90 protein-coding genes, 1 tRNA gene and 3 pseudogenes are annotated in these 112,573 nt (G+C 71.2%); 47 read left to right on the top strand and 47 right to left on the bottom strand.

Going from position 1 to position 112,573, the window contains the following annotated elements; all coding sequences use genetic code 11:
- Window positions 1–89 precede the first annotated feature (89 nt).
- Complete coding sequence (locus tag ABZV78_RS04920) at window positions 90–1,463, bottom strand: GH1 family beta-glucosidase (protein WP_355635448.1); 1,374 nt, start codon at window positions 1,461–1,463, stop codon at window positions 90–92.
- A gap of 848 nt (window positions 1,464–2,311) precedes the next feature.
- Here ABZV78_RS04920 and ABZV78_RS04915 point away from each other — a divergent pair.
- Complete coding sequence (locus tag ABZV78_RS04915; protein WP_355635447.1) at window positions 2,312–5,209, top strand: glycoside hydrolase family 48 protein; 2,898 nt, start codon at window positions 2,312–2,314, stop codon at window positions 5,207–5,209.
- Between the two features lie 287 nt (window positions 5,210–5,496).
- Here ABZV78_RS04915 and ABZV78_RS04910 read toward each other — a convergent pair whose 3' ends face one another.
- Window positions 5,497–6,180 (bottom strand): DUF3159 domain-containing protein, encoded by a 684-nt coding sequence (locus ABZV78_RS04910; RefSeq protein WP_355635446.1) that lies wholly within the window; start codon window positions 6,178–6,180, stop codon window positions 5,497–5,499.
- 90 nt (window positions 6,181–6,270) lie between these two features.
- On the opposite strand from ABZV78_RS04910, the gene ABZV78_RS04905 reads away from it, so the two are divergent.
- Complete coding sequence (locus ABZV78_RS04905) at window positions 6,271–7,152, top strand: phosphatase PAP2 family protein (RefSeq protein WP_355635445.1); 882 nt, start codon at window positions 6,271–6,273, stop codon at window positions 7,150–7,152.
- A gap of 34 nt (window positions 7,153–7,186) precedes the next feature.
- On the opposite strand, the gene ABZV78_RS04900 is transcribed toward ABZV78_RS04905, so the two are convergent.
- Window positions 7,187–7,639: a YbhB/YbcL family Raf kinase inhibitor-like protein gene (locus ABZV78_RS04900; RefSeq protein WP_355635444.1), complete on the bottom strand. Its 453-nt coding sequence runs from the start codon at window positions 7,637–7,639 to the stop codon at window positions 7,187–7,189.
- Between the two features lie 109 nt (window positions 7,640–7,748).
- Between ABZV78_RS04900 and ABZV78_RS04895 the strand changes: the two genes are divergently transcribed.
- Complete coding sequence (locus ABZV78_RS04895; protein ID WP_355635443.1) at window positions 7,749–8,420, top strand: maleylpyruvate isomerase N-terminal domain-containing protein; 672 nt, start codon at window positions 7,749–7,751, stop codon at window positions 8,418–8,420.
- 10 nt (window positions 8,421–8,430) lie between these two features.
- Here ABZV78_RS04895 and ABZV78_RS04890 read toward each other — a convergent pair whose 3' ends face one another.
- Together ABZV78_RS04890 and ABZV78_RS04885 are read right to left on the bottom strand one after the other, a co-directional pair.
- Window positions 8,431–9,282 (bottom strand): DUF1028 domain-containing protein, encoded by an 852-nt coding sequence (locus ABZV78_RS04890; RefSeq protein ID WP_355635442.1) that lies wholly within the window; start codon window positions 9,280–9,282, stop codon window positions 8,431–8,433.
- A 53-nt stretch (window positions 9,283–9,335) separates the two neighbouring features.
- A complete protein-coding gene (locus ABZV78_RS04885) occupies window positions 9,336–10,568 on the bottom strand; it encodes a low temperature requirement protein A (RefSeq protein WP_355635441.1) in 1,233 nt (410 codons plus the stop codon).
- A gap of 200 nt (window positions 10,569–10,768) precedes the next feature.
- Between ABZV78_RS04885 and ABZV78_RS04880 the strand changes: the two genes are divergently transcribed.
- Together ABZV78_RS04880 and ABZV78_RS04875 are read left to right on the top strand one after the other, a co-directional pair.
- Window positions 10,769–11,749: an LLM class F420-dependent oxidoreductase gene (locus tag ABZV78_RS04880; RefSeq protein WP_355635453.1), complete on the top strand. Its 981-nt coding sequence runs from the start codon at window positions 10,769–10,771 to the stop codon at window positions 11,747–11,749.
- A gap of 1 nt (window position 11,750) precedes the next feature.
- The gene (locus ABZV78_RS04875) at window positions 11,751–12,557 is read left to right on the top strand and encodes an SDR family oxidoreductase (RefSeq protein WP_355635440.1); all 807 of its coding nucleotides are present in this window, start codon (window positions 11,751–11,753) and stop codon (window positions 12,555–12,557) included.
- Between the two features lie 976 nt (window positions 12,558–13,533).
- Here ABZV78_RS04875 and ABZV78_RS04870 read toward each other — a convergent pair.
- A complete protein-coding gene (locus ABZV78_RS04870; protein WP_355635439.1) occupies window positions 13,534–13,719 on the bottom strand; it encodes a hypothetical protein in 186 nt (61 codons plus the stop codon).
- A 398-nt stretch (window positions 13,720–14,117) separates the two neighbouring features.
- Here ABZV78_RS04870 and ABZV78_RS04865 point away from each other — a divergent pair, with 398 nt between their 5' ends.
- Complete coding sequence (locus tag ABZV78_RS04865; RefSeq protein ID WP_355635438.1) at window positions 14,118–17,627, top strand: NACHT domain-containing protein; 3,510 nt, start codon at window positions 14,118–14,120, stop codon at window positions 17,625–17,627.
- A gap of 395 nt (window positions 17,628–18,022) precedes the next feature.
- Here ABZV78_RS04865 and ABZV78_RS04860 read toward each other — a convergent pair whose 3' ends face one another.
- From ABZV78_RS04860 to ABZV78_RS04830, 7 genes are all read right to left on the bottom strand, one after another.
- Complete coding sequence (locus tag ABZV78_RS04860) at window positions 18,023–21,235, bottom strand: hypothetical protein (protein ID WP_355635437.1); 3,213 nt, start codon at window positions 21,233–21,235, stop codon at window positions 18,023–18,025.
- Between the two features lie 959 nt (window positions 21,236–22,194).
- Entirely contained in the window at window positions 22,195–23,940 is a 1,746-nt protein-coding gene (locus tag ABZV78_RS04855; RefSeq protein WP_355635436.1) for a hypothetical protein, read from the bottom strand.
- A gap of 634 nt (window positions 23,941–24,574) precedes the next feature.
- Window positions 24,575–26,797 (bottom strand): transglutaminaseTgpA domain-containing protein, encoded by a 2,223-nt coding sequence (locus ABZV78_RS04850; protein WP_355635452.1) that lies wholly within the window; start codon window positions 26,795–26,797, stop codon window positions 24,575–24,577.
- Between the two features lie 98 nt (window positions 26,798–26,895).
- Window positions 26,896–28,050, bottom strand: a complete 1,155-nt coding sequence (locus ABZV78_RS04845) for a DUF58 domain-containing protein (protein WP_355635435.1) — start codon at window positions 28,048–28,050, stop codon at window positions 26,896–26,898.
- A gap of 3 nt (window positions 28,051–28,053) precedes the next feature.
- Window positions 28,054–29,049, bottom strand: a complete 996-nt coding sequence (locus ABZV78_RS04840; protein ID WP_355635434.1) for a MoxR family ATPase — start codon at window positions 29,047–29,049, stop codon at window positions 28,054–28,056.
- A gap of 29 nt (window positions 29,050–29,078) precedes the next feature.
- Window positions 29,079–31,643: a fibronectin type III domain-containing protein gene (locus ABZV78_RS04835; RefSeq protein ID WP_355635451.1), complete on the bottom strand. Its 2,565-nt coding sequence runs from the start codon at window positions 31,641–31,643 to the stop codon at window positions 29,079–29,081.
- Window positions 31,644–31,848: 205 nt separating this feature from the next.
- Window positions 31,849–35,364, bottom strand: a complete 3,516-nt coding sequence (locus ABZV78_RS04830) for a tetratricopeptide repeat protein (RefSeq protein ID WP_355635433.1) — start codon at window positions 35,362–35,364, stop codon at window positions 31,849–31,851.
- Window positions 35,365–35,596: 232 nt separating this feature from the next.
- Between ABZV78_RS04830 and ABZV78_RS04825 the strand changes: the two genes are divergently transcribed.
- Window positions 35,597–35,680: transfer RNA gene (locus ABZV78_RS04825), tRNA-Leu, on the top strand.
- A 379-nt stretch (window positions 35,681–36,059) separates the two neighbouring features.
- Here ABZV78_RS04825 and ABZV78_RS04820 read toward each other — a convergent pair.
- Complete coding sequence (locus ABZV78_RS04820; RefSeq protein ID WP_355635432.1) at window positions 36,060–36,947, bottom strand: AfsR/SARP family transcriptional regulator; 888 nt, start codon at window positions 36,945–36,947, stop codon at window positions 36,060–36,062.
- A gap of 727 nt (window positions 36,948–37,674) precedes the next feature.
- On the bottom strand, window positions 37,675–38,196 hold the full coding sequence (locus ABZV78_RS04815) for a flavin reductase family protein (protein WP_355635431.1): 522 nt from the start codon (window positions 38,194–38,196) through the stop codon (window positions 37,675–37,677).
- 186 nt (window positions 38,197–38,382) lie between these two features.
- On the opposite strand from ABZV78_RS04815, the gene ABZV78_RS04810 reads away from it, so the two are divergent.
- The 20 genes from ABZV78_RS04810 to ABZV78_RS04715 all read left to right on the top strand — a co-directional run bounded on the left by ABZV78_RS04810 (window position 38,383) and on the right by ABZV78_RS04715 (window position 57,102).
- Window positions 38,383–40,092: an acetyl-CoA carboxylase carboxyltransferase subunit alpha gene (locus ABZV78_RS04810; RefSeq protein WP_355635430.1), complete on the top strand. Its 1,710-nt coding sequence runs from the start codon at window positions 38,383–38,385 to the stop codon at window positions 40,090–40,092.
- Window positions 40,093–40,100: 8 nt separating this feature from the next.
- Entirely contained in the window at window positions 40,101–41,441 is a 1,341-nt protein-coding gene (locus ABZV78_RS04805; protein WP_355635450.1) for an acetyl-CoA carboxylase biotin carboxylase subunit, read from the top strand.
- Window positions 41,442–41,554: 113 nt separating this feature from the next.
- Window positions 41,555–42,337: a 3-oxoacyl-ACP reductase FabG gene (fabG, locus tag ABZV78_RS04800; RefSeq protein WP_355635429.1), complete on the top strand. Its 783-nt coding sequence runs from the start codon at window positions 41,555–41,557 to the stop codon at window positions 42,335–42,337.
- A gap of 10 nt (window positions 42,338–42,347) precedes the next feature.
- Window positions 42,348–42,845, top strand: a complete 498-nt coding sequence (locus ABZV78_RS04795) for a biotin/lipoyl-containing protein (protein WP_355635428.1) — start codon at window positions 42,348–42,350, stop codon at window positions 42,843–42,845.
- A 50-nt stretch (window positions 42,846–42,895) separates the two neighbouring features.
- Window positions 42,896–43,330, top strand: a complete 435-nt coding sequence (locus ABZV78_RS04790; RefSeq protein WP_355635427.1) for a nuclear transport factor 2 family protein — start codon at window positions 42,896–42,898, stop codon at window positions 43,328–43,330.
- 1 nt (window position 43,331) lies between these two features.
- On the top strand, window positions 43,332–44,258 hold the full coding sequence (locus tag ABZV78_RS04785) for a 3-hydroxyacyl-CoA dehydrogenase NAD-binding domain-containing protein (protein WP_355635426.1): 927 nt from the start codon (window positions 43,332–43,334) through the stop codon (window positions 44,256–44,258).
- 24 nt (window positions 44,259–44,282) lie between these two features.
- Window positions 44,283–45,269, top strand: coding sequence for a zinc-binding dehydrogenase (locus tag ABZV78_RS04780; RefSeq protein WP_355635425.1), 987 nt, complete (start codon window positions 44,283–44,285; stop codon window positions 45,267–45,269).
- A gap of 73 nt (window positions 45,270–45,342) precedes the next feature.
- Window positions 45,343–46,011: a hypothetical protein gene (locus ABZV78_RS04775; RefSeq protein WP_355635424.1), complete on the top strand. Its 669-nt coding sequence runs from the start codon at window positions 45,343–45,345 to the stop codon at window positions 46,009–46,011.
- A 91-nt stretch (window positions 46,012–46,102) separates the two neighbouring features.
- Window positions 46,103–47,017, top strand: a complete 915-nt coding sequence (locus ABZV78_RS04770; RefSeq protein WP_355635423.1) for an NADP-dependent oxidoreductase — start codon at window positions 46,103–46,105, stop codon at window positions 47,015–47,017.
- Between the two features lie 21 nt (window positions 47,018–47,038).
- Entirely contained in the window at window positions 47,039–48,634 is a 1,596-nt protein-coding gene (locus ABZV78_RS04765) for an MFS transporter (protein WP_355635422.1), read from the top strand.
- Window positions 48,635–48,643: 9 nt separating this feature from the next.
- Window positions 48,644–49,042: a PPOX class F420-dependent oxidoreductase gene (locus ABZV78_RS04760; protein WP_355635421.1), complete on the top strand. Its 399-nt coding sequence runs from the start codon at window positions 48,644–48,646 to the stop codon at window positions 49,040–49,042.
- A 92-nt stretch (window positions 49,043–49,134) separates the two neighbouring features.
- Complete coding sequence (locus tag ABZV78_RS04755; protein WP_355635420.1) at window positions 49,135–49,953, top strand: DUF6081 family protein; 819 nt, start codon at window positions 49,135–49,137, stop codon at window positions 49,951–49,953.
- Between the two features lie 53 nt (window positions 49,954–50,006).
- Window positions 50,007–50,900 carry an NmrA/HSCARG family protein gene (locus tag ABZV78_RS04750; RefSeq protein WP_355635419.1) on the top strand — a complete coding sequence of 298 codons (894 nt, stop codon included), beginning with the start codon at window positions 50,007–50,009 and terminating at the stop codon, window positions 50,898–50,900.
- Window positions 50,901–50,973: 73 nt separating this feature from the next.
- Complete coding sequence (locus ABZV78_RS04745) at window positions 50,974–52,089, top strand: acyl-CoA dehydrogenase family protein (protein WP_355635418.1); 1,116 nt, start codon at window positions 50,974–50,976, stop codon at window positions 52,087–52,089.
- Between the two features lie 32 nt (window positions 52,090–52,121).
- The gene (locus ABZV78_RS04740) at window positions 52,122–52,481 is read left to right on the top strand and encodes an antibiotic biosynthesis monooxygenase (protein WP_355635417.1); all 360 of its coding nucleotides are present in this window, start codon (window positions 52,122–52,124) and stop codon (window positions 52,479–52,481) included.
- Entirely contained in the window at window positions 52,478–53,743 is a 1,266-nt protein-coding gene (locus ABZV78_RS04735) for a beta-ketoacyl-[acyl-carrier-protein] synthase family protein (protein ID WP_355635416.1), read from the top strand. Before ABZV78_RS04740 ends, ABZV78_RS04735 begins: the two co-directional genes overlap by 4 nt.
- Window positions 53,740–54,963 (top strand): ketosynthase chain-length factor, encoded by a 1,224-nt coding sequence (locus ABZV78_RS04730; RefSeq protein WP_355635415.1) that lies wholly within the window; start codon window positions 53,740–53,742, stop codon window positions 54,961–54,963. The genes ABZV78_RS04735 and ABZV78_RS04730 overlap by 4 nt, the downstream gene beginning before the upstream one ends.
- Window positions 54,964–54,979: 16 nt before the next feature.
- Window positions 54,980–55,237 (top strand): acyl carrier protein, encoded by a 258-nt coding sequence (locus ABZV78_RS04725; protein ID WP_355635414.1) that lies wholly within the window; start codon window positions 54,980–54,982, stop codon window positions 55,235–55,237.
- A 3-nt stretch (window positions 55,238–55,240) separates the two neighbouring features.
- The gene (locus ABZV78_RS04720) at window positions 55,241–56,173 is read left to right on the top strand and encodes an aromatase/cyclase (protein WP_355635413.1); all 933 of its coding nucleotides are present in this window, start codon (window positions 55,241–55,243) and stop codon (window positions 56,171–56,173) included.
- Entirely contained in the window at window positions 56,170–57,102 is a 933-nt protein-coding gene (locus ABZV78_RS04715) for an MBL fold metallo-hydrolase (protein WP_355635412.1), read from the top strand. Before ABZV78_RS04720 ends, ABZV78_RS04715 begins: the two co-directional genes overlap by 4 nt.
- Window positions 57,103–57,156: 54 nt before the next feature.
- Here ABZV78_RS04715 and ABZV78_RS04710 read toward each other — a convergent pair whose 3' ends face one another.
- Window positions 57,157–57,873 (bottom strand): TetR/AcrR family transcriptional regulator, encoded by a 717-nt coding sequence (locus ABZV78_RS04710; RefSeq protein ID WP_355635411.1) that lies wholly within the window; start codon window positions 57,871–57,873, stop codon window positions 57,157–57,159.
- A 127-nt stretch (window positions 57,874–58,000) separates the two neighbouring features.
- Here ABZV78_RS04710 and ABZV78_RS04705 point away from each other — a divergent pair, with 127 nt between their 5' ends.
- From ABZV78_RS04705 to ABZV78_RS04695, 3 genes are all read left to right on the top strand, one after another.
- On the top strand, window positions 58,001–59,692 hold the full coding sequence (locus ABZV78_RS04705; RefSeq protein WP_355635410.1) for an MFS transporter: 1,692 nt from the start codon (window positions 58,001–58,003) through the stop codon (window positions 59,690–59,692).
- A gap of 39 nt (window positions 59,693–59,731) precedes the next feature.
- Entirely contained in the window at window positions 59,732–60,187 is a 456-nt protein-coding gene (locus tag ABZV78_RS04700; protein WP_355635409.1) for a DUF6069 family protein, read from the top strand.
- Between the two features lie 104 nt (window positions 60,188–60,291).
- A complete protein-coding gene (locus tag ABZV78_RS04695; protein WP_355635408.1) occupies window positions 60,292–61,164 on the top strand; it encodes an NmrA/HSCARG family protein in 873 nt (290 codons plus the stop codon).
- Between the two features lie 217 nt (window positions 61,165–61,381).
- Here the strand turns inward: ABZV78_RS04695 and ABZV78_RS04690 are convergent.
- The 8 genes and pseudogenes from ABZV78_RS04690 to ABZV78_RS04655 form a co-directional block, all read right to left on the bottom strand.
- Window positions 61,382–61,570 (bottom strand): annotated as a pseudogene (locus ABZV78_RS04690) (YciI family protein); the annotation flags it as partial.
- Window positions 61,571–61,585: 15 nt separating this feature from the next.
- Complete coding sequence (locus tag ABZV78_RS04685) at window positions 61,586–61,867, bottom strand: hypothetical protein (RefSeq protein ID WP_355635407.1); 282 nt, start codon at window positions 61,865–61,867, stop codon at window positions 61,586–61,588.
- A gap of 473 nt (window positions 61,868–62,340) precedes the next feature.
- Window positions 62,341–63,246: a patatin-like phospholipase family protein gene (locus ABZV78_RS04680; RefSeq protein ID WP_355635406.1), complete on the bottom strand. Its 906-nt coding sequence runs from the start codon at window positions 63,244–63,246 to the stop codon at window positions 62,341–62,343.
- Between the two features lie 194 nt (window positions 63,247–63,440).
- Window positions 63,441–64,949 (bottom strand): bifunctional 3-(3-hydroxy-phenyl)propionate/3-hydroxycinnamic acid hydroxylase, encoded by a 1,509-nt coding sequence (locus ABZV78_RS04675; protein ID WP_355635405.1) that lies wholly within the window; start codon window positions 64,947–64,949, stop codon window positions 63,441–63,443.
- A complete protein-coding gene (locus ABZV78_RS04670; RefSeq protein ID WP_355635404.1) occupies window positions 64,946–65,299 on the bottom strand; it encodes a DoxX family protein in 354 nt (117 codons plus the stop codon). Before ABZV78_RS04670 ends, ABZV78_RS04675 begins: the two co-directional genes overlap by 4 nt.
- The gene (locus ABZV78_RS04665) at window positions 65,296–67,176 is read right to left on the bottom strand and encodes an acyl-CoA synthetase (protein WP_355635403.1); all 1,881 of its coding nucleotides are present in this window, start codon (window positions 67,174–67,176) and stop codon (window positions 65,296–65,298) included. Before ABZV78_RS04665 ends, ABZV78_RS04670 begins: the two co-directional genes overlap by 4 nt.
- Complete coding sequence (locus ABZV78_RS04660; protein WP_355635402.1) at window positions 67,173–68,072, bottom strand: fumarylacetoacetate hydrolase family protein; 900 nt, start codon at window positions 68,070–68,072, stop codon at window positions 67,173–67,175. The genes ABZV78_RS04665 and ABZV78_RS04660 overlap by 4 nt, the downstream gene beginning before the upstream one ends.
- Before the next feature lie 35 nt (window positions 68,073–68,107).
- Window positions 68,108–69,241 carry a VOC family protein gene (locus tag ABZV78_RS04655; protein ID WP_355635401.1) on the bottom strand — a complete coding sequence of 378 codons (1,134 nt, stop codon included), beginning with the start codon at window positions 69,239–69,241 and terminating at the stop codon, window positions 68,108–68,110.
- Between the two features lie 145 nt (window positions 69,242–69,386).
- On the opposite strand from ABZV78_RS04655, the gene ABZV78_RS04650 reads away from it, so the two are divergent.
- A complete protein-coding gene (locus tag ABZV78_RS04650) occupies window positions 69,387–70,034 on the top strand; it encodes a TetR/AcrR family transcriptional regulator (protein ID WP_355635400.1) in 648 nt (215 codons plus the stop codon).
- Between the two features lie 3 nt (window positions 70,035–70,037).
- Here ABZV78_RS04650 and ABZV78_RS04645 read toward each other — a convergent pair whose 3' ends face one another.
- The 3 genes from ABZV78_RS04645 to ABZV78_RS04635 form a co-directional block, all read right to left on the bottom strand.
- Window positions 70,038–70,907 carry an FUSC family protein gene (locus tag ABZV78_RS04645; RefSeq protein WP_355635399.1) on the bottom strand — a complete coding sequence of 290 codons (870 nt, stop codon included), beginning with the start codon at window positions 70,905–70,907 and terminating at the stop codon, window positions 70,038–70,040.
- A 360-nt stretch (window positions 70,908–71,267) separates the two neighbouring features.
- The gene (locus ABZV78_RS04640; RefSeq protein ID WP_355635449.1) at window positions 71,268–71,684 is read right to left on the bottom strand and encodes an AI-2E family transporter; all 417 of its coding nucleotides are present in this window, start codon (window positions 71,682–71,684) and stop codon (window positions 71,268–71,270) included.
- A gap of 23 nt (window positions 71,685–71,707) precedes the next feature.
- Window positions 71,708–72,280: an AI-2E family transporter gene (locus tag ABZV78_RS04635; protein ID WP_355635398.1), complete on the bottom strand. Its 573-nt coding sequence runs from the start codon at window positions 72,278–72,280 to the stop codon at window positions 71,708–71,710.
- 200 nt (window positions 72,281–72,480) lie between these two features.
- On the opposite strand from ABZV78_RS04635, the gene ABZV78_RS04630 reads away from it, so the two are divergent.
- The gene (locus ABZV78_RS04630; RefSeq protein ID WP_355635397.1) at window positions 72,481–72,759 is read left to right on the top strand and encodes a hypothetical protein; all 279 of its coding nucleotides are present in this window, start codon (window positions 72,481–72,483) and stop codon (window positions 72,757–72,759) included.
- 127 nt (window positions 72,760–72,886) lie between these two features.
- Here ABZV78_RS04630 and ABZV78_RS04625 read toward each other — a convergent pair whose 3' ends face one another.
- From ABZV78_RS04625 to ABZV78_RS04615, 3 genes are all read right to left on the bottom strand, one after another.
- Window positions 72,887–74,062, bottom strand: a complete 1,176-nt coding sequence (locus ABZV78_RS04625) for a low temperature requirement protein A (RefSeq protein ID WP_355635396.1) — start codon at window positions 74,060–74,062, stop codon at window positions 72,887–72,889.
- Between the two features lie 591 nt (window positions 74,063–74,653).
- Window positions 74,654–75,568, bottom strand: a complete 915-nt coding sequence (locus ABZV78_RS04620) for a hypothetical protein (RefSeq protein WP_355635395.1) — start codon at window positions 75,566–75,568, stop codon at window positions 74,654–74,656.
- The gene (locus ABZV78_RS04615; protein WP_355635394.1) at window positions 75,565–75,921 is read right to left on the bottom strand and encodes a PadR family transcriptional regulator; all 357 of its coding nucleotides are present in this window, start codon (window positions 75,919–75,921) and stop codon (window positions 75,565–75,567) included. Before ABZV78_RS04615 ends, ABZV78_RS04620 begins: the two co-directional genes overlap by 4 nt.
- Window positions 75,922–76,158: 237 nt before the next feature.
- Here ABZV78_RS04615 and ABZV78_RS04610 point away from each other — a divergent pair.
- Window positions 76,159–76,398 (top strand): annotated as a pseudogene (locus ABZV78_RS04610) (DDE-type integrase/transposase/recombinase); the annotation flags it as partial.
- Between the two features lie 71 nt (window positions 76,399–76,469).
- Window positions 76,470–76,874 carry an MmcQ/YjbR family DNA-binding protein gene (locus ABZV78_RS04605; protein WP_355635393.1) on the top strand — a complete coding sequence of 135 codons (405 nt, stop codon included), beginning with the start codon at window positions 76,470–76,472 and terminating at the stop codon, window positions 76,872–76,874.
- A gap of 237 nt (window positions 76,875–77,111) precedes the next feature.
- Here the strand turns inward: ABZV78_RS04605 and ABZV78_RS04600 are convergent, their stop codons facing one another.
- From ABZV78_RS04600 to ABZV78_RS04585, 4 genes are all read right to left on the bottom strand, one after another.
- Window positions 77,112–77,525, bottom strand: a complete 414-nt coding sequence (locus ABZV78_RS04600; RefSeq protein WP_355635392.1) for an SUKH-4 family immunity protein — start codon at window positions 77,523–77,525, stop codon at window positions 77,112–77,114.
- A 365-nt stretch (window positions 77,526–77,890) separates the two neighbouring features.
- Window positions 77,891–78,433 carry a hypothetical protein gene (locus tag ABZV78_RS04595; protein ID WP_355635391.1) on the bottom strand — a complete coding sequence of 181 codons (543 nt, stop codon included), beginning with the start codon at window positions 78,431–78,433 and terminating at the stop codon, window positions 77,891–77,893.
- A gap of 264 nt (window positions 78,434–78,697) precedes the next feature.
- Window positions 78,698–79,675 (bottom strand): hypothetical protein, encoded by a 978-nt coding sequence (locus ABZV78_RS04590; protein ID WP_355635390.1) that lies wholly within the window; start codon window positions 79,673–79,675, stop codon window positions 78,698–78,700.
- A 544-nt stretch (window positions 79,676–80,219) separates the two neighbouring features.
- Window positions 80,220–81,380 carry an FUSC family protein gene (locus ABZV78_RS04585; protein WP_355635389.1) on the bottom strand — a complete coding sequence of 387 codons (1,161 nt, stop codon included), beginning with the start codon at window positions 81,378–81,380 and terminating at the stop codon, window positions 80,220–80,222.
- A 167-nt stretch (window positions 81,381–81,547) separates the two neighbouring features.
- Between ABZV78_RS04585 and ABZV78_RS04580 the strand changes: the two genes are divergently transcribed.
- The 4 genes from ABZV78_RS04580 to ABZV78_RS04565 all read left to right on the top strand — a co-directional run bounded on the left by ABZV78_RS04580 (window position 81,548) and on the right by ABZV78_RS04565 (window position 86,765).
- Complete coding sequence (locus tag ABZV78_RS04580) at window positions 81,548–81,928, top strand: KUP/HAK/KT family potassium transporter (RefSeq protein ID WP_355635388.1); 381 nt, start codon at window positions 81,548–81,550, stop codon at window positions 81,926–81,928.
- A gap of 128 nt (window positions 81,929–82,056) precedes the next feature.
- Window positions 82,057–82,680, top strand: a complete 624-nt coding sequence (locus tag ABZV78_RS04575; RefSeq protein ID WP_355635387.1) for an RNA polymerase sigma factor — start codon at window positions 82,057–82,059, stop codon at window positions 82,678–82,680.
- Between the two features lie 965 nt (window positions 82,681–83,645).
- Complete coding sequence (locus tag ABZV78_RS04570; protein ID WP_355635386.1) at window positions 83,646–84,095, top strand: hypothetical protein; 450 nt, start codon at window positions 83,646–83,648, stop codon at window positions 84,093–84,095.
- A gap of 378 nt (window positions 84,096–84,473) precedes the next feature.
- Window positions 84,474–86,765 (top strand): phage holin family protein, encoded by a 2,292-nt coding sequence (locus ABZV78_RS04565; protein WP_355635385.1) that lies wholly within the window; start codon window positions 84,474–84,476, stop codon window positions 86,763–86,765.
- Window positions 86,766–86,789: 24 nt separating this feature from the next.
- Here ABZV78_RS04565 and ABZV78_RS04560 read toward each other — a convergent pair whose 3' ends face one another.
- Both ABZV78_RS04560 and ABZV78_RS04555 read right to left on the bottom strand, forming a co-directional pair.
- Window positions 86,790–87,371: a VTT domain-containing protein gene (locus tag ABZV78_RS04560; protein ID WP_355635384.1), complete on the bottom strand. Its 582-nt coding sequence runs from the start codon at window positions 87,369–87,371 to the stop codon at window positions 86,790–86,792.
- Window positions 87,368–88,144 carry an MBL fold metallo-hydrolase gene (locus ABZV78_RS04555; RefSeq protein ID WP_355635383.1) on the bottom strand — a complete coding sequence of 259 codons (777 nt, stop codon included), beginning with the start codon at window positions 88,142–88,144 and terminating at the stop codon, window positions 87,368–87,370. Before ABZV78_RS04555 ends, ABZV78_RS04560 begins: the two co-directional genes overlap by 4 nt.
- 259 nt (window positions 88,145–88,403) lie before the next feature.
- Between ABZV78_RS04555 and ABZV78_RS04550 the strand changes: the two genes are divergently transcribed.
- On the top strand, window positions 88,404–89,030 hold the full coding sequence (locus ABZV78_RS04550; RefSeq protein WP_355635382.1) for a hypothetical protein: 627 nt from the start codon (window positions 88,404–88,406) through the stop codon (window positions 89,028–89,030).
- A gap of 223 nt (window positions 89,031–89,253) precedes the next feature.
- Here the strand turns inward: ABZV78_RS04550 and ABZV78_RS04545 are convergent, their stop codons facing one another.
- Window positions 89,254–91,410 (bottom strand): glycogen debranching N-terminal domain-containing protein, encoded by a 2,157-nt coding sequence (locus tag ABZV78_RS04545; protein ID WP_355635381.1) that lies wholly within the window; start codon window positions 91,408–91,410, stop codon window positions 89,254–89,256.
- A gap of 177 nt (window positions 91,411–91,587) precedes the next feature.
- Between ABZV78_RS04545 and ABZV78_RS04540 the strand changes: the two are divergent.
- From ABZV78_RS04540 to ABZV78_RS04530, 3 genes and pseudogenes are all read left to right on the top strand, one after another.
- Window positions 91,588–91,779: pseudogene (locus tag ABZV78_RS04540) on the top strand (aromatic acid exporter family protein); the annotation flags it as partial.
- A 415-nt stretch (window positions 91,780–92,194) separates the two neighbouring features.
- Window positions 92,195–94,021, top strand: a complete 1,827-nt coding sequence (locus ABZV78_RS04535) for an amino acid transporter (protein ID WP_355635380.1) — start codon at window positions 92,195–92,197, stop codon at window positions 94,019–94,021.
- A 367-nt stretch (window positions 94,022–94,388) separates the two neighbouring features.
- Complete coding sequence (locus ABZV78_RS04530) at window positions 94,389–95,660, top strand: low temperature requirement protein A (protein WP_355635379.1); 1,272 nt, start codon at window positions 94,389–94,391, stop codon at window positions 95,658–95,660.
- A 421-nt stretch (window positions 95,661–96,081) separates the two neighbouring features.
- On the opposite strand, the gene ABZV78_RS04525 is transcribed toward ABZV78_RS04530, so the two are convergent.
- From ABZV78_RS04525 to ABZV78_RS04495, 7 genes are all read right to left on the bottom strand, one after another.
- A complete protein-coding gene (locus ABZV78_RS04525; protein WP_355635378.1) occupies window positions 96,082–96,453 on the bottom strand; it encodes an SAV_915 family protein in 372 nt (123 codons plus the stop codon).
- 4 nt (window positions 96,454–96,457) lie between these two features.
- A complete protein-coding gene (locus ABZV78_RS04520; RefSeq protein WP_355635377.1) occupies window positions 96,458–96,964 on the bottom strand; it encodes a universal stress protein in 507 nt (168 codons plus the stop codon).
- The gene (locus ABZV78_RS04515) at window positions 96,961–97,284 is read right to left on the bottom strand and encodes a hypothetical protein (RefSeq protein WP_355635376.1); all 324 of its coding nucleotides are present in this window, start codon (window positions 97,282–97,284) and stop codon (window positions 96,961–96,963) included. Before ABZV78_RS04515 ends, ABZV78_RS04520 begins: the two co-directional genes overlap by 4 nt.
- A gap of 362 nt (window positions 97,285–97,646) precedes the next feature.
- On the bottom strand, window positions 97,647–98,408 hold the full coding sequence (locus ABZV78_RS04510) for an ABC transporter permease (protein WP_355635375.1): 762 nt from the start codon (window positions 98,406–98,408) through the stop codon (window positions 97,647–97,649).
- Window positions 98,408–99,175, bottom strand: coding sequence for an ATP-binding cassette domain-containing protein (locus ABZV78_RS04505; protein WP_355635374.1), 768 nt, complete (start codon window positions 99,173–99,175; stop codon window positions 98,408–98,410). Before ABZV78_RS04505 ends, ABZV78_RS04510 begins: the two co-directional genes overlap by 1 nt.
- 14 nt (window positions 99,176–99,189) lie before the next feature.
- On the bottom strand, window positions 99,190–100,047 hold the full coding sequence (locus tag ABZV78_RS04500) for a pentapeptide repeat-containing protein (protein ID WP_355635373.1): 858 nt from the start codon (window positions 100,045–100,047) through the stop codon (window positions 99,190–99,192).
- A gap of 15 nt (window positions 100,048–100,062) precedes the next feature.
- Window positions 100,063–100,392, bottom strand: a complete 330-nt coding sequence (locus ABZV78_RS04495) for a PadR family transcriptional regulator (protein WP_355635372.1) — start codon at window positions 100,390–100,392, stop codon at window positions 100,063–100,065.
- Window positions 100,393–100,527: 135 nt separating this feature from the next.
- Between ABZV78_RS04495 and ABZV78_RS04490 the strand changes: the two genes are divergently transcribed.
- Window positions 100,528–100,764: a hypothetical protein gene (locus ABZV78_RS04490; RefSeq protein WP_355635371.1), complete on the top strand. Its 237-nt coding sequence runs from the start codon at window positions 100,528–100,530 to the stop codon at window positions 100,762–100,764.
- A gap of 364 nt (window positions 100,765–101,128) precedes the next feature.
- Here ABZV78_RS04490 and ABZV78_RS04485 read toward each other — a convergent pair whose 3' ends face one another.
- Window positions 101,129–101,308: a hypothetical protein gene (locus tag ABZV78_RS04485; protein ID WP_355635370.1), complete on the bottom strand. Its 180-nt coding sequence runs from the start codon at window positions 101,306–101,308 to the stop codon at window positions 101,129–101,131.
- 623 nt (window positions 101,309–101,931) lie between these two features.
- On the opposite strand from ABZV78_RS04485, the gene ABZV78_RS04480 reads away from it, so the two are divergent.
- The 3 genes from ABZV78_RS04480 to ABZV78_RS04470 are packed head-to-tail and all read left to right on the top strand — an operon-like array spanning window position 101,932 to window position 107,818.
- Window positions 101,932–103,062, top strand: a complete 1,131-nt coding sequence (locus tag ABZV78_RS04480) for a HupE/UreJ family protein (RefSeq protein WP_355635369.1) — start codon at window positions 101,932–101,934, stop codon at window positions 103,060–103,062.
- Window positions 103,063–103,097: 35 nt separating this feature from the next.
- Window positions 103,098–107,051, top strand: a complete 3,954-nt coding sequence (locus ABZV78_RS04475) for a PQQ-binding-like beta-propeller repeat protein (protein ID WP_355635368.1) — start codon at window positions 103,098–103,100, stop codon at window positions 107,049–107,051.
- The gene (locus tag ABZV78_RS04470) at window positions 107,021–107,818 is read left to right on the top strand and encodes a hypothetical protein (RefSeq protein WP_355635367.1); all 798 of its coding nucleotides are present in this window, start codon (window positions 107,021–107,023) and stop codon (window positions 107,816–107,818) included. Before ABZV78_RS04475 ends, ABZV78_RS04470 begins: the two co-directional genes overlap by 31 nt.
- Window positions 107,819–107,911: 93 nt before the next feature.
- On the opposite strand, the gene ABZV78_RS04465 is transcribed toward ABZV78_RS04470, so the two are convergent.
- The gene (locus ABZV78_RS04465; RefSeq protein ID WP_355635366.1) at window positions 107,912–109,465 is read right to left on the bottom strand and encodes an MFS transporter; all 1,554 of its coding nucleotides are present in this window, start codon (window positions 109,463–109,465) and stop codon (window positions 107,912–107,914) included.
- Between the two features lie 59 nt (window positions 109,466–109,524).
- On the opposite strand from ABZV78_RS04465, the gene ABZV78_RS04460 reads away from it, so the two are divergent.
- Window positions 109,525–110,055: a helix-turn-helix domain-containing protein gene (locus tag ABZV78_RS04460; RefSeq protein WP_355635365.1), complete on the top strand. Its 531-nt coding sequence runs from the start codon at window positions 109,525–109,527 to the stop codon at window positions 110,053–110,055.
- Between the two features lie 26 nt (window positions 110,056–110,081).
- Here the strand turns inward: ABZV78_RS04460 and ABZV78_RS04455 are convergent, their stop codons facing one another.
- The gene (locus ABZV78_RS04455; protein WP_355635364.1) at window positions 110,082–112,505 is read right to left on the bottom strand and encodes a low temperature requirement protein A; all 2,424 of its coding nucleotides are present in this window, start codon (window positions 112,503–112,505) and stop codon (window positions 110,082–110,084) included.
- Window positions 112,506–112,573: the final 68 nt, after the last annotated feature.

The raw sequence follows: 112,573 nt of genomic DNA, 5'->3' as shown, positions 1-112,573 counted from the left end.
GATCCACTGCGCCAAGTTCGGCTCGATCGAGCGGTTCATCGGCGTGCTCACCGAGCACTACGCGGGCGACGCCGGCCGGGCCGGCCCGCTCACAGCCCGTTGCGGCGGATCACGTCGCGGTACCAGTGGGCGCTGCGCTTGAGCACCCGGCGCTGGGTCGGGTAGTCCACGTAGACCAGGCCCCAGCGCTGCTCGTACCCCTCGGCCCACTCGAAGTTGTCCAGCAGCGACCAGACGTGGTAGCTCTCCAGCGGCACCCCGTCCCGGATGGCCCGGTGGGCGGCCGCGAAGTGGTCGCGGAGGAAGTCGATCCGGGCGGTGTCCTCGACGGTGCCGTCCGCGGCGAGCGTGTCCGGGCAGGGCAGGCCGTTCTCGGTGATGGTGAGCGGCACCCGGCCGTAGTCCCGGGTGACCCGGGTCAGGATGTCGTACATCCCCTCGGGGTAGATCTGCTGCCACTCCGCCTCGGAGGTCGGCCACCTGCGGACCGTGTCGCCCTGGCCGGTGACGTAGATCGGCGTGTAGTACTGCACCGCCAGCAGGTCGACCGGGCTGGAGATGATCTCCAGGTCGCCGTCCCGCACGCCGCGGGCCATCCGGCTCTCCGGGCCCAGGTCGGCCAGCACGTCCTCCGGGTACGCGCCCTTGAAGATCGAGTCCAGGTAGAGCCGGTTCTCGTAGCCGTCGTACAGCCGGGTCGCGGCGGCCGCCTCGGCGGTCTCGTCGGCGGGGTAGCAGGGGTGCAGGTTGAGCGCCGGGCCGATCCGCCCCTCGACGCCGGCGGCACGCAGCGCGCGGACGGCGAGGCCGTGGGCCAGCTGGAGGTGGTGGGCGACCAGGTACGCCGCCGCCGGGTCCTGCCGGCCGGGCGCGTGGTGTCCCCAGAGGTAGCCGTTCTGCACCACGGTCTTCGGCTCGTTCACGGTCAGCCAGACCGGCACCTGGTCGCCGAGGGCGCGGAACACCACGTCGGCGTAGTCGGTGAAGCGCTCGGCGGTGTCCCGGTTCTCCCAGCCGCCGGCGTCCTGGAGGGCCTGGGGCAGGTCCCAGTGGAAGAGCGTGGCCATCGGCGCGATGCCCCGCTCGTGCAGCCCGTCCACCAGCCGGCGGTAGAAGTCCAGCCCGCGTTGGTTGGGCCGGCCGGACCCGTCGGCCTGGACGCGCGGCCAGGAGATGGAGAACCGGTAGCTGCGCAGCCCGAGGCCGCGCATCAGGTCGAGATCCTGCGCGTACCGGTGGTAGTGGTCGGCCGCCACGTCGCCGGTGTCGCCGTTGCGGGTGCGGCCCGGGGTGTGGCTGAAGGTGTCCCAGACGGACTCGCCCCGCCCGTCCTCCTTGGCCGCTCCCTCGATCTGGTAGGCCGAGGTGGCCGCGCCCCAGCCGAAGCCGGCCGGGAACCGCAACGTCCCGTCGGGGTCGGCGCCGTCGGGACCGGGTGTGCGCCGTGTGGTGAGTAGCGACATGCGTTCTCCTCGGAGTGACTGGCCACCCGGGGCCGGGAGCGCTCCCAGCATAGGCGAGGTGCGGCCGGCCGCGTCCCGAGGGCGGCTGCGGCAGGGGCGGGGCTGGCCGCCGGGCGGCCGGAGGTGCGGGTGGGCGGGGTGTTCGCTCGGGGGCAGGGCGAGCGGCGGAGGGTGGGGCGGATAGCGAAGAAGGCCGTCCGGGCGGCGCGTCGCGCCTGTCCCGTCGGCCTCTTTTGCCGTCGACAGCGGGGGTTTAGTGTGGGGACGGGGGAGGGCAACCCCCGTCCCCACCTGTGATGCACACACGCACGGGATGGAATTGGCGTCCGATCGTGCGTGTCGCGCGGGAGCCGGGCCACGCGAGTGGCTCTGGTTCCACCTCCCTCCATGTCGGTGGGTGATGGCTGACGGCGGCGTCCGGGCTGGCCCGCCGTCAGCCGCTGGGGCTGGCGCGCCGGGCACATGGGCTTCCCGGCGATCTTGTACTTGCATCTCCGTCGATGGAAGCGCTCCCATCGGCGATGCTTGCGACTGTAACGCCCGTCACCGGTTTGTGAAAGCCCCTGAACGAGATCGAAACATGTACCTTGCTGTCTGCCCTGGCCGTTGTGGTGGGAGCGCTTCCATGGCACACTCTCAACCGCGACGCGGAGCCAGCTCGCGCGAGTGAGGGCCGTCGAGGGCACCCGGTAGCACCGGTGCGGCGTCCCGATCCCCGGCACGGCCGGGTCGACCACCTTCCCGGGCGCCTCCGTCCCCCCGCGTACGCCGCGTCGACGCGTGGAGGCGTCCTGCCGGGGCCCCAGCGTCCCGGCCCGGTCCGAGGAGACACCGCGCACATGAGACTCATGGCCAGACGTCGCCGGACGGCGATGCTCGCTGCCACCGCCCTCGCCATCGGCGGGGTGGCCCTGCCGGCGGGCGCCGCGCAGGCCGCCCCGGCCTGCGACGTGACCTATGTGACCAGTGACTGGAACAACGGCTTCACCGCCAACGTCACCATCAAGAACCTGGGCGACGCCCTGAACAGCTGGTCGCTCAAGTTCGCCTTCCCGAACAGCGGCCAGAAGCTGGTTCAGGGCTGGTCGGCCAGATGGAGCCAGTCCGGCAGCGAGGTGACCGCCACCAACGAGTCGTGGAACGGCAGCCTGCCCACCGGCGCCTCCACCACCATCGGCTTCAACGGCGCCCACACCGGCAGCAACCCGAAGCCGACCGCATTCACCCTCAACGGGGTCGCCTGCAACGGCGCCCCCACCAACCAGCAGCCCACCGTCTCCCTCGGCCTGCCGAGCGGCCCGTTCGAGGCGCCGGCCGACGTGCCGCTGACGGCCACCGCCGCCGACCCGGACGGCACCATCACCAAGGTCGAGTTCTACCGCAACGGCCTGCTGGTCAACACCGACACCACCGCCCCGTACGGCTACACCCTGGAGGACCTGCCCGCCGGCAGCTACACCGTCCAGGCCAAGGCGTACGACAACGCGAACGCCAGCGCCGTCGCCGAGAAGTCCTTCACGGTCAACCCCGCCTCCGGCCCCGTGCTGGTGGCCACCCCGTCGGCGGTGAGCGTCAACGAGGGCGCCACCTCGCCGGTGAAGTTCACCCTCAGCGCCGCACCGACCGCCAACGTCCCGGTGACCCTCGCCGTCGCCGGCGACAGTGACGTGACCGTGTCGCCCTCGACGCTGACCCTGACCCCGAGCAACTGGAACACCGGGGTCACCGCCACCGTCGCGGCCGGGGAGGACGCCGACACCGTCGGTGGCACCGCCACGATCACGGCTTCGGCCACCGGCTTCGCCCCGATCGCGGTCACCGCCACGGAGATCGACAACGACACACCGGGCGGGGACAACGCGTACATCACGAAGTTCCTCGACCAGTACGGCAAGATCAAGAACTCGGGCTACTTCAGCCCCGAGGGCGTGCCGTACCACTCGGTCGAGACGCTCATCGTCGAGGCGCCCGACCACGGCCACGAGACCACCTCGGAGGCGTTCAGCTTCTGGCTCTGGCTGGAGGCCCAGTACGGCCGGGTCACCCAGAACTGGGCCCCGTTCAACAACGCCTGGACGGTGATGGAGAAGTACATCATTCCGTCCCACGCCGACCAGCCCACCGCCGGTGCCCCCGGCACCCCCCAGTACGCCGCCGAGCACAACCTGCCCAGTCAGTACCCCTCGGCCCTGGAGCCGAACGTCCCGGTCGGCCAGGACCCGCTCCGCTCGGAACTCCAGTCCACGTACGGCACCGGCGACATCTACGGCATGCACTGGCTGCTGGACGTCGACAACACCTACGGCTACGGCCGCTGCGGCGACGGCACCACCCGCCCGGCCTACATCAACACCTTCCAGCGGGGCACCCAGGAGTCGGTCTGGGAGACCGTGCCGCAGCCGTCCTGCGACACCTTCAAGCACGGCGGCCAGTACGGCTACCTCGACCTGTTCGTCAAGGAGTCGGCCGCCCCGGCCAAGCAGTGGAAGTACACCAACGCCCCGGACGCCGACGCGCGTGCCGTGCAGGCCGCGTACTGGGCGTTGACCTGGGCCAGGGCGCAGGGCCGGGAGGCTGACGTCGCCGCCACCGTGGCGAAGGCCGCCAGGATGGGTGACTACCTGCGCTACGCGATGTTCGACAAGTACTTCAAGAAGATCGGCAACTGCGTCGGGGCGTCCACCTGCCCGGCCGGCAGCGGCCGCGACTCGGCGCACTACCTGCTCTCCTGGTACTACGCCTGGGGCGGCGCCTACGACACCGCCCAGAACTGGTCGTGGCGGATCGGCTCCAGCCACAACCACTTCGGCTACCAGAACCCGTTCGCGGCCTGGGCGCTGACCAACGTCAACGAACTCAAGCCCAAGTCGCCGACCGCGGTCGCCGACTGGCAGAAGAGCCTCGACCGGCAGCTCGAGTTCTACACCTGGCTGCAGTCCGCCGAGGGCGGCATCGCCGGCGGCGCCACCAACAGCTGGGACGGCAGCTACGCCCAGCCGCCGGCCGGCACCGCCACCTTCTACGGCATGTACTACGACGTCGACCCGGTCTACAACGACCCGCCGTCCAACCAGTGGTTCGGCATGCAGGCCTGGTCGATGCAGCGGATCGCCGAGCTGTACCTGCAGACCGGCAACGCCAAGGCCAAGGCGCTGCTGGACAAGTGGGTGCCGTGGGCCGTCGCCAACACCACGCTGGGCGCCAACTGGTCGATCCCCTCGGACATGAAGTGGACCGGCCAGCCCGCCAACTGGAACCCGACCAGCCCGCAGCCGAACACCAACCTGCACGTCGAGGTGACCGTGAAGGGCCAGGACGTCGGCGTCGCCGCCGCCTACGCCCGGACCCTCATCGCCTACGCGGCCAGGTCCGGCGACGCGGCGGCCAAGAACACCGCCAAGGGCCTGCTGGACGCCCTGTCCGCCGCCGCCGACACCAAGGGCGTCTCGATGCCGGAGAAGCGCGGCGACTACAAGCGCTTCGACGACGTCTACAACGCCGCCGACGGCCAGGGCCTCTACGTCCCCTCCGGCTGGACCGGAAAGATGCCCAACGGCGACGCCATCGCCGCGGGCAAGAGCTTCCTGGACATCCGCTCGTTCTACAAGAACGACCCGGACTGGCCGAAGGTGCAGGCGTACCTCAACGGCGGCGCCGAGCCGGTCTTCAACTACCACCGGTTCTGGGCCCAGGCGGACGTCGCCATGGCGTACGCCGACTACGGCACCTACTTCCCGGCCGGGTGAGGTGACCACTCCTCCGCGGGCGGGCCCGCCCGTCCGCGGAGGAGGCCGATCCGGGCCGAAGGGGGAATGGAGCGGTCCGGTCGGCGGGCGGCCTGACTCCCACGGACAGGCCGGGTGGGCCGGCCGTCCGGCCGACGCAGCGGACGGACCGGCCCACCGAACCGCCCGGAGATGAACTTGCCGCGAAAAAGCCCGGGAAAATCGGCGCTCCACGGGATCACACGCGAGCCGCGGACGGAGTAACGTATTTCACCGGAGAGGCCGCTCCCCCCGTGGCGGCCTCTCTTTTATTTTGCCGGCGCGCCGTCCCGATCGGACAGCACGAGCGGGTGCCGCAACCCCGGATGCCCCGCCGGCAGCGACCGCCGGATCACCAGCCAGCTCACCGCCAGCGCCGCCGCGACCAGTGGCCAGGTCAGCGCCACCCGGGCCACCACGAGCGCGACCACCTGCCCGCCGAGCCACAGCGGCACGAACACCGCCAGCCGCAGCAGGTAGGTCGCCACCCACACCCAGCTGGCCCGCGCGTACGCCCGCAGCAGTGTCGGGTCGCGTCGCCACCGGGCACGCTGGCCGAGCGCCGCGCCGACCACGACGCCGAGCAGCGGCCAGCGCACCACGATGCTCACCGTCCAGGCCAGCCCGCTGGCCGCGTTCGAGGCCAGCTGCACCAGGAAGAAGTCGGTCGCCCGCCCGGTCCGCAGCGCGATCAGCGCGGCCACGCAGACGGCGAGCAGCCCAATCAGCACCGAGCGCGGCCGGTCCCCACGCCGCAACCGCCAGCCCGCCACCGCCGCCCCGGCCAGCACAGCGGCGACCACCCCGCCCCACAGCCCGGCGATCAGCCAGCCGACGGCGAACGCCACCGGCGGCACCGTCGCGTCGACCGCGCCCTGCCGGCCACCGAGCAGGTCGGCCAGCGATTCCGGCCGCTCCCCGGACCGCCGTTCCCGCCCCGGTGTGCTGGTCACGCGCCACCTCCTCCGTCGCGTCCTCAACGTACGCCGACGGCCGCGGTGCTCCGACGAGCGCCGGGGCCGGCCGACCGTTAAGTTGTCCGGGTGCGTGAGACGGCAAGGGGTTGGACGGCGGTCTGGTTGGCCGTGCTGGCACTGGCTCAGGCGGCGGCGTTGCTGGTGGTGTGGCGCTTCGCCGTGCACACCCAGCTCGGCCAGTGGCTGGACACCGTCGCGCTGACCGGCAACCGGATCGGCCAGGACCGCATCGACGGCCCGGTGAATCGCATCCTCAACGCCATGTCGGTGGTGTCGCTGCTGGTGGCCACCGCCTTCATCGGTTTCATCGCGCTGATCCGCGGCCGCAAGGCGCTCGCCGTCACCGCCACCCTGCTCATCGCCGGCGCCAACGTCAGCACCCAACTGCTCAAGCGCTATCTGGAGCGCCCCGACTTCGGCATCGACCCGGAACGGGCCGCGGCCGGCAACAGCCTGCCCAGCGGGCACACCGCCGTGGCCGCCTCCGTGGCGGTCGCGCTGATCCTGGTGCTGCCCCCGAAGTTGCGAGTGGCCGGCGCGTTCCTCGGCGCCGGCTACGCGGCCGCCGCCGGGGTGGCCACCCTCTCCGCCGGCTGGCACCGGCCCAGCGACGCCGTCGCCGCGTTCCTCGTGGTCGGCGCCTGGGCCGCGGTCGCCGGGCTGGTGCTCCTGTTCTTCCAACGGGAACGGGCCGTGGTCTCCCCGGCCGACGCGCACCGGGTGGCCGCCGCCGTGCTCGCCGGCGCCGGCGCCGTCGCCCTGATCGGCTCCGCGCTCGCCCTCTCCTGGCTGGTCGACCGTTCCACCATCCCCGTCGAGGAACTCACCCGCCGTCCGCTCTTCATCGGGTACGCGGGCAGCGCGGCCGGCATCGTCGGCACAATGGCCGTGGTGGCCGCGCTGGTCCTCGCGGTGGTGCACCGCCTCGTGCCCCGCTGGAAGGGCTGACCGGCCGGGATCCCCGGCCGGTCCCCGGAGCGGGTCAGCGGTAGTAGGTGCCGACCGTGGTGCCGCTGGCGATCTCCCGGCCCTTGAGCGCGCGGTGCACGTCGGCGGCTTGCGGCGCGCCGGACAGGTCCAGCGGGCGGTTGAGCGCGTAGAGGCGGAAGAAGTAGCGGTGCGCCTCCTCGCCCCGCGGCGGCAGCGGCCCGCTCCAGCCGGTCTCGCCGAAGCTGTTCGGCCACTCCTGGCCGCCCGGCGGCACCCCGCCCTCGGGCACCTCGCCGGTCTCCGGGTTGATCCCGGTGACCAGCCAGTGCAGGAACGGTTCCTTGCCCGCATCCGGGTCCTCGACGAGCAGCACCAGCTCCTCGGTGGAGTCCGGCACGTCCGACCACTGCAACGGCGGTGACAGGTTGTCGCCGTCCTTGGCGAACCGCCCGGGCAGCAGGTCGTGGTCGGTGAACGCGGTGCTGCGCAGCATGATGCCGGCCATTCGGCGCCCCCTCTCCTCGTCCACCGGCGCGTACCCGGCAGGTGGGCGACGAAACGGCGGTGGCAGGCTGGCCCGGACGGGGACGGACCGGACGGGGGAGGACGGAATCATGGACACGGTACGCGCGGCGTTCCGCGACGAGTGCGCACGGCTGGACGAGGTCCTGCGCGGCCTCGACCCGGCGGACCTGGACCGGCCCACGCCCTGCCCGCCCTGGGCCGTGCGGGACCTGCTGGCGCACGTGCGCACCGGCGCTGGGCGGCTCGCCGGCATGCTCGCCGCGCCCGCCCCCGAGCGCGCCGAGGTGGACGCGGCCGGCTACTTCGGGGCGGCCAAGTTCGCGCCGGAGGTCGACCGGGACCGGATCGACGGCGCCCGGCGCGAGGCGCGGGAGCTGCCCGGCGTACCCGAGGTGGCGGAGGGCTTCGCGCGGGCCTGGCGGGCGGCCGACGCGGCGGTGGCCGCCCAGCCGCCGGGGCGCCTGGTCCGCACCCGGCACGGCGACGCGATGGCGCTGACGGAGTTCCTGCGTACCCGGGTGGTGGAGGTTGCGGTGCACGGCCTGGACCTGGCCGACGCGCTGGACCGGCGCCCCTGGCTGACCCCCACCGCGGGGGCGGTGGTCGCCGACCTGCTCGCCGGAGGCCGGCCGGTGCCCGACGAGCTCGGCTGGGACGCGCTGACCCTGGTGCGGAAGGCCACCGGCCGGGTGGCGGTGACCGACGCGGAGCGGGCGGTGCTGGACCGGACCGGCTTCCGCTGGCTCTCCTTCGCCGGCTGAGCGGCGGCGGTCAGCCGGCGGTCGCCGGCGCGGTGACGCGGCGAAGGTGGTCCAGGACGACCGGGTCGATCCGGCCGGGGACGATGCGCTCCTCGAGGTTCTCCACGCCGGCCCAGGCGTCGAGCGCCTCCTCGAGCCCGGCGGCGCCGACCGGGTGGCCGGCGGCGGCCAGCAGCGCCGCCACCTCGTCGGCGACCGGGCCGGTGAGGTCGAGGAGAGTGGCCGGGTCGGGCTTGCCGAAGAGCAGCGTGTGGATGTCGAGCAGGCGGCTCAGCTCGCCGACCGGGTCGCGGTGGTCGTCGACCCGCAGGTCGACCAGCTCGTCGCCGGTGCCGGCGTAGCCGCCGTGGCGCTGGACGACGAACAGGGCGGCGCTCTGCCGGCCCCGCCGGTCGCCGCCGGCCCGGTCGCCGGCGGCGAGGGCGGCCAGCAGCCGCTGTGGGAAGGGCAGGTCGGCCCCGCCGAGCCAGGCGTCCCGGAGCGCGTCGACGACCTCGGGGCCGGCCAGGATGTTGCCCTGTGCCGCCCAGCCGTCGCCCGACCGGCCGCCGGCCCACGGGTGGCAGCGCGGGCCGGTCCAGGCGGCGCCGTCGCCGGTCGCGCCGACCACGCCGAGCTGGCGGTCGTCGCGGCCCGGGTCGGCGGCGATGAGGCCGGCCACCACGTCCGCCGCGGGGACGCCGGTGCGCAGCATCGCCAGCCCCTGCGACCGGTACGCCAGGTTGGCGTGGGCCTGGCTGGCGAGCGCGCCGACCTCCGCCTCGGCGGCCGGGACCAGCGCCCCGGCGGCGAGGAACTTGCTGGCCACGGCGACGCCGTGCAGGAGGCCGTCGGCGGAGCGGGCGACGATCGAGAAGGTCACCCGCGGATGGTAGCGCCGGGGTTGGGGCGCCGGCGGCCCCCGACCGGGCGCGGTCAGAACGGCGGGGCGGCGTCCTCCGGCGGGCGGCCCCAGGCGCGGCGGGCGTCGGCCACCGCCACCCCGAGCAGCACCAGCGGGGCGGCGATCGCCGCCACCAGCGGCGTGGCGACCGCCGCGGTCAACGGCACCACGGGCTTGAGCAGCGGCATGAGCAGCACCAGGACGAGGACGGCCACCCAGCGCGACGGGGACACCCGGCCGAACACCTCGTGCTCGAAGCGGGCCCGGCCGAGCAGGAAGACCGCCGGACCGCCGAGGATCATGGCGACCCAGCCAGCCTGGTTGTGGCCGGTCGGGTGCTCGTTGACCAGCTCGTAGCCGATCGCGGTGGCCACCACGCCGACCACCATGACGAGGTGGGTGTCGGCGGCGGAGCGGCCGATGGTGGCCGGGTGCGCGGCCCGGGTCACCGCCTCGCCCAGGATCCGCCCGGCCCGCTGCACGTAGATCCGCCAGAACAGCACCGAGGTGAGCAGCGCGGCGGCGAAGGCGACGGTGCGGGCGGCGCCGCTCGGGGTCCGGCTGTACGCCAGCCCGGCGATGAGGATCGTCTCGCCGAGCGCGACGAGGAAGATCTGCTGGTAGCGCTCGGCCAGGTGTTCCCCGTGAATGTCCCACCGGGAGACGGTCGACCGGCCCAGGCCGGGCACCGGCCAGCCGAACCGGGACGCCAGGTACTCCAGCAGGAGCGCGAGCGCCCAGAGCGTCACCCGTGAGTCGGTGGGCAGCACCGCGCCGGCCAGCCAGAGCACCCCGGTCGCGCTGAAGGTGATGAGCATGCGCAGCTTCAGCCGGCGGTACTGGCTCCGGCGCAGCACCATCAGCAGGATCGCGGGCCGGCTCACCTGCACCACCACGTACGCGGTCGCGAAGGCCACCCCGGTGCTGCTGAAGGCACGGGATACCGCGACAGCCATCACCATGCTGCCCACCAGCGCGATGAGCACTATCGTCTGGAGCCAGATGTGGTACGGGTCGTAGCGGCTGGTGGTCCAGGCGGTGCCCTGCCAGACGGCCCAGAGCGCGAGGAGCAGCAGCAGCGTCTTGCCGCCCCCGGTGACCGCCGACCAGGCGGTCGTCCCCTCTTCGAGCGCCAGGTCCTCGAAGGCGCGGGCGGAGATCCGGGTCAGCGCGAAGACGAACACCAGGTCGAAGAAAAGCTCCACGAACGTCGCCCGGTTCGGGCCCTCTGTGGGGCGGAGCGCGGCCGGTTCGGAAGTCTTCACCGCGGCCTCCCGCCCTCGGACCACCCCACCTGGCAGTCGTAGCACTCTTCTCCGGCGTAGCGCTGCCGATCGGGCAGATCGCCCCTGCGGCAACCCCAGCTCGGCGTCTCGCACCGCGCCGCGACCTGGAGCCGCCGGCCGGGATCTTGCTCCGGGCGGCGGCGACCGGGCACGATCGACAGGTGACGAATCGATGGGGCATGACGGTGCCGCTTTCCGGCATCACGCTCGCCGACCACGCCGCGGTCTACGCGGCGCTCGACCGGGCCGGCTTCACCGACGTCTGGTCGTCCGAGGTCGCCGGGACCGACGCGTTCACCCCGCTGGCGCTCGCCGCCGCCTGGCAACCGCGGCTGCGGCTGGGCACCGCGATCGCCCCGGTCTTCACCCGGGGGCCTGGGCTGCTCGCGATGAGCGCCGCGGCCCTCGCCGAGGCCGCGCCGGGCCGCTTCGCGCTGGGCATCGGAGCCTCCTCGCCGGTGCTCGTCCGGGACTGGAACGCGGTGCGCTTCGAGGAGCCGTTCCGGCGGACCCGGGACGTGCTGCGCTTCCTGCGGGCCGCGCTGCGCGGCGAGACCGTCGACGAGGTGTACGACACCTTCACGGTCCGGCGGTTCACCCTGGAACGCCCGCCGGCCGTGCCGCCGCCGGTGCTGCTGGCCGCGCTGCGCCCCGGCATGCTGCGGCTCGCCGCCGCCGAGGCCGACGGGGTGATCCTCAACTGGCTGGCCGCCGACGACGTGCCGACCGCCGTGGCCGAGCTGGGCGAGCGCCGCCCCGGCTTCGAGGTCGCCGCCCGGATCTTCGTCTGCCCGACCGAGGACGCCGCGTACGCCCGGGCGCTGGGCCGCCGGCTGATCACCGGCTACCTCACCGTGCCGGCGTACGCGGCCTTCCACCGGTGGCTGGGGCGGCAGGAGAGCCTCGGTCCGATGTGGGAGGCGTGGGCGGCCGGGGACCGGCGGGGCGCCTCGGCGGCGGTGCCGGACGAGGTGGTCGACGCGCTGATCCTGCACGGCTCGCCCGAGGAGTGCGCCGCCCGGGCCCGCCGGTACGCGGACAACGGCGTGGACGTGCCGGCGCTGGCGCTGCTGCCCACCCCGGAGCTGACCGCCGGCGGCGCGGCGGCCTGGGCGGGGCTGATCCCGCGGCTCGGCGGGACCGGTGGGGAGGCGGGCTGAGATGAATCTGACCGACCGGGTGGCCGTGATCACCGGCGGGGCGGGCGGGATCGGGGCCGCGCTCGGCCGCCGGTTCGCCGCCGAGGGCGCCGCCGCCGTCGTCCTGGCCGACCTGGACGTCGAGGCGGCGCGCGCGGTGGCCGAGGGCATCGGCCCGGTGGCGCACGGCGTCGGGCTCGACGTCACCGACGAGGCGCAGGTACGGGCGCTGGTCGACGAGACCGAGCGCCGGTACGGCCGGATCGACCTGTTCTGCGCCAACGCCGGGGTGGCCACCGGCGGGGGAGTGGAGGCGCCCGACGCCGACTGGGACCGCGCCTGGCGGGTCAACGTGCTGGGGCACGTGCACAGCGCCCGGGCCGCGCTGCCGGCGATGCTCCGCCGCGGCCAGGGCTACCTGCTCTTCACCTGCTCGGCGGCGGGCGTGCTCACCGCGGTGGGCGACGCCCCGTACACCGCGACGAAGCACGCGGCGGTCGGCCTCGCCGAGTGGCTCGCCATCACCTACCGGGACGCCGGCGTCCGGGTCAGCGCGCTCTGCCCGCAGGGCGTCGACACCCCGATGCTCGCCGGCGGCCTCGCCGCCGGGCACCTGGGCGCCCGGGTGATCGCCGCCTCCGGGGCTGTGCTCACGCCCGACCAGGTCGCCGACGCCACCATCGCCGGGCTGGCCGAGGAGCGGTTCCTCATCCTGCCGCACCCTGAGGTCGCCGGCTACGCCCGCCGCCGCGCCGAGGACCCCGACGGCTGGCAGGCCGGCCTGCGCAAACTCGTCCGCAAGCTGCGCGCCGCCGGGTCGGCCACCTGAGCGGCCACGGCGCCTGATCACTGCACGTGGAACCGATCGTCCACGGCGAGGGCCCCAGCTGCGGCACGGTGAACGGCAGTTCCTCCAGCCCGTGCCGGGGGCTGCCGAAGGTCGGGGTCTGCGCGACGAAGGTGACCACCCCGTCGGGGTGCCGGCTGCCGGTCAACTATGAGCCGTCAGCGCCGACGGGGCTGCAGATGCTCCCCCGTTAAGAGATGCTTGGTGGCAGGGCGAGGAGTAGGCGTTGGCCTCGGTAGATGACGTCGGATAGGCACCGCTTCCTGCCGCTGAGGGCTTCCAGACCGCCGTCGCCCCCAGCCCACGGCGTGCGGACGAGGTCTCCCGCAGAGCTGGCGACAAGGGATTCGTCCATGGTGATGCGGTGCAGAGTAGCGCTGAGGTTCCGCTTGCCCGTTCAGCCGATCCGGTGCCGCGGGTGCGGTTGATGGCCAGACGGGTGACGGCGCACGAGGACCGTGAGCGCCCCGCTGCGGACTCCTTGGGGATATCGGGTGCCGCACCGGTGGAGCCAGGACTCGGACCCTAAGCCGCGTTGAGCAGAGGGATCCAATGAACCCCTGCCAGTCGGCGCTCCGACCCTGATCCAGGCGCTCACCCCCTCTCGACGTTCGACGCTGCTTGCGGCCGTCCTTTCGGGCTGAAGATGCGCTAATTGATCTTGGTCGCCGCGCGACCCTGTTGGCCCTTAGCCTCCGTTCCCTGGGGGCATGTAGCGGGCGCGGTGACCGAGAGTCCGTAGCATTCGCCTCCATTAGTGACCATAGGGAAGTGACCTTGGCAAAGTGGCTCTCGCTCATCGGGGGCGTGCTGGAACTCGCGGCCGCCGCTATCGCAACGCTCTCTGGGTGGCTCGGCTACAGGAAAGCCGAGCCCGCGTGGTCGTTCTCCGCGAATCCTTCGAGCGCTACAAGGCGCAGCAGGCGGAGGTGTGGATGAGAGGACGGCCGCTATGGAGCTAGCGGACTATCGACGCCAGCGTGGCGTCGAGCCGGACATGGTCATGGACGACCTCCAGTTCGTTCGTACTTTGATCACGTACGCCGTGAGCCGCGCCGCCGCTCTGAGCGCCGGCTTGACCGCCTTCTTTTTGGTCGCCGGCATCATCCTTAGCACCCTGGGCAACCTGGTTGGCGCTGGTCACCGGCCTCCAAGTGAGAGCGGACGGTAGTCGGGCAACTGGCAGCCCCGCGGCTACGGCGCTCCGGCCTGTCTCGACGTACTGCGACCGTGGCGTTGCCCAAGGCGTTGAGACTCGTCATGCCACCACGCCCGCAAAATCAGGATGGCATCGCACGTTGCCGATGCACCTCCTCGTCCGGGGTGGCCTCCCGCTTGGTGGATCACCGATGACCCCCGCAGTCATCGCACTCGATCGGACTGGCTGATCGCCCGTCGACCGACACCGCCCTCGTGCTGCATCATTGCGCCATGCCGACCAGAGTTGCAGGCCGGGGCCCGCGCGGGGGTGCCGAGAACGAGCTAGGTGGCGACTTCCGCGCGGACTATGCCGCCTACGTCGCCGCTCACGGTCTCCGCGGGATGAGCATCAAGGTGAGCGGGGATGAGCGAACGCATGGGTTGCCGTGTGTGATCCGGGCGGAGGTCGACGAGGCGGTGGACGACCTCGAGGTCACCTTCACCGATGGACGGCGGGTCCTACTTCAGCTGAAGAAGTCGTTGAAGCTGACCACGGCGAACGGTAGTCCGTTGCGCAAGGTGATCGATCAGTGGGTGGAGCAGGTCACGGCGGATCCTGGTGGTCGCACCCCGTTTGTGGCGCTTGCGGCGACCGCTGATGACGAAATCGAGCATCTGGCCGGTGCCCTGGACCGCAGGCGGGATTGTCACGCGGGCCTACCTTCCCCGAGCGAATACAAGGCACTAGCCAAGCTGACCGACGCCTTGTCGCAGGTGACGCCCGAAGTTCGGGATGCAGTGCTCGCCCGCGCGTCAGTCGCGACCTTTCCATGGCATGCTCGGCGGGGCGGTCCGCCGGTCGCTGCCGCTCTCTTGGACGGCAACGTGGTGGCAGCCGGGCAGGGCGAGGCCGCCGCCTCGGAGTTGGCAAAGGCTCATCGCCGATCCGCATCGCTTCGCACGGGGCTGGACCTCGACCAGTGGATTGACCGTCTCGGCCGCCCGCCGTTCGACCTAGTCAGTGATTCAACCGCGAGCGCGTCGGCGCGCAGGGTCGCGGAGCGAGCCGCGATCGACCGGTACTACCAGCGCATCGGAGGTTCCAGCGGGGTCGATCTACTCGCCTTCGGCGCGGACCTGCCGCTGATCGACGCCTCCGTCTGTTGCGATGTCCGGCCCTCCGACGGAGATAGCGACCGGGTGGATCTCGACATCTTCTTCCGGCGCTACGGGCGGGTCCTGCTGCTCGGTGCCCCGGGATCGGGGAAATCCACGGCCTTGCGAGAGATCGTGCGGCAGGAGGCGGAACGCCGGTGGACCCTGCCCGTCCTGGTGGACCTCCGGTCCCTGCTTCGCTCCGGCGATCCGGGCAGTTCCTATTTGCCAGATCTCGTCGCCGAGCGACACCCAGTCAAGCAACTCGCGGGGATCGCCGCCGAGATGGTTGAACCGGCGGATCGTGGACTGTTGATAGAGGCAATCCACCGGGCAGCCGACGAGGGCTGGTTGCTGCTGTGTCTGGATTCGCTTGACGAGACGCGCGAACACCGGCGTGAGGTTGTCCGCTGGGTCCGTCGCCTCCTGACTGAACTGCACCCTGACTGCGATGTACTGCTGGCGACTCGGACCAGTGCCTATGCCTCCGCGGCTGTGCTCGGCTGGCGGGAAGCGACCATGCTGCCCCCGGTCTGGCCACGGGCGATCAGCGAACCGATCGTTCGGGCGATCGCGCGCCGCACCGGCCGCGACGGCGCGTGGATTGGCGACCGCCTGCGGGAGGTCGACGGCCGCATACGGGAGACGCCCTACCTGGGGGATACGCCGCTGCTTGTCACGGCTCTAGCGCTCGAGACGGCTGGGCACGGGAAGTCGGCGAAACATGCTGGAGCGGCTGCGCTGATGGACGCGGTGATCCGCCGGGTGGCGCACGACTGGGAGCGTCGGACCGGCCGCCGGGGGGTCGGGATGCCGGCGCTGCCCTCCAGCCAAATCGAGGAGGCGCTCATCGACGCCTTGGCCATAGTCGGCTGGGAGAGCGTCACGAGGGCGTCTCCACCATCGGAGAGAAGCGTCGCCCACCTGCTCGCGGGTCGGTTCCAAACCGAACACGGCCTAGTGCCGGGGGTGGCGCGCGCCCTCTCCGGCGGCTGCCTTGACTTCTGGGACGAAGCTGGTGTGCTCGTCCGGGACGACAACGGTGGAATCGATCCGCGGGCCCGCAACGTCATTGAGGTATCTGCCGCCCGTCATCTCGCCGAGTCGCCCGAGCCCGTGCGCCGTGATCTGCTGCTCCAGGCCGCAGTTGATCCGTCGATGACGCAGATTCTGTCTTTAGCAGTCTCGCTCGAACCGGACCTGCTTATCCCACTTGCTGACGTGGCCGACCGAAACGACGACGTTGACCTGCTGCTAGCCTTGGCCCGCGGCATTCCCACTCGAGAGGACGCACCGGAGCGAGCCACCACGGCCCTCATAGCGAAGTTGGGGGGGAAGACGACCGCACACGAGGAACGCGCGATGGACATCGTCGAAGCAGTCGCGCGTGTTCCCTCCCCTCCAGGGTCTCGCGAGCAGATACGGATACTTGTGCGGCGAGTGGTGCCGCCCGAACACTTGTCCACCTGGGAGGCGCTGCTGGCGCACCGGTGGAACGAGCCACACGCGTTCACCGCGTGCCTCTCGGTGGCAATGTCTGTACCCCCCGTCGATGACTCTGATCAGCCGTACGTCAACGAGGAAGGGGTTCTCGACCTCGGCACAACCAGTCCGCACAAGGTCGCCTTCTCTGAGGTCGTCCTCGGAGCAGCAGTCCGCCTTGCGACCGGGAATCCCGATATCGCTGAGCGCATCGAAGAAGTCGCCTACCACCGCTGCTCTCATACCACTTTCGAGAAAATCCAAGCCGTGTTGGTTGAACAGGGATACGTTCCCAGTAAACGCGGCTCGCGGTACGCCATGAAAGGCATGGAAGACCGGGCCGGACGCAGTCGTACCGCCCGCCAATGGCTACTTCAGCGGGCACAGGAGTTGGGAACCCAGCGTAGCCTGAGGCCAGTGGAGCGGCGCCGGTTGGGCAACCTTGGGATGCTCGTCAGCGGCCTTGCCTTTATGACACTGGAGGCTGGAGCGCTAGAGAGAGCGATCGCCGCGGATCCGGCCAATCTCTCACGGATGATGGCGTTCGTCGTCCAGTGCGGTGGTATCGACAAAGACGCGCTCTCCTCCGAAGCCACTGCGCGATTGGCGGAGCCTGCGATAACACAGGACCTTCGCATCGGGCTCGATCACGACCTGCCTTCCTGCCGGTTGACACGTTGGGAAAGGACCGACGTCCCGGCAACAATCGACTGGCTAGGCACTTTGTTCGAGACAAGCTATCTGCTCGCGCGACAATCACAGCTTGCCCTTGCGCAGGCCCCCGCCGAACATAGGCACCAAGCGAGCCGCCATGCCGAAATGGCAGCAGCGGACACGACAGTACCCACCCGAAATCGTTTCCTCGCAGCTCACCTCGCGCTCTTTCTTGACCGAGACACGCTCGTGCGGCGGTGGCGGCACGCCGATAACCCCGTGCTACTCAGTGCCGTCATGGCTTGGGTCCGCAACGACCCCGAGCGACAGGCCATCCTTACGGAAGGACTAAAACACAACGACGCACTGGTCAAAAGCTGCGCAGTGGAGAACATCGTGGATGCCGATATCACCCACATGGGCATCGTACAGGCCCTACAGGAAGCATTGCGGACCGAACTTCAGGCGACCTGCCAATACTGTGGACTCGGCTACCAAGACGTCCGGCAGGGGAATTGCTCCCAATGCAAGCTAGCACTCCCCAACCCGCTACCAGCGATAAAAAAGGCGCTCGCCTCCCGTCGGGACCTAGCCGGCCGCGCCCAGCGTCAGCGGCACTGACCGCCGCCAAAGCCACCCGTGATCGAGGATCGAGTAGAGGAGCGAATCCTGCCAGACGCCGTTGGTGTGAACGTGGTGCGGTCGGCACCTTGAGCGGGCACCGGTCGGGCTGGTTGTTTTGGGGCACCGTGAGCCGAATGGGTTGCTTGGCATCCGCTTGACGGAGACATGATCGCAGCTTCTTGCGGACCGCCGCTCCGGGATAGCGGAGGGCCGGCGGGAACGCCCTGACAGGTCGGGTCAGGTTCTGTCGGTGCGCGGGCTTGTTGACAGACGCGCGCATCGGTCTGACAGATGTCGCAGGTCGTGGTTCTGTCACGCGGCCTCCCTCTGTGACAGATCCGGTGCCGGCGGGGTGGTCTCGGCGATCGGCGGTTGCGTGCTACTCGAGGCTTTCACTCATCGTTGGGTTCAGGGCCGGTGGCCGGCGTGACTTCCGCTGCCTGGTGATATCCGAGTTCGATCAGCCTGGTACGCAGGCGCCAGAACCCCTCAGCTACCTGCCGTCGGGCGAGGGTCCGGAGTTTGTCCACACCAGCACGCGCGACGTAGTCCTGTTCCCACGGCTCGCCTTGGCCGAGCAGAAGCAGGAGGATCTTGGTGCTATCGCCTGACGAGGTTGCGGCCTTGCAGCGATCGGCCACCTCGATCGGCAGGTCGATGTGCCCGCCGGTGAGTTCCAGAGTCCGAACCATTTGCTCCGCCCAGACCTCATCGGAGAGACCGGTCACGAGCGCCCACCGGCCGGATGCTTGCAGCGCCTCGGCTGGAACGACGCGACGGTCAGCTTCGAGCAACGCGCGCCAGAACATGACGGCGGTCTCTAGCTCGGGGGTGCCCGGCTGACTGGACTGCACCAAGTACGCGATCTCGCTAGTGGCACTGGTCAACGCGGTGGTGTCGCCGCGGAGGCCCTCGATGATCGTGTCGCTGGAGTAGCCGTCCTCCCCATTGAGCGCGCCGACAAGCAGGCAGCCAACGGCGTTGACAGCGCCTCTTCGGGCGGCGGCGAATATCTGGCTCCGGAAGTGCCTATAGAACCACAAGGTCGGTCGGGCATACTTGAGCGTCAGGTCGAATGTCTCACGTCCGCGGTCGTCGTCGCTGAACAACGTTGGGGTGTTCTGCTCAAGCCACGCGGGCGCGACTGCCTCGAGGAACACTCGATGTTCTGCCAGAATCGCCCTGTACTGCATCCCGACACGTCCGGGCATCCGGACGAGCTCGTCGAGAAGCTTTGTGAATTCGGCCCTGATGGTCCCAGTCTGACGACGTTCCCATCCGGCGAGGGCGAGCACTGCTTGAAGTCCACGGCCTCTCGGATGGTTGATCGCATGGAACAGGGCGTCCGGGTCGCTACCCGAAATCCTAACCTCGCCTGCGTCGTCGTCTGCGTCCGGTATGCGGTCGATCAGTTCGAGGGCCCATGCCCATGCCGTCTCCAAATGCGCGGTCAGGTCTGCGCTCTTGTTGGCGAGGGCCACGAGTAGGTCCACGGCGGCGGTGTCGACGTTGTGCCAGCCGGGCTCGAAGTCGAAGTCGTCCCGCCCCAGTAGAGCGGGTTCCCATCGGGTGGTCCGCGCCAGTTCTGCTGCATTGAGGATCTGCGGCGCGCGGGGCGTGATCTCGCCAGCCACGTCGGTGAGGGCGCGAAAGTAGTGGAGCACGTAGACCGGCTCGTGAAGGGCCGTGACGACTGCGACTGGGTCTGTCGACCACCTATCGGGGTTGGCCTTCACGACAGCTTCCAGCGTTCGGGCAAGTTCCCGCGCTCCGAGCATCCTCGCCTCGCTGGCCGCGTCAGGGCGCCAGGTTGCGACCAGTTCAGCCGCTTCGATGACTGGGAGCGCAGTCAACTCGTCCTCGCTGCGGGCGGACTGGCCGGTGTGCAGCTCGAATCGTTCGCTTCTGCGGTCGAGGGCTTGCGGATCCGGCTCACCGTGCCGGGCGGCGACTTGGGCTATGGGCTCCCGCCACCCTGCAAGCAGGGATGCGGGTAGCACCATGGACCATCGCCACGCCCGAGCCCAGTCGTCTGGCAATGCAGACGCGGGATTTTCCGGCGCGGCGGAGGGCGTTCCTAGCGCGCTGCGCCAGGCGTCGAGCGCATCAGGCTCCGGATCGTCGTTGAGCACGTTGGTGACAAGGTCGCGATCGTCCCCGGTACAAGTCGAGGACGCCAAGCGCTGAGTGATGTGGTCGATCTTGTCCTGCAGGGAGACGTCGTTTGCCTCCGCCAGGATCCTGCAGGTGATCCGCTCGCCGATCGCACCGGGGATGCTCTTCGTCCAGTCGAGCAGATCCGCGGTTGGAACGCCGAGCTCACGGGCACGTGACAGCATGCGAGCGAGGTAGTGCGTGACCTTGGCGAGGTAACCGCGCTCCTCGCCCAGGTCGGCTGTCAGCCGGGCGATGTCGAGCGCGACGAACCGCATGTCGGGGTGACGCGCCAGCCGACGCACTTTGGCCGACAGCATCCGCGTGCGCTCAGCGACGTTGCCGGCGTCGAGTCCGGCTGCCAGCCGGTCGAGCACCGCACCGGCGTAGTAGTCGTCGCGGTCGACCGGCTCGCCGCTCAACATCGCATCCGCCGCCCGGAGGACCACCGGATCTGTCGGATCGGCGCGCTTGAGCACCCCGAACGTGAGCGCCCGAACGGCCCGAACGTTGGCGTGCAGCTCGACGATCCGTCCTACGACCGAATGTCCAGCCGTCCCGATCTGCGACGCCACGCGAAGCAATTCGAACCTTGCGCCCAGCCGCCGATCCTGCCGCAATACGTTGGAGTCGGCGAGCATGCGTTCAAGCAGGCCCGCCACCTCAGCTGGGGAACTCCGCCCGAGCCCTTCCAGCAGGCTAGCTGCCGGCCAGGCCGTATTGGGCTGCGGCAGTTTCAGAAGGCCCGCGTCGTACACGGCGTTGAGCCAGGCGGGGTCGGTGAGGCGTCCGAGGAACAATCTCAGGTGGTGCGGGTTCGTGGCCAGTTCCCGCAGCTTGCCAATCTGCTCTACGCCTTGCCACGGCTCAGCGGCCAGCTCGCTGATCGCAGTTACCACCGTATCCGGCGGTGTGAACATCCGGATGAACCAAGCCACTGTCCGGTCGTACAGCGCCGTCACCGCGTCCAGCGCCGACTCCGCGTGCAAGGCCGTGTTCGCGTCGTTTCGCAGTCGGTTGTACTCGCCAATCGGGTCCGCTTCCCCTTGAAGAGGATCAACGCCGGTCTTGTCGCGTAGGTAACCCAGCAGACGCGCAGCGTGGTACGAGCTTCGGTCTCGGTTCTCCGCGACGCGGCGCAGCGCATCCTCCAACGCGCTCAACGACGCGGTCATGTCCGCGTCGGGCTGGGCCACCTCCGACTGGTAACGCGCCCATGCCTCCAGGATCGCGGGTAGGCCGCCGCTGACTGGGGGACGTCCAGTGACCACGGCGTCAAGTGCTTCGCGAAGGTTGTATCCGGCGCTCTCAGCCAAACGAAGCCCACGATCGTCGTCCACCGCTTGCTTGATCAACGCGGCTGCGGTTCGCAGGCACGTGACCGCCTTCTCACCTCGCGAGGACAACTCATCAACGATTCGGTCGACTACCTCAGGCGGCAGCTCAGGCATACCCTGCTCGTCAGTCCGGCCCGTCGTCACATCTCTAGTCTCCACAGAACCCGGGGCGCTTCAAGGCGGGGGCCAACGCCCAAGCCGCTACTTGACAGAGAACATCCACAACGGCGGGCACAGTAGACATCGGCTGGACGGCCGCGTACCGATATCCCGACCATGACTTAGAAAAGGCGGCACTTCCGCAGCTGCGGCCGAGTGGGCAGCGGGGAGGTCGAGGCGTCTGTGCCCATCGAGCCGCGGACGGGGCGACCAGCAGGCCGGCCGAACAAGCAGCCCCCCAACGTCACGACGTGCAGATCAGCGCGTGCGCCAGGAAGAGCCCGAAGACCTCGAGTAGTCCCCGTCCACGCCGCACCGGTTAAAGATCAAGTTAGCGACTTCCGACGCCGCCATTGAAGCGGTGATCTCGCTGGTGTCCTACGACCTGCGCGTTCATCGCACAACCTCGTCCTGACGGAGCTGTACGCGGCAGCACGCAAGCCGGCGCTCAAGGCCGTCACGGAAGCCTGGATGCGGGGCAGTCGTCAGGCGCTGGAACGCCACTTCGATACCACCACCGCCCGCGAACTCGACGCTCTCATTGAAGGTTTCTGCACAGCGCGGTGCCACCGAACCCATGACGGCTGAGCAGATCCGCCACGCCATCGATCGCCACCTGCGATGATCCCAACGGCGCCCGCCGTCGTTCACACGTCCGCCTACGCGCTTGGAGATGGTCTTGTCCGCCTCGCCTCGCCTCACCTCGCCGACTCGGCAGGCGCGCCGAGCCCGTGCAGCGTCGCCGCGCTGTTCCTCACCAACGCCGCCCCTGTTCGCCAAGTCATCCCGCGCTACCCGCAGATCAAGGCCGACCTCGACGTCAGCAAGGTCCTGCTCGGCACCGCTCTTGCCGCGTTCCCGGCCGGCGCGCCTTCGCGGCTAGGGCGGGCCAGTGCGGTGCCCGGCGGGATAGTTCACCAGGTGACAAGATCCGCGGCGTCGAACCCGGCGTCCTCGGCCGCGCGCACCAGCGCCCGCCGCACGACGTCGCGTGCGGCGTGTCCGCTCAGCGACCCTCGGCCAACGACGGCGATGTCCAGCCGGGACTGGTAAGTCTTGTGGGTGCTACCGAACGGAGCTAGATCGACCAGGTCACCGAGCCGGAAGGTCCGCTCACCACCGATGTTCTGCCCGCGCTCGTTGATGATGTACAGGCTCGCCCGGGGCCGGTCACCGGGGTCCCCGCCTGCGACGGGCTCGCCCAAGGCCAGAGGAAGAACGTCGAACGCGAGGCGCCACGCCGTGATAAAGAACTCGGCAATCTCCACGTGGGACAACCGCCGGGTCACTGGCGTGTTCGGCTGGCAGGGTTCGGTCTGGCAGCCGTCGAAGTCGATCTCAACGTCGACTAGGCTTGCGAGCCGCTGAGAGCGCATGAGGTCGGGCATGAGGAATTGCAGCGTGCCGCGAATGGTAGGCCGGCCCTCGGCTGAGTGGATCACGCATTCATAGGAGGCGCCCCAGCTGTCGTTGCGGGCGAACTGGTCGGCACACGGTCGCCACCGCAGTTCGGACGGCACCCCGGTCCTGTCGGCAGCCAAGGCGGCCACGATCGCAGTCATCTCCGGCTCGCCCAACTCGGCGGTCAGGCGACGCCGGCCCGATGCGGTCAACCTCGGCTCGTCCTGAGCGAACGGGATCTGCGCGGCGAGCCGCAGCCGCAGATCCAACGCCGACTGCGAGTTGAAGGCCGTTTCAGCATCGCCGGCGTTGTTCGAGTCGAACGCAAGATCCGGAATCCAGATCCACTGGCCGTCGCCGGCCCGGCGCATGGTCCCCGTGCGCCACCAACCGCCCGCAGTCGGTACCTGCTCAACGGTCGGGCCGATGTAACGCTGGTCGCCGCCTGTCGTGTGCACCGGGAAGCCGACGCCGTGCACCCCGCCGCTCGGACGGCCGCCGCCGATGTTCGCGATCCCGTTCCACAGGTCTGCGGTGATAACCACCGCCGCCCTGCCCGTGATCGCGCAGATCACTGCGGGGTGGCCGCAGCGGGCGCCGCGCAGATGCTGCACGACACCGGGGCCGGTTTCGTATGCTGCCGCGCTGGGCAGGCCGAGAAACGACGCGCCGCCGGCGGCGTCGTACGCTTCCTCGAACGCCTCCTTAACCCCCGGCACACCGTCGCCCACGCCCGGACCAGTGTTCGCGGTGCGCGCGAGCGCCGCGTGCAGCAGCCGCGCGGCATCGTGGGTGAGTTGGCCGGTGGCTTCCAACCGGTCGACGGTCGCCGTAAGTTCGGTGGTCGCGTCGCGGAATGCCTCGACGAGCAGGTCAGGCAGCCGAACTGGCAGGTCGTCGAGTCGGTGCAGCTCCTCGCGGGTCGCGGTGTCGAACTCGGCCTCGCGTTTGGCCTTCCACTCACGCAGCACGTCGACCGGATACCGGCCTCGGGTTCGCACATCATCAATGATCTTGTGATGGCGGCCGCACAGGATCAGGAGGTTCTCGAACGCGTTACGATCCGGGACGTTCACGCCGCCGCGCGGGCCGGACGCAACCGCCGCGACGATGTGCGCGATCTCACCGACAAAAACAGGCTGGCCGCCGTCGAGAACGATCACCGGCTCGTCGCACTCAAGCGCGTAGCAATGACCGCGGCTCAACCCATACAGCGCCCGTCGGACTCGTTCGGGGATCGTCCCCCGCGCCTCAACCACGGCAGCAGCCTAGCCTCAGCCGCTCGTGGCTCCCGGCACCCCCATCGCGGGCATCCTGGGCTCCATCCGGAGTTGGAACTGCCGGTGCTTGTTGCGCGATCGCCCTCGGCAGCTCATGACCGAGGCGGTGGGTAGGAATCGGGCCGCCGATTGGAGACCCGGGATCGCCAGCAGACCGCTCTGCCGGTCGGTGACAGGCGGTGTCACCGATGCCCAGTTATGACCGGCCCGGGATCTGCCGGCAGCACCGACCAACGTGTTCGGTGTGGACCGTTGCCGACTACCGGACTATCTCGGCCAACCGCAGCAGGCCCTCGCGTGCGGTCACGGTCCAGGTCGCCTCAGCGGCGCTGCGCGCCCGGTAGAGCCGGTCTAGCGTCGCAGTCCCCACTGTCAGTGGCAACGGGGCGGAGACCCACCACGATGCACCTCGGTCTCACGCTCGACGGTCACGCACAACACCAGGACCGCGGTGCCCGGGACACCTCGCGGCGCCCGGCGGTACCCGGCCAAGACGTCGGTGGACGGCGTGAGTCTGCCGGGCTGGGCAGCCGGCTCGTCGTGGTCGACGTGCAGCACGAACCGCACGGCCCACCCGTCGTCGATCCCGGTGGTCGGCGTCAGCCCCGGCGGGTCAGCGACGCCAGCGCAGCGGACCGGGGTGCACCTGCCACAGCAGCCGCCGCCACCGGGCGCGCGCGTCGCGTAGGGCCGACACGTACCCCCCGGCCAGGTCCGCGGCCCGCTCGGCCTGCTCGGTGGTCACGCTGCCCGGGGCGAACCCCACCTGGTTGAGCAGCCCGGCAAGCTCGTCGACCGCCTCGCCTGGCCGGTCCGCGGTCGCGTCCGCCGGGCCGCCGTCGGCCGCCTGAGCCTGGGCCAGAGTGCACCGGGCGAACGCGGCGACCTCCGCCGCCGCGAGATCCGCGCCGACCGGGTGGCCGGCCAGTCGTAGCGCGTCGGTCAGCTCCCGCCAGGCGCCCGCGATCCGGCGGCCCGGGTCACCCTGCGCCAACCGGCCCCGGGTCAGCCTGCGGCGCAGCGTCGCCAGGGTCAGCAGCGCCGCCCCGACCAGCAGCACCAGGGCACCGACGCCGCCGCCGATCAGCACGGGCGTACCCGGTCCGCCCTGGCCGTCGCGTCGGTCCGGGCCGGCCGCGGCCGGCGGGGTGGCGGTGGGTTCCACGGTCGGTGCGGGCACCTCGGACGGGGGCGGGTCCTCCGGCTTCGGCCGGAAGTCCTCCTCCACCGGGCGTGGCTCCTCGTCCGGGCGCGGCATCGGGTCGAACGGCACCCAGCCGACGCCCTCGAAGAGCACCTCCGGCCAGGCGTACGCGTCCGCCGCCCGGACCGGGCCGTCCGCCTTCGGCTCGAAGCCGACCACCACCCGGGTGGGCAGGCCGGCCAGCCGGCCCAGCACCGCGAACGACGCCGCGAACTGCTCGGAGGTGCCCCGCTGCCCGCCGCCGTTGCGCGGTCCGAAGAGGAAGAACGCCAGGTTCGGGTACGCGTGCCCGCTCGGCGCGTCCGCGGTCACCCGGTAGTGCTCGGCCAGGAAGTCCGCGATCGCGGTGGCCCGGGCGTACGGGGCGCCGTTCTCCTCGGCGAGCTGGGTGGCCAGCCGGCGCACCTGCTCCGGCGCCCCGTCGGCGACCCGCAGCACCCGTGCCACCGCGTCGCCCGCCGGCACGTTCGCCGTGCTGAGCAGGTTGACGTCCGGCCGCTCCCGGACCGAGGCGACCTCGTACCGCAGCCCCGGCGCCAGCCCCTCCGGCCGGATCAGCGTCCCGGTGGCCGGGTCGTACGCCACCCGCGCGCCGGTCACCTCGCGCGGCGCCGGCACCGCGGGCAGCAGCCGCCCGGTCAGGTCCGCCACGGTGATCTCCTGGCGCACCGGGTCGGTGGCGGCGCCCGGCGTCGGCTCGGCGGCCGGCAGGATCCGCCCCGCGTTCCGGTACGTCGCGCCCACCCGCCAGGTCACCCCGTCGTAGTCGCTGAGCACCGCCAGGCGGATCCGCGGCGGGCCGGCGTCCGCCGCGCCCGCCTCGGTCCGCACGTCGAGCAGCTTCTGGTCCGGGTTCAGCGCCCACCCGGAGATCCGGATCAGCGGGTTCTCGTCGAGCGACTCCACCTGCGGCGGCTCGACGTAGCGGCGCGGGTCGACCGGGCGGGCGTCGACCTGGCCGGCCACCACCGGGGCGAGCAGGGCCGTCAGCGCCACCACGACCGCCACCCCGGCCGCGCTCGCCGCGAGCAGCCGCAGCCGCACCGCCGCGCGGACCGCCGGGGCCAGGCCGGCGACCGGGTCCGCCGCGGCCGGGCCCACCCGCCCCGCGGGCGCCGCCAGCCCGACGGCGGCGACCGCCGCGAACAGCAACGTCGGGCCCACCGCCGGGCCCGCGTTCGGCCCGACCACGTAGAGCGCGCCGGCGTAGAGCAGCACCGGGGGCAGGTAGCCGAGCAGCACCCGGCCGGCCCGCAGCGCCACCTCGGCGGCGGCCAGCCCGGTCAGCCAGGCGGCCACCACCGGGACCAGCACGGTGTCCGGGGCCGGCTCCACCGGGATCATCGCGGTGAGCAGCCGGGGGATGGCGTTGCGGGCCGCGTCCGCCGCCACCTCGGCGAGGCCGCCCGGCAGCGCCGCGTGGCTGGCCGCCAGCCGCAGCGAGAGCAGCGTCCAGCCGGCCAGGACGGCCACCGACAGCGGCGCCACCAGCCAGGACGGCAGCCGCCGGGCCGCCACGCTCACCAGCACCGAGCCGACCGCCGCGCCGGCCGTCAGGCGGACCAGCAGCGGGTCCGCGTACACCCGGCCGAGCACCACGCCGGCCAGGGTGATCATGACGATCAGCGCCATCGGCACGGGCACGGCCCGCAGCACCCGCGCCGCGACGCCGCCAGGCCCGCCGTCCGGCCCGGCCGGCGCGTCGACCGCCGGGCGCGGCGGGGCTACGGTCACCACCGGCGGATCCCGTCCCACTCGGCGGCGAACTCGGCGCCGTCCGCCGCGTCCACCACCACCAGGCCCGCCGCGCCGGCCGCCGTCGGCTCCGCCGCGCCGAACATCCCCACCACCACCGACGGGTACGCGCGGCGCAGCGCGCCGACGTGCCCCAGGTCGCCGCGGGCACCCGGACCGGTGAGATAGATCAGCGTGTCGCCGAGCCGGTCCTGCCGCAGCCGGGTCAGCGCGGCGCGCAGCACGTCCGCCCCGCCCTCGGCCAGCTCCGCCGCGGCCAGCCGGTCCAGCGGTCCACCACTGCCCGCCGGCTCCTCGTCCGGTGGCGCGACCAGCAGCAGGCTCACCGGCAGGTCCTCCCGGGTCGCGGCGGCGACCACCGACGCCGCCGCCTCACACCCCGACTCGAACGACTCGGCCACCCCGGCGGCCCGGTCCGGGTGGGCGGCCGCCCGGTTGTCCAGCAGCACCACGAGCCGGGGCAGGCTGGTGTCCACGTTCTCCCGCACCATCAGCTCACCCACCCGCGCGCTGGTCCGCCAGTGCACCCGGCGCAACTCGTCGCCCACCACGTACTCGCGCAGCGAGTCGAAGGTGATCGAGCCGTGCGGCACGCTGTCGGTGCGCCCGTCCAGGCTGCGGCCGGCGCCGGTCGGCACCGCCGACAGCGGGTGGATGCGCGGATGCACCCACACCGGCACCGTGTCCCCGTACGCGCGGGCCAGCGCCACCAGACCCAGCGGGTCGCGCCGGGTCACCCGCAGCGGCCCGACCGGCACCACGCCCCGGCGCCGGGTCGGCACCGGATAGCGCACCTCGGTGTCCCTCCCGGGGCGCAACCGCAGCAGCGGCACCGGCACCAACCGGCCGGCGCAGCGGTCCTCGGCCACCAGGTTCGCCGCCCGCAGCCGGCCGGTGTTGCGCACGGTCAGCACCATGGCCGCCGGCTCACCCCGGGCCACCCGGTCGGGGTCGGCCACCCGCTCGACCGTCAACCGGGGGCGCCAGGCGGCCGTGACCAGGGCGTACCCGACCGCGACGCCGGCCGCCGCGCCCAGCACGGTCAGCTCCGGGTACGCGTACCGGAAGCCGACGCCGAGCAGCACGACGGCGGCGACGAGCAGCCCGACGCCGCGGGCGGTGATCCCCACCGGTCAGCCGTGGATCGGGGCGGGCTGGCCCGACGGCAGCGGCACCGGCACCGAGGCGACCGCCTGGCGCAGCACGTCGGCGGGGGTCACCCCGCGCACCTGCGCGTCCGGGGTGAGCAGCAGCCGGTGCGCGAAGACCGGCTCGACCAGCGTCTTCAGGTCCTCCGGCATGATCCAGCCCCGCCCGTCGATCAGCGCGTACGCGCACGCCGCCCGGGTCAGCGCGATCACGCCCCGGGGGCTGACCCCGACCCGCACCTGCGGATGGGTGCGGGTCGCCGCGGCCAGCCGCACCGCGTACGCGTAGAGGGGCTCGGCGATGTGCACCCGCCGGGCCATCTTCACCATCTCGCCGACGGTGGCGGTGTCGGTGACCGCGGTGAGCGAGTCGGGGGAGCGCAGGGTGGCGCCCCGCAGCACCTCCACCTCCACGGCCTCGTCGGGGTAGCCGACGGAGAGCTTCACCAGGAACCGGTCGAGCTGGGCCTCGGGCAGGCGGTAGGTGCCGTCCATCTCGACCGGGTTCTGGGTGGCCACCACCAGGAACGGCTGCGGCACCGGGTGGCGTACGCCGTCCACGGTGACCGTGCGCTCCTCCATCACCTCCAGCAGCGCCGACTGGGTCTTCGGCGAGGCCCGGTTGATCTCGTCGGCGATCACGATGTTCGCGAAGACCGGCCCCGGGTGGAACTCGAAGCCCCGGGTGGCCTGGTTGAAGATGGTCACCCCGGACACGTCCGAGGGAAGCAGGTCCGGGGTGAACTGGATGCGCCGCCACTGGCCCTTGACGGTCGCCGCGACCGCCCGGGCCAGGGTCGTCTTGCCCACCCCGGGCACGTCCTCGAGCAGGACGTGCCCCTGGGCGAAGAGCGCGGTCAGCGCCAGCCGGACCACCTGCGGCTTGCCCAGCACGACCGCGTTGACGTTCTCGGCCAGCCGGGCGGCCAGGGCGGCGAAGCCCTGCACCTCCGGCTGGGTGAGCGGTTCGTGGGTGTTCACGGGCGCAGGTGCTCCTCGGTGCGGCGCGGTCAGCAGGTGGGCAGGAGGTTGATGTCGTCGCCACCCTCCAGGTTCAGCCAGGCCCACGGGATGTAGTTGCGCCCCGAGTACTCGACCTGCACCCACCAGGTGCTCTGCTTCTGGTTGTTGTAGATCCAGGAGTCGACGTTGTCGCCCTGCTTCCGGCAGTACGCCTTGAGCCGGGTGCCGGGCTTCGCCCAGCCGACCTGCTTGGCGTTGAGCTGCTGCGGCACCGAGAAGATCTCGTTGCCGTTGCGGCCGTCCACCTCCGCGTTGCAGTAGGTGCGCTGATCCCCACTGGGACCGTTGTTGCAGGTCGCGATCCCGTACAGCGCGTCGGTGCCCTGCGCCCGGGTGGCGGTGCCCTTGCCGGCCGCGTTGGTCGCCGTCACCGTCACCGTGTAGGCCGTGCCCGGCGTCAGGCTGGTCACCCGCAGGCTGGAACAGCTCCCACTGGCGGTCTTGCCGCCGGTCGCCGCCGAGCAGGTCGCCCGGCCACCGCCCGCGTCCACGGTGAACGTCACCGTCACCGAGGTGGCGTCGGCCGACGAGCCGGTCACCGTGACCCGCGGCGCGGCCACCGTGCGGGCCGTGGTGCTGGCCTCCGCGCCGGGACCGGCCTCGTTGACCGCCTTCACCTTGACCGTGACGTTCTGCCCGTCGCCGAGCCCCCCTATCGTGGTGCGCACGTCGGTCACCTCGGTGGTCTTTCCGGCCGCCTCCACCACGTACTTCGTCACCGGGCGGCCGTTGTCCACCGCCGGCGCCCACTGCACCGCGATGGTGCCCGGCTGGTCGGCCACCGTGGACGCCTGCAGTTCGGTCGGGGCGGCCGGGGCGGTGAACGGCACCACCGTGTTGCTCACCGGCGAGGCCTTCGACCCGGCGCCCTTGTCGCTCACCGCGATCACGGTGAAGGCGTACTGCGTGCCGTACTCCAACTGGCCGGCGGGGATGACCAGCTCGGTCTTGGGCGACTCGCCGGCCGGGGCGGTCGCGCCGGCCGAGCTGGCGGTCACCGCGTAGCTGGTGACGGTGTTGCCCTGGCCGTTGGCGGCCGGCCATTTCACCAGCACCGTGCCGTCCGGCCGGGCCTCGGCCGTGACACTGGCCGGCGGATCCGGCACGGCGGCGGTCGCCGTGACCGGGTTGCTCCGGCGGGCCGGCCCGTCGCCCTTGGCGTTCACCGCGTGCACCGCGAACGTGTACGTCTCGCCGTTGGTCAGCCCGGTGATCTCCAGGGCGCGCTGGTTCGCGCCCACCTCGCGGCGCTGGCCGGCGCCCTCCACCACGTACCGGGTGATCTCGGCGCCGTTGGACGCGGCCGCCTGCCAGCTCACCCGCGCCGACGCGTTGCCGGCGGCGGCGGTCACCGCGCGCGGCGCGCCCGGCTTGCCCACCTTCGGCTTCTTCGGCGGGGGCGGCGGCGGGGGAGCCGGCGGCGGGTCGCCGCCGAGCACGTCGTTGGCGTACTTGTTGACCTCGCGGATCTGGTTCCGGTCGTCCACGACCTGGGCAGTGGACGAGTTCGGCGGGTTGATGAAGAGGTGGTTCTCGCGGACCTCCAGCTCCATGGGGCCGGGCCGGCCGGAGCCCTTGATGGTGTCGACGAGCTGCCCGTTGGCGTCGAACGAGTAGACCGTGCCGGTGTTCTCGTCGGCGCAGTAGAACCGGCCCGCCCAGGCGACCGCGGGGCTGAGCCGCTCACCAGCGCCGGGCACCGTGAACCGGTGCACCTCGGCGCCGTCGCGGACCACGTGCACCTTCCGCTCGCCGGCCACCGTGACCGGCACCTGCGGGCCGCTGGTGCGCGTCGGCAGGTTGCCCGGGGCGGTCATCGTGAGGTCGGCCCGCAGCGTCTGGCCGGCCCGCACCGTGACCAGCGAGGCGGAGGTGCGGTCGAGCACCGCCACCCCCTCGTCCAGGGTGGACACCACCAGCTCGTGTGCGGGTTCGGCGACCTCGTACGTCTCCACCCGCTTCGGGCTGAGCCCGGCGGGCGGCGCGGCGCCCGGGGTGGCGGGCAGCTCGGCGGCGGTGACCGCCGAGACGGTGCCCTCGCTCGGCACCGCGATCCACAGCTTGCCGGCGCCGTCGAACGCCCCGCCGGCGATGCCCGGCGGGTAGCGCACCGGCTCGCCCACCGGGGTCAGCGACCGCGGGTCGAGCTGCCGGACGATGCCCTGCACCGCGTCGACGACGAACGCCGCCTCCTCCTGCAGCGCGACACTGACCCCGAGGCCCGGTGCGGTCGGGGTGGTCGCGGTGATCTGCAGGGTGGCCAGGTCCAGCGAGCTGACCTGACCGGTGTTCAGATCGCGCAGGATCAGCAGCCGGTCGGTCTGGGCGACCTGCATCTGGTGTCGGCGCCCGCCGGGCACCTCCATCCGGGTGTCCACCCGGGCGGTCACGCCGTTGACCCGGGCCAGCTCGCTGCGGCTGGTGCTCCACAACCAGGACGAGGCGTCGTAGTTGGCCACCGCGTTGTCGGCGGCGCCCAGCCCGAGCACGGTCAGCCCCATGGCGGCCAGCAGCGCGGCCACGGTGCCGATGGTCACCAGCCCGCCCCGCATCCGCGACCGGGGGCGGGCCGTCTCCGGCCCGGTGCTCGTGACGTCCTCAATGGTGGTCACTGCCGGCTGCCTCCCCGCGTCGGTGAGGGAGGGCGGCGCGCGTGGTCGACCCTCCCCAGAGCCGGGAGCCATCATAGGGGCCGGCCGGGGCCGGTGGAACCCGCACCGTCCCCCTGTGGACACCGAGCGTGTCGTAGGAGGCCGGTCAGTTCGGCGTCGTGCCGCCCTCCCGGTCGGTGCAGACCTGGCCCGAGGTGGCGTAGGTGTCCGTCGAGTAAACGGCCAGCACCGTGAAGCAGTAGTCCAGCTTCGGACTCAACCCGTTCACCGTGTAGCGGGTCTGCCCGGCGTCCACCGTGGCCATCACCCCCAACTTCTGCCCGGCCCGCCCGCCGGCCACCACGAACGGCACCCCGCCGTCCGTCGGGTCGGTCCAGGTGACCGTGATCGTGGTGGTGTCGTCCTGCAACCGCAGGTCACCCGGGGGCGGACCGCTCACCTTCGGCTTCGCCGCGGTCGGCGCCGGCGCAGGCGGCGGCGCCGGGTCGCGGTTGAGCAGCACCGCGCCGACGCCGACGGCCGCCGCCACCGCGGCCACCACGGCGCCGGCCACCACGGCCACCACCGTCCGGTTGCGGCCGCGCGGCTCCGGCTCCTCCGCCACCGGGTACGCGGCCGGCTGGTGGAACGCCGGCGGCACCGCCGGCCAGGCCCCCTGGCTCGGGTACGGCTCCGGCGCCGGCTGCTTCGACTCGGGGAAGGCCAGCAGCCCGTCGTAGACCGGCAGCGGCCGGGCCGCCTCGTCCCCGCTCTCCGGCGCCGGATCCGGGTCCACGGTGGCGGGTTCGTCCACCACCGGTTCCGGGCGTGGGTCGCCGGGCCGCTCGACCGGCTGCGGCGGGGCGGCGCTGCTCCACGGCGGTGCGGTCATCCCCCAGGGCGGCACGGGCGAGGCGCTGACCGGCGTGGCGCTGACCGGCGCGGCCGCGGGCGGCCCGCTCACCGGCGGTGGATACCCGGGCGTCGGGGGCCCGCTCACCGGGTACCCGGGCGGGCCGCTGACCGGCTGGCCGGGCGGTGGGAGAGTGCTCGGCGGCGGTCCGCTCGCGGGTGGCGCGCCGAACGGGAGACCGCCGCCGGGCGTGCCCGTGCTCGGTCCGGCGATGACCGGCGGCCCGCTGACCGGCGGAGGTAGGAGAGGCGCGCCGTTGCCCTGTTGCAGAGGCAGCGCCGGGCCATTGGCCGGCGGGTTGCCGACCGGCGGCGGAAGGGGCGCGCCGCTGGTCGGTGGCCCGCTGACGGGCTGGGATGCGAAGGGCACGCCACTGTTCGGTGGGCCGCTGACGGGTTGCGGCGGGAAAGGCGCGCCACCGCCCGGCGGCCCGCTGACGGGCTGCGGTGGGACGGGCGTGCCGCTGGTCGGCGGGCCGCTCACCGGCGGTGCAGGCAGGCGACCGCCGCCATCGGGCGCACCGCTGCTCGGCATTCCCGAGGTCGGCATGCTGCTGACCGGTGAGGGCGGCAGGGGTGGGCCGCTGACCGGGGCGCCGGAGACCGACGTGTCGTGCACCGATCGCGTCCCGGCGGCGGACTCGTCCACCGACGGCTGACCCTGCCGGGCTCCGCCGCCAGAGGGCGGCCCGCTCACCGGCGGGTTCGCCAGCCACGCGCCGACGGGTGGCGGGGCGACCGCGGCTCCGGCGGCGGGCGGCTCGGCCGGCGGACCGCTCACCGGGGGCGCGCTCACGGGCGAGTTGCCCGCCGGGGGCGCGCTCGCGGGCGAGTTGCCGGCCGGGGGTGCGCTCACGGGCGAGTTGCCGGCCGGGGGTGCGCTCACGGGCTGGCTGCTCACCTGGGCGGTCGCCCCGGCGCCCGGGGAGGTCGAGGCGGCGATCCGCTCCGCCTCCTCCCGGAGCAGCGGACCGATCTGCTGCACCTGGATGGTCGGCTTGTCCCACCCCGGCGCAGGGGCTGCGGGGGCGTCGCCGCCCTCGCCCGGGCCGGCGTCGCCCGCGTTCGGGGCGGGCTGGACGGGCGTCCGATGTGGTGCGACGGCCGTTTCGGGTTCCGATGCCGGCGGGGCCGAGTTGGGTGCCGGGATCGGCGCCGCGGACGTCGGCGGGGCGGAGACCGGGATGGCCGGCGGGGGAGGAAGCATCCCGGGCGAGGGCGAGGGCGAGGGCGAGGGCGAGGGCGCGGGCGCGGGCGCGGCGGAGGTCGGGGCCGGGATCCGCGGCGCCGGTGGCACGGTCGCCGGGGCGGGCGGAACCGGCGTTCCCGGCGCGCCGGAGGTCGGCGCGGCCGATGCCGGGTCGGGTGCCGGCGGCGTCGAGACCGGTCGGGCCGGAGGCGGGATGACGGGCGCCGGCGGCAGCGGGACCGACGGCGGGGCAGCCGGCGGTGCGGTCGACACCGGCGGCATCGGCGTCCGCGCGGGCGGCACCGGCGTCGGCGCGGCGGCCGGCACCGAGCTGGGCGCGTGCGGCATCGACCCGACCGGCGGTGCCGGGCGTGCTGCGGGCGGCGCGACGGGCGGCGGCGCGCTGTGTGCGGGCGGCACGACCGGGGGCGGCGTGGTGTGTGCGGGCGGTGCGACGGGCGGCGGCGCGCCGTGTGCGGCCGGCACGACCGGGGGCGCGGTGTGTGCTGGCGGTGCCGAGGCCGGTCGGGCGGGCGGTGCCGCGCCGGGCGCGTGCGGCATCGGGGGAACGGCGGGTGGGACCAGTCCCGGCGGCGCGCTGGTCGGAGGCGGTGCCGGGACGACCGGAGGCCGGGGCGCGACCGGCGTGACTCCGGGCGCCGGTGGCACGGCGGCGACCGGCGGCGGCGCAGGGGTGGCCGGGGCCGGGCCGGTGGCGGCCGGTGCGGGAAAGCGGGTCGTCGCCTCCGCGGGCGGCGCCCAGTCGGTCGACGGGCCGCCACCGGGCCCCCCCGGCCCGGAGATCGGCGTCGGGGGAGCGGAGACGACCGGGGGCGGCGGCAGTGGGGCCGAGGCGGGAGCGGCGCTGATCGGCGCGGGCGGGACCGGTGGCGGTGGCGGCAGGTGGGTCGCCGGGCCGGGAGCGGGCGGCGTCCACGGGGCCGGTCGGGCCGGCCCTTGCGGGGGTGCCCATTCGGCGCCGGGTACCGGCGCCGCGGGAGCGCCGGGCCGGGGCGGGGCGGGCTGTGCCGGGTACGGCGGCTGCACCGCCGGCAGCGACATGGTCGGCCCGGACAGTGCCCCCGGATCGGGCTGCGGGCCGGCAGCGGCGGCGGAGCCGCCGGCGAGCGGACCGGGCGGGGCGGGAGCGGCGGCGGAGCCGCCGAGGTACTGGTGGGCTGCGCGTACCGCGGGGTGGTCCGGACCGAGCACGGCGGGCCCGGCGGTGGCCACGCGGGCGTAGTTGCGGCGGGCCTCGTGCCGGTTGCCAAGTTCCTCCGCCACCCCGGCGAGGTCGAAGCTGAGCGCGAGCATCAGCGGGTCGCTGTCGCCGCGGCGGCGCTCGCCGGCCGCGTACGCCTCCTCGAGGACCCGCCGGGCGGCGGCCGGGTCGTCGGCCTCGCGGTGCAGCCGGGCCAGCAGATGGCCGGTGGCCAGTACGTCGGGGTGGTCCTCCCCGTACGCCAGGCGGGCCGCCGCGATGGCGTCGGCGAGCAGGCGGCGGGCGGTCGCCAGATCGCCCGCGGAGCGCAGCGCGAGCGCCTGGTGTTGAGCGGCGGTCAGGGGGGAGGGGTGGGACACGTGAGCAATGCTGCCCGGAATCGCCGGTTCCTCGCTACCCGGCCCCCAGCATCCGATACCGGCCGCCGGTGCCGGCTGCCGCCCTGCCACGCTGACCTGCGCAAACGCTGCGGCATGACGGCGATGTGCATGATCCATCCGGGCCGTGTACAGTAATGCCCCGTGCGGCCCACCGGGGCGGCCGAACCGGTGAGAAGATCACTTCGGCCGACAGGGTAGGCTGGACGAGCAGGTCCGGGTGGCGGAATGGCAGACGCGCTAGCTTGAGGTGCTAGTGCCCGTATAGGGCGTGGGGGTTCAAGTCCCCCCTCGGACACAAATCCATTACCCCACGGTGCGCGCTTAGATCCACTGAAGCGCGCACCGTTTGCGTTTCTGGCTGGTAGGTGAGCCGAAGACCGAGTTGGCGGTAGACCTCGGCCCTGTCGGCGGGGTCGGCGTGGCGGAGGGCGGCGGCGATGTCGCCGAGGGCCGTTACCAGGTCTCTGATTTCCGCTCGGCTCATCCGGCGTGGGCTGTGGCTCGCGTTCGCGGCCGTGAGTGACCACCTGCCCTGCACGCAGGAGGCCCTCGCGGCGTGCGCCGGGCAGTGGACCGCATGACACGCAAGTAGCCGTGTGCCCCACGACGAGCGACGGCCGCTCCGCCGCGGGTGACGGCGGAGCGGCCGACCGGTCGAAACCGGATCGTTCCGGTCAGGTGGTCACCCGGGTCGGCATGGCCGTCCGCAGGGCCGTGTGTCGGGCCCCCGACTCCAGGATCCCGTCCTCCAACCTGAACGCGAGCCCCAGCTCGCGGAAGCTGTCGACGGCCTCCGGGGCGCGCGGGGGGACCGGCCCCAGCATCACCCGGTGCAGCCGCTGGACCTCGGCAGTCGGTTCGACCCCCAGTTCGTCCCGGAGCACCCGACGCAGCCGTTGGTAGACCTCGAGCGCCTCCGCGCGGCGGCCGGAACGGTGCAGCGCGACCATGAGCTGCCCGTAGAACCATTCGTTGAGCGGGCGGGCGATGACCAGCGACTGCAGCTCGGGCACCAGCTCGCGGTGCCGCCCCAGCTGCGCCTGCGCCTCGATGCGCAATTCGATCGCCCGGGTCCGTAGCTCCTCCAGGTTGGCCGCGTGTGCCGCCAGGACGGCCCCCATGCTCACGCTGGCGAACGCCGAGCCGCGGAAGAGTGCCAGGGCGTCCCGCAGGTGGCCACTCGACTCCTCCGGCTGCCCGGCCTGGAGCCGCTCGGAGCCCTTCCGGAGCAGCCGCTCGAAGATCGTGGCGTCGGTCTCGTCCACGCTGGCGTCGAGGAGGTAGCCGGGCGAGCGGGTGAGCAGGACGTTGCGTTCCGGTCGGGTGAGCTGCTTCTGCGCGAACATCCGCCGCGCGTGGTAGACGTACGTCTGCAGAGTCGTCAGGGCGCTTCGGGGCGGTTGGTCACCCCACAGTTCCTCGACGAGTGTGTCCACACTGACTACCTCACCCGCCCGGGCCACCAGCAGTGCGAGGACCTGGCTGATCTTCGACGCTCCGAGCGGTATGGACTCGCCGCTGTCGGTGATTATCTCCAGTGATCCGAGCACATTGAACTTCATGGTCATCCCCCCGCTTAACCCGGTAGCTCGAAATGCCGACGGCGCGTATCGGAAAAATGTCGTCCGATGGCTGCCGATTCGCCTGAAGCGGTCATTCCGGGTCGCCCCCCGGAGTCCACTGTGGTTGCTGCTTCCCTTCGCCCTGCCCGCGCTGTGGCGCGGGCGTGGGCCCGTGCCTCGGTGGTCCGCTCACGTCATGGTCCCCCCCTTGGTCCTTGCGGTGTGTAGGCAATCACTGCTACCTGGTGCTGTCAATGGACATAGTGGTGACTCAAATTCGACAGCCGGTAGTTTATTGAAGTCACCTCAATGAACGTCCACACGACCATCGTGATCTGCCTCACGGCGCCGGTGTGCCGAATGCTATTCGGTACGTCGCCGCAGTTTGTCGGCGCTCGATTGTTATTGCGTACGACATTTTCATGCGCAACATTCACCCGCTTGTCGCAGTCGGCCGGGACGGCGATTGGCGGGACCCGGCGCCCTGCCTGCGGCCGGGCGCGCGGCGCCTTACCAGAGCTGCTGCCCAGCCCTCCGACCCGGCGGTCGTCGTCGACGGAGGGCCACGGGCGGCGCCGGCACGCCACGCCCCCGGTGACCGTTCCCCGGGGACGATGGACCGGCGTCGTGGCCGGCGGCGGTCGGCCGGCGGCCGGGTCGCGGCGGTGGCGAGGGCGGTGTCGTGGATGCCGGGGCCGGCACGGGCGAAGAAGGCGGAGGCCTTGCCCTACCGGTCCACCAAGGTGCGGAAGGTCCGGTTGAAGTAGATGGCGGGGCTGCCCTCGTCGACCCGGGCGTGATGCACCCGGCCCAGCAGGATGACGTGGTCGCCCGCGTCGAACGTACGGTCGCTGGTGCACTCCAACAGGGCGAGGGCGCCGTCGACCGCGGCCACCCCACCAGTCCCGGTGACGAACCGGCCGTTGCTGAACTTGTCGGTGCCCCTGCGGGCGAACCGCAGCGCGAGGTCGGCCTGGTCGGCCCGCAGCACGCTGACCGAGAACCGGTCGCAGCCGGCAAAGGCGGCGTACGAGTTCGCCGAACGTGCCAGGCAGACCAGCACCAGCGGCGGGTCCAGCGAGACCGAGCAGAACGAGCTGGCGGTGAAGCCGTGGGCGACACCGTCGGGGTCGACGGTGGTGACGATGGTGACTCCCGAGGCGAAGCGCGACATGGCTTCCGTGAAGGCGGACCGGTCGAGGCCGGGCCGCGTGGTGTCGTCCACGTTGGAGGAATGCACCGGAGTCACGGCATGGCCCCTTCGTCGGCGGGCGGACATCCTCCACCGTGCTACCGCCCTCTCGAGGACCACTCGATGCCGCCTCGACGAGGCGCTGACGGCCACGATCTGAATCCTGCCGATGTTCGAGCGGCGCACCGCACCGTTGGCGATCAGCCGCGTCCGCACAGACGACGTGTCTGCCGAGGAGGACGGATGACCCTAACGACGATCGAGGGCGCCGACGAGGCGCAGTGGGTGCTCTGCCAGGGCTGTACGACACCGTTGTACCGCAAGCGGTGGACGCGCGGCCTCAAGGTGTGCCCGGAGTGCGGGAACCACGCCCGGCTCACCGCACCCGAACGGTTGGCACAGCTCTTCGACCCGGGCGCGCTGGAGCTGCTGACGATCCCCGCCGTCACCGAGGACGTCCTCGGTTTCGTCGACACCGTTCCGTACCCGACGCGGCTGGCCGACGCGCGCGCCCGTACCGGGCTCGACGAGGCCGTGGTCTGCGCCCGCGGCGCCATCGGCGGCCACCCCGTCGTCGTCGCGGCGATGGACTTCCGCTTCATGGCTGGCAGCCTCGGCGTCGGAGTGGGCCAGCTGGTCACGCTCGCCGCGGAGACCGCGCTGGTCGAGCAGGTCCCGCTGCTAATCGTCACCTCCTCCGGCGGCGCCCGGATGCAGGAGGGACCGCTCTCCCTGATGCAGATGGCCCGGACCAGCGCCGCGCTCGGGCAGCTGGACGAGGCGGGCCTGCTCACCATCTCGCTGATCACCGATCCGACGTACGGCGGGGTGGCCGCCTCCTTCGCGACCCTGGCCGACGTCATCGTCGCCGAACCGGGCGCCCGCCTCGGCTTCGCCGGTCGCCGTGTGATCGAGCAGACCATCCACCAGGTGCTGCCGGAGCGGTTCCAGACCGCCGAGTTCCTGCTCGAACGCGGCTTCGTGGACCTGGTCGTCCCGCGCGACCGGCTCCGGGCCGAACTGTCCCGGCTGCTGGCGGCGGCCGCCCCCGGCCCGCACGGCGAGCTGCCTGACCGCCCGACGGACCCCCGGGTCAGCGACCCCGGTCTGCTGCCCGAGGCGGACCCGTGGGAGCAGGTACGGCTCGCCCGGCGCCTGGACCGCCCCACCACCCTGGACTACCTGGCGATGGCGTTCACCGACTTCCAGGAGCTGCACGGCGACCGGCTGGGCGGTGACTGCCCCGCCGTGGTCGGTGGCACGGCCCGACTCGTCGGCCGGCCGGTGATGGTGATCGGCCACCAGAAGGGACACACGGCCGCCGAGCTGAACCAGCGCAGTTTCGGCATGCCCGGACCGGACGGCTACCGCAAGGCCGCCCGCCTGATGCGCCTCGCCGAGAAGTTGCGGCTGCCCGTGGTGACCCTCGTCGACACCCCCGGCGCGTATCCGGGAGCCGACGCCGAGGAACGCGGCCAGGCGGTGGCCATCGCCGAGAACCTGCGGCTGATGGCCGGCCTGGAGGTGCCGGTCGTCAGCGTCATCATCGGCGAGGGCGGCAGCGGCGGGGCGCTCGCGCTGGCCGTGGCCAACCGCGTGCTGATCTTCGGCAACGGCGTCTACTCGGTGATCAGCCCGGAGGGATGCGCGGCCATCCTCTGGAAGGACCCGGCGGCCGCGCCACGGGCGGCGGCCGCGCTGAGCGGCTCCGCCCGTGACCTGCTCCGGCTGGGCATCGTCGACGGCGTCATCCCCGAGCCGGAGGGCGGCACCGGGGCGGACCCGCTGCGCGCCGCCGACCGACTGCGGGCGGCGCTGGTGACGGCGGTCGACGAGCTGTCCAGGATGTCGCCGCGTGCCCTCGTCACCGACCGGCGGGAACGGTTCCGCGGTTTCGGGACGGCGCTGACCGTCGAGACGGGGCTCCGGTCCGAACGACAGGGGGTCTCGTGACGGGCCGGCTGTTCCGCAAGGTCCTGATCGCCAACCGCGGCGAGATCGCCGTCCGGGTCGCCCGGGCGTGCCGTGAGCTGGGCATCCCCACCGTCGCGGTGCACTCCACCGTCGACCGCGACTCCCTCGTCGTCCGGATGGCCGATGAGGCCGTCCAGCTCGGGCCGCCACCGCCGAAGCTCAGCTACCTGAACGCGGCGGCCGTGCTGGAGGCGGCCCGGATGACCGGCGCCGACGCGATCCACCCCGGCTACGGCTTCCTCTCCGAGGACCCCGACTTCGCCGACGCCTGCGCCATGGAGGGCATCACGCTGATCGGGCCGTCGGCTGCGGTGATGGCGCAGCTGGGGGACAAGGCCTCGGCCCGGACGATTATGTCGGGGGCCGGCCTGCCACTGCTGCCGGGCAGCCTGGAACCGCTCTCGCCGGAGGACGCCCAGCGGCTGGCCGACCGGATCGGCTACCCGGTCATCGTGAAGGCGTCCGCCGGCGGCGGTGGACGGGGCATGCAGGTGGTGCACACGACCGAGGAGTTCGCCGACGCCTACCGCCGTACCCAGGCCACCGCCCGGATGCTCTTCGGCAACGGCCAGGTGTACGTGGAGAAGTACCTGGCACAGGCCCGGCACGTGGAGATCCAGGTGCTCTGCGACGGGCACGGGCACGCCGTCCACCTGGGCGAGCGGGACTGCAGCGTGCAGCGGCGGCACCAGAAGCTCATCGAGGAGACCCCGGCGCCCAACCTGCCCGACGGCTTGGCGGAACAAATGGGCAAGGCGGCGGTGGCCGGCGCGCTCGCCGCCGGCTACGTCGGCGCGGGCACCTTCGAGTTCCTCGTCGACCCCGACGGCGGCTTCTACTTCATGGAGGTCAACTGCCGGATCCAGGTCGAGCATCCGGTCACCGAGATGGTGACCGGGGTGGACCTGGTCGCCGAGCAGATCCGGATCGCGGCGGGTCGGCCGCTGCGGTTGGCGCAGGAGGACGTCCGGTTCTCCGGGGCGGCGATCGAGTGCCGGATCAACGCCGAGGACCCGCGGCGCGGATTCGCGCCGACGCCCGGGAAGCTGACCGAGTTCATCCCACCCGGCGGACCGTTCGTGCGGGTCGACACCCACGCCCATCAGGGGTACGTGGTACCGCCGAACTACGACTCGCTGCTGGCGAAGCTGATCGTCTGGGCGCCGGACCGGGAGCAGGCGATCGCCCGGATGCTCCGCTCGCTGGCCGAGTTCCACGTTCGAGGTGAGCGGGTCAGCATCACCGCCGACTTCCTCGCCGACGTGGTCGATTCGGCCGCGTTCCGCACGGCGACCCACACCACCGCGCTCGTCGACGAGCGGCGCTGAGACGTACGACCGGCTCCAGACGGACTCGACCGGGCTTCAAGCGCCGATCGCCAGCCTGAACACCGGTACGCGGCGCACGGCCACCCCGCCCAAAACACGGCTACGGAGGAACAATGACGCAGGATCAACGGGTCGCGCTCGTCACCGGCGCGACGAGCGGGATAGGTCTGGCGGTGGCCCGCCACCTCGCCCGCGACGGCGTACGGGTCTACCTGTGCGGCCGCCGCGAGGACGCCCTGGCCGAGACCGTCAAGGCCCTCACCGACGAGGGGTTCGAGGTGGACGGCGGCACCTGCGACGTGACCTCGTGGGCGGACGTCCGGGCGTTCGTCCGGGCCGGCGTCGAGCGGTTCGGACCGGTCGACATCCTGGTCAACAACGCCGGCCGCTCCGGCGGCGGGGTCACCGCGCAGATCCCGGACGACCTCTGGCTCGACGTGATCAACACGAACCTCAACAGCGTCTTCCTGGTCACCAAGGAGGTGCTCAACAACGGCGGCATCCTCGACCGGGGTCGGGGTCGCATCGTCAACATCGCCTCCACCGGCGGCAAGCAGGGCGTGCTGCACGGCGCGCCGTACTCGGCGTCGAAGCACGGTGTCGTCGGCTTCACCAAGGCGCTCGGCCTGGAGCTGGCGAAGACCGGGGTCACCGTCAACGCGGTCTGCCCGGGCTTCGTGGAGACGCCGATGGCGCAGCGGGTCCGCGAGGTCTACTCCGGCCTCTGGCAGGTGCCCACGGAGGAGGTGCTCCAGCGGGTGAACGCCCGGGTGCCGATCGGCCGCTACGTCCAGCCGGAGGAGGTGGCCGCCATGGTCGGCTACCTCGTCAGCCCCGCCGCCGATGCCGTCACCGCCCAGGCGTTGAACGTCTGCGGCGGGCTCGGGAACTACTAGGGGTGCGACCGTGAGGCAGGCAGAGACCGCCAGGGACGAGCAGCACCTCCTGGAGACCGTCGAACACAGCGTGCTGCGGCTGCTCTCCGGCTTCCGCGACCCGCCGGCCCGGTTGGAGATCACCGCCGGGGCGGTCACCGTGACCGCCGAGTGGGGCGTCGCGGAGGGCGTCCGGACCGTCGTCCCGGCCCAGGGGCAGGCCCATCCGGCCGCGGGCCCGGCGATCCCCGCGCAGGAGAGCGCCCCGGCCGTCGACGACCGGCTCCTCGTCCGAGCCCCGACGGTGGGGGTCTTCTACGTGGCCGCGCAGCCCGGCAGTCCGCCGTTCGTGACCGTCGGCGACCGGGTCGGCGCGGGTGAGCAGCTCGGCATCGTCGAGGCGATGAAGCTCATGATCCCGGTCACCGCGGATGCGCCGGGCACCGTCGTGGAGGTCCTCGCCGGCAACGGGGAGGCGGTCGAGTACGACACCCCGCTCTTCGCCCTGTCCCCGGCGGAGCCGGGCTGACCCGTCGCCCGCCACCTGCCGCGGGGCGACCGACCAAGCAGAGGAGAACCATGATCGCGACCGGTGTGTCGACCGACCTGTACGCCGAGGTGCTGCAGTTCTACGCCCGCCAGATGCAGGCGCTCGACAACGGCGACTTCCAGGCGTACGCCGACAGCTTCACCGACGACGGCGAGTTCACCCATTCGCCCGGCCTGCCGCCGGCCCGGACCCGGGCGGGCATCGCCGCCGAGCTGACCGACTTCCACCGCCGGCGGTTCTCCGGGCTCGCGGTGCAGCGCCGGCACTGGTTCAACCATGTGGTGCTCGACCACCGCGACGACGGCGGCATCGACGCGACGAGCTACGCCCTGGTGCTCACCGTGCATCCGAGCGTGAAGCAGCCGGAGATCGGGCCGAGCTGCGTGGTCCGGGACGTGCTGGTCCGGGTCGACGGCGACCTGCGGCTGCGGTCGCGCCGCGTCGACCACGACCAGGACCGCTGACGTGGGCGCGGTCACCGTCGTCGGGACCGGCACCATCGGGCTCGGCTGGATCGCGCTGTTCGCCGCCCACGGACTCCCGGTCCGGGTAAACAGCCGTCGACCCGACGCCGACCGGGTGGTGTGGGCTGCGCTGGAGATGTTCGCCCCGGCCCTGCCGGGTGCGCCTGACCCGGTGGCGCTCCACGATTCGATCACCTTCGAACCGGACCTGGCGCGTGCCGTCGCCGACGCCGACGTCGTCTCCGAGAACGCCCCCGACGACCTGGAGCTCAAACAGGAACTCTTCGCCGCGGTCGAGGAGAGCGGCAGCCGGGCCCTGCTGCTCTCGTCGACGTCCAAGCTGGTCCCGGACGACCTCGGGGCGCGGATGAAGGATCCGGGGCGGTTGGTCGTCGCCCACCCGTTCAATCCGCCGCACCTGGTGCCCCTGGTCGAGGTCGTCGCCGGCGTCGCCACCGACGCGGCGGCCGTGGACGAGGCGATGGCCTTCCTGCGGTCGGTCGGGCGCCATCCGGTGTTGCTGCGCCGCGCCCTGCCGGCGTTCGCCGCCAACCGCCTCCAGTCGGCGCTGCTGCGGGAGTGCATCCACCTCGTCGTGGAGGGCGTGGTGACGGTGCCGGAGCTCGACGAGGTGGTCACCCACTCGATCGGCCTGCGCTGGGCAACCATGGGCCCCTTCCAGGCCTTCCACCTCGGCGGCGGTGAGGGCGGCCTGCGCAGGTGGCTGTCCCACCTGGGCTCGGGGCTGGAACAGGGCTGGCGGCAGCTGGGCACGCCGGCCATGACCGACGAGACCCGCGAGCTGCTCGTGACGCAGACCGAGCAGGCGTACGGCGACCGCACGTACGCCGGGCTGGTGGCCGAGCGGGACCGGCTGCACCTGACGGTCCTCGACGCCCTCGCCCGGGCCCGGGCCGAACCTTCCTGATTGGAGCGCGGACAGATGCGAGTGATGCAGTTCGATCGCTACGGAGGGCCGGAGGTGCTCGTCGCGGCCGACGTCCCCGTGCCCGATCCGGGCGCCGGTGAGGTGCGGATCCGGGCCGAGGCGATCAGTGTGGGCTACGCCCAGACCCAGATGCGCCGGGACGTCTTCCCCGCGCCGATGTGGCGGCCGGTGTTCCCGGTCGTGCTCGGCGGGGACGTCGTCGGGCGGGTCACCGCGCTCGGCGACGGCGTGACCGGCGTCCGGGTCGGTGACCGGGTCGGCGCCTTCACGCTCTACGGGGCGTACGCCGAAGAGGTCGTGGTGGACGCCGCGACGCTGGTCGGGGTGCCGGAGGCCCTCGACGCGGCCGAGGCGGCAGTGCTGCCGGGCACCGGCCTGATCGCCGGCGGGGTGCTGCGTACGGCGTTGCTGCGCAAGGGCGAGACGGTGCTGGTGCACGCCGCGGCCGGCGGCATCGGCCACCTGGCGGTGCAGTTGGCCAAAGCCGCGGGCGCCGGCCTGGTGGTGGCCACCGCCGGGTCGGCGAAGAAGCGCGACTTCGCCCGTTCCCTCGGCGCCGACGTGGCCGTCGACTACACGCGGCCCGAGTGGGTCCACGAGGTCCGGGCGGCGACCGGCGGCCGCGGCGTCGACGTGGTGCTGGAGAGCATCGGCGGAAACGTCGTCGAGCAGGGCGTCGACCTGCTCGCGCCCGGCGGTCGCCTGGTCTTCTTCGGGTCGTCGGCGGCGGAGCTCGCCGTGCCGGCGGTGCCGTTGATGAAGCTGATCGGGCTCAGGTACGTCACCGGTTTCGCACTCTCGGCCTGGCGCAACAGTCGACCCGACGAATACCGGGACGTGCTCGAGGAGTTGACCTCCCACCTGCTCGACGGTCGGCTCAGCTCCGCCGTCCACGCGCGGCTGCCGCTGACCTCGGCGGCGCAGGCGCACGCGCTGGTGGAGAGCCGGGTCCACCCCGGTCGGGTGGTGCTCGTACCGCAACCCGACTGAGCTTCGAGCGAAGTTCAGGCCACCGTCCGTAGCGTCGCCCCTGGCTCGCTTCGGTAGATCACGAGGAGATGAGATGGCACGCAACAGCAAGTGGATCGCCCGGGTCGCCATGGGCGCCGTGGCGGTCACGGGGGTGCTGGCGTCGGTCGGCGTCGCCAACGCCAGCCCCATCGCCGCGACGGGGACCGCCACCGCGACCACCAGCAGCACGGTCGCCTACGACTGCCGCACCACGGTGCAGCAGGGCTTCCACCCGGTCGCCTACAGCCGGGGCTTCGACGTCACCGCCCCGGAGGCCGTGACCGCGGGAGCCGAGTTCGACGTGACGTTCGACCCGACCCCGATCACCGCGTTCGCGCAGTACAACAAGACCGTGACCGACGTCCAGGTCGCGTACCGGATCCCGAGGAACGCCAAGGTGACGAGCTACTCGCTGGTCGGTGGTTCGGGTCTGGGTCGCGCGTTCACCTGGGTGGAGGAGCGTGACGGCTCGCTGGTCGTCCGCAGCAGCGGCCCGTACGCGGGCGGCGTCGAGTTCGACCTGCCCTCGCTGGCCGTCCACTTCAAGGCCGGCCGGAGCACCGGCACGATCTCCTTCGCGCCGGGTGGCAAGAGCTACGTGGAGCCGGGCTTCGGCTGGTTCCGCTACCAGCCGATCCTCGACGAGTGGGGCCCGTTCCAGTGCGTCCCGGACCCGGCCCAGCCGGCGGTCGAGCTCGCCACGGTGAAGATCACCGGGTGATTCCCGGGGACGGGCGGGCGTCGGGACACCGGGCCCGCCCGTCTCCGCGACAATGGGACTCCGTTCTACAAAAGCCTTGAAAGGAACCCACATGCCGCTCGCGATGGGGATCACGGAGTTCGGCAGCGCTGACGTCCTGCGACCGATCGAGGTGCCCGAGCCGGTGGCCGGGCGCGGCCAGCTCCGGGTGCGGGTAAAGGCCGCCGGTGTCAATCTGATCGACTGTCGGATCCGGGCCGGGTTCATGAACTCCATCTACCCCGCGACCTTTCCCCAGGTGCTCGGCAACGAGTTCGCCGGCGTGGTCGACCAGGTCGGCGCGGGCGTGACCGGGCTCGCCGTCGGCGACGAGGTGCTCGGCTTCGCCTTCATGCAGTCCTACACCGAGGTGCTCGTGGTGGGGGCCGACCAGCTCGTCGCCAAGCCTCCGACGATGCCGTGGGAGGCCGCCGGCTCGCTGTCGGCGGTCGGCCAGACGGCGTACCACGCGCTGCGTACCCTGCGGGTGGGGCCGGGGGAGACCGTGCTGGTGCACGCCGCCGCCGGTGGGGTCGGCACGGTCGCCGTGCAGCTCGCCCGGGCCTGGGGCGCCACCGTCATCGGCACCGCCAGTGCGGGCAACCACGACTACCTCCGGTCCATCGGCGCCGAGCCGGTCGCCTACGGCGACGGCCTCGCCGACCGGGTCCGGTCGCTGGCGCCGAAGGGCGTGGACGTCGCCTTCGACGCGCACGGCGGCCAGGAGGCGCTGGAGGTCTCGCTGGAACTGGTGCCGGACCGGTCCAGGATCGGCACCATCGCCAACTTCCGGGCCGCCGGCCAGCACGGCATCACCATGCTGCGCAGCGAGCGGTCGGCCGAGACACTGGCCGCGCTGACGCGGCTCTACACCGACGGCGGGCTCCGACTGCACGTGCAGCGGACGTATCCGCTGCGGCAGGCCGCCGACGCCCACCGCGAGGCCGAGGGCGGCCACGTTCGCGGAAAGCTCGCCCTCGTCGTCTGACCACCTCGCAGGAGGACACCCGTGCCGCCGCCCCTGGACACCGAACACCCTCGACGCTGGCGGATCCTCGCGGTGCTGGTGTGCTGCCTGTTGTCGATCATCCTGGACAACACCGTGCTGAACGTCGCGCTCCGGACCCTCACCGATCCGGCGCGCGGCCTCGGCGCGACGCACAGCGAGCTGGAGTGGATCCTCAGCTCGTACACCCTGGTCTTCGCCGCGCTGCTCTTCACCTGCGGCGCGGCGGCCGACCGGTTCGGCCGTCGGCGGGTGCTGCTGCTCGGCCTGACCGTGTTCGGGCTGGCGTCCCTCGCCTCGGCGTACGCCGCCGGCCCGACCGCGCTCATCCTCAGCCGCGCCGCGATGGGCGTCGGCGCCGCCGCCGTCATGCCGTCCACCCTGGCCGTCATCGCCGCGGTCTTCCCGATGCGCGAGCGACCGAAGGCGATCGGCATCTGGGCGGGGGCGGTCGGGTTCGCGCTGGCCATCGGGCCGGTGACCGGGGGTCTCCTGCTGTCCTGGTTCTGGTGGGGGTCGATCTTCCTGATCAACGTCCCGCTGGTGGCCGGCTGCGTCGTCGCGGTGCTGCTCGTCGTCCCGGAAACCCGGGGCCACCCGCGGCGGGGGCTGGACCTGCCGGGCGTCGGCCTGTCGATCGTGGGTCTGGCCGCGCTGGTCTACGGGGTGATCACCGGCGGTCGGCTCGGCACCCTGACCGACGTACGGGTGTGGGGCCCGCTGCTGGCCGGCCTCGCCGCCCTGTGGCTCTTCGTCCGGCACGAACGGCGGACCGCCCAGCCCGCCTTCGAGATGTCCTTCCTGCGCGAACCCGCCTTCTCGGCCGCGCTGGTGGCGGTGGGCTTCGTGTCCTTCGCGATGCTGGGCTTCCTCTTCTTCAGCGCCTTCTACCTGCAGAGCGTCCGCGGCTACAGCCCGCTGCGGGCCGGCTCGTTCACCCTCGCCCTGGCGGCGGCCAACATCATCATCGGGCCGCTGAGCTCGGTGGCGGTCCGCCGGTACGGCCCGCGCGCCGTCTGCGCCGCCGGGCTGTTCTCGGTGGCCGCCGCCCTCATCGGGGTGGCCCTGGTCCGCCAGCAAACCCCGCCCTGGGCACTGCTGCCGATGTTCGCCCTGCTGGGGGGCGGCATGGCGGCGGTGATGCCGGCGGCCTCGATGTCCATCATGACCGCCATCCCCAGGGAGAAGGCCGGCGTCAGCTCGGCGATGAACAACACCGTGCGTCAGCTGGGCAGCGTGCTGGGGGTGGCGGTGCTCGGGTCGGTGCTGGCCTCGAGGTACCGGGCCGGCGTCTCCGACGAACTGGCCGTGCTGCCGACGGCGGCCCGGCACGCCGCCGGGGAGTCGCTCGACGCGACCCTGGCCGCCGCGGCGGCGCGGGGCGGCGACACCGACGCCCTGGTCTCCGCGGCGCGCACGGCCTTCGTCGACGCGATGCACCTCACCGCACTGCTGGCCGCGCTCCTGGCGCTGGCCGGCGCGGTGGTCGCGCTGCGCGGGCTGCCCCGGACGCTGCCGACCCGGGACCTGCCCGCCGGCGCGGCACCCGGCCCCCGCCGACCCGTACGCTCCGCAGTCGAATCCTCACCTGCCCCCTAGGATGGACGGATGTCTTTCACCGAAGTGGAGATCGAGTACCTGAACTCGCAGCGGCTCGGCAGGCTGGCCTCGGTCTCACCGACCGGCGCCCCGCAGAACAATCCGGTCGCCTTCCGGTACAACCCGGAGACCGGCACGATCGACATCGGCGGCCACAATCTGACCGCCAGCCGCAAGTTCTGCAACATCCAGGTCGAGCCGCGGGTCGCGTTCGTCGTCGACGACCTGGCGTCGACCAACCCGTGGCGTGCCCGGGGCGTCGAGATCCGGGGGCGGGCCGAGGCCCTGACCGACGTCGAGCCGCCGCACCCGTACTTCGACTCGGCGATGATCCGGATCCGGCCGACCCGCATCATCACCTGGGGGATCGACGGCGCGCCGATGAGTGGCCGCAACGTCGAGTCGTGAGCGACCGACCCACATAGCGCGCTTCGAGTGGGCCGCGAGCCCGCCCTGACACCGTTGACCCGTGACCGCGGGACCCACCGGGAGGGGCGCAGATGACCGCACCGACAGCGCTGCAACTGTTCGAGGACGACTTCACCGACGGCGTACGGGTCGGGGCCGGAGCGCCGTGGCGGCTCCGACCCGTCGACACCCTGACCGGCGGTGACGGGGTCGTCCGTGGCACCCCGCACGGCCTGCTGGTCGTGCCGACCGGGGTCAACGCCACCAGCGGTGAGCCCGCCTTCGCCGCCCCACACGAGCCGGTGCAGCACCTGCGGTGGGCGGCGTTCACCACGCACACGTCCCCGTCCGGCCGCCCCGGCTTCGACACCGTGGACGGACAGATCCTCACCGTCTCGGCCGATGTCGCGGTCCGCGGCCTCGGGCTGGAGCCCCACCCGTACGACGACATCGACGATCCGACGGTAGACATCCGGCTCGGCGCCGCCGGCCTGATCTCGGTGGACCTCGAGTCCGGCGTCGTCTGCGACTTCTTCCTCACCCATCACCGCCTCTACGCCGTGTACGAGCGGCTGGCGCTGCGCCCGGACGCACGGTTCGCGGCGTTCACCTACGCCGTACCGGTCGCCGATCGCCGGCCCGACCAGAGCCACCACCTGGAGATCTCCTTCGAGCGGGCCACCGGCACCGCCCGGTGGCGGTCCGACGGCGCCGAGGTGCTGTCGGTGGATCGGATCGGCACCCGCAGCCTCGACGCGGCGTACCTCAAGCGCGACAACGGCGGGGCGGAGGAAAACGTGTTGCCCCGCCAGTTCAGCTACGGTCTCGGCCTGTTCGCCGACCGGATGTACGGCCAGGGCGTCGAGCTTTCCGCCGGCCGTCTCCGGGTCACCGCAGTCGCCGCCTCCTGACCCCGGCGCACTCCGCCACCTCATCGCTGTCCTCGTCCTCCTGGAGGTCCACCATGTCCAATTCCGACAAGACCGTGCTCGTGCTCGGCGCGACCGGCAAGCAGGGCGGGTCCACGGCCCGGTACCTGTTGGAGCGCGGTTGGTCGGTCCGCGCCTTCGTCCGTGACCCGAACGCCCCGAGGGCCCGGCAGCTGGCCGACCTGGGTGCCGCCCTCGCGGTCGGCGATCTGGAGGACGCGGACTCGGTGCGGCAGGCGATGAAGGACGTCTACGGGGTGTTCAGCATCCAGACCCCGATGACGGAACACGGCGTCGAGGGTGAGGAGCGGCACGGCAGGACCTGCGCGGACGCGGCGAAGGAGTTCGGTGTCCAGCACTACGTGCACAGCTCGGTGGGTGGTGCGGAGCGGCCGGAGGGCATCAACTGGCGGCTGTCCAAGCTCGCCATCGAGGAGCGGATCGTCGACAACGGGCTGCCCTTCACCTTCCTGCGGCCGTCGTACTTCATGGAGAACCTCAACCACGACATGTCGCCGCTGGTCCTGGTGGACGGCGAGCTGGTGTTCCGGCGAGGGCTCGGCCCCACCAACACCCTCCAGATGATCAGCGGGCCGGACATCGGCTGGTTCGCCGCCGACGCGTTCGACGACCCGGAGCGGCACATCGGCGCCAAGATCGAACTGGCCGGTGACGAGGTGACCGGTGACGAGCTGGCCGCCGCCTTCGGCCGGCACACCGGCCTGCCCGCCCGGTTCGAGTCGGTACCGCTCGACCAGCTCCACGCGGAGGGGCTGGTCTGGCAGTCCATCTCCTACCGCTGGCTCAACGGCATCGGCTACCACGCCGACATCCCCGCCCTGCGAGCCCAGTTCCCCGGCCTGCTCACCCTCGAGCAGTGGCTGGCGAAGACCAACTGGCAGCCGATGCCGCCGGCGGAGACCAAGTGACCGGCCCATCGTGGCACGAGTCGCCTTCGAGCGCGGCACGCGATGGTGGAACCGAACCGATGAGGGGGTCGACATGCCGGAGCTGCTGACGGGGACGCGGGACGTCGTGGAACTCGCGGCCAAGAACGCGGCCAACGCGGAGACGCACCGCAGGCTGGACCCCGACGTCGTCCGGGGGGTTGTGTCGGCCGGGTTCGCCCGGCACTTCGTGCCGACCCGGTTCGGCGGCCGGGCGGCCACGTTCACCGAGCTGATCGAACCGGTCGCCGTGCTGGGCGAGGCGTGCGTCTCCAGCGCGTGGTGCGCCTCGCTCACCGCGGCGCTCGGCCGGATGACCGCCTACCTGCCGCAGGAGGGCCAGGCGGAGGTCTGGTCCACCGGACCGGACGCGCTGGTCGTCGGCGCGCTGATGCCACTGGGCCGGGCCGAGCCGACCGACGGGGGCTGGCGCCTCTCCGGCAGTTGGCCGTTCGTCAGCATCGTCGAGTACGCCGACTGGGCGTTGGTCTGCGCGATGGCGCCCGGCGCGCAGCGCCCCGAGCCGTGGTTCTTCGCCGTGCCGCGGGACGCCCACCGGATCGTCGACACCTGGCACACCATGGGCATGCGGGGCACCGGCAGCAACACCCTCATCCTCGACGACGTGTTCGTCCCCGCCGCGCGGGGGTGCAGTCGGGCGAGCATCGCCACCGGCGACGCGGTCGCCGCCGAGGCGATCTGCCACACCGTGCCGATGCGGGCCGTCAACGGCCTCGCCTTCGCCGTACCGGTGCTGGGTGCCGCGCGGGGCGCGGCGGCGGCCTGGACGCCCTGGGTGGCCGAGAAGCTCGCCGGCGGCCCGAACGCCATCTCCGCCCTCGACCGCAGCACCTACGAACAGACCCTGGCCCGGGCGCACGGCGAGATCGACGCGGCCCAGCTGCTGCTGGAGCGGGTCGCCCGGGTGGCGGACGCCGGCGGGGTGACCCCGCTCGACGTCACCCGCGGCTCCCGCGACTGCGCTCTCGCCGCGGAGACGCTGGTCGAGGCGACCGACCGATTGTTCAGGACCGCGGGCACGCGCGCCCAGGCCGACAGCAACCCGCTGCAGCGGTTCTGGCGCGACGCCCACGCCGCCGCCAGCCACATCGGCCTGCAGTTCGGCACGGCGGCCAGTGCGTACGCCGACCGGCTGCTGGCCGGTCGCTGAGGAACGTCACCACACTTCCCGGAGGCAGAACAGTGGATCCGACCAGGACGGACGCGGGCTTCGTCGCGATCGTCACCTTCCCGACCGACGGCCCGGAGACGGCGCGCAAGCTGGTCGAGCTGGCGACCGGAGGCGTCCAGGAGTGGATCCGGCACGTGCCCGGTTTCCTCTCCGCCAACTACCACATCAGCGCGGACGGTACGTCCGTCGTCAACTACGCCCAGTGGCGCACCGAGCGGGACTACCGGGAGTCGTTCACGAACAACCCGAGGTCGGCCGAGGTGCGGGCGGCGCTGAGCGCGCTGCCCGGCCTCACCGGGCCGCCCCGCTCCGTCTCCTGCACGCTCGCCGCCAGCATCCTGCCGGCGTCCGCCGACGGGACGTCCGCGTGAGCCGCCGGGTGGTGATCACCGGGATCGGCGTACGGGCCCCCGGTGGTTCCGGCGCCGGGCAGTTCTGGGACCTGCTCACCGCCGGTCGTACGGCCACCCGCCGGATCAGCTTCTTCGACCCGTCGCCGTACCGCTCGCAGGTGGCCGGTGAGTGCGACTTCGACGCCGCGGCCGAGGGCTTCAGCCCGCGGGAGATCCGCCGGATGGACCGGGCCACCCAGTTCGCCGTGGTCTGCACCCGCGAGGCGGTCGCCGACAGCGGGCTCGACCTCGACCGCGTCGACCCGCACCGGCTCGGCGTGAGCCTGGGCAGCGCGGTCGCCGCCGCGACCAGCCTGGAGAACGAGTACCTGGTGATGTCCGACCGGGGGCGCGAGTGGGAGGTCGACCCGGCGCACCTGACGCCCTACATGTTCGACTACCTGACCCCGGGCGGGATGCCGGCGGACGTCGCCTGGGCGGTGGGGGCGGAAGGGCCGGTGGCCCTGGTCTCCAACGGCTGCACCTCCGGGCTGGACGCGGTGGGGCACGCCGTGCAGCTGATCCGCGAGGGCAGCGCCGACGTGATGGTCACCGGCGCCACGGACACCCCGATCACCCCGATCGTGGTGGCCTGCTTCGACGCCATCAAGGCGACCACCCCCCGCAACGACGAGCCGGAACGCGCCTCCCGGCCGTTCGACGACTCCCGCAACGGCTTCGTCCTCGCCGAGGGGGCGGCGATGTTCGTGCTGGAGACGTACGACCGGGCACTGGCCCGGGGCGCACACATCTACGCCGAGGTGACCGGGTACGGGGCGCGGAGCAACGCGTACCACATGACTGGCCTGAAGCCGGACGGCCGGGAGATGGCCGAGGCGATCCGGGCAGCGCTGGCCGAGTCGCGGCTCGAACCGGAGGCGATCGACTACATCAACGCCCATGGCTCCGGCACCAAGCAGAACGACCGGCACGAGACCGCGGCGTTCAAGCGGAGCCTGGGTGACCACGCGTACAAGACGCCGGTCAGCTCGATCAAGTCGATGGTCGGCCACTCGCTCGGGGCGATCGGATCGATCGAGATCGCCGCCTGCGCATTGGCCATCAGGCACAACGTGGTGCCGCCCACCGCCAACCTCCAGGACGCCGACCCGGAGTGCGACCTGGACTACGTGCCGGTCGTGGCGCGGGAACGCCGGCTGGACGCCGTGCTGACGGTGGGCAGCGGGTTCGGTGGTTTCCAGAGCGCGCTGGTGCTCAAGCGGGTAGGGGGGACGCGATGACGACGGTCGTCACCGGGCTGGGCGTGCTCGCGCCGAACGGGCTCGGCGTCGAGTCGTACTGGAAGGCGACGCTCGACGGGCGGAGCGGCATCGGGCCGCTGGGAGGCTTCGACACCTCCCGGTACGCCGCCCGACTCGCCGGGCAGGTGCGCGACTTCGAGGCCCGCGACCACATCCCCGGTCGGCTCCTCCCGCAGACCGACGTGTCGACCCGGTTCGCTCTCGCCGCCGCGGACTGGGCACTGACCGACGCCGGGGTGGACACCGGCGCGCTACCCGACTACGACATGGGGGTGGTGACCGCCAATGCCCTCGGCGGTTTCGCCTTCACCCACCGGGAGTTCCACAAGCTCTGGTCCCAGGGCCCGGAGTACGTCAGCGTCTACGAGTCGTTCGCCTGGTTCTACGCGGTCAACACCGGGCAGATCTCCATCCGCAACGGCATGCGCGGGCCGAGCAGTGCGGTCGTCACCGAGCAGGCCGGTGGGCTGGACGCCCTGGGGCACGCCCGACGCACCATCCGTCAGGGCACACCGCTGATGGTGACCGGCGGGGTCGACTCGGCCCTCGACCCGTGGGGCTGGGCGTCGCACCTGTCCAGCGGCCGGGTCAGCCTCGTCGACTCGGCGGAGCGCGCCTACCGGCCGTTCGCCGCCGACGCCACCGGGTACGTGCCGGGGGAGGGCGGCGCGATCGTGGTGCTGGAGGAGGAGAGCGCCGCCCGACGACGGGGCGCCCCCACCGTCTACGGCAGCATCGTCGGGTACGCCGCCACCTTCGATCCGCCGCCCGGCTCACCGCGTCCGCCGGGGTTGCGCCGGGCGGCCGAGACGGCGCTCGTCGACGCCGGCATCTCCGCGTCCGACGTGGATGTCGTCTTCGCCGACGCGGCCGGCGTGCCGGAGCTGGACCGGGCCGAGGCCGAGGCCGTCCGGGGCATCTTCGGCCCGCGGCGGGTGCCGGTGGCCGCGCCGAAGGCGCTCGTCGGCCGGCTTTTCGCCGGTGGGGGCGCGCTGGACGTGGTCACCGCCCTGCTGGCCATGCGGGACGGCGTCATCCCGGCGGTGCCGGGCGACGTCGACGTGCCCGACGACTACGGCCTCGACCTGGTGCACGGGGAGCCGCGCCAGGCCCGGCTGTCGCATGCCCTCGTACTCGCCCGCGGCAAGGGCGGTTTCAACTCCGCGATCGTGGTCCGCGGGACCACGGCCGACAACTGACCGGAAGGACCACCAGATGAACGAGATCACCCTCGACGACCTGCGCCGGGTCATGGCCGCGTGCGCCGGGGCGGACGACAGCGTCGACCTCGACGGCGACATCATCGACGTGCGGTTCGAGGACCTGGGCTACGACTCGCTGGCCGTCATGGAGACGGTGGCGATCCTGGAGCGCGAGCACAAGGTCAAGATCCCGGACGAGAGGATCGTCGACCTGCCCACCCCGCGGGCGATGCTCGACGAGATCCGCCGGTCCCTGACCACGGCGAGCTGAGTCGTGCCGCACCGGACCGAACACACGCTGACCGTCGCGGCGCCGGCCCGCGTCCTCTACGACCTGGCGGCCGATGTCACCCGCTGGCCGGCCATCTTCGCCCCGACGGTCCACGTCCGTCACCTGGACCGCTCCGGGTCCGGGGAGCGCTTCCAGCTGTGGGCCCTCGTCGGCGACGAGGTCAAGACCTGGACGTCGCGGCGCGGCCTCGACGCGGCCGGGTTGCGGATCAGCTTCCGGCAGGAGCGCAGCCAGCCGCCGATCGCGTCGATGAGCGGAGAGTGGATCTTCCGCGAGCTCGCCCCGGACCGCACCGAGATCACGCTGGTCCACGAGTTCACCGCCGTCGACGACGACCCGGAGCAGGTCCGCTGGATCCGGGCCGCGCTGGACGGCAACAGCCCGGTGGAACTGGCCGCCCTGGCCAGGATTGCCACCACCGGACACCCCGTCGAGGACGTCGTCTTCACGTTCACGGACCGGGTGACGCTCGACGGCGCGGCGGCCGACGCGTACGACTTCGTCGACCGTTGCGACCTGTGGCCGCGGCGGCTGCCGCACGTGGACCGGGTGGTCCTGCGCGACATCGGACCGGGGTTGCAGGACCTGGAGATGGACACCGTCACCGAGGACGGCGCGACGCACACCACCCGCTCCGTGCGGGTCTGCACCCCGCCGGGCCGCATCGTCTACAAGCAGCGCGTCCCGCCGCGGCTGCTGCTCGGGCACAGCGGCAGGTGGCTCTTCGCCGACACGGAGCAGGGGGCGGTGGTGACCGCCGAGCACACGGTGGCGATCGACCCGGCGCGGGTGGGGGAGGTGCTGGGCGAGGGGGCCACCCTGGCCGACGCCCGGGACTTCATCCGCTCCGCGCTGGGCCGCAACAGTCGCACCACCCTGGCGCACGCCGGCTCGTACGCGGCCGCCCGGCGATGAGTGTGCCGGGCCCGGCCGGGGCGGCGGTGGCGGCGGACCTCACCGAGATCGCCGACGGCGTCTTCGCGCACACCCAACCGAACGGCGGCTGGTGCCTGAGCAACGCGGGCGTCGTCACCGGAGGGGACGGGGTGCTGCTGGTGGACACCGCGGCGACCGAGCGGCGGGCCCGGGCCCTCGCCGACCGGGTCGCCGGGCTGGGGGCGGGCCCGGTCCGCACCCTTGTCAACACCCACAGCCACGGGGACCACACCTTCGGCAACGGCATCTTCGCGGGCTCCGCCACCGTCATCGCGCACGAGCGGGCGCGAAACGAGATGGCCGAGACCGGACTGGCGTTGACCGGTCTCTGGCCGGACGTGGAGTGGGGCGACGTGCGGGTGGTGTTGCCGGACATCACCTTCGCCGAAGAGCTGACCGTGCATGTCGGGGAGCGCCGGGCCGAGCTGATCCACGTGGGCCCGGCGCATTCCACCAACGACGTGGTGGTGTGGCTGCCGGACGAGCGGGTGCTCTTCGCCGGTGACGTGCTGATGTCGACGTGTACGCCGTTCCTGCTGTTCGGCTCGGTCTCCGGCGCACTGGCGGCGGTGGCCCGGCTGCGGGAGTTCCGCCCCCGGACGGTGGTCTGCGGCCACGGGCCGGTCACCGGGCCGGAGATCTTCGACCTGACCGAGAGCTACCTACGGCGGGTCGCGCAGGTCGCGGCCGGGGCGTACCCGCAGGGGCTCAGCCCGCTGCAGGCGGCCCGCGAGTCGGACTGGTCCGAGTTCGCGCACCTGCTCGATCCGGAGCGGGTGGTGGGCAACCTGCACCGGGCGTACGCCGAGCTGGCTGGCGCCCCGCCGGGGGCGCCACTGGCGGCGACCGGCGTGCTGGCGGAGATGGTCGAGTACAACGGTGGCCGGCCGCTGACCTGTCTGGCCTGACCGTCCACACGCGAGCGCTGACCGGGTGACCGCCCGGTCAGCGCGCCGGGTGCGTCACTGCGGCCGTGCGCCGCCCGGCCGGGCGTACGTCGACAGGCCTCGCACGATGATCTCCATGCCGAGCTCGAAGCGCCGCTCCGAGTCGAGGGAGGTGATCGGTCCGGCCATCTGCACCAGGTGCGGGAATCGTTGCGGGGGGAGCGAGGTCAGGTAGTCCCGGATCTGCGCCACGTACGCCTGCACCGTCCCGGTGTCCGTGTCGCCGGTCGGGAAGGCGTCGTCGAGCGTCTCGGTGGTGACGAACGAGGTCACCAGGTCCCCGGCGTACGCGGCGATGTCGTCGGGGAGGCCACCGGCGCGCAGCAGCGCCATCGTGCGTTCCATGCCGACCACCCCGTTGGGGCCCAGCGGGATCCGGGAGAGCGAGACGCGGGCCAGGTCGCGGTGTGACCGGAACACCTTCCGCAGCGAGCGGAGGTACTCCTTGACCTGTTCGGCCCAGCGGTCCGGGTCCGGTTCGGGGATCTCCACCTCGGACAGCACCATGTCGTAGACCAGATCGAGCAGCTCGTCCTTGTTGGCGACGTGCGCGTACAGCGATGCGGGCCCGGTCTCCAGCTCCTGGGCCAGGCGACGCATGCTCAGACCGTCCAGCCCTTCGGCGTCGAGGACCCGCAGCGCGGCCCGCACGATCAGTTCCTGGCTCAGTGGTTGCCGGGGCGGGGGCTTGCGGGGCGTCTGCCAGGGCGGTGTCGGAATCGCTTCGGTCACCCAGGTGCCTCCACAGCTCGCTCCTCGTCGGGTCGCGCCCATCGTAGTTGACCGCCTTCGGCGTTTGCTGATAGAACGGTGTTCGCTCATGGAACACTGTACATCGAGCCGTTGCGGAGAGGACGAGATGACTTCGGTGACCGAGCAGGGCACGCCGAGCGCGCCCACCGAGGAGACCCCTGAGCCCTACCGGCACAGGTGGGTCGCCCTGGCGGCGATCCTCGGGGTGGAGGTCATGGACCTCCTCGACGGCACGATCATGAACGTCGCGGCGCCCACCATCCGCGAGGATCTCGGCGGCGGGTTCACGGTGATCCAGTGGATGACGGCCGGCTACACGCTGCCCTTCGCGGTGCTGCTGATCGTCGGCGGCCGGCTGGGCGACATGTTCGGCCGCAAGCGGATGTTCCTGGTCGGCGCGGCGGGCTTCACCCTCGCGTCGCTGCTCTGCGCCGTCGTGCAGGACCCGTGGCAGATGATCGCCGCCCGCGCCCTGCAGGGCGGCCTCGGCGCGCTGATGATTCCCCAGGGGCTGGGGCTGATCAAGACGATGTTCCCGCGCAAGGAGCAGGCGGCGGCCTTCGGCGCCTTCGGACCCGTGATGGGCCTGTCGGCGGTCGGCGGGCCGATCCTGGCCGGCTTCCTGATCGACACCGACCTGTTCGACACCGGCTGGCGGATGGTCTTCCTGATCAACCTGCCGATCGGGCTCGCCACCGTCTTCGCCGCCCTCCGCTACCTGCCGGAGGCCCGGGTCGACAGCCGCCCCCGGCTCGACCTCGGCGGCATCGTCCTGGTCACCACCGGTGTGCTGCTGCTGGTGCTTCCGCTCGTGCAGGGGCACGAGCTGGACTGGCCGGCCTGGACGTTCGTGATGATGGCCGTCGCCGTCGTGATCCTCGCCCTCTTCGCCTGGTACGAGGTGCGCCGGGAGCGCCGCGGTGAGGCCGCCGTCATCGAGCTGAGCCTGATGCGCAAGCCCCGCTTCCTCGCCGGTCTCCTCGTCGCGCTGGTGTTCTTCTCCGGCACCGCCGGCATGTCCCTGATGCTCGGCGTCTACCTCCAGGCCGGGCTCGGCTGGAGTCCGACCCGGACGGCCGCCACGATGATGCCCTGGGCGCTGTTCCTGGTGGTCGGCGCCATCCTGACCGGCGCCGTCCTCGGCGCCAAGCTGGGCCGCAAGGCCCTCCACCTCGGGCTGCTGGTGATGATCGCCGGCGTGCTGCTGATGCGGTACACCGTCGGCCGCCACCACGGCGACCTGTCCAGCTGGGACATGGTGCCGTCGGTCGCCGTCTCCGGCCTCGGCATGGGCATCATGATCGGCCTGCTGTTCGACATCTCGCTGGCCGACGTCGAGCCGGAGGAGTCCGGCACCGGTGGCGGCGTGCTGACCGCGGTGCAGCAGCTCGGCTTCGGTATCGGCGTGGCCCTCGTCGGCACCGTCTTCTTCGGCTTCGTCGGCGCCAACGCCGCCGCCACGGTCACCGGTCGGGAGTCGGTCGTCCGTACCCAGCTGGCCGAGGTCGGCGTGCCGGCTGGGGCCCAGGACCAGATCCTGGCCGACCTCAAGCGCTGCCTGACCGACACCGAGAACCAGAAGGACGTCGCCGTCACACCGGAGAGCTGCCAGCGGGGCGAGCCGGCCGACGCCGCCGTCGCGCAGGTCGTCCGGGCGGCCGGGGCGGACGCCCACCGGCGCACCTTCACCGACGGCATCGAACGCAGCTTCCTGCTGGTGATCGGACTGCTCGGCCTCTCGTTCGTGCTCGCCTTCCTGCTGCCGCCCCGCGCCCGCGAGGAATCCGAAGGCCACTGACCCGCCACGTCCCGCCCATCCCTGACAAGGAGACCCGCCATGGCCGCCGGCCTCGCGTCCACCGCCCACCCCGGCATCCACACCCGGCTCTGGCCCGTCCGGCTCGCCGCGGTGGCCAGCGCGGTCCTCGCCGCGCTGTTCGCCTGGGTGCTCATCGAGCCGGTCATCGGCCACGACCTGTACGCCCCGGCGCTCGGCGGGGAAGAGCCGCAGGACATCGGCGCCGTCGAGACCGCCGGCGTCGCACTCGTACCGGCGCTGGCCGGGTGGGCGTTCCTCGCCGTACTGGAAAGGTTCGTCCCCCGGCGCGCCACCCTGATCTGGACGATCGTCGCCCTCGTCGTGCTGGTGGCCACGATGCCCTGGTCCGGCACCTTCCGCAGCGACGGCGACCACGTGTCCCTCGTCCTGCTGCACGTGGTGGTGGCGGCCGTCCTCGTCCCCGTTCTGGCCTGGTCGTCGGCGCGGCGGCCACGAACCTCCCACACCCCCTGACCCCTCACCGGAACGACCCGGCGGCCGCGCACCGGCCCGGCCCCGGGCACGGTCGGGCGACCGCCCGGCCGGAGCCGCACGACAATGCGAGGAGACACCCAGCCATGACCAAGGTTCTCGTCATCGGTGCCACCGGCAAGCAGGGCGGCGCGGTCACCGACCTGCTGCTCGAGCACGGCCACGAGGTCGTCGCCTACGTCCGCTCGCCCGAGTCGCCGGTCGCCACGGCGCTCGCCGCCCGGGGCGCCCAGCTCGCCGGCGGCACGCTCGCCGACGCCGAGGCGCTCGGCCGGGCGGCGAGCGGCGTCGACGCCGTCTTCGGCCTGTCGGTGCCCTTCGGGGACGGCGGCAAGCAGGAGGAGATCGCCCAGGGCCGCCTGATCGTCGATACCGCCGCCCGTGCCGACGCCCACCTGGTGTACTCGTCCGTCCGCGGCGCCGACCGCATCGTGGACAGCAACATCGACCACGCCGACAGCAAGCAGGTGGTGGAGACGTACCTGCGGGGACAGGACGTCCGCGCGACCGTGCTCGGGCCGGTCTACTTCATCGAGAACGTCCTCAACCTGGGCTTCAGTCGGCTCGGTGACGGTGTGCTCGCCAACCCGCTGTCGCCCGGCAAGAAGCTCGACCAGGTCACCGTCCTCGACATCGCCGGCATGGCGGTGCACGCCATCGAGCACCCCGACCATCTCGTCGGCAAGCGGATCGACCTCGCCTCCGACTCGGTCACCGGCGAGGAGGCGGCCCGCATCCTCAGTGAGGTGACTGGCCGGGAGATCCCGTACCGGCAGATGCCGATCGCCCAGGTCCGGCAGTGGGCGGGTGACGAGATCGCCGACATGTTCCAGCGTTTCGAGGAGAACACCGACTTCGTCGACGTGGCCGCCCTGCGGGCGCAGTACCCGGCGGTCGCCTGGCACAGCTACGCCGAGTGGGCCAGAACCGTCGACTGGGACAGGCTGCTCAACAGCTGACGACGCGACGAGCGGGAGGGGCCGGCGTCGGCCCCCTCCCCGCACCGTACGCCCACGCCTCAACCTGGAGTGCCGGACGGTCGTGGGGTTGTTTCCCCGTGTCCGCCGGTGGACCGGAGACGATCCCGATCACCTGCCGGACTCCCCACCCGAGTGGGCGCGGGTCGTGACGATCGGGGCCGATGCCGCCGTTCGGTGAGCCGAACCAGGGCGTCGGCTATGCCAGGAGGTGTTCGAAGGCCTCCGCGGTCCGGGAGGCAACGAACTCCGTCACCGCATACTCGGCAAGGCCGCGCTGGTGGAAGGGATCCGAGGCGATCCTGCGCTCGAGTTCCTCCCGGGAGAGGTTCCGAGCCAGGATCACGCCACCGGTACGGGGAACCCGACGGCCGGAAGCGACGAATACCCCGCCCGCGTACTGCTAGTCCAGCCAGGTGACGTGGTCCTGGAGGGCCTCGTCGATCCGGACGAGGTCGGCGAGGTAGGTCAGGGTCACCACGAACATTCCATGATCGTATGCGGACGGTGGCGTCGTGCTGAAGGGCCACGTCAGCGGCACCGCCGGCGACGCAGGCAGGACGTCCGGCTCGTCCGCCACCCGCGGCAACGTCGGGTCCGCCACGGCAGCGAGCAGGCGTGCCGCCTGCGGCCGGTCCGGCCAGGCCACCCGGCGGGAGACGCCCTCATCGAAGAACTCGACCACGATCCGGCCATGACAGGCGACCAGGTCTTGGGCCTAGTTACGTTGCCACCGGCACGACGATGCCGATCCTGGAAGTCAGCTGTGGACATCCGGCCGTAGAACGCGAACCGCAGCCCCTCGGCGGACGGAGTGAACCGTCGCGGCCGAACCTTGCGCTGCTGGTCAGCCCACGACGCGAGAGTGGCCGGCCCGGGGACTGCGTTCACTGGTGTCGTCATAGGACTCCCCACGATCGCTACGTCTGCCCGTCATGGCCTCTGTGGAAGGCTAGGTGCAGCGGACCGGATTGCGCAGCTCTGTCACTCTTTCGTGCATTTTCGGGGTCCGGCGGTAGTCCTGTTGGGCCTGCCGTTCAAGTCGAAGACTGACATGCCCGCCGAGTAGCCCGAGGTCGCTGTCACGCGAGGCGAAACGGTGCCGCCACGACGAGCAGGCGGGACGGCCGGCCTCACGATCCTGCATCATCTGCGCTCTCAGCTCTCGAAGCCGCTCGATGCCAGGGCTGCGACTGCTGCCCGCCGACCTACCTCGATCATCTCGATTGCGCGATGGAACTCGTGGCCGCGGCAGGCGTCCGTCGGGATTTCGATCAGCAGATCCGGTGGGTGGCCCGCGAGCCGATACCGGATGAGGAGGTCCTCCACGGCCTCGATGGACAGGCTGACAATGTCGGGTGCGCGCAGGCCCGCGGGTAGAGACGTGGCTTCGCCGCTGCCGGTGGTGATGGTCTTCACGGCAGCACCGACCCGGTCGGGGACTGGGACGTCGCTCTGATTCCACCGCCCACGGGTCGGGTGCGGGTCGGCCGACTCCCGAACCGGTGCGGCGGGTTGGGAGGTGGTGCGGGCGCCGTTGAGGGATACGGCGACGACCGCGTCGGCCGGTATGGAGGCGGTTGGCGCCATCGGCAGCGGGTCCATCAGGCCGCCGTCGGCGAGGAGCCGGCCGTTGACCATGACTGGGGTGATCATGAGTGGCAGCGCGATGGACGCACGCACCGCGATGTCCAGCGGGCCATCTTGGAACCACACTGCGCGGCGGGCCAGTAGGTCGGTCGCGACCGCCGTGAAGGGCAGGGGTAACTGTTCGATGCGCACGCCGTCGAGGAGTTCGCCGACTCGGGTCATCACCTTGTCTGCCCGGAATGCGCCTGGCGCGCGTACTGCGGGGTCGAGCAGGCGTAGCACCTCGCGGTAGCCGATAGTCTGCACCCAGTCGGCGTAGGCGTCGAGTTTGCCCGCCGCGTAGAGCCCACCGACGAGGGCGCCCATGGACGAACCGGCGACGCCGGCGATGTCGAACCCACGCTCTTCGAGGATCTGGATCACCCCGATGTGTGCGTAGCCGCGCGCCCCGCCTCCGCCGAGTGCCAGTGCCATCCGCATGTCACCTCCGCCCACCGGTTCGACCCGGGCCGAGGCCCACCAGGCTTCAATGCCGAGAAGCTCGAGCGCGGAGGGCGGCTGACTTCCCCAAGGCGAGCCTAACGACACTCTTGTCGGTACTGGTCCTCAATCACGAAACTGCGACCGCGGACCCTTGTTCAGCAACCGCAGAGCGTCCGAGCCCGTGGTCATCCGCCAACCGACCGCACAGTGTCGATCGCGTGGGGGAGCAGCCGGCGGCTGGCGCTGAGCACGGCGCCGTCGGGGCGGACGACGGCTGCGCGAGCGCCCCCTGTCCGCAGCCATCGGTGCAGTTCGCTGCCCGGTCGGGCAATGATGAGAACGGCTCCGCGCCTTTCGATGTCGGCTCGTTGTGCGGCGGATGGCTTGGTGGACGTGACGATTGAGAATCGGCCGGCGGCCACGTCGTCGAAACGGCGGTCGCCGTCGATGATCGCGTTCGGGCACAGTCGGCCGGCGAGGCTGCGGCGCAGCCGTGGCCGCACCACCAGGTCGGAACGGTGCAGCGGTGGTGTCTGGCTGTCCGTGGCGACGTCCGTGAGGCCGGGCACGAGGTGCAGCCGTGGCGCCACGGCGCGGCGGATGATGGCACCCAGCTCGCCGCCGGCCGTCATCGCGGTGCCGATCAGCTTCGCCAGCTTGATCATGGCGCGGGCGTGGTGCTTGCGTTCGATCTCGTACGTGTCGAGCGCGGTCTCAGTAAGGGTCCCGTTGAGCACGCCGGCGAGTTTCCAGGCGAGGTTCATCGCGTCGCGCAGCCCGGCACACATGCCTTGGCCGATGAATGGTGGGGTGAGGTGGGCGGCGTCGCCGAGCAGGAACACCCGGCGGTCGCGCCACCGGCCGGCGACCTGCGCGCGGAAGGTGTACTCGGCCGCGCGGAGGATCTCCAGTTCCGCGACGGGAATGTTCCCGGTCCAGGCTGAGATCAGCGGGTGGAGCCGGCTCATGTCGTGGAAGTCGTCGGCGGTTTCGCCCGGTGCCAGCTGGAACTCCCACCGGTGGCGGGTCTTCCCGACCCGCATGTACGTGCCGGCGCGGGCCGGGTCGCAGAGCTGGTGCACTCCTTCCCACTGGCCGAGCTCGGCCTCGGTGATCACGTCGATGACGAGCCAGCGTTGCGTGAATCCCAGGTCCTGCATGGTCGCGCCGATGGAGGATCTGGTGAGACTGTTGGCGCCGTCGCACCCCAGGACGTACGCCGCCCGGACGGAGCCGGGCTCGCCCGTGGCCGTGTCGGTGAAGTCGACCCGCACCCCGCCGGCGTCCTGGGTCACCGCGGTGACCTCGGCGCTGCCGCGAAGGGTGGCGGTGCCGTACCGGGCGAGATTCCGGCGGAGGATCGCCTCGAGTTCCGGCTGGTCGAACAGGCTGCCCTGGGGGTAGCCGTGCCGACCCTGCTCGACATCGCGCTGGAACTCGGCCAGCACGCGCATGTTCTGGTCCAGGAGCCGCAGGCCGCGGTGCGGCCGGGAGATCGCGGCGAACTCCTCCCGGAGCCCGAGGCGGGCCAGGATGCGGTGGACCTCGTCGTCGAGGGCGACGGCCCGGGGCTGGGGATAGATCGACTCCCAGCGCTCGAGGATCAGGCACTCGACGCCGTACTGGGCGAGCAGCGTCGCGGCGGTGAGCCCGGTAGGGCCCGCGCCGACGATCACCACCGGAACCGCTGTCATCGCGTCAGCAACTGAAGAACGAGGTAGGCGGCGACAAGAAGCCCGCAGGCCACAGCCGGTGCGTACTTGCGCGGGCCGTCGCCCTTTCGCAGGTGCACCACGAGGGCCCCGGTGAGCAGGAGCAGCAGCCCGGCACCGGCGACGGCACTGAGAAGCGGCGCGAGCAGGCCGATGAGCAGTCCGACCGCGGCGGCGACCTCGAGCAGGCCGATGCGCCGGTAGGCCGCGACGGAGAAACCGGCCTCCGCGGCCAGCTCGCGCATCGGTTGCAGGGCCAGGATCTTGGCTGTGCCCAGGGCGAGGAAGACCAGCGCGAGCAGCACCGCGAGGATGATCGCAGCGAGGGTCATGACATAACCACCAATCGCCATTCGATGGCGTAACGGCCCAGAATCGCCTTGACGGCATCCTCGGCGGAGGGATGGATGTTGACGGTGGCCACGATGGAGCTGCCCTCGATCGTGGCCTCGATGTCGTGCACGCCGGCGACCTCGCCGAGTGCCGAACGGAGTTCCCTGCGGGCGGCGTCCGTCCGCAGCCCGAGCTTGTAGAGCTTGCCGACGGCGGTGACGGGCAGTTCGTCGAGGACCGTGACGGTCCTGGGCGCGGCGGCGCGGTCGGGCACCCGCTCGCGCGCCCAGGCGCACAGTTCCTCCTCCGTGACCGTGGCGCCGGACGCGAGGGTGACGTAGGCGACGGGTACCTCGCCGGCGTGGACGTCGGGGCGTCCGACCGCGCTGGCCGCGGTGACCTGCGGGTGGGCCAGCAGCGCGTCCTCGACGGTGGCGGGGTCGATGTTGTGCCCACCGCGGATGATGAGGTCCTTTGCCCGGCCGGCGAGGTAGACGAAGCCCGCCTCGTCGATGCGGGCGAGGTCGCCGGTGTCCAGCCAGCCGTCGACCAGCTTGCCCAGGCCGTCCAGGACCGGGCCGTTCTCGTCGCGGTCGGTGACGTAGCCGGGGAACACCGTCGGGCCGCTGATCGCGAGCAGGCCCTTCTCCCCGGCGGGTACGTCCGCCCAGGTTCCGTCCGTGGCAACCACCCGCACCCGCTGGTAGGGCAGGCGCTGCCCGACCGAGCGCGGCCGCGCGACGTCGGGGAAGCTACGCGCGCTCGCACAGGTCCCTTCGGTGAGCCCGTAGCCCTCGATCAGGGTTGCCCCGGTGTGGGCCTGGAAGCTGTCCCGGACCGCGGCGGGCAGCGGCGCCGCCCCCACCATCGGGCACCGCAGGCTGCTGATGTCGGCGTCGACCGGCGATTGCGCCAGCGTGGCGTACACCGTGGGTACGGCGCTCATGGCGCCGATCCGGTAGTGCTCGACGATCTTCCAGAACTGGCCGTACAGGGCGGGGTCGCGGTAGCCGAGCGGACCGGCCCACACCGCGGTCTGTCCCTTGAACAGGGGCGCGAGCAGGGTGACCACGAGCGCGTTCACGTGGAACAGGGGGAGGGCCGCGAAGACGACGCTCTCCTGGTCGAACAGGTTGCTGGCGGCCAGCATCCAGGCGTCGGTGACCTCGTTGGCGTGCGTGTGGGCGGCCAGTTTGGGGGCGCCGGTGGTGCCGCCGGTGTGGAACATCGCGGCCAGGTCGGCGGATCGGGGCGGGTCACCGGTGAAGGCGGACGGGTCCCTGGCGGCGGCAAGCTCGCCGAGGTAGCCGATGTGCACGCCGTCGATGGCGGGAAGCGGCTCGGGCGCGCCGGCGGCGCCGGTGGGCCGCAGCACGAGGATCGCGTCGAGCAGGCCGTCGCGGGCGAGCGCCTGCGCGGTGTCCCAGGTGGTGGGCGCGAGGTCGGGCCCGGCCGTGACCAGGACGCGGGCACCGGAGCGCCGGAGGAGTTCGGCGAGGTGCTGCCGGGACAGGCCGCCGCCCAGGGGTGCCGCGATCCCGGCGAGTTGGGCGGCCAGCGTCGCGGTGATCAGCTCGGCGCAGTTGGGAGACATGAGGGCGACCGCGTCATTCCGCCGCACGCCGAGGTCGTGGAGCAGGTTCGCGTACCGGTGGACGTCGGCCAGGAGGTCGGCGAAGGTGCGGCGCAGCGGCTCATGCCAGCGGGTGGCGTCCGGCAGGACGGTGAGTGCCGTACGGTCCGGCCAGAGCGTGGCCGCTCGCGCGAGCAGCGCGTACGTCGATTCCGGTAGGCCCCGTGTCTCGAGCCGTACGGCCTCGATCGCGGCCAGGTCGTCGGGCGTGGCGTAGTCCGGCCACAGCAGGGGGCCGGTCATTGCTCGTACCTCACGACCGTGCGCTGCCGACCCAGATCGATTGCGCCGTCGTCAGTGGCGACGGTGGCCTCGATGACGTCGCCGTCCTTGAGGTACTTGGGGTTCTGAACCTGGCCCTTGAAGAACAACTTCCACTTCAGCGCGGGCGGGAGGAGCGAGACGACGAACATGACCGGCTCCGGCGGTGCGCTCAGGGCCGTCCCGACCGGCGTACCGGTCAGCAGCAGATCACCAGCGTCAATTCGCTGGAAGCGGGTCAGCGCCTGCACCGCCTGCACCGGTGTGTAGATCATGTCGGTGGCGAGCATGTCCTGCCGGAGTTCGCCGTTGACCCACAGCCTCAGCCGCAGGTCGGTGAACCGCTTGAGTTCGTCGGCGTCGAGCAGCACCAGCGCGGGGCCGACCGGGGTGAAGGTCGGGTAGGACTTGGCCTCGTAGAACTGGGTCTGGGGAAGCTGGACGTCGCGTGCCGAGACGTCGTTGGTGACCACCAGGCCCGCGACATAGTCGGCGAGGTTGTCCGCGGTGATGGTGGTGCCGACGGGAATCTCGCGGCCGAAGACGAGCCCGATTTCGACCTCGTAGTCCAGCAACTTCACGTGACCGGGGCGGACCACGTCGGCGAACGGGCCACTGATCGAGCCCGAGGTCTTGCGGAAGAACGTCAGGAGGACGGTTTCGGGGTTGCCGCCGGTGTCCTTGACGTGCGAGGCGAAGTTCGTCATCTGGGCGACGACGCGGCAGGGCGCCGTCACGGGGGAGAGCAGCGCAAGGTCGTCCACCGGAACGGTGTCGCTGCTCGTCGCGGCCGCGGCGATCGCCGGCCGGTTGGCCAGCAGTTCGGCGGTGGTGGTGGCGCTGGTGTGCACCTTGGCGGCGCCGGTGGGGGTGAGCACCCACCAGGCGTCGGCGGTGCGCAGGACGGAGGTGCTCATGAGGTGAACGCTTTCATCAGGCCGCGCAGGCGGGGGAGGTCGAATTCGTTGTCCTCGCGCAGCGCGCCGAGGACCGCGCGCAGCTCGCGGAGTGTTTCCCGGCCGGGTTTCATGCCGAGGAAGTCCTTGGTGGCGGGCGGACCCCACTGGGCGAGCCCAGAGGCGGTCATCGGTGCCCAGCCCGGCTCGAGCGTGCAGTCGAACAGGTCGCCGTCGGTGAAGTGTTCGACCAGCAAGTCGTCCGGGTCGCGCCAGTAGTCGAAGATCTGGCTGCCCTGGATGTGCCGGCCGATCCCCCACGACCGCTGGTAGCCCCGGTCGAGCAGGTGCTCCCCGCCGGCGGCCAGCGAGTCGAGATCGGAGACCTGGTAGGCGGAGTGCACGTATCGGTTGGCCGGGCCGAGGGTCATCGCGAGGGTGTGGTGGTCCGTGGGCGTGCTGCCGCGGTCGCAGCGGATGAAGCTCATGACCGGACCGCGCTCGCGCTGCCCGTGGTGGTAGAGGAAGTCACTGACGATCAGGCCCAGGTGCTCGAGGTACCAGTTGAGCGACTCCGTGTACCGGGTCGTCTGCAGTACGACGTGACCGAGCCGCTGCACCTTGGCCGGCTCCCGCAGCGGCCGTTGTGTGGTGTTCGTCCGCGTCACGTCGTGTCCGACGTTGACGGTCAGTGGCTGCTGCGCGGGCAGCGCGGGGAGCTCGTGGGTGTCTGCGACTACGCGTACCTGGGCGCCGCTCGGGTCGACCAGATCCACCGTCACCCCGCCCAGGCTCTCCGGCAGGGGGGTCATCGGCCTCCCGGTCGCCTCCGCGAGGCGCAGCACGTCCTGCGGGTCGGCAGCCCGGAAGGCGGGGCCGATGAACCGCGAGCCGGGGCCTCGGCGGATGAGCACGCACGGCGAACCCGGGTCGGTGCCGCGCAGGTGCAGCTCGTCATGGGTACGCAGCGACGGCGTGAAGCCGAAGGCCCGGGCGAATAGCTCGGCCCGCTCGAGATCGGGCTTCTGGAACTCCAACCAGGCCAGGTCGTGCACCTTGACCAGCGGGTTGCGCGCCCGCCCCGGGTGCTCGCCCGGCAGCGCGCCGTGCTCGCTGTGCAGCCCGGTGTGCGGGTCCTGCCGATCGATCATGTCGCGCCCCTTTCCAAGTGATGACGAAATCGTCACTTACGAGGCTGGCGTCAGTCAAGTGGTGATGACGATTCCGTCATCTCTGAGTCCCCGCGGGTTATGGTGGGTCCGGCTGGTCCGGCGAGGGAGAGGTGAACAAGCACGTATGGCGCAACAGATCACGCACGTCCCGAACCGCCTGGAACGGCGCAAGGCGCGTACGCGCTCCGCGCTCGTGCGCGCGGCCCAAACCTTCATCGCCGCCGGGAAGCTGAACGTCCCGATCCTTGAGTTGACTCAGGCAGCGGACGTGGGCATGGGGTCCTTCTACAACCATTTCGACAGCAGGGAGCAGCTCTTCGAGGCTGCGGTGGAGGATGCCCTGGAGCGCTACGGGGCCCTGCTTGACGAGGCAACCGTCGGCCTGGACGACCCTGCTCATGTCTTCGCCCAGAGTTTCCGGCTGACCGGGCGTCTCCACCGCCGCAGCCCCGAGCTGAGCCGGGTCCTGCTGAACAACGGCCTGACGCTCGTCGGCTCGGACAAGGGACTTGCGCCGCGGGCCCGACGCGACATCGAAGACGGCGTCCGCGCCGGCCGATTTCACGTGACCGAGCCCGAACTGGCGATGGTGGTGGTGTCGGGCGCCGCGCTCTGCCTCGGGCAGCTGTTGCATGATCACCCCGAGCGCGACGACGCCGAATCCACCGACCGGGTTACCGAGGACCTGCTGCGCATGCTCGGCCTCCGGGCCGAAGAGGCCCACGAGATCTGCCAACGTTCGCTGCCCGACCTCGCCGGAGTACATCCGTAGGGCCTAGGAAGTGGCTGCCTCGCGCACCATCCGGTTGGCGGTTTCCGGTTCACAGCCGGTCGCCCGGAGCAGATCACTCGCCAAGGTGCGGAGCTGGATCACGATGGCGTCCGAGAATGGCTTGACGCCGCTCCGGTACGCCTGGCCGGCCAGGCGCGCGCCGTCCAACGCCGCCTTACGGGTCTGGTCGAACGGCCGGCCCGCCCGCGCCTCCCCGACCAACAGTTGGATCGCCTCGGCGAGCAGTCCGATGGCGCGGTGAAGAAGGCGTATCGGATTGACCGGAAGCAGTAACGCCACCACGGTGAGCCCAACGACGGCGCCCACTCCGGCGTCGACGACCCGCTTCCATTCAAGACCCTCTTCGACCTGCGAGAAGGTCGCGATCAGGACAGCGGTACCGCCCGCCTGCGCGACCAGCGCACCGCTGCGCCCGGTCATGAACAGGGCGACAGCGATGGATAACGCCACCACCACGCCGATCTGCCAGAGCCCGAACCCCACGGAGCGCAGCAGAAGATCGCTGACAATCAGTCCGAGCCCGACGCCGAGCAACAGCTCGACGGTACGTCGCGTGCGCTGCCCGAGGGCGCCGACGATCGTGCCTACGGCTGCGCTGGGCGCGAAGATCGGCGCGGGGCGATTCAGAACCTCATGCGCGAGCGCCCAGGACAACGCGGCGGCGAGCCCGCACTGCGCGGCGATGACCAGGATGATCTCGAACATGCGCAGCCTCAGGCGCCCCGCCTCACCACCGTGACGCCGAGCCTGCGCCACCAGGCCCTTGGCGCTGCTGGCAGCAGCGCCGGAGCGGGGCGGATCTCGCCGTTCAGGGGCCATGGCCAGGTTTACCGACCCGATCCTCACAAACATCCGACGCCTTCTCCTCGCCTGACGAATAGGGCTCGGTGTTTCGTACGGGTGGTGCCGGGGGCTTGTCCGCGAGCCCCTCGGGTGCGGGCCGCGTCGACCGCGGTGACACGGGCCAGGATGACGGCGGCGCTGCCAGCTACAGCCGGCGGCGGCATCCGCCTGATCCAGTCCGGCTCCGAGGGGCTGAGCGGATGGGTGATGACGAGTTCGTCGCCGACGGTGATGGCGAATGCCACGAGGGTCGCGGCGCGAGAGGTCGTGACCTTGCCGTTGTGAATGCCCGGCCGGTCACCAGGATCGGCAGAAACGCCGCTCGAGCATCTTCCGGTTGTCGCAGCACCACCTCCTATCGCTCCGCCGTCATTCGTCAACCGAATCCGTGGGGGCAGCCTGCTGACCGGCGCCGGAGATGAGCTCCCGCAGCAGGACTTGGACGATGCCGGCGGCGGGAATCGCGAGCAGGGCCCCGATGAGGCCGCCCAACTGAGCGGCGATCAGGACGCTTACCAGCACAGCGAGTGGGTTGAGCTGGACCGCGTGCGACATGATGACCGGTTGGAGCAGGTGGTTTTCGACTTGCTGATAGAGCACGAAGAAGACCAGCACAATCATCCCGGCGATGGGGGAGTGGAGAAAGCCCGCCCCGGCGGCGACGATGGCACCGAGGGTTGCCCCTACCAGTGGGATCAGGTCGGCGATGGCGACCAGCAGCGCGATCACGGCGGCGAACGGCACGCCGCTCAGCGCGAGCACCACGAAGGTCGCCAGGCCGCAGATCAGGCTGATCAGAAGGTTGCCGCTCAGGTAGCCGGTGATGGTGCGCGCGCTGACCCTCGACCGATGCGGCGCAGCTGCTCCGCTCGGCTGCCGGCCAGGGTCAGGGTCCTGGCGGTGATCCGCGGTCCCTGCACCACCACGAGGTACGTCAGCACCACCACCGTCAAGGTGCCGGCGACGCCTTGCACCGTCCCCCGGATGAGCGCGACCGTGGAGTGGCCGACCCGGCCACCAAGTTGCTGGAACTGGCCGGCGTGGGCCTCGGCGTAGCGCCGCAGGTGGAAGCGCTCCAGCAGCTGACCGATCGGTCCTCGTCCGCCCCTGGCCTCGCGCAACACCTCCGGCGCCCGGTCCGCGAATCGGGCGAGCTCGTTCAGCAGGGGAGCCACGACGATTACGCCGAGCACGGCGAGTACCAGGAAGCCGGCCAGGAACACGACCAGCGTGGCCGCCGCGCGGCGCCGGACGAGCCGCCGCTGTACCCGGTTCACCAGCGGGTCCAGGGCCACCGCCAGGAACACGGCGACCACCAGCCAGGCCAGCACCTGCCGGATCGCCCAGACCAAGGCCAGCCCGGCCAGGACGGCGAGAGCCACACCAATGACGATCAGCGTCCTGCTGGCGGTTGACCGGCCCTCGGCAGCACTCACCGGGCGCGGCTACCCATCAGCATCCCGAGGAAACGTCAAGCCAGCGGTATGTATCAATGACGGTCACGGCAGTGACACTATTCAAGGCGCATTCGGCGCCTTTTCGCTGCCGGTTTCATCCGCACCATCCCGGGAAGCCTCGGTGCATGTCTTCTGACCCGGGCGTTTCCGCGAGGCGCAACCTGGAGCGGGCGCGCCAGTCGGTTCAGCAGGTGCATCAGGCTGCCATCCGTCATCGCGACCCGAGCCTGCACGGCGTGGCCGACGAGATCAGTGAAATCGCCATGATGTTGGGCCATGATGCCGGTCCGGTCCAGGAATGGCGGCCGTGCCCGGTGTGCGGTGCCCAGCCAGGGGCGAACTGCATCAACACTCCGGGCCATCAGAAGACCAACGGGATCCACCCGGAACGGACGCGGCTCTGATAGAGACGGACCGACCGAATCACAGGTGACGCGGCTCGAACGAGGAGGCCGGATGCGGCGCAGGCGGATGAAACGGCCTGCGACAGCGGAAACCCGCCGGCTCGGCGCCGCTCGGATGGTTGGCGAGTCACATCAGCGGGCCGGCTGGCTCGGCGATCCGTCGACGAGCGCGCCACGCGTCCACGAGCGCGATTCCGGTGAGCACGGCAGAGGCGCCGGCACCGGCGGCCACCGGAGGGACGTGCCACCCTGAGGGGACCAGCAGGCCGAGGGTGAGGAGCCCGATTGGCCGGGACAGCGAGATGCGGCCGAACACCTGCAGTTCGAAACAGGCCCGCCCCACCAGGAAGAGCGCAGGACCGCCGAGGATGGCGATCAGCCAGTTCGGTTCCGGCTGGCCGGTGGGCTCACTGATAAACAACTCGAAGCCGACCCCGGTGAGAACCACCCCAGAGATCATGACCAGGTGGCTGAGGGCGGCCGCCACCGACTGCCGGGCCGGGTCCCGGGCGGCGGCTATGGCCCGAGGCAGGACCAGGCCGGCCCTGTAAAAGTAGATTCGCCACAGCTGCACAATGCCGACGAAGGCCAGCGCGAACCCCAGCCCGTGCGGGAACCTGAGGTCGCTGTCGGAGAAGGTCCGGCCGGACACGAACACGGCCTCACCCAGGCTGATCAGGAAGATCTGCTGCAGCCGGTCGGCCAGGTGTTCGCCCGCAACCTGGGTGCCCGCCCAGCGGCGGAAGCCGACCACGAACCCGGGGAACTCGATGGCGAGCGCGATCCCCCAGAGCCCACCCCGCAGCAGCGGATCGTGGACCAGGGCCCCAGCGATCCACGGGATACTGCTCCCGGCCAGCGACAGCAGCCCGGGCAGGGACGACCCGCCGGTGCGCACTCGCGGCGCCAGGAGATAAAGCAGCACCCGGCTGAGCCGGACCGCCGACCAGGCGCCGGCGAAGACCACAGCCCGCCCCTCGAATCCCTGCGGCACCGCGACCGCCATAACCGTGGCGCCAGCCATGGACGAGAAGACAATGAACCGACCCGGCCGCGAATCCGGGTACACCCGGCTGGTAAGCGCCGCGGTCGTCTGCCACATGAACCACAGTCCCAGCGCCAGCAGGAGGGTCTGGACGGCCTGGGCGATGCCGAGCCCACCGGCGTGGAAATCGGTCGACAGTCGCAGACTGATCCGGTTGAGCGCGAAGACGAAGACGAGGTCGAAGAACAGCTCGAGGATTGTCGCCCGCTGCCAGCTGGTCTCCTCCCGTAGCCGCCGACCGCCACCGGGCTCAGCCATCCGTCCACAATCCGGCTCGCTGTCGCAGGCGTCCACGACGTCTGCCTGACCGGGCAGGCAAATACCTCCGCCCAGGAAACACGAGCTGGAATAGCCGTGCCTCGGGGTGGTAAACCTGCACTGCGGCGTAAGAATTCGGCCGGCCTCCCCTGGACGGCGGCCGTCGCTGGCCGGGGCCTGCCCTTCGCCTTCCAGTCCGCCGGAACCTCTTCGCTGCTCACCACATCCGTCGAGCACGCCCTCTACGGGTGCTCGCCCTCACCGTCGGTCGTCCACCTCGTCCACCAGGGCGCTGTTCGCTGGTCAGCGCCCATCCGGCCACGGTAGGGCCGCAACGGCCGCGGCCAGGACGACTACCGCGGTGCCCAGGCAGAGCAGCAGCCCCGTCGCGTCGTCGGTCGCTACCTACCCGGTGGGCGTTCGGCGACCGCGAACACCACAGCAGCAAGGTCGGGCGGGTGGCGGCGCAGAAGTGTTGCCCCATCGTTGACCATCCATGCCACCTGTAGCGGCAGTTCACAAGCGCAGTCGTCCGCTTTGATCGACTACGCCTGTGCACTAGATCAATACCGCTGGAAGTGAGTTCCGTGTCTACATGCTGGCTTGGCGGCGACCGGCGATTGTGCCGGCTGCAAGTGTGATCACCGTGACCGCCGCGAGGATGAGGATCGTGGTGACGGAGGTTCCCAGCTCCCACCCTGCTCGGTGGAAGTAGAGCTCGTAGGTGGCGTGTGCCGAGGCCGGCGCCAGGAGCAGCGCGGAGGCGACGATGGGCATTCGCGCATCGATGGGAGCGGTGATAACGGCCAGTGCGGCGAACGCGTACAGAGACATCACTGGTGCGTCCGACCAGCCGTTGATCGGGTTCGGCGTCAAAGCGGCGATCGCCAGTGACGCGAGGACGGGCCAGGCCCACGGTCTGGTCACGGGCGCTCGGGGGGCTCGGAGCAGTGGCAGCAGGGCCAGCGAAGCCAGCACCGCTGGCCAGAACTTGGCAACAATGGCGCCCTGGAGGCTGTGTGGCGACCAGAGCCAGGACGACTGGTCCCACCAGTTCTCCGACCAGTATTGCGCGACCACAGTCGATATCGCCGCAGCGAACGCCAGCCGGTAGCTACCCCACGCCGCAGCGACAAGCGCGATGGCCAGCAGCGCCGGAACAGCGATGAACCACCACGCGTCCGGTCTGTACGCGCCGTCCGACAGCACGATCGCCGAGACCGAGATCGGACCTCCGGCCCAGAGCGTCATGCCGTACACGAGCAGCGACAGCGCGGACAGCCGCAGCGCGGAGTGTCCCAGCGCCGATCGCGAGCCGAGACGGTCGACACCGGTGCGGGCGCGTAGCCCTCCCACCACGAGCGCCACCGCTTCCCGAAGGCTCGGCCGCCGCGCGTTGTCAGCCGTGGCGAGCAGGGTTTCGAGCATCTCGTCGGCGCGATACTGCCGGTAGGCGCGGGGGTAGGCCCGCAGTAGCCACCGGTAACGGCGCTCCAGCTCGGTCATGCCGGCACCACCCAACCCGCCGCAGGCGTCGAGCGGACGGAACGGTTACGAACGACGCTTGCCGCCGCAGCCATCCGCTCTGCTTCCGCAGTCAGCGCGGACATGCCTCGCTGGGTCAGCTCGTAGGTGCGGCGGGCGCGGCCGTTGACCACCGCTTCCTCGGCCACCCGCACCATCTCCTCACCGGTGAGCCGGTCCAGCGCGGCGTAGAGGGTGCCAGTCGTGAGGCGTACCCGCCCGTCGGACAACTCCTGCGCCCGCTTGACGATCGCGTAGCCGTGCAAGGGTTCGTCCTGCAACGCGGCCAGGATGAAGTAGGTAGGTTCGCGCATCGACGCGGAGGACCTAGTCATGTCGTCAACATAAGCAGATGATCGACGTATAGGTCAAGATCCCAAGCGCGGTGGCGGAGTGGTTGCCGTTTGTCGCCCGCGGCCGGGACACCTGCCGGCTCACTCAAACGGGGGGATCATCCGGTCCAAGTGCGGCCCAATTGAGGACCACCGGGGGCGGCAAGCGTTGGCAGACGTTGGCAACGCTTGCCCTGGTCATCGTCTCGATCGGTCCGATTGGCGATGACCACTCGTCACGGCTGGGCGATCGCCGACCACATGCGCACCGACCTGGTCATCGACGCCTTCCACGCCGCCAAACGCACCCGGGGCAGCCTTGACGGAGCGACCATGCACACTGACCACGGAGCCAAATACAGCAGCAGCCAGTACGCCCGCCTCGCCCGGCGCCTGTGCGTCAGGTTGTCCGTCGGGCGCACCGGCCAGTGCTGGGACAACGCCCTGGCCGAGTCGTTCTTCGCCACCCTCAAACGCGAGTGCTGTGGGCCGGCGGCGGTGCGGCGGTTAGGCTGTTTGGATGCAGGAGGCGGTGTCCTGGAGCGACCTCGATGGCTGACGCGGACGATGTCCGTCACCTGGCGCTGGCGCTGCCTCACGTGGTCGAGATCGACAGTGACGGCTTCGACTTCCGGGTCGCCGACAAAGGGTTCGTCTGGTCCTACCCCGAGCGCAGACCCGGTACGCCGCGCCGCATCCGGACCGACATCGCGGTGCTGTACGTGGGCGACGAAGCGGAGAAGCAGGCGTTACTCCTCGGCGAGCCCGAGGTCTTCTTCACCACGCCGGCGTATGACGGGTTGCCCCTGGTCATGCTGCGGTTGACGCAGGTAAGCGTCGATCGTCTCAAGGAGCTCGTCACCGACGCGTGGCGCATGCGTGCCCCAGACTCGCTTGTCGGTGATCTCGATGACGGCATCGACTCGTTGAACCCAGATCTGAGCAGAGCCGATTAGTAGGTCAAGGCTGGCCGTCGGGCACCCTGCGGCCAAGAACTCATCGCTCGCCCACGGGGCACTGCGCGCGATCAGCCGCAGATGCGGATGGGCGAGGCTGGCGGTCAGTAGAGCCAACGGCCGAGCACTGCAGGCCAGAACTGCGTCTCATGAGCGCCATCCCCGATCGCAGCCGGATCAATGGCACCGATCCGGTCGAGCAGGTCGTCGATCTCTGCGAGCGCTTGGTTTTCTGCCTCAGCGTCCTCGTCCCAGCGGTCGATGACGGTTCGAATGAGTCACCCAAGTGCCGACCAGGTGCAGCGAGCACAGCCAATGGTTGACCGTGGAGTTCACAAAGCGAGTCTGACGACCCCACTCTCGCACTTCGCCGGTGTCCGGGAGAGCGCCGTAGTCCCAGGCGTGGTGGAACGCCTTGTCTTCGTCGTCGAAGTAAGCCAACCGGTACATCATCGGCGTCGTCTGAAAGGAGACTCCGTGTACGAGGTCTTCGATCATCGGCACGCCGCTGAAGATCAACGCGGCCTTCTGGGGCTCCGGGAGTCGCCATGTCGCCACGTCCAGTTCAGTCGCACGCCGGACGCGTCCGGCACCGGCCCAGGTTTCGAGCTCCCGAAGCGTCGGAGGGATTGGAAGATCGTCGGCAGCCACGCTGCTTGAGGGTAGACACCGTCAACGCCCGTGGCCACGGCACTAGCCATGATCAACAACGCCCACATCGGCACGACCGAGCGTCTCGGCACCAGGTAGCTCGCCGCGGGCTCGTGGCCGCGCGGTCCGGCCGGCTGCCGGCCCACCACGCCACCGTTCAACGCTGCTGTCGTTCTGCGGCGGTCCTCCGGGCTTCCCGCTTCTCCGCGCCAGCCGCCGGGCGTCCGGCGTGACGGCCGCAGAGCGACAGCGGCAGCGGCCGGCGCGCGTCCAGGCGGCGGCGCGTGCGGCCCGTTGCGGGCCTTGACATGATCGCGGCGTCAGTGGGCTGTTTGCGGACGGATGCCAGGCGCGGCCGCCCTTGACTACACGCAGACCCAGCAGTACAGACGGTGATTTCGGTCCCGGGCGTGGCGTGCGAGCTGGGAAAGCTCACGCAGGAAGTCGGCCAGTACTTCTGGGTCGCCGTGGCCCCAGAACTCCTCTGTCTGAGACCACGAGACGGCAATCGCATCCAGCTGTTCGGGTGCTTGCTCGACCAGTGCCTGCTGTAGTTCGTCAGTGAGCGACAGGACCAGTCGCTCGCCTTCATCTCTGACGGCTACGTCCAGGCCGGAACGTGGCCGAGCGAAGATGACATCGGTGCTGACGCCGGTGAGTAGTTCTTCCAAGGTCCCCATCTGCACGACCGGGTCGATGCCCTTGACGGACAACACATTCAGACCGTGCTCGGAGAATCGGACGCGCGGCCGCATGAGGCGGTGATTCGCCTCGTGATCGCCAGCACGGATGGCCGCTTGCAGCTCGGGCGACACGGGCTCGGCCCCAGCCGGGCCGCCCTTGAGGTCTATCGTCGCGGCGGCATGTTCATCCGATGCGGTCGCAAAGTAGTCGTAGAGGACTCCCACGCCAGGGATCATCCACCATCCGGCCACGCCTGCCACCGGGTGGCAGGCTGAAATCTTGATCTGAAACCTAGGTCGTGCGTCGGCATGTGCTGGGACGTTCTGCGCAGGTTCCGAGATCGGACATCGCCGGCAGCTGGCTGTCCTCCGTCGACTGATGCGCGACAGTCGTCCGCCAACGGACCTGCGGCTTCCGAGGGCGGATCGTCGCAGATCCCGGCGTCCGCCTTCCCCTCCAAGGGGCGTGGCCGGCGCAGCGTTGTGCGGTCAGAGCAGCGCGATTTGGCCCGGCAGCGGCTCATCGTCGAGGCGACCGTCGAGCTGCCACAGCCGAAGCAGGTCCTCCTCATGATGGCGGGTGAACCATCGGCCTGGCTGCTGGGCAGGGTGGATGGAGCCGAATCTGTGGGGGTGCGGGTATCGCATCTGAGAACGGCATCGCAGCCTGCCCGCGGACAGCAGTAGATGGCCTTCGGCGTCGTCCGGCAGGTCCGCGGTGCTGACAGCGATCAGGATCAGTTCGTCGGTGAGGAACACGGCTCGATCCACGTATCGCCAGCCCGGTGGCGTGTCCGGCAGGTCCTCGAGGTGTCGCTCCGCGATCACGTTGTCGGTGGTGACGTTGCGGACGGACAGGAAGCCGTCGAATGCCGTGGTCAGATAGCGGTCGCCTGCCGGGCTGAAACCGGCGAGGTCGTCACCGGCCAGCGGTCGCAGCACGATGTGTTCGGCGTTGAGACCGATGAGCATGGAGGGTGACGGCTCGGGTTGGGGCAGCGTCAGGCCGGTCCAGGTGTCCGCGGCACGGTGCACGAACCAGGCAGCCTCGGGGCCGGGCAGCGGCGCGCGGTGGATCTCCTTGCCGGTCGCGGCGTCGATGGCGACAAGTTCCTTGGTGCCGGCCAGACGGACCCAGAGGATGTCGTCGCCGTCCAGGTCGAAGTCGGCGCCGACGGTGGCACTGCCGCCGAGTCGATCCCAGCTGCTACGCCAGTGAACTGAGCCGTTGTGGTCAAGAACAACAATCTGGTGCTTATCGCCCGCTGCGACGAGCTGGCTAGTGGCACCGACGTTCATCCCCGGGTCATCGAGAGGCACCGCAATTCGCGCCACGCGACGCAGGTCGTGGTCGAACAGGCTCACGGTGACGCTGGCGGACTCGGTGACCGCCCAGCCAAGGCCAGTTGCCTGCGTAACACGCCGAATGCCGGGCAACCACACCTGGTTGATCAAGCGGGGTTGCATCGCAGCAGCATAGAGCCATTCGACGAGGCCGTCGGGGTCGCCTGCGCGGATCGTGGCAGAGGCGGATGCGCTCCCACGACGCGGCACCAAGAACTCATGGCCCCTGTTCGGCCACCTCCCACTCCCGCTCGGTGTCGCCGGCCACGAGGGTTCCACCGTCATCGTCGCCCTCAACGGTCTGCGGCTGCTGCACTCCAGCCCCTGGCGTAGGGCACGGGACGGTCGATGAGCGTCGGGCGGGCGAAGCGGGGCCTTCGCGAGATCCGCCACGTCAATGGCTCGGATACGCCTGGCTGTCCGGGCTGAGACTCGGATCCCACGTGCTTCGACCTGACCAGGCCTCAGCATTGTGACCTCTTCGGTGTGTCAGAACGGGTCAGCGTCCTTGAGTCAGAGCTCGAGTTCGCCGTTGCGGTATCCGGTGTCCCGGAGCGTCGGTGCCGCGTTCGACCTTGACCGCCATCTCACCGGGGTGCAGAGGAACCAAGCGCGAGCAACGCGATTCGGACGCCGCCAGCGGATCGTGACCGGGTTGCAGGCCGGCTCATGCCCGACGTTGCTTTCCGGCCGGCGTGAGCGGGCCGAAGGCCCGCCGAACCAGCTGATTCGCGTCGTCCTGGGACAGGTCGGTGGCTACCAGCAGGTCACTGACCGCCGTGCGGACCTGAGCGACCACGACGGATCCGGAAAAGCCCACCCCGCTTCGGTAGGCGCGTCCGGCCTCGGCCACCGCCCGCAACGCCCGCTCCCGGGTCCGGTTGGCCTCCACCGCCCCGCGGGCGAACTCGCGGCGCAGCGTCCGGGTCGCCTCGGCGAGCGCCGACACCGCCGCCGGCATCGACTCCGGTACCGGCTCGCTGTCCTCGATCAGGGTGACGGCCCGGCGGATCAAGGTGCCGCTGTTCCGCATGGCTCGGTCGATCGGGTCCACGGCGTGGGCGTATCGGGCGAGTGGTCCTTCCCGGGCGCTCCAGTACACGGGGGAGAGAGCGGTCGCCTCTCGGGCGCCCTGCGCCGCCTCGCCGAAGGAGCCGAGTTCCTTCTTGTTGTTCCGGAGCCTCTCGAGGGCCTCTTGCGCCTGGGTGGCGTCCCGCTGCCGCAGCGCGGTGGCAGTGGTGTCCAGTTGGTCGACGAGCAGGTCCAGCGCGGGCCCGGCGGCCCGGTTGATCGTGCGCAGCGGGTTCAGCGGCAACAGCACCGCGGTCACCACCAGGGCCGTGGCGCCGCCGATCAGCGCGTCGACGAAACGGAGCACCTCAAGGTTCGGCTCCAGCGGCGTCAACGTGCCGATCAGGACCGCCGTCGCCCCGGCCTGGACGATCAGCGCGGGGCTGCGACCCACGAACGCGGCGACCAGGACGGCCAGCACCACGATCAGGCCGAGCTGCCACGGGCCTACGCCGAGCAGGTAGATCAGCAGATCGCCGATGAGGATGCCGACCGCCACCCCGATGACCAACTCGATCGTCCGACGCAGCCGCTGACCAATCGAGGCGGCCAACGTCACGACCGCCGAGATCGGCGCGAACAGCGGCTGCCGAATGTTGAGCAGGGTGTCGGCGACCCACCAGGACAGACTTGCTGCCAGCCCGGCCTGGGCGGCCAGGCCCGCACCGGCCCGCACCTGGCGAAGCCGGTCGCGCAGTACCCCGGCCGAGCGACGGGACAGCTGCGCGGCCGTCGCATGGACATGGTCGGCGCGCATCCCGCTGGGCTCTTTCGGGGGATCCGCACCGACCACGGCCGGGCCTACCCGCTGTCGGCCGGCCAAATCCTGTCCGGTGGCCAGTTTCGGACGGCCTCGGGCTGATCAAGGAGCAGGTCGGCGCGACAGCCGTACTGCTACGCGGCGGTGGCCGGCGCGCCGGGCGCGTGCCGGAACATCCACGAACCTTGCCGTCGCCTAAGGGGTGGCGGTCTCACCGCCACATTCCTGATCACCACGACTCTGTACCTGGTCGTCGCACGGCGCTGTGGCACTGGCCCATCTGGCAGGTCACGCTTCTCGGGGTCGTCTTCGGCAGCATCGAGCTGGTCTTCTTCAGCGCGGATCTGGCCAAGGTCAGCCACGGCGGCTGCCTCACGCTGCTCATCGCAATCATCGTGTTCACGGTGCTGCTGACGTGGCGCGACGCACCGCCATCGAGCGGGCCTACGCGAGGCACGGCGGCCCTTACCGCAGAGGTTGCACCTCGAACGGCTCTGGCAAGAGCTGCGAACGCCGCGCCAGGTTTGGTTGTAGATGTGCAATAGTTGCGGCGTCACGTTGCGTGGAGGTCTCACTGAGTGGGGATGGGGTGCGAGCGCAAGGTGCGGTGGGGGTCGGTTGCGAACGGGGTCGGGCCCGGCGAGGAGTCGGGATGGTGGGGGCGGCAGGTTCAATGAACGGCGAGGTGGTCGCTGCGGCGCAGGCGGGTGATGAGGAGGCATTCCGGCTGCTCTACCGCGCGGTGCAGCCCTTCCTGCTGCGCTACCTCACCGCTTTGGTGGGCGGGGATGCGGAGGATGTCGCTTCGGAGACCTGGTTGCAGATTTCTCGGGATTTGCCCAGATTCACAGGCGGGGAATTTCGGGGGTGGGCGGTGAGAATCGCCCGGAACCGGGCAATTGATCATCTGCGGCGGCAGCGTTCCCGGCCGTCGGTGCCAGTCCCGGCAGAGACGTTCGGTGCAGTGGCGGGGAACACGGATACTGCTGCTCAGGCTGGAGAGGCGATCAGCACCGACGCGGCGCTGGCGTTGATTGCTCAGCTTCCACCGCGCGAGGCAGAAGCGGTGCTCCTGCGGGCGGTGATCGGTCTCGACGCCGAAACCGCCGGGCGGGTCCTCGGGCGGCGCGGGGGAGCCGTGCGTACCGCCGCGCATCGGGGCTTGCGCCGGCTGGCCGCGATGCTGGAATCTGCCAACGTGCTGCCCGCCAAGATCGATGGTCCCGTGCGGGCGCCCAGCTTCGCGGCCGTGGCGCATACGGGAGACTGCAGCGACCAGACGAAATTCACTCATTGAACGCCTCTTCAGGCTGTTCAATTCGCAACCCGCCATAGCGGATCAAGCGTTGCTACTGCGGCTGGTTTCGGGGCCGTTGGCCGACACACACGGCGCTACTGGGCTCTGACAACACGCCTTCTGAACCGGCCTGCGGCGAGTCCGTCAGCGACCGCGAGGCGGGCCATGGCGATCACGGCGCCACGAGCCCACGAGCTGCTGGCGGTATGTGCTGATCCATCGGTTGGCGAGCAGCGGGGTGAGGCGGTCGAGGTTGCGCCGGGAGGCCGTTCCGGTGCCGTCGACCGTTCGCGTAACGGTACCGCCAACCGCTACGCCGCTCTTATGCCGACAACGGCTTGAAGCACCTTGCAGGTGCGGGCGGGAACTCGAGACCGAGAGGTGCCGCCGGCTCCAGCCGAACACACAGGAAGTACTCATGGTTGAGCTGACATCGTCAATCCCATACCCGCAGGGACCGCCGGGCCAGCGCTCCGCTGCCGCCGCCCTGCAGGAAGCCACATCGGTGACGCCAATCGAGGACCGTGGCGCTTCTCAGGTCGAACATCCGGAGCCCGGGGAGAGGCAGAAGCCGACATGCCAGCACTGTCGGCAACCCCTGTTCGAAGACTCGCTCTGGGGGTGGATGCATGAGAGCAGCGGATACTTGTGCCAGGACCCGGCCACTGGCGAGCGGCTGTGCCAGCCCGCTACACCGGCCTAGCTTGTCCGTCCGACGCCTGCCAAGACCTTGGAAGTGTTGAGTGGGCTGGTTCCAGGCCGTGGCTCGTGCCTTGTCTCGCAGGTGGTCGCGTGATCGCGGTGCGGGGGTGCGAGCGCGGGCCCGCCATCACGGGTGCCTCCGTTCGCGGAACGGTGCGCTGTTGGAGGACGTAGATGGGGCGGGGCCGCGGGGGTCGGGCGGCCGCGCCCTGGTGATGAGGTCACGCGCTTGACCTTTCACCGTTGCGGGGCGCTGCAGCTGGATGGTGGGTGGCGCGCTCGGCGGCAGCGGCAGCGTGGCGGGCGGCATCGATGTCACCGGTGGCGTGCTTCAGCCCGGCCTCTCGTCCGACGAGGCGGCACAGATCACTGATCTGCCCGCCACCGCCGGCAACGGCCTGGCCGTGGGCGGGGATGTGACCATCGGCCGGGCGGGCCGCCTCGCCGTCACCATCTCGGGCGACCGTGACCACACCAGCGTCCGGGCCGCTGGTGCGCTGGCGCTGGCCGGCGAGCTGGACCTGGACGTCAGCGGACGGCTGACCCCGGGCACTGTGCTGACCATCATGAGCGGCAGCTCGATCAGCGGCAACTTCCACGCGCTGCCCGAGAACCGCGTCCTGAACGCGGGAGGTCACCTGTTCCGGGTGTCCTACAAGCACAACAGCGTGACCCTGACCGTGCTGCGCGCCCTGCCCGCCGGGGCGAAGTAGACCGTCGACGGGGAAACGGTGGGCCGCGGCGCCGGAATCGGCGTCGCGGCCCACCGCCGTGTACGACGTTCCCGGCGCCGCGCTGTCCGGCTCGACGAGCAATGGGCTGGAATTCCCGCCGGCCGGCGCCGCTACCCCCGTCCGCGGGTGTGTCATCCCGCGCCTCAACCGCGGCGCCGGACGGCCTTCGCGCGGCCGCCCTGACCCGGCTGGCACCCGTGGGCCCGCCCGAGTCTGGCGCTGACGGACCCGGGCCGCGACCGGCAGCGGGGCTCATCAGGCGATGCCGGTCTTGAAGACGGTGCCCTGGCCGGCGACTGCCTGAATGGCTGATGCCACTCACCGATCTTGACAGCTCCGATGTGGCATGGTGACGAAATGCAGCCGGACGGGGACCCCGAGGCACGCCGCGGGCTACGCGAGGCCGTCCGCGTCGGCCTGCGCGTGCTGCGCGACTACCGGCCGACGGTAGCGCGAGTCCGCGCGCTGCTGCGCAGCACGGCGACCTCGTTCGCGGTGCTCAGCGCGACGCTGTGGCTGCTGCCCGGGGTCACCGCCAGTGGGTTGATCGCGATCCTGTGGCTGGTCGGCCTGGTCGCCGGGATCGGCGCGGTGCTGCGCCCGCTGCTTTTCGCGTTGGCCACCGGGCTCGGGGGACTTGGCGCTCTTGCCATCGGCGTGTGCGTGCAGGCTGTCGTCTTGTACGTCGCATTGCGCCTCGACCCAGGAGCACACGTGGCCGGGTTCGCCGACGCATTCGCCGCAGCGTGGCTCGCCGTGGCGCTCGCCGCGATCGTCAACTGGCTCGCCGATGCCGGAACCGATGACGCGTTCGTCAGCGAACTGCTGTGGTTGATGACCCGGGTGCGGCGTCGGCCGGAGCGTCGCTGGCGACCGGTGTGGCGGCGACGACCGCGGAAACGCGACGCGCAGGCAGCCGACGGCTTACTCATCGTCCAGCTCGACGGCGTGTCGGCACCGCTGGTGCAGTGGGCCATCCGTGCCGGCAACCTCCCCACGATCGGCCGGTGGCTGCGCTCGCGCAGCCACCGGATGACCCGCTGGCACACCGGGCTTCCCGCCACCACGCCCGCCGCGCAGGCGGGCCTGCTACACGGAGAGGTCCGTCGCGTGCCGGCCTATCGCTGGTACGAGAAGACGACAGCAGGCGGCAACGGCGGGCGCTCCACCGGCGGGCTCATGGTGGCCAGCCGCCCCCGCGATGCCGCCGAGATCGAGCGGCGCCTGTCCACCGGGCAGGGGTTGCTGCGGGACGGTGGTGTCAGCATCAGCACGGCCTTCTCCGGCGATGCCCCCACAAGCCTGCTCACGGTGAGCCGAGCCGCGCTGCCCGGACGGTTCACCCGGGGCTACGCGGCGTTCATGGCCAGCCCGTACGGTTTCGCCCGTGCCGTGGTGCGCGGCGCCGGGCAGGTGCTGCGCGAGCTGTACGAGGCGCGGCGCCAGCATTTGCGCGGGGTGCAGCCCAGCGGCCGCCGCAGCGGCTCCTACCTCGCGCTGCGTCCGATGGCGAGCCTGCTCAGCGACCTCAACGTCTCGCTCGTCGCCGAGCAGATGGCCAGCGGCGCCCCGGTGATCTTCTGCGACTTCCTCGACTATGACGAGGTGGCCCACCACGCCGGACCGGCCCGCCCGCAGGCGATGGCGACTCTCGAGGCGCTCGATCACACGCTCGGCATCCTGCAGCGTCTGGCGGCCGAGGCGGCTCGGCGGTACCACATCGTCGTGTTGAGCGACCACGGGCAGAGCCAGGGCGCCACTTTCCGGCAGCGGTACGGCGAGTCGCTGGGCCAGGTGGTTGCCCGGGTTGCCGCGCCGAAGGTGCGCCCGGTTACTCCCGACGGCCGGCTGCAGCCACCCACTCCGGTCAGGGCCGCGACGATCGCCGAGGCTGCGGGGCCGGTCGAGGAGTGGGGACGGGTCAACACGCTGCTCACCGAGGTGGCCGGCCGCGGCGGGGCGACCGGCACGGCGACCCGGGCGGCGGTACGGGCACACACGGACCGGGGCCAGGTCAGCCTCGGGCCGGCCGACCGGGAGGAGGCGGCAACCCGTACCCATCCGGAGACCCTGGTGGTGGCGTCCGGGAACCTCGCGATGATCTATCTGCCCCAGCATCCGGGGCGGCTGACCCGCGAGCGCATCGAGGCCGCCGTCCCGGGGCTGATCGACGGCCTGGCCGCGCACCCCGGCATCGGCCTGGTCGTCGTCGACTCCGCCGCCGGGCCGCTGGCTTTCGGGGCGCACGGCTGCCACCGCTTGCGGGACGGGCAGGTCGAGGGCGACGACCCGCTGGCGCCGTACGGCCGGTGCGCGCGTCAGGACCTGCTGCGCCATCAGGCGATGGACCACGTGGGTGACCTGGTGGTCATCAGCGCGGTGGACCCAGGCCTGGAGGAGGTGTCGGCCTTCGAGGAGCTGATCGGTTCCCACGGAGGACTTGGCGGCTGGCAGACCGAGGCACTGCTGATCCACCCCGCCGACTGGCCACAGGACGGCGAGCTGGTCGGCCCGGAGGCCGTACACCGTCAGTTGCTCGCCTGGATGCGAAAGCTCGGCCTTCGTCAGCCGGACAACCACGCCGCCGCCCCGAACGACCGCGAGGGCCAGGAGTTGGACGACGACGCGGGCCATGATCCAAACGTGTAGAGCGAGCAACGGGCATTGTGCCGGCTACGGCCCCGCCGGCGGACGCTCCAGCAGCGTCCGGCGCCGGCTCACCCAGCTCAACCCCTGGCTGATCAGCACGACGATCAGGATCGCGGCGACCACGCTCTGCCAGGGCTCGGGAAAGATCGCTCGCCCGACGACGCCGATCGCGGCGTAGAGCACCGACCACAGCAAGCTGGCTGGCGCGTTGGCGACGGCGAATCGTCGCCATGCCAGTCCGGCCACAGCCGCCGCCAGCAGCACCGGCAGCCGGCCGCCCGGGATGAGCCGGGATACCAGAAGCATCGAGACGCGCCCCTCGCGCACCTGCGCCGACACCCGACCAACCCGCTGCGCTCGACCCAGCCAGGGCAGCCGCCGGGCGACGCGCTCGCCACCCCAACCGAGCATGCGGTAGGTCGCCAGGTCACCCGCGTACGCGCCGATCGCGCCGGCGATCACCACGAAGACCACCGTCACCGGATGCTGGTGAGCGGCGAGTGCGGCGGCACCGCTGACCGCCGCGCCGGTCGGCACCACCGGCACGAGGGAGCCGAACAGCACCACCAGGACCAGCCCGCCGAGCGCGCCGAGCGTCGCCGTCACGTCCGGCGCACCGTCAACGACTCGCCCGGCCGCAGCACACGTACCCGGGTGCCCGGCGCGACCGCCGAGGCGTGTCGGGCGAAGTCGTCGCCCGGTCGGAAGAACCGGTCAGGGCGGATCCGGTCGCAGCCGACCGGCCAGAAGGTGCCGAAGTGAATCGGTACGGCCCACGCCGCCGCCGCAAGCCGTGCCGCTTCGGCGGCGCCTGCCGGATCGAGGTGGCCGGGGCCGAGCGTGGGTCCCCAGCCGCCGACCGGGATCAGCGCCAGATCGAGCGGCCCCAGCTTGGTCATCTCGTCGTAGAGGGCGGTGTCCCCCGCGAACCAGGTACGCATCTGGCCGTGGACCACGTAGCCGAGGGCTGGTGCCCGGTGCCGGGACCACGGACCGCGGCCGGCGTGATGGGCCGCGGGGACGGCGGCGACCGTAACCCGGCCGATCGTGGTCCGGTCGCCGACCGCAAGCTCCACACAGCGGCGCGCGGCCGCGGCGCCCAGCGCCCGCCGCACCAGACGGGCTGCGCCGGCCGGGACCACCAACGCGGCGTGCTCGGGCAGCCGGCGCAACGAGGCGAAGTCCAGGTGGTCGGCGTGCAGGTGCGACACGAGTACGGCGTCCGGGGCGCAGGGCAACTGCGGGGTGGGCCCCCGGCGACGGCGCAGGTGGGCGAGCCGGTCACGCAGCAACGGATCGGTCAGGAGCCGGGTCCCGGAGTCCTCGATCCACACGGTGCTGTGCCCGTACCAGGTCAGCTCGACCACACCGACATCCACACCGACTCTGCCACGCCTGTCACCGTATCTGGCCTGGTGCCCACCAGGCGGCCGAGACTCGTCGTCCGGTCGGGGCTGATCCCGTCGTGGCGGGGGGCCACCCGCAGGGGTCGACGAACCGCCGGTGGCCGGCGCGTCGACCCCGCGAGGGGGCCGGCCGCACGTCTGGTGATGCCGTTCGGGCGCCGCGACTTCACGGCCGTACCACGTCGCGAGCGCGTGGACGCTGGCCTGCCCCGACGGCGGCGACCGTCAGGAGGTGGCCGGCGTCGTCGTACCGGTGGGGCTTGCTGATGGCGACGCCGGGTCGGTGGACGCGGAGCCGCTGGGCGCAGGGCTGCTCGGCGCCGGTGTGCCGCCCGACGGGGTCGGACCAGGTGTGGACGGGGCCGGGGTGGGGCTGCCGGACGGGCTGGGAGTGGCGGTGGTCGGCGGCAACGAGGGGACGCCGGTCGGCCCGGGTGTCGGACGCACCGTCGGCGTCGTGGTCGGTGGCCTGGTGGCCGGGCTCGTGGCCGTCGGCTTCGGGGCGCCGGTCGCCGAGCGCGGAGTCGCCGCGTCGGCGGTCGGCTGGCGCGGCGACTCGGTCCGGGCCACCGGAACGGTCGGCGGGGCGCCGTCGGAGGGAGACGGACCGGAGACGACGTCCGCACCGGGCGTCGCCGGGAGGTCCGGCGTGGGGGTGGCCGGTGCCGGCCGGAGGTCCGGTGCGCCGGCGGCCCGTGCCGGCACGCCGCCGCCGGAGTCGGCTTCGGTGTCTCCGATCAGCGTGAAGCCGAGACCCGCGCCGGCGACCAGCAGGGCGGCGAGGGCTCCGGTCGCGACGGGCAGCGCGGCCGAACGGGGTGGGCGGGGACGCCGGTGGGCGGGCAACGAACGCTCCTGACCTGCTGGGACGACTGAGCTGGCGCGACGACGCCGACCCCCGACCCTGCCGCCCGCCAGGGGCGACCGCCAATGGCCGGACGGCGGGGGTGACCGGGATCACCGCCAATCAGGCGTCCGGCGGCCGAAGCAGCCATCAGACCGACATGTCGGACGAGTGCCCCGACGCGGCGGAGATCAACGCGCCAGATCGCGGTGGCGGACGATCGTGCGGGTGGGGTTGCCTAATCGGCGGCGAGCCGCACGTAACCGTCCGCGCCGATGGCCTCGACGTCCCAGCGGTGGCCGAATGCGGAAATGCCGCGGATTTTGATCCGGCCGACCTCTGGCGGCACTGCCGGGTCGGCGACCAGTTGGCCGTCGACCGGGTGGAGTCCCAGCATGGCCCGGGTCAGGCTCAGCGGCGCGCCGGACGCCCAGGCCTGTGGGCTGCACGCGGTCGGGTAGGGGATGGCGAAGAGGGTCCGCTCACGCTCGAAGCCGGATATCGCCTCGGGCAGCCGGTCGCCGAACTGGGCGGCGGTGTCGAGCAGGGCGAGGGCCACCTGGTTGGCCTCGTCGCGGAAGCCGTAGCGGGAAAGGCCCAGCACGCTGATGGAGGTGTCGTGCGGCCACACCGTGCCGAGGTGGTAGCCGAGCGCGTTGTATGGCGCGTCGCGCCTGGACAGGGTTCGGATCCCCCAGCCGCTGAACATGTCCTCGGAGAGCAGTTGCCGGGCGAGCGCGGCGGCGCGCTCCTGCGGGACTATGCCGCTCCACAGCAGGTGCCCCAGGTTGGACGTCATCGAATCGATCTTGTTCTTGTCGCCATCGAGACCCACGGCGTAGTAGCCGCCCCGATCCGCGATCCAGAAGTCCCGGTTGAAGGACTCGCGCAGCCGGTGCGCGTCGGTGCGCAGTCGGTCGGCGAGCGCCGGGTCGGCCAAGGGTCCGTCGGCGAGTTCGGCCAAGCGAAGTTTCGCGTCGTAGGTGTAACCCTGGATCTCGCAGGTGGCGATCGGCAGCACCGGCATGTGGCCGTCGGCGAACCGCACCCCGTCCCAGGAGTCCCGCCAGCACTGGTTGCCCAGTCCCTCAGGGGAGCGGGTGGCGTATTCCACATAGCCATCGCCGTCCCGGTCGCCGTACCGGTCAATCCAGTTCAACGCAGCCAACGCGTTGTCCCGGAGCGACCGGACGAGGTCGTCGTCGCGGGTCCAGCGCCAGTACTCCGACAGCAGGATCAGCCAGAGTTGAGTGGCGTCGGCGGTGCCGTAGTAGGGGCTGTACGGCATGAGTTCCTGCTGGGTCAGCTCGCCGAAGCGGACCTCGTGCAGGATCTTGCCGGGCTCCTCGTCGGTGAAGTCCTCGCACTGCCGCCCCTGATGATGGGCGAGCGCGAGCAGAGTGCCCTTTGCCAGCCGGGGCCCGAAGGTGAGCGCCTGGAACGCGGTGATCAGCGTGTCCCGTCCGAAGAGGGTGAGGAACCACGGCATGCCGGCGGCCGGCAGGCTGACCCGCTCCTCCCCGAGCGTCATCTCCATCCGTAGCGCGGACATGTCCGAGCGAGTCTGCGCGATGGCCCGCTCCAACACCGGGTGGTCGCTGCTCAGCTGGGCCGCACCGGCCAGCCACCGTGCCGCCGGATCCTCCACACGGTGATGGAAGATGTCGGCGATGTCGCCCCGGACGGCCTCGGTCACCCCGAACCCGGGCGGAACCGGCACGTCGAACTCGACGCGCCAGAACTCGTGCGGAGCGAGGTCGATCGCCCAGACGAGGTGGTCGCCCTCGAGTCGCTGCGGGGAGGGGGTCGACCGGACCGAGGTCTGTGCCGCGAACCCGTCCTGCTCGTAGTGGAACCGCAGGAGGGAGCCGTCCGGCGCGTGGCCCCGCTGGATCCGCTCCGAGCGGTCGCGGATGGTGGTCTTCATTTCGAGGATGTCGGCGAAGTCGTTGCCCACCTCCAGGCGCAACTCGAACCGGACCCGTTCCGGCGCGAAGGAGAAAAGTTCGATCCGCTCGTGCAACCCCTCACCGAGGTATCGCAGCCGCCGGACAGCGATGGTGTTCGCCGGGAGATCGGGCAGCGTGGGATTGGTCAGGAAGAACTGCGCCGAGTAGTGGTCGACCACGCTCGAGTGCAGCACGAGCAGGCGTAGGCCGTCGATGGTGAGCACCCATTGGTTGAGCAGTCGGGTGTCCAGGTGGACCAGCCCGCCGATGGTGCCGGCCGGCACGTCTCCGACCGGATCGGAGTACATGAAGGTGGCACCGCTGACCAGGGCGATCGGGTCCGGGCCCAGCTCCGGTGGAAGGGCCCGCGCCTGCGCGCCGGGACGGGTGGGGTCCTGCGGCTTGTCCGGCGTCGGATTGGCCGGTGTGGGTCGCACCTGTGCCATACAGCCGAGGCTAGAGCGCCGGCGAGGGGCCGCCCTCGCTCGATCCGGGTGATAATCGCGGTCGAAACAGGCACTATGCCGTCAAGGGCGAGACTCGGTGTTTAGAGCCACAACAGCGCCGATCGGCCCAGGAGGTCGACCTGGCGCGGCGTCATGGCGCGCTGTCCCGAATGGGACCGGGCGGGGTCGAGCGGCCTGGGAGCCACCGGCGGATTTGGCAGTGTCGTCGTCGCCCAGGTCCGCACCACCGTCAGTGACCTCCTTGTCGCCACCGGCCTCACCCAGGAGGACGCCAACCGACTCGTGCGCGTTGCCTTCGGCGAACAGCGGCCGGGGCGCGACGACGGCCGTACGTCAGGTGAGCCGTAGCTGGGCGAACGTCGTCGCCGATGTCGTTGTGCGGCACTGTTTTCTGACGGCCCACGTGTCACACACGGTGACCCGTCACAGTCGCCCCCAGGCGTGCCAGTAGTGACGATTGGGTACGTTGTGCGCTGCTCTCGGGTGCACATGTGCCCGGCATGACCACGAATGGGGGCGGCATCGGATGGGTGACGGCCGGTCGAGGCGCCCGGCGAGACACGCCGCAGTGAGCGTCGGCGCGAACGGTGGTGGACCTCTGTTGGAGGCGGTCCGACCGGTGGTGCCGGAGTGCGTGGAGGTGCCGGCGGTTGGCGCGCCGGTGTCGGGTGCGCTGGCGCGGTGGTTGTTGCGGCACCGTGTGCCACCGGCGGGTCCGGAGGCAGGCGAGTCGCATGCCCCGCCGCAGGCCTGGTGGAAGGTGATGTGTCTGACCGGCGTGGACTACTTCTCCACCCTGTCGTATCTGCCGGGCATCGCGGCGCTGGCGGCGGGGGTGTTCTCACCGCTGGCGACGCTGCTGATTGTGGCGCTGACCCTGTTCGGGGTGCTGCCGATGTACCGACGGGTGGCCCGGGAGAGCCCGCACGGCCAGGGCTCGGTGGCGATGCTGGAGCGGCTGCTGCCGTTCTGGCGGGGAAAGCTGTTCGTGCTGGTGCTGCTGGGGTTCGTGGCCACCTCGTGGATCATCACCATCACCCTGTCGTCGGCGGACGCGACCGTGCACCTGCTGGAGAACCCGATCCTGCCCGACGGGTTTCCACACGGGACCACCGCCGCGGTCGTGGTCACCGTCGTGCTGCTGCTGATCCTGGGCGGCGTGTTTCTGCTCGGCTTCAGCGAGGCCGTCGGTGTCGCCATCCCGCTGGTCGGGGTGTTCCTGCTGCTCAATGCGGTCATCGTGGCCGTCGGGCTGGTCCGGGTGATCCAGGACCCGGCCCTGCTGGCAGGCTGGACCGACGCGCTGACCGCCGGCACGAACGGCGTCGGAGACATCGTCGGACCAGCGGTGCTGGCCTTCCCGCTGCTGGTGCTGGGCCTGTCCGGCTTTGAGACCGGCGTGAGCATGATGCCCCTGGTCCGCGGCGACAGCGGCGACGCGCAGGCGCGGCTGGCCGCGCGGATCCGCAACACCAAGCGGCTGTTGACCACCGCCGCGCTAATCATGTCCGCCTACCTGATCTCGACCACGTTCGTCACCACCGTGCTGATCCCAACCGAGGAGTTCCAGCCGGGCGGGCAGGCCAACGGCCGGGCCCTCGCCTACGTCGCCCACGAGTACGTGGGGGAGGCGTTCGGGACGGTCTACGACGTCAGCAGCGTGCTGATCCTGTGGTTCGCGGGCGCCTCGGCGATGGCCGGGCTGATCAACATCGTGCCGCGCTACCTGCCCTCCTACGGCATGGCACCGGAGTGGGGACGCGCGGTGCGGCCCGTGGTGATCGTCTACACGCTGATCAGCATCGCCATCACGGTCGCGTTCCGGGCCGACGTCAACGCCCAGGCTGGTGCCTACGCCACCGGGATCCTGGCGATGATGGTCTCCGGCGCGGTCGCGGTGACCATCTCCGCGCTGCGCCGCCGGCAACGGCTGGTCACGGCAGGGTTCGCGGTGCTCACCCTGGTGCTGCTGTACGCGCTGGTCGAGAACATCATCGAGAAGCCCGACGGGATCGCGATCTCGGGCATGTTCATCGCCGGCATCATCGTCGTGTCGCTGGTGTCGCGGGTGTCCCGCACCACAGAGCTGCGGGCGGAGCGGATCGAGTTCGACGAGGCGGCGCGGCGGTTCGTTGCCGACTCGATCGAGTACGACGGGCGGCTAGACATCATCGCCCACCGGCCGGACGTGGTCTCCGGCGCCGAGTACCGAGCCAAGGAGCGCTCCCAGCGGGATATGAACCCGGTGCCGGGAGCGGCGGACGTGCTGTTCCTGGAGATCGAGGTGATCGACCCGTCGGACTTCAGTGACGTCCTTCGGGTACGGGGCCTCGAGGTCGATGGACACCGCGTGCTGCGGGTGCAGAGCCCTGCGGCGCCGAACGCGATCGCGGCGATCCTGCTGGCTCTGCGTGACGTCACCGGGGTCCGTCCGCACGCACACTTCGAGTGGTCCGAGGGCAACCCGATCGCGCACCTGATGCGGTACCTGATCCTCGGCCGGGGTGACACCCCGCCGGTGGTGCGGGAGATCCTGCGCAAGGCCGAACGAGATCCGGCACGCCGGCCCGGCATCCACGTGGGCGGTTGACTCGCGGTTACCGGGGGAGACCGCGGCTACTCCGCCTGATCGCACCCACCCGTCGGGCACCGGCTCCACCAAGCCGGTGTCCGACGCCATTTCTGCCGCCCACCGGCCATGTCCATGCGAGAACAACCATCGGCCCCCGTGCCGGACCGGTCCCGCGAAGCTCTGACAGCAACCCTCGCCCGACACCGAACGAGGAATGTTCCGCAACGTGATCCGGCCCCACGTCCGGGCCGTGGTCGATTCAGCCGGCATCGGCACCACGAATCCCGCCCCCTACTGGCCAACGCGCTGGGAGACTCTGCCGGTGGGTGGCAACCGGTGGTGGGAGCGGATGGGACCTGCCGTCGCGGTGGCCCCCGGGGCCCGCGTGGGCAGGTTCGAGGTCTTCTTCGACCTGGTCTTCGTGTTCTCGTTCTTCATCATCACCCGGGCCACCGCGGTGAACATCACCGGCGCCAACCTGCTGCACGGCCTGCTCGTCCTCGCCGTGCTCTGGTGGGTCTGGGTGGTGCACACTGTGGTCGCCACCCGCGTCCGGATCGGTGTCGGCTTCGTCCCAGCGTTGATGGTCGTCGCGATGGCCGCGCTCTTCTGCTTCGCGCTGTCCCTGCCGCAGGCCTTCGGCGACCCGACGCGGACGGCTACCGGTCCGGTGGTCATCGCGATCAGCTATCTCGTGATCCGCTGCACGCACCTGCTGCTGTACTGGCACGTCGCAGGGGAAAGACCAGGCGAGCGTCGCCTGCTTCTGAAATATTCACCCGAGCTGGCGCTGAGCACCCTCCTGCTGTTGGCCGCCGCGCTGATACCGCCGAAGATGGGCGACGGCACCGGCCGGGCCCAGTTGGTGCGGGACGCTCTCTGGCTGGGCGTGGTTCTGTTGCAGTACAGCGGCGGCCTGGTCGCTGGCGCGTGGGGCTGGACGGTGACCTCCGCCGAGCACTGGGTCGAACGGTACGACCTCATCCTCATCATCGCCCTGGGCGAGTCGATCATCTCCGTCGGCGTCGGTGGCAACCTGCTCGGTGAGCCAGTCACCTGGCCGGCGGTCGCGGCGGCCGTGCTCGGCATCTTCTTCACCGCCGCACTGTGGTGGTCACACTTCGACGTGATCGCTCCGGCCGCCCGGATAACGCAACACGCCGCGCAGGGGCGCCAACGGGTGGCCATGGCACGGGATGCCTACGCGTACTGCGAGCTCGTGATGATCGCCGGGATCATCGTGTTCGCCCTCGGCGCGGAGGAAATCGTGCGGCAGGTCGCCGACCGGGCCATCAGCCTCGCCGAGCCGACCCACGGCCCCGGTGTGGCATTGCTCTTCGGCGGAGTGATCGGCTACTTCTGCGGTGACATGTTGTTCCAACTGCGCACCCTCGGCACACTCTCCTGGACTCGCGTCGGCACCGTGCTCGTCCTCGCGGCAACCATCCCACTTGCCATGCACCTCCCAGCGCTTGCGGCCCTCGGCCTGCTGACCGCCATCTGCATCGGGCTGGTAGCGGTCGAGATGGCGGTCATGGCCGACGCCCGCCGAGCCCTGCTGGCAGCCGTCTTCGAGGAGAGGACCACCTACGAGAAATACGAGGCCGCCTGGCGCGCCCGCTGGCACGAAGACGCCCCGAATGAGAAGCCGCGCTGAGGAGCATCTCCCCTCAGCGCAGCCGGAGCGGGCGGTTCGATGCCCGTGCCGTAGGTGATGGTCACCCGGTCGCCGGCTATGGCGGCCCGCCGCCACCGAACCCACGCGGGGCTCCCTCGGCGCCATCGCCGCCCTGCACGGCACGTTGCTGGCGACGTTCGGCTCAACCGCTCCGAGCACCAACGGCCCTGGTCGCCTCGGCGCGCGATCCGCGGGAGGCGTGCCGGGACCGGTCAGCCGGTGGCGGTCTCCGCTTCCCGTACGTCGAAGGTGACCCGTGCGGGCGCCAGCACCTGCGCCGGTTGCGTGGCGCCGGCGGCCACCGCGGAAATCCGTTCCCGTGCCGCCTCGTCGGGGACCCAGTCCGGCTGCCCCCGGTCCGATGGAGTCGGGCGGCGGCACCATGAAACGGGTGGACAGGTCAGGCCGGTCGGGTTCCGACGAGCGCGGAAGACGGCCGGTAGGGGAGAGGCACGCGGGGTGCGTCCGGCGCGACCTGAGGCGCGACCAGCAGCGGGTCGACCTGGATACGGTCGATACCCAGCGGGGTCAGCATGCTCCGCAGGGCCGACTCGCAGAGCCAGATCCACAGCTGGTCCGCGCCCATCGCGCTGGCGAGCCGGTCCGGGTCGGTGAAGGCGAGACCGACCCGGGTTCCCTGCGGGAGTCGGCCGGTCCGCACCGTCAGCGACTGCCGTCCCGGCGTGGTACGTACCGGGACGGCCCAGGTATCGGGAACCTCGTCCATGATGTTGCCTTTCTCTGGGGTGGCCGACTGGCCGGGCGGTGACACCCGGTCAGCGGGTGAATCGTTCGAGATCCCGCCCGAAGCGGCGGATCGCGTCGGCCCGGGCCCACGCCGGGGCGGGCACCGCCACCACCGGCACGCTCGCGCGCGTCACGCAGTACCGGGTGACGTGCCCACCGCCGCCGAACCGGCTGCGGTGGGGGCTGCCCACCACGAGGAGGTCGTTGTCCCGCCGGGCGTGGTCGACCAGCACCTGGCCGGCGTAGCCCTGCTCGACGACGATCTGCACGCTCACGTCCGGTGGCAACACGCCCAGCGCGGCGGCGAAGGCCTCCCGCACGTACGCGCGGGCGGCCCGGGCGAGGTCCTCCTGCCAGAGCCAGAGCCAGGGCATGGTGCCGGGCCGCCACAGCGGTACGAACGTCCATGCCCGCACGGCATGCAGCAGCGCGCGCTCGCGGCGGGCCAGCCGCACTGCGGTGCGCAGCGCCTCCAGCCCGGCGTACGACCCGTCCACGCCGACGACGACCCGCCGGGCGGGCATGGGGCGGCTCATGCCGGTGACGCCACGCGGGCTGGGGCGGCCGTGGGTCGTCCGGCGTCGGTGGCGAGGTCGAGGGGGCGGAGGATGCTGTGCGTGACGACGACCTCGGCGCCCCCACGCCGTCGCAGGTCGGCGACGACGCGGTGCAGCATCGTCAGGCTGGCGGCCGAGAGCCGGACGACGGCGTCGATGTCTGCTGCGATCCACCACGCGTCGACCGTGCAGGGCTCGGCCCGCAGGTACTCCAGCAGGTGGCTGCCGGGTGTAGCCGTGGTCAGCCGGACGCAGACCAGCGCTTCGTGCCGCCGCTCCGGCTCGTCGCCGGGCGACACTGCGGCCCTGGGCGATGCCGGGGGCGCGGGCAGCGCCGGGGACGGCGGTGACGGGGATGCGGCACCTGGCGTGACCCCCGGTGCCGACCGATACGGCCGTCCCTCGTCCACCGGCACCGGCCCGCGATCCCGCCGCCTCAACCGTCGTAACGTCATGTCGCCATCGTGGCGAGTCGGCCGCCGCGCATCCGGTACCGATACGGCGATTTGACGGTGCCCCAGCCATTCTTGACACGCCGTTGACGAGTACGCGGCGGTGCCCCGAGCGCTACAGATACGGCCTGCGGGGCGTCCCGGTCGGGAGCGCCGGTCCGCGGCGGCCGCCTGGCGGTCGCCGCGGATCGGCCTGTTTCCCGGTGACGTCAGGCGATCTTGCGGTGGTAGGCCCGCATGGCGAAGGCGTAGGCGACGATGAGGATGCCTGCGCACCAGCCGAGGGCGATCCAGATGTCGTTGCCGACCGGCTGCTGCTCGAACAACGCCCGGATGGTGTTGACGATGGAGGTGACCGGTTGGTGTTCGGCGAAGGCCTTCACCGGCCCGGGCATGGTGTCGGTGGGAACGAACGCCGAGCTGATGAACGGCAGGAAGACCAGAGGGTAGGAGAAGGCGGACGCTCCGTCTGGCGAGGACGCCGCCAGGCCGGCGATCATCGCCACCCACGTCAGCGCGAGGGTGAACAGGGCCAGGATCCCGACGACGGCGAGCCAGGCCAGCACACCGGCCGAGGTGCGAAAGCCCATGACGAGCCCGACCCCGATGATGACCACGACCGAGATGGCGTTGGACACCACTGAGGTCAACACGTGTCCCCACAGGACGGACGACCGTGCGATCGGCATGGAGTGGAACCGTTCGAAAATGCCGCTCTGCATGTCGTTGAACAGACGGAAGCCGGTGTAGGAGATGCCGCTGGCGATGGCGATGAGCAGGATGCCGGGCATCAGGTAGTTGGTGTAGTTGGCGGTGCCGGCCTGGATGGCGCCGCCGAACACGTAGCGGAACAGCAGCATGAACGCGATCGGCATGATCGTGACGGTGATGATGGTGTCCATGCTGCGGCTGACGTGGCGGATGGACCGTCCGAGCATGACGTTGGTGTTGCTGACGACATGTGAGCTCATCACTGCATCTCCTTGGTGCCGACGATCGACAGGAAGATCTCCTCCAGGGTGGGCTGGCGTTCCACGAGTTCCGCTTGCACGGGCGGCAGCAGCTGGCGTAGGTCCGCCAGGGTGCCTGACACGATGATCGTGCCTTGGTGCAGGATCGCGATCCGGTCGGCCAGCTTCTCCGCTTCTTCCAGGTACTGAGTGGTCAGAAGGACCGTCGTGCCCTTGCCGGCAAGGCTCTGGATCTCCTTCCACACTTCGATGCGGGCTTCCGGGTCGAGGCCGGTGGTCGGCTCGTCGAGGAAGATGACCGGCGGGTTGCCGATGAGGCTCATGGCGATGTCCAGACGCCGGCGCATGCCGCCCGAGTAGGCCGCCACCCGGCGCCCGCCCGCGTCAGTGAGGCCGAATCGTTCGAGCAGGTCGTCGGCGACCTGGCGGGGGTTCTTCACCTGGCGCAACCTGGCGACCATGATCAGGTTTTCGCGACCGGTGAGGATCTGGTCGACTGCGGCGAACTGCCCGGTCAGGCTGATCGACGCCCGGACCTTTTCGGGCTGTGCGACGGCGTCGAATCCGTTGACGCTTGCGCTGCCGCCATCGGGTTTGAGTAGCGTGGACAGGATGCGCACGACGGTGGTCTTGCCGGCGCCGTTGGAGCCGAGCAGTGCGAAGATGCTGCCGCTGGCCACGGCGAAGTCCACGCCCTTGAGGACTTCGAGCTTGCCGTAGGACTTGTGCAATCCCGTGACGTGAATCGCGAGGGGTGACGTTTCCATGTGGCGTTGCCTCCTTATTCGACGGTGACGTTGGCCGGTTCGACGCCGACGCCCTTGAGCGCGGCGAAGGTGAGCTTGTCCATGCGCGCCCCGTCGAAGTTCACAGTGCGCAGGGCCTTGTAGTACCTCTTGCTCCAGCCGCCGCGGAAGGAGCAGTCGCGCAGGATCGCCCCGCGTAGCGACAGGCCCTCAAGTCCTGCCCGGTCGAACTTCACACCAGTGAAGGCCGCCCGATCGAAGTTGAGGCCGCGCAGGTCGGACACGGAGAAGTCCACGCCGGTGAAGGTGCACTCGAAGACGGTCTTCCGCAGGTCGGTCTTGCGGAACGCGACGTCGGTGAGTGCGGCGTCGGCGAACCGGACACCGTTGAGCCCGGACATGTTGAATTCGGTACGGATCAGTCGCGCCCGACGGAAGCTGGCGTTCGACAGGTCGGACGTCGTGAAGTTCACGTCGGTCAGGTTGGCACCGTCAAAGTTGACGTCTCGCATGTCGCTGGACTTGAACTTGCTGCCGGTGAGATCGGCGTTGGAGAAGTCGGAGCCGCGCAGCGCGCTCGCTCCGAACCTGCCCTGTCGGGCCGCGACGCCGGCGAAGTCGCTGCCCTCCAGGGCGCTCGCGTCGAATCGGGTGACCACCTGCCGCTCGAGAACCCGCGAGAGATTCGACACCTCGCGTACCGTCTCCTCGATGTCGCCGATGCTGTCGACGGTCAGCTCGAACGCCGTCGCCTCGTCGTTGCCCTCGGCGAGCAGCTCGCGATATCGCTCCTGCAGATCGGCGAGCAGGTCCGTCTTCAGCTCGCCGACGCTCTTGGTGCCCTCGTAGGGGGCGAAGACGCCGTCCACGTACTCGTTGAGTTTGTCGCTCATTGGTGTTCGTCCCCTCTACAGCAGCGTGTCCAGTACGCGCTTGGCGTAGTCCCAGGTGGTCTTGTTGTGCGCGTAGGTCGCGCGGCCCTTGTCGGTGATCCGGAAGTATTTGCGCCGTCCGCCCTGGGATTCGTCGCCCCAGTACCAGGTGATGTCGCCGTCGGCCTCCAGGCGCCGGACGCTGGAGTACATCGTGGCTTCTTTGAGTTCGTATTCGCCCTGCGAGCGTTCGGCTATCAGCTTGACGATCTCGTAGCCGTAGCGGTCGGACTCTGTCAGCAGCCGCAAGATCATCGTGTCGGTGTTCCCGCGTAGCAGATCGGATGTGATCTTGTTGGTGCCCATGCCTCACCTCCTGGGTTACACCGTAGATCCGGGTACTGTGACTGTCAAGGTAGTTGGTGGGTCGCGGTATATTGGTGGCCGAGGCGTTGCCTCGAAGCCAGCTCCGCCGCAACCGCCACGGGAAGGGACACCGAAATGAACCAGCCGCTTGGCCGTGACGACATCGCGTTGCTGATCGAACAAGCCGCCGAGACCGGTGACCTCGACCTGCTGCGACGCCTGGCCGGCGCGGGCAGCAAGGATGCCCTCGACCAACTGGTCGAGTCAGCGGCAGAGCAGGAGAACGTCGGTGAGCTGCGCCGATTGGCAGCCACGGGAACCCGGGATGCCGCTGACCTCTTGGCTGAGATCGAAGACGAGACTGACGCGTAGCGAACGGGTCAGTTTCCGCGCCACCGTAGTGTCGACAGATCGCGTCGCCTGCCACGGGTGTCCTCGACCCTGCACCCTCGAACGCGAGATTGCCCGTTGCTTCGATGCGCCATCTCCGCCGTTCGCAAGTTGCACATTGCGCGACGACCGCACGTTTCGCGAGGACGTTAGGAAGAGACCCCGTCCGAGCAGTACCGCTCGCGGGCCCGTCCGGAGGTATGCATCCGGCGTTCACCTTCGTCGCCGACATCGGGCCGGCCCTGCGCTTCGTCTGCGCCCGGTCATGAGCGACCGCCCGCGGACCGCCCCGTGATGCAGTCCGGGGCGAGCGACCTTGCCTCTCGCCCCGGCTCAGGCCCACGGCTCAGAGCAGGACGATCGTGAAGTCCCCGTGGGTGATCGTCCGCACGGCGGTCTTGGACCAGGCGAGCCCGTCGCGGTGGCGGTTGTGGGCACGGTCGCACGCCGAGGAGCGGGGGCGGTGGTCGCGGCGGGTGCGGGCCTGTCGCTCGGCCAGTCTGCTGTTGAGTTCGCGCCGGCGCACACCTGGCTGATCGGGGTGGGCGGCGTGTTCGCCGGCTGCGTGTCGCTGCGGCCGGCCGAGGACGCCCACTGGCTGGAGCACTCCTGCCTGGCTCCGGCGCTGCAGGGCGGCGGCATCTGTGGGCCGTGCTGGGCGGGCTGCGGAGCAGTGCGCCCGCGATGGCACCAGCGGAGCCGCGGACCAGGGACGCCGGGGTGGAAGCAGGCGGAAGCTCGCCGCGTGCCTGTCATGCCCTCTTTCCGCACGCGAATTGACGCGACGACGGCGAGTATCTTTCCAACATGAACGGGCCATCGATCATCGACAGTGGCCAACCTTGAGGAAATCTTGAGAAGCGGCTGTGAATCGGCACCCGGTCTGCTCGGGCGCGGCGGGGACCGCGGTCCACACCGGAATCGGGAGGTCAGAGCCGAGCCGCGCTCGCGGGCCGGCCACCCCAGCTGCATCCGTGATCGCAAGTTGGTGAGCGCCGCAGTACGCCGACGCCGCTCGGAACCCGACTTTCGGCCGGTGGATGATCAGCAGCGAAAGCTTCGGTGAATTGGGCCGTCGCGGGTTGCCCGGTGTGGAGCGAGCACTGCAGGGTTTGGGCACGACCCCCCCCACGACGGAAGTGCTGACCTGTGCGTCTACTGGCGTTCCTCGCCGCCCTTGTTGCCGCGTTCCTCGTCGCCGCTCCGGCGCAGGCGCACGTCCGCGCGACCTCGGTCGCGGTCGACCTGCGCAGCCAGGGCGACGGCGTCGCGGCTGTCGTCGACGTGGAGTACGACGTCCTCGCCCGGCTGCTGAGTCTCGACGGTGCCCTGAGCCCGGACGCGGTCGGCGTGGACGGCGCGGCCGCCGAGGTGCCGACCGAGGTGCGGCGCAGTTCGCTGGACGCGCACGCGAGCGACGTGGCGGCGTACGTCGGCGGGCGGCTGCGGCTGAGCCGTGGCTCGATCGGGTGCACCGCTGAGGACGACGCCCTCGTCGAACTCGCCGACTCCGGGGCGGCGCGGGTCGCGCTCGCCTACGACTGTCCGGCGCTCGGCGCGCTCACCGTCCGCAGCGACATCTTCCGCCTCTCCGACGGCGTCATCGACGACACCACCACGATGGTGGCCTACGACATCGACGGTCGCCGCGGGTCGACGTTGCTCGACACCGCGCACACCAGCGTCACGGTGGGGCGCACCGACCTGCTCAGCGAGATCCCGCGGTTCGTCCGGCTCGGCGCGGAGCACCTGCTCTTCGGGCTCGACCACGTGCTGTTCCTGCTGGCGCTGCTGCTGGGCGCGAAGCGGCTGCGCGACGTCGTCGAGGTCGCCACGGCCTTCACGATCGCACACTCGGTGACCCTGGTGCTGGCCGCGATCGGCTGGGTCAGCGTGCCCGGGTGGATTGTCGAGCCGCTCATCGCGCTGTCGATCGCGTTCGTCGCGCTCGACAACCTGCTCTCGCCGAGGGCGAGCCACCGGCTGCCCGTGGTCTTCGGCTTCGGGCTGCTGCACGGGCTCGGCTTCGCGGGCGCGCTCAGCGTCGACGGGCCGCTGTCGGCCTCGACGCTGGCCGACCTGGTCTCCTTCAACGTCGGCATCGAACTCGCCCAGTTGACGATCATCGCCCTCACCTTCCCGGCGCTGCTGTTCCTGCGCAGGGCCGCGACCATGCCGATCGCCGCTCGCGCCCTCACGCTCGGCACCGTCGCGGCGACCGTCGCCGTCGCCGGTGCCGGCCTGGTCTGGTTCGTCGAACGCTCGCCGCTCCTGACCTGACACCCACCTCACGCCCCCCATCCCGAAGGATCCCGATGTCCGCGTTCACCCGGACACGCGCACGCCTGCGCGTCGTCCTGTACGCCACCACGCTGGGGCTTGCCGCCAGCGTCGTGGCGGGCCCGCTCGCGTCGTACGCGGCGGCCGTCCTCGACCCGCCGGAGGCCACCGTCAGAGGCGTCGTGTACGTCGACGGCAACGGCGACGGCCAGCGCAACCCCGACGAGGTCGGCCTGGCCGGCGTCCGCGTCTCCGACGGCAAGGTCGCCACCACGACCGCCGCCGACGGCTCCTACTCGCTGACGATCTCCATCGACCGTCGCACGACGGACATCGTGTGGGCCGGCCAGCCGCGGGGCTACCGGTTCGGCCTGGACCAGTACAAGGAGCCGAGGTTCTGGGCCAACCTCGGCCAGCTCGCCGACGAGGCTACGGCGACCGCGGACTTCGCGCTCGTCCGTGACGTCATCTCCGACGGCGACACCTTCTCCTGGGCCAACATCGCCGACCCGCACGTCAACGCACAGCTGCCCGACCAGATCCGCGAGATCAACTCCACGGGCACCGACCTGCGCTTCATCGCGGTCAGCGGCGACCTCACCAACGACGCCAGCCAGGGGCAGTTCGACACGTATCGTCGCGGCACCCAGCAGTCGGCCGTCGGTGTGTGGCCGGCCGTCGGCAACCACGAGTACGCGAGCGGGTCGGCGTACGCGGACAAGATCGAGAACTATCGCCGGAACGTCGGCCCGGAGTGGTACTCGTTCAACTACGGCGACCGGCACTTCGTGGTCCTCGAGAACAACGGCTCGGCGCCGTTCGACGAGGAGCTGAACTGGCTCAAGGACGACCTCGCCGCGAGCGTTCCGCTCGACGACGACCCGACCAACGACATCGAGGTCGTCGTCCTCACCCACCAGCCGATGAACGTCCCGTTCGGCTCGCCGTCGACGTACGACGCCTTCGGTGACGTGCTCGAGCACTACAAGGCGCAGCTGATCCTGGTCGGCCACGAGCACTCCAACCAGGTCGAGAACCACTCGGCGTTCGCCTCGACCGCCAAGCACATCCAGACCGTGTCGAGCTCCTACACGATCGACAACGCGCCCCGCGGCTTCCGCTACGTCCACATGGCGGGTCCGCGCTTCGACAACCCGTTCCGGATGTACGGCGAGAACGAGCACCTCACCATCGTCAGCCCCGCGCCGGGCTCGAAGGTGCCGGCCGCGAAGTTCCCGGGCATCCAGATCAACGCCTACGACACCGGCGACGAGGTCGTCTCGGCGCGCTACCGGATCGCCGGCGACAAGAACTGGATGCCGCTGCACCACAGTGGCGAGTTCACCTGGCAGAGCAACCTGCCCGACAGCCTGGAGACGGTCGGTGCGCACAGCATCGAGGTGAAGGTGGTCGACGCGGCGGGCAAGACCTGGACCAGATCGGCAGACTTCACCCTCACCGACGAGCCGGCGCTCGAGCCGGTCGCCGGCGGTGACTGGGACCAGCACCACGGCAACGAGGCCCACTCCGGTGTCGCCCCGGCGCAGGAGGCCGGCCGCCGCCTGGCCTGGAGCTTCCGCACCGACGGCACCTTCCTCACCGGCTCGCCGGTCATCCACGACGGTGTCGTCTACGCGGGCACCCGCGACGAGAACGGCGACGGCAACAGCCGGATCCACGCCGTCCAGCTCAAGAACGGCAAGGAGCTGTGGAACCTCGAGGTGCCGCAGTCGATCCACGGCAGCCTCGCCTACGGCGACGGCCTCATCTTCGCGCCGACCCTCGGCTCGGAGCTCTACGCCGTGGACGCGGTTTCCGGCGAGCTGCGCTGGAAGGCCGTGCCCGAGCAGGCGCCGGCCCCGAACAACCAGCGCACCTACGGCTACTACTCACCGGCCGTCTCCGGCCACACCGTGCTCTGGCCCTACCAGACCCGCTTCGGCATCGGCAGCCAGGGCGTTCTCAAGGCGCTCGACACCCGCACCGGTGCGCAGATCTGGGCCTCGCCGATGTCCGGCGCGACCATGAGCGACGGCACGCCCGCCGTCATGGACGGCACCGTGTACGTCGGCAACGAGACCGCCGACCGCGTGCTCGCCTACGACCTGGCCACCGGCGCCCGGAGATGGACGGGAGCCGAGTCGCTCGGCAGCTGGCAGGACGGTGTGCCGACCGCGGCTGAGGGCAAGGTCTTCATCGGTGCCAACAACGGCATCGCCGCCCGCGACGCCAAGACCGGGGCGACCCTGTGGACCTACCGGAGCTCGCGCTCCTCGCTCGTCTCGAGCGGCTCGACCCCGAGTGCCGCGGCCGTCAAGGACGGCGTCGTCTACATGGGCTTCCCGAGCGGTTCCGTCGTCGCCCTCGACGCCCGGACCGGCAACGTCTTCTGGGAGCGGGCACTGCCCGGCGACATCTACCACGGTGGCGTCATGTCCAGCCCGGTCGTGGCCGGCGACACGCTCTTCGTCGGCGCCAACAACGGCAGGTTCTACGCCCTGGCCACCGACACCGGCCAGATCCTGTGGAGCCACGAGACCGGCACCTGGGTGGGCGCCGGCCCGGCCGTCAGCGGCAACACCGTCGTGACGGGCGCCTGGGACGGCAACCTCTACGCCTACGTGCCCGGCGGCGAGTCCGCGCGGCGCTGGGCGACCGTGACCGGCACCGTCAGCGACCCGGAGACCGGCGCTCCGATCACCGGCGCGAAGGTCACCGCCGTCGCCGCCGGCCAGGACACCGCGGTGACCAGCACCGACGCCGAGGGCCACTACCGGATCGGCCTGCCGGAGTCGACCTGGACCGTCACGGCGGCCAAGCGCGGCCTGATCGCCGACGACCGCTCGGCGGCCACCGTCACGGTCGGCACCACCGGCACCGCGACGGCCGACCTCAAGCTGATCAAGGTGACCCACCCGGTCGCCGGCAGGTCGACGTACGCGCCGGACTACGGCAACGGCAGCACGCGTACGGACGCCGTCACCGGCAAGGAGTACTACTACCTGGCCAACGACAAGATCCGCGCGTCCGTGACGCCGTACGCCGCCGGCAACAACGGCGCCGGCGGTCTGGGCCAGGGCGCGCTGTCGGACCTGATGCTCAACGACGCCAACGGCGCCGAGACCCTCGACTGGGGCGAGATGCTGCTGCGGCCGAGCCTCACGCCGCCCGACTCGTGGGACCGGCCGAACGACCAGCTCGACCTGCCCGACCTCGCGGTCGACGGCGCTGCCGTGGTCGGCGACGGTCAGTACCGGGCGAACCCGGCCATCAAGGCGCAGGTCCGCTACGAGACCCTGCCCGACGCCCCGATCGTGAAGATGACGGTCAAGCTGACCAACACCGGCACGACGGGCTACCAGGGCTACTTCAACTACATGATCGACCCCGACAGCTCGGTCGACAACGGCCGGATCCCCGGGTTCAGCGGCATCAACCCGGGTTTGAAGACCTCGGGCTGGACCGGGAACTACGTCTACGCCGGTGCTGACGCGGCCACCACGAACGGCCAGGCCGCCCACGGGCTCGCGTGGGCGCTGGACACGCCGGCCGCGGTCGGTGCGTACGGCTACGTCGAGGGCCTCTACTACGACGCCACGATGGCGGCCGGTGCGACCAGGCAGTTCAGCTTCTACCACCTGACCGACTACGCGACCGCCGGTGGCGACCCCACCCGCAACATCGCGAACTGGGCCGACGAGATCGACCTGCACGACCCGGCCGTCCCGGACGCCGCTCGCGCGGCCGGCACGATCACCGCGGGCGGCACCGCCGTCTCCGGTGCCCGGGTCGCCCTCGAGCAGGCCGGTACGGTAGTCGCGACCACGAGCACCGACGCGCAGGGCAAGTACCTCGTCAAGGCCCCGGCCGGTCGGTACGACGTCCGGGTGTCCATGCTGGGCTACCGGACGGCCGGCGGCACGGTCACCGTGCCGGCGGCACGGTCACCGTGCCGGCGGTGGGCAGTGGCGTCGAAGACGTCGCGCTGAGTCCGGTCACGGTCGAGGCGAGCTACGGCAAGCAGATCGGCACGGGTCTGGTCGAGGCGGGCTACGGCGACGTCATGCTCGAGAACGACAAGCTCTCGATGGCGATCGCCGACGCCTACAACGACTCGCAGCTCTCCGGTGGCACCCGCGGCAAGCCGGTCGACATCGCCGTCCGCGGCATGGCCGACCAGTTCGACTGGATCAACCTGCCCTACGTCTCGGCGACCCAGCCGACCGGCGGTAGCGCGTGGGACAACCGGTCGGTGGCGGCGACCGACGTCCAGATCGTGCAGGCGACCGGCGACAAGGCCGTCGTGCGGGTGTCCGGGCCGGTCAAGGGCTTCACGGGTCTGACGGCGACGACGACGTACACGCTGAAGCCGGGCGACGACTTCGCCACGGTGGCGACGGAACTGAGCAACTCCGGCTCGGCTCCGCTCAGCGTGTGGACCGGTGACGCGATGGACCACGACGCGGCCGGCCAGGCCAGTGTCGTCCCGGGCACCGGCATCGTGGCGCCCGGCGCGACGGCGGCGTACGCCCCGACCAAGCCGTACATCGGCATGACCGGGACCGACCCGCAGGTCTTCGGTCTCGTCTACGGCACGCCGGCCAGCGCCTTCGACGTCTACGCCGCGGGCAACTGGGTGATGAGCCGGTTCAACGTCGACGTGCCGGCGGGTGGCTCGTACAGCCTCACCCGCAAGCTCGTCGTCACCCCGGGCACCGACGCCGTGGGCATCCTCGACGGCGTCCCCGCGCCGTAACGCACACGCACCCCACCACACGGGGCCGGCCCGGACTCCAACCGGGCCGGCCCCGTGTGGGGCGCCGGCGCTCGCGACGCGGGGATCGGTGGATCAGGAAGTCGCCGCGGGGCGCCGGACGAACAGGACCGCCGGGATCACCATGACGAGCAGGACGACGCCGCCGACGAGCCAGCCGAGGTGAAGGGCGTCGGTGAAGGCGCGCGGCGCGGCCAGGGAGAGCGTGTGTGCCAGCGGGGCGGGGAGCTGACCCGTGCTGCCGCCGTGCGTGGCCCCTGCGACGACCGCTCCGGCCGTGTCGGACGGCACCCCGGCCGTCGCCAGCTGCTCACGCAGGTACGTCGGGAAGTGGGTCGTCGCGAGGGTGCCGAGGATGCTCGGGCCGAGCACGCTGCCCAGCTGGCGGAACATGTTGACCGAGCCGGCGGCCATGCCGGCCTGCAGCGGTGGCACGCTGTTGACGGCGGCGGCGGTCGACGGCGCCACCAGCAGCGCCGAGCCGACGCCCGCGGCGAGCAGCCCCGGCCACATCGTCCCGTACCCGCTGGACGGGCCGACCATCAGCAGCGCGAGGGCCCCGGCGCCCATGAGGACGAGCCCCGCGGCGAGCACGGAGGCGATGCCGACCCGGCGGGCCAGGCGTCCGGCGAGTGCGCTGACGACGATGTAGGGGACGAACATGGGGAGCAGCTTCACTCCGGTCTCCAGGGCGCTCGCGTGGGCGATCCGTTCCAGGTAGAGGACGGTGAGCAGGGAGATGCCGACGAAGCCGAACATGGTGACGGCGCTGACGGCCATCACGGTCGCGAACGAGGCGCTCTTGAACAGCCGCAGGTCCAGCATGGGGTCGTGGTGGCGGAGTTCGAGCCGGACGAAGGCCGCCAGCGCGACGCCGAAGACCACGTAAGCCGCGATGATCGGGGGCTGGCCGTAGCCGCTGGCGCCCCCCTGGATGATGGCGTAGGTCGCCGACGCGATCGCGATGGTGCCCAGCAGCACGCCGGCGGGATCGAGTCGTCGGGTCGGATGCCTGCTCTCTGCCACGAACAGCGGGGCGAGCACAAAGGCGAGCACCCCGACGACGAGGTTGGTCAGGTAGACCGCGTGCCAGGAGGTCCGGTCGAGGAGCGCGCCCGCCACCAGCGGCCCGATCGCCAGCCCGAGACCTGCGCAGCTGGCCCAGACGCTGATGGCGCCGGTCCGCTGGTGGGGGTCGGTGAAGGCGTGACTCACGATCGACAGGCTCGACGGCAACACGGCCGCGGCGCCGACCCCCATCACGGCCTGGGCCGTGATGAGCACACCCGCGTTCGGCGCGGCGAAGGCGAGCGCGCTGCCGAGCGTGAAGAGGGCCACGCCGTAGCAGAAGACCCGGCGCCGCCCGAGCAGGTCGCTCAGCGTGCCGGCGGAGAGGACCAGGCTCACCACGGCGAGGCTGAAGGCACTGCTCACCCAGACCAGCGTGCTGGCGGACATGTGCAAATCGTCCTGGATCGGCGGCAGCGCCGAGATCGTCGACGACACGTTGACGAAGGTCATCATCACGCCCAGGCAGACGACCAGGAGGGCGAGCCATCGTCGCCGTGCCTCGGTCGCGGGCGCCGGCCGGGGCCCTGCGGCGGTGTTAGGCTGGCTAGTGGAAACCATAGCCAGAACGGTAGCACCCCTGGCTATGCAAACGTCTAGCCAGAGGGGGTGTGGTAGCCATGACACAGCCCGCCGGGCCGGCCGAGCCCGACACCGACGCCGTCATCGCCTTGACCGGCCGCTTCGCCGATCGCGACCGGTGGCAGGCGGAGGGCTGGTGCCGCATCGAGCACGCCCTGGAGCTGATCGGCACCCGGTCGGCGATGATCCTGATGCGCGAGCTCTACTACGGTGGCCGACGCTTCGACGAGCTGGCCCGGCGTACCGGCCTGACCGAGGCGGTGGCCGCCAAACGGCTCAAGCAGCTGGTCGCCGACGGTCTGCTGCAGCGACGGCCCTACCAGGAGCCGGGCAAGCGCACCAGGTACGAGTACGTCCTCACCGACCTGGGCCGGGAGCTCTTCCCCGTGCTCGTCGCCCTGATGCAGTGGGGGGAGCGGCTCGGCCGCGACGGCGGCGTCGAACTCGTGCACGCCGGCTGCGGGAGCCCGCTCGGCGTCGTGGTGAAGTGCGCAAAGGGGCACGAGGTGGCACTACCGGACACCGCCGCCCGGCTGGTCACGGACGGAAACGGCACCGACCTCCCATAAGGGGAACGGCGCCTCTTCGCCATCCTTTAGTGAGCTGGTCGTGCCAGCGGGTCTCGGCGTGTCAGCTCGATCGTCATGAACCCGAGGCAGACCGCGGCCAGTGCGGCGAGGGCGCTCAGCGCCGGAAGTTGAGCGGTGACGGGTACCAGCGCAGTGATCACCAGCGTTTGGGTGATCCGTTGTGGGTGGACGCGGTGGGTCAGCCGCCAGCGGATCGCGTGGTCTGCGAGCAGATAGGTGATCACGCCGACGAAGAGAGCCAGGTGCGGGAGTGCGTCGAGCGGGACGCCGGGTTCGAACAGGCCCCGGCTGCCCAGTACGGACATGGTCTTGCCGAGCCCGAATGAGACGATCACGATGCCGGCGATCAGCGGCAGGTGCAAGAGCACGTAGGCGTCCTGGGCGAGCGGTGCACGACGGGCTTCGCCGGTTGCCGCCAGAGCCCGCCCGCCATAGCTGGCGGTCGTGCTGAAGTAGATCCACCAGAGTGCGGCGAGCAGGGCCGTGCCAACTGTGGCGGCGACGATGATCCTCGGGGAGACGGGCGTGTAGATCACGGCGGTGCCCATGGAGATGACCGCTTGGCCGAGCGCGATGATGATGATGAGGCTGTACCGGTCGGCCCAGTGCTCGGCAGGCCATGTCCACCAGTGGCGGGCTCCGGCGAGCCGGTTGCCGACCAGGTCCACGGCGATGGCGGCGATCCAGACCCCGGCGCGCACGGGGGTCAGCAGTCGGACATCGCCCACGGGCTGCGGCAGCAACGCGGCGGCGAACAGGAGGGCGAGCGCCAGCAGGGTCGGCACGGCGCTGCGCATCACGGCGGCCCGCTGCGTCGGCTCCTGCCGAACGCTGAGCCAGAACGCGCCGAGGAACAACAGCCGGATCAGCGCGTAGCAGGTCACGAAGACCAGCGGCCCGGGCAGGCCGCTACCGTCGGCGTTGAACGCCTCCGGGCTGGCCAGAGTGATCACCGCGGTGAGCGCGACGACGAGCACCAGCACCAGGCGCACCATCGGGTGCTCCGAGCGGACCGCAATGCCCAGCCAGGTGTAGGCGCACCAGGCCACCCAGAGAACGATGAGCACCAGCAGCCCGCGCACCAGGCCGCGCCCGGTCGGGTCGTCGGCCATCAGGGCGGCGACCTGCAGGAACGCGTACACGTAGACCAGGTCGAAGAAAAGCTCCTTCGGCGTCACACCGGCCTGCTTCATGAGGGGTTGTATCTCGGCGTGCAGCCGGCGGTGACGGTGCCGGAAGACCGTGGCGTCGGCCAACGCCATGGCAGCCACCGCTGCCGTCAACAGCGCCAGTTGGGCCAGCACCGGCACCCGAGGAGCGACCGCCGCCAGGGATCCGACCAGGAGGATTCCGAGGATGGGTGATCGGCCGAGCAGGCGCAGCGTGCGCACCTCGAACAGGACCAGGCCGACGAGATAGAGGATCACCCCGCCGTAGAGCACCAGCAGCCGTAGCTCGGCGGGCGTCTCCGACGACACACGCAGCTCGAACAGCGTGTGGTGGAGGCCGAGTGCGACCAGGATGAGCCCGGCCATCATCGGCAGGTGCAGAAACGTGTACGCGTCCCGCCCGAGCAGCGCTCGTCGGGCCTCCGACACCCGTTCCAGCGCCAGCTCCGCGGCGAACCTGGCCACGTCGAAGTAGGTCCACCACAGCGCCCCAGCAAGCACGACACCGAGCACCGCGCCGGCCAGGACCTCCACGGTGAGCGGATGCGGCACGGCGAGACCCTGACCCAGCCCGACCGAGATGATGGCCTCGCCGACACCGATCAGGATGATCAAGCTGTGCCGCTCCGCCCAGTAGCGGATGGACCTGATCCGCCAGGTACCGGCACCGAGCAGGAGAGCGCCGCCGTACGCGGCGACGATCGCCAGAGCGACCAGGGCGAACCGGATCCATTCGCGGATCACCACTTCCGCGACGAACGCCTGCTCACTGTGCTCATATGACGGCACGAGGGCAGAAGCCAGCAGCACCAGCCCACCGGCCGTGAGCACCGGCCAGGCTTTCCACAGCCGCCGGCGGGTTGCTGGTTCCGCCACGCCGGCGGCGGTGGCGAATGCGAGGGCGCTACCGCGGGCGAGGATGTAGCAGACCGCGAACACGACCGGTCCGGAGAGCCCGCCGGGGCGATCGATGAATGCCTCCCTGGCCGTCAGGCCCAGCACGAAGAGCATCGCGCTCAGTCCGAACACGAACACCGGCATGATGCCCCGGTCCAGCCGGACGATGTTGCCCAGCCACGCGTACGGCGCCCAGCAACCCCACAACAGCACGAGCAGCAGCAGACCACGGGCAAGGCCGGCCGGATTGAGCTGCTCGGCGGTCACACCGGCGACGTTCAGAAACGCGAACACGAAGATCAGGTCCAGAAACAGCTCCAGCCGGGTAACCCTGCCGGGTCTGTCAAGAAAACGGTGTAACACGGGTTGTTGAGGACTACTTGCGGGCTGCGGCGAGTCGGCCTTCGAAGGCCATCTCGAAGGCGTTCAAC

The organism is Micromonospora sp. NPDC004540 (genome assembly GCF_040610095.1).
Classification (GTDB): Bacteria; Actinomycetota; Actinomycetes; order Mycobacteriales; family Micromonosporaceae; genus Micromonospora.
Note: the sequence above shows the minus strand (reverse complement) of the source record. Positions and strands in the feature narration are given on the sequence as shown.

Bases quoted from the DNA above. Each gene is read 5' to 3' on its own strand.
- ABZV78_RS04920 (WP_355635448.1), bottom strand. From the start codon at position 1,463: ATGTCGCTACTCACCACACGGCGCACACCCGGTCCCGACGGCGCCGAC.
- ABZV78_RS04915 (WP_355635447.1), top strand. From the start codon at position 2,312: ATGGCCAGACGTCGCCGGACGGCGATGCTCGCTGCCACCGCCCTCGCC.
- ABZV78_RS04900 (WP_355635444.1), bottom strand. From the start codon at position 7,639: ATGGCCGGCATCATGCTGCGCAGCACCGCGTTCACCGACCACGACCTG.
- ABZV78_RS04895 (WP_355635443.1), top strand. From the start codon at position 7,749: ATGGACACGGTACGCGCGGCGTTCCGCGACGAGTGCGCACGGCTGGAC.
- ABZV78_RS04880 (WP_355635453.1), top strand. From the start codon at position 10,769: ATGACGGTGCCGCTTTCCGGCATCACGCTCGCCGACCACGCCGCGGTC.
- ABZV78_RS04875 (WP_355635440.1), top strand. From the start codon at position 11,751: ATGAATCTGACCGACCGGGTGGCCGTGATCACCGGCGGGGCGGGCGGG.
- ABZV78_RS04865 (WP_355635438.1), top strand. From the start codon at position 14,118: ATGAGCATCAAGGTGAGCGGGGATGAGCGAACGCATGGGTTGCCGTGT.
- ABZV78_RS04860 (WP_355635437.1), bottom strand. From the start codon at position 21,235: ATGCCTGAGCTGCCGCCTGAGGTAGTCGACCGAATCGTTGATGAGTTG.
- ABZV78_RS04850 (WP_355635452.1), bottom strand. From the start codon at position 26,797: ATGGCGCTGATCGTCATGATCACCCTGGCCGGCGTGGTGCTCGGCCGG.
- ABZV78_RS04835 (WP_355635451.1), bottom strand. From the start codon at position 31,643: ATGCGGGGCGGGCTGGTGACCATCGGCACCGTGGCCGCGCTGCTGGCC.
- ABZV78_RS04820 (WP_355635432.1), bottom strand. From the start codon at position 36,947: ATGAAGTTCAATGTGCTCGGATCACTGGAGATAATCACCGACAGCGGC.
- ABZV78_RS04810 (WP_355635430.1), top strand. From the start codon at position 38,383: ATGACCCTAACGACGATCGAGGGCGCCGACGAGGCGCAGTGGGTGCTC.
- fabG (WP_355635429.1), top strand. From the start codon at position 41,555: ATGACGCAGGATCAACGGGTCGCGCTCGTCACCGGCGCGACGAGCGGG.
- ABZV78_RS04790 (WP_355635427.1), top strand. From the start codon at position 42,896: ATGATCGCGACCGGTGTGTCGACCGACCTGTACGCCGAGGTGCTGCAG.
- ABZV78_RS04780 (WP_355635425.1), top strand. From the start codon at position 44,283: ATGCAGTTCGATCGCTACGGAGGGCCGGAGGTGCTCGTCGCGGCCGAC.
- ABZV78_RS04775 (WP_355635424.1), top strand. From the start codon at position 45,343: ATGGCACGCAACAGCAAGTGGATCGCCCGGGTCGCCATGGGCGCCGTG.
- ABZV78_RS04770 (WP_355635423.1), top strand. From the start codon at position 46,103: ATGCCGCTCGCGATGGGGATCACGGAGTTCGGCAGCGCTGACGTCCTG.
- ABZV78_RS04760 (WP_355635421.1), top strand. From the start codon at position 48,644: ATGTCTTTCACCGAAGTGGAGATCGAGTACCTGAACTCGCAGCGGCTC.
- ABZV78_RS04755 (WP_355635420.1), top strand. From the start codon at position 49,135: ATGACCGCACCGACAGCGCTGCAACTGTTCGAGGACGACTTCACCGAC.
- ABZV78_RS04750 (WP_355635419.1), top strand. From the start codon at position 50,007: ATGTCCAATTCCGACAAGACCGTGCTCGTGCTCGGCGCGACCGGCAAG.
- ABZV78_RS04745 (WP_355635418.1), top strand. From the start codon at position 50,974: ATGCCGGAGCTGCTGACGGGGACGCGGGACGTCGTGGAACTCGCGGCC.
- ABZV78_RS04730 (WP_355635415.1), top strand. From the start codon at position 53,740: ATGACGACGGTCGTCACCGGGCTGGGCGTGCTCGCGCCGAACGGGCTC.
- ABZV78_RS04725 (WP_355635414.1), top strand. From the start codon at position 54,980: ATGAACGAGATCACCCTCGACGACCTGCGCCGGGTCATGGCCGCGTGC.
- ABZV78_RS04715 (WP_355635412.1), top strand. From the start codon at position 56,170: ATGAGTGTGCCGGGCCCGGCCGGGGCGGCGGTGGCGGCGGACCTCACC.
- ABZV78_RS04705 (WP_355635410.1), top strand. From the start codon at position 58,001: ATGACTTCGGTGACCGAGCAGGGCACGCCGAGCGCGCCCACCGAGGAG.
- ABZV78_RS04700 (WP_355635409.1), top strand. From the start codon at position 59,732: ATGGCCGCCGGCCTCGCGTCCACCGCCCACCCCGGCATCCACACCCGG.
- ABZV78_RS04695 (WP_355635408.1), top strand. From the start codon at position 60,292: ATGACCAAGGTTCTCGTCATCGGTGCCACCGGCAAGCAGGGCGGCGCG.
- ABZV78_RS04680 (WP_355635406.1), bottom strand. From the start codon at position 63,246: ATGGCACTGGCACTCGGCGGAGGCGGGGCGCGCGGCTACGCACACATC.
- ABZV78_RS04675 (WP_355635405.1), bottom strand. From the start codon at position 64,949: ATGACAGCGGTTCCGGTGGTGATCGTCGGCGCGGGCCCTACCGGGCTC.
- ABZV78_RS04670 (WP_355635404.1), bottom strand. From the start codon at position 65,299: ATGACCCTCGCTGCGATCATCCTCGCGGTGCTGCTCGCGCTGGTCTTC.
- ABZV78_RS04665 (WP_355635403.1), bottom strand. From the start codon at position 67,176: ATGACCGGCCCCCTGCTGTGGCCGGACTACGCCACGCCCGACGACCTG.
- ABZV78_RS04655 (WP_355635401.1), bottom strand. From the start codon at position 69,241: ATGATCGATCGGCAGGACCCGCACACCGGGCTGCACAGCGAGCACGGC.
- ABZV78_RS04650 (WP_355635400.1), top strand. From the start codon at position 69,387: ATGGCGCAACAGATCACGCACGTCCCGAACCGCCTGGAACGGCGCAAG.
- ABZV78_RS04645 (WP_355635399.1), bottom strand. From the start codon at position 70,907: ATGTTTGTGAGGATCGGGTCGGTAAACCTGGCCATGGCCCCTGAACGG.
- ABZV78_RS04630 (WP_355635397.1), top strand. From the start codon at position 72,481: ATGTCTTCTGACCCGGGCGTTTCCGCGAGGCGCAACCTGGAGCGGGCG.
- ABZV78_RS04625 (WP_355635396.1), bottom strand. From the start codon at position 74,062: ATGGCTGAGCCCGGTGGCGGTCGGCGGCTACGGGAGGAGACCAGCTGG.
- ABZV78_RS04620 (WP_355635395.1), bottom strand. From the start codon at position 75,568: ATGACCGAGCTGGAGCGCCGTTACCGGTGGCTACTGCGGGCCTACCCC.
- ABZV78_RS04615 (WP_355635394.1), bottom strand. From the start codon at position 75,921: ATGACTAGGTCCTCCGCGTCGATGCGCGAACCTACCTACTTCATCCTG.
- ABZV78_RS04605 (WP_355635393.1), top strand. From the start codon at position 76,470: ATGGCTGACGCGGACGATGTCCGTCACCTGGCGCTGGCGCTGCCTCAC.
- ABZV78_RS04590 (WP_355635390.1), bottom strand. From the start codon at position 79,675: ATGCAACCCCGCTTGATCAACCAGGTGTGGTTGCCCGGCATTCGGCGT.
- ABZV78_RS04585 (WP_355635389.1), bottom strand. From the start codon at position 81,380: ATGCGCGCCGACCATGTCCATGCGACGGCCGCGCAGCTGTCCCGTCGC.
- ABZV78_RS04575 (WP_355635387.1), top strand. From the start codon at position 82,057: ATGAACGGCGAGGTGGTCGCTGCGGCGCAGGCGGGTGATGAGGAGGCA.
- ABZV78_RS04570 (WP_355635386.1), top strand. From the start codon at position 83,646: ATGGTGGGTGGCGCGCTCGGCGGCAGCGGCAGCGTGGCGGGCGGCATC.
- ABZV78_RS04565 (WP_355635385.1), top strand. From the start codon at position 84,474: ATGCAGCCGGACGGGGACCCCGAGGCACGCCGCGGGCTACGCGAGGCC.
- ABZV78_RS04545 (WP_355635381.1), bottom strand. From the start codon at position 91,410: ATGGCACAGGTGCGACCCACACCGGCCAATCCGACGCCGGACAAGCCG.
- ABZV78_RS04535 (WP_355635380.1), top strand. From the start codon at position 92,195: ATGTGTCTGACCGGCGTGGACTACTTCTCCACCCTGTCGTATCTGCCG.
- ABZV78_RS04520 (WP_355635377.1), bottom strand. From the start codon at position 96,964: ATGAGCCGCCCCATGCCCGCCCGGCGGGTCGTCGTCGGCGTGGACGGG.
- ABZV78_RS04510 (WP_355635375.1), bottom strand. From the start codon at position 98,408: ATGAGCTCACATGTCGTCAGCAACACCAACGTCATGCTCGGACGGTCC.
- ABZV78_RS04505 (WP_355635374.1), bottom strand. From the start codon at position 99,175: ATGGAAACGTCACCCCTCGCGATTCACGTCACGGGATTGCACAAGTCC.
- ABZV78_RS04500 (WP_355635373.1), bottom strand. From the start codon at position 100,047: ATGAGCGACAAACTCAACGAGTACGTGGACGGCGTCTTCGCCCCCTAC.
- ABZV78_RS04495 (WP_355635372.1), bottom strand. From the start codon at position 100,392: ATGGGCACCAACAAGATCACATCCGATCTGCTACGCGGGAACACCGAC.
- ABZV78_RS04490 (WP_355635371.1), top strand. From the start codon at position 100,528: ATGAACCAGCCGCTTGGCCGTGACGACATCGCGTTGCTGATCGAACAA.
- ABZV78_RS04475 (WP_355635368.1), top strand. From the start codon at position 103,098: ATGTCCGCGTTCACCCGGACACGCGCACGCCTGCGCGTCGTCCTGTAC.
- ABZV78_RS04465 (WP_355635366.1), bottom strand. From the start codon at position 109,465: ATGGTTTCCACTAGCCAGCCTAACACCGCCGCAGGGCCCCGGCCGGCG.
- ABZV78_RS04460 (WP_355635365.1), top strand. From the start codon at position 109,525: ATGACACAGCCCGCCGGGCCGGCCGAGCCCGACACCGACGCCGTCATC.